Here is a 113,279-nt window from a genome sequence, read left to right as displayed (position 1 = left end):
GGCAAGCACCCGCCGCCAAAGGGGGGCTGTTTCCAATTCCCGGCCCCGGATCAAGCGGGCAATCGTAGTCCGGTAGACAACGGCTATGACCGAGAGGATCACCATGGACAGCGCCGATGCGCCAATCAGGGCAACCTTATGGACGTCCTGCGGAAGTCCGAGGCGTTCCATCAGGAGGCAAAAGGCAAACGCCGTCAGCGAAACAGCCCCGCCCGCCAGCAAGGACCGGTAAAGACCCGAGGCTTCCTCATTCGACAGTTCAACAAGGCGGTGGCTTTCAGCATCCGGGGCGAGAAGATTGAGCCAGATGATCCGAAGGGTCAAAAAGGCGGCAATCATGCCGAGAACAACCATTGCGGTTTCATTCGCGGCTTCAAGACCGGAACCGATGGCAAGATAAACAACCGCGCCGGTTATGAAAAACAACGCAACACCGGCAATCATCAGAAGCGCTCTTAAATAGAGATAGATGATTTTGTCAGACCGCGAATACACATCCTGCTTGTACATATGGGCAAACTGCTTACGGCCCCAGCGGGCGAGCAAGAAGGCCGCAAACAGGCCCAGGGCGACACCGATGGAAACGTCGAAGACAGCCGCAGAAATCCATGCCAATCCCGCCTCTTCGCCTTCGTTTTGAAGGGTTTGGAGCACGGAGTCATGGATGGTCGGAATTTCACTTAGGATCCCTTTTAGGACATCACGGGCTTCGACGGCCTCGTCACCGAAGGAATCGAGCGCTTCGAGAAAACCAGCGCCCTCCTCTGTCCCCTCGTTTGAACTCACTTTGGCGCTATCCGCCGGCGCTGGTGCCGCTTCGCTTTCCGTGGTCTTTCCGGCATCGGATGTGATTGTTGAAACCACACTCGAAATGCCCTGTGCCTGCGCTTCGGATGCGGTGACCGGCAGCGTGATAAAACCCGCTATCACGAGAGAAAAAGCAAAAAAGAACAAAGTCGGCAGAAAGTAACGGACACCTGATCGCTCATCCGTGCATTTAGAAAACTTCATCGGGGCCCCGTCCCTTGCATGGTCAATTTGCCATCTCTAAAGCACGGATTCCCAAGCCTGAAAAGCTATGGGTCCCAATCTCGCTGGTACCAAAACAAAAACCCGGCCAAACGGGCCGGGTTTTGAATCTTTGGGGTCACTGGATATCAGTTGAGAACCGTGTGGCTCCAGTGGGCCATCTTGCGCTTTGCTTCTGCAATCGTCATGCGCTCGAACACGGACATGGCATCGCTGCGCTGCTCCGGTGTAAGGCGGTGCCGCCAGGGACCGATTCCCAGCAGGGCGCCGACCGTGATGGAGGAAAAGCCGGACGCCTTTGCAAGGATGATGAACGGCTCCGGGTCAGGGCGCACCATCCAGTGGCTGACTTCTTCAACACCACACCGCACAAGCCAGGCAAAGGTCGCAACGGCTTCTGCAAACCTGTCTTCGGACGCGAACCTGCGCAATGCGGCCTCGTTGACCATTCCGCGCTTTGCAAGCAGCATGATGCGGCTGCGCGCGGTCTCAAAGTCATAGCGTCCAAGCCAATATTGATTGGACATGCGTTGCGCTGCGATATCGACAGCCTCATCAAGCCGGTTGGCATCCTGCGCGCGGCCCTCGGCATGAAGTTTGCGGCGGACTTCTTCGCTTGCGACGGAGAGGAGGTTTGCGATGTGGCTTTCTGCCAAATCGGCCCGTTCGCTCAAGGTCAATTGCAGCGTTGCATCAGAGGCGGCGTCTGAAATCAATGCCATGACGGACGTGTCGGACAGGCGGGCTCCGTCGTTGCCTGCAACCTTACGCTTTACCTTCAGATCACCCGAGCGGATCAGGATGTCTGTAACCTCCTGTGACAGCACTTCACGTTGCGCGATGGCAAACTGGTGGGCATTTCCGCGCTTTTCAGCGATCTTGATAAGATCCGCATCCCGCAGCACGGTTGAGCGGACAAGGATCGGCTCAGCGACTTCAATATCATCGTCCGCCAGCCGCCGGATGGTCTCTTCCGGACCCCGGCGCAGGCTGGCCATCTGATCGGCCACGTAGCGGCGGACTTCCGTCTCAACCATGTCGACCAGGCGCAGCAGGACTGAATCATAAATGTCCACCTGTTCATCAGAACACCGGTCTGATGTAAGGGCAAACAGAGTAGCCACATGCCGGGCGAGTTCTGCCCTGCGGGCGCTTCCAGCTTCCCCGGTCAGCTCCGAAAAGTTCACCAGTTCTGTTTTCAACGCTTCAGTCATTCTTACGCACCAATTGTTCGTTCATGCCGCTATCCGGCGTTGATACGGAAGATGAAGGGGAGACTTAAAGAAGACAGAAACGCCGATTTCGAGAATATAATTGTCTTTAACTAAAATACGCCGCTAATTTGAATTTCTCCTGACACATACACCATAACCAGCTGTTTTTTCTGAATTTTCAGTTCGATTTTAGCTTCAGGAACGGCCCGTTTGAGCTCCAAAAAAGTTTTGAACCGGTTCAAAAAATGCAGCGTAAGATGCTGTTGCTGCCCATTCCACGGTCTTGCCGGTTAAATTTGTTAACAGCGCTTCCCGCGGCAATTCCTTGTCTAAGCGCGTGAGCTTGTCCGGCGCTTTCCGGCATGCGCGCGCGTCGAAGCCCGCCTGATTGACCAGGCGCCCCCATCCATTGAAGAAACAAAAACCGGTGCCAAATGGCACCGGTTCTTGATCGTTTGGATAAACTTGGGGCGTTTATTCGGCCGCCTGCAAGAAGACCTTGCCGGCCTCATCCCCGTCATTTCCGCCATCGGTGCGCTGATCCAGCTGTTGCAGCAGAACTTCACGCTTGCCGCTGGCCACCTTCATATTGGCTTCCTTCACCGGCCCGAACCCTTTGACAAGTTCGGGGATGCGCGCCAGCTCGACCAAAAGGCCGTATTTGCTTTGCGGCAGGCGCTTTATGATCTCGGCAATATCATTTTCATACTGCGTAATAAGCGCCCGCTCCGCCTTGCGCTCGGCGGTGCGTCCAAACGGGTCATACCATTTGCCGCGGAACGACTTCAGGCCAGCGAGGATCTTGAACGCGGAGAAGATCCACGGACCAAAGGCAATTTTCTGAGGACGTCCGGTTTTTGCATCCACACGCTGCGCCAGGAGTGGCGGCGCAAGGTGGATTTTCAGCTTCCGGGGATTTTCGAACCGCTGTGCGACCTTCTCCTTGAAAGCAGGGTCTGAATACAGCCGCGCAACTTCATACTCGTCCTTGTAGGCCATCACTTTGTAGAGCAGATCGGCCACTGTCCGGGTCAAGCGGTAGGTACCCGGACCATGGACCTCGTCCGCAGCCTTGACCGATGCCACAAGCGACCGGTACCGCTCGGCATAGGCCAGATCCTGATATTTGATCAGCTCTTCGGCATTGAAAGCGATTTTTTCATCCAGCGTGAATTCCGGCGGTTTTTGTGCGCTCGGAAGCGCTCCAAGCAACACCTCCGGCGTTGCCGCGAGTACGCGCCCGGCACGGAAGGCCTTGATGTTGTTTGCAACGGCTGCACCATTGAGCTCCAGCGCCGTTTCGATTGCCTCATCTGAAATCGGCAAAGCACCGCTTTGATAAGCCATACCAACCAGCAACATGTTTGCGTAAATGGCATCACCGAGCAGCTTTTCAGCAATGTCGGCTGCGTCCATGGCAAGGTATGTGCCGGACGCATCCCGAAGCGCGGTGTCCATCCGGCTTTCGTCAAATGACAGCGTCTGTTTCAGGACAAACTCGGCCGTCGGCGCCACTTTTGTGTTGGCAACGCTGACCGTATGCCCCCTGTGAGCCAGGGCCAGCTGATCCGCGTTTGTGGCGACCACCATGTCACTGGCGATCAACAGATCAAGGCTGGCGGCCGGGACGCGGGGACCTTCAATAGCCCGGTCGCTGGCTGCAAATCGCACATGAGAGGTGACAGGTCCGCCTTTCTGGGCAAGACCGGTCATGTCCAGTGTGGAGGCCTGCTTGTTGTCGATATGCGCGGCCATCGCCAGAACGGCACTGATTGTCGTGACGCCCATGCCGCCAATGCCAGCAATCAGCGTGTTGTGCGTGCGTTCCAGGCTTGCGAGCACCGGCTGCGGCAGATTTTCGACCAGCGCATCGATATCGACATCAGCTTTTTTCGGCTTTTTCAGGTCCGCGCCTTCAATTTCGACGAAGGATGGGCAGAAACCCTTGATGCACGAAAAGTCCTTGTTGCAGCTGGACTGGTTGATAACCCGCTTTTCCCCGAACGGTGTTTTCAGCGGCTCAACGGACAGGCAGTTCGATTGCACGGAGCAATCGCCACATCCTTCGCAGACCCGGTCATTGATAAAGAGCCGCTTGTCAGGATCAGGATAAAGACCGCGCTTGCGCCGGCGCCGTTTTTCTGCGGCACATGTCTGGTCGTAGACTATGACGGAAACACCGTTGAACAACTGCAGGTCTTTCTGCACATTCATGAGCTCATCGCGATGATAAACCTTGGCGGTCGGCGCAATTTGCGCCCAGGACCCATATTGGTCCGGGTTTTCCGACACGATTGCAATGCGCTCGACACCTTCGGCCTCAAGCTGCCGGGAAATCTGCGGCACGGACAGCTGGCCGTCATGTTCCTGACCGCCGGTCATCGCAACGGCATCGTTGTAAAGGATCTTGTAGGTGATCGGCACCTTTGAGGCGAGCGCCTGGCGGATGGCCAGAATACCGGAATGGAAGTAGGTTCCATCGCCGACATTTGCGAACACGTGGCTGTCACCGGAGAACGGTTGCTGGCCGACCCACAGCACCCCTTCACCGCCCATCTGGATCTGGCCTTCCGTGCTCCGTCCGGCCATTTCAGTCATGGCGTGACAGCCGATCCCTGGCATGGACCGGGATCCCTCCGGTGTCTTCGTCGATGTGGAGTGCGGGCAACCGGAACAAAAGTAAGGGATCCTGGCAGCACGCTCCGCGTGGCCCTGTGCCCACATGGCCTGTTTTGTCATGCGGGCTGCAACGGCGCGCATTTCCTCGGTTACAGCCTCTCGCGGCAGCCAGTTCATCAGGCCTTCGATGATTTCGGCAACTGAGAGCTCCAGCACGTCAGACAGGAAATGAGACCCATCCGGGCGCTGCTTGCCCCAGATTTCCGGCCGGCTCATGTCGGGCCAGTGATAGGAAATGCTCTTGATCTGCGGCTCCATGAACGCGCGCTTATGCTCAAGAACAAGAAGACGTTCCGCGCCCCGGGCAAAATCGCGAAGCCCCAGGGGCTCCAGAGGCCATGTCATTGCAACCTTGTAGACTGCAAGACCCAGCGCCTTGGCTGTGTCCTCGTCCAGTCCCATCAGATCCAGCGCCTGAAGCAAGTCGCGGTAGGCTTTTCCGGAAGCTACGATACCAAGCTTGACCTGTCCACGTGTTCCAAAAGCAACGCGGTCCAGGCCGTTGGTACGGACATAATTAAGGGCCGCCGGAATCCGCAAATCACGGACAAGACGCTCTGTTTCCAGCCGGTTGCCGAGAAGAAGGTCCCGGTTTTGATGGTAGTCCTTGCGCGGATCCCCTTCCAGCGGCCGGATCAGGCGCAAACGGTCAGGTGAAATGTTGATCGTAGCCGAGGCATCCATCGTATCGGCGACACAGATCAGCGCTGTCCAAAGACTGCTGAACCGGGACATTTCGAGGCCATGGAGGCCAAAATCCAGAACATCCTGAATGTCCGCCGGATTCAGCACGGGAATCTCGTCATGCTCGAAGAAGAATTCGCTCTGGGCCGGAAGAATGGAAGACTTGGCCAGGTGGTCATCGCCAGCAAGCGCGAGCACGCCGCCGTTGCGGTCGGTTCCCGAAGCGTTTGCCTGGCGCAGTGCATCGCCTGCCCGGTCGACACCCGGCGCCTTGCCATACCAGACCCCGAAAACGCCATCATAATCGGTCGCACGGCCAACGCCGCCTTCGCCGCGCAGCTTCTGACTGCCCCACACGGCAGTGGCGCCGAGTTCCTCGTTCACGCCGGGCTTGAAAACCAGATCATACCCTTTGAGGTGGCGGTGCGCGCGCATAAGCTCGGTGTCGTACCCTGCAAGCGGTGAGCCGCGATAGCCGGACACAAAGCCGCCTGTCTTCAGACCCGCTGCGCGGTCAAGCCGGGCACGATCCAAAACAAGGCGGACAAGCGCTTGTATGCCAGTCAGGTAGACCCGCCCCTGTGTCGAGACATATTTGTCATCCAGGGTTACGGTTGGCACATGCACATTCATCCAGCGTCCTCCTTAGCGTCGATTGCGCAGCTGCACTCCCAAGCAGCTTGTCAGAGTAATATCATCCTTTTCTTAGGCAATTTCTGTGCTATCGTCGCCCTCAATCACCTTGGGGCAGCATAATAATTCCTATAAAGACCAATGACCGATAAATATCTTCTCGACCCGTCGGACGTGCGTGTTTTGCGCGTTCTGCAAAGGGACGCCTCCCTTTCGATTGCCGAAGTGGCCAAAGAAGCCGGCATGAGCCAAACGCCGTGCTGGCGGCGGATCAAGCGGCTTAAGGAACAGGGCATCATCCGCCAGATCACTGCAATAATTGACCGGGAATCGGTCGGTCTCGGCTTTGTTGCATACTCCTTTGTCAAACTGGCTGTGCCGAGCCGCGAGAACATGGAGACATTCGACAAGCTCGTGCATCATTGGCCGGAGGTCGTCACGTGTGAACGGATCACCGGTGCGGTCGATTACCTCATCAAGGTCGTGACCGATGATATCAAAACCTACGACAATTTTCTGCGGTTAAAATTGCTGGACAACACCCTTGTCTCCGACGTCCAGTCCCGGATCGTTGTCAATACGGTGAAAGATACCGTGGCGCTGCCGTTGAGGGAAAGCTGAACAAGCCATACTGTTGATGAAAACTGGCCCAATGGGAGCGCGTTTCAGACCGCCCGGCGATTATGCGGCCTGTTTGTCTTCCATGGCCCCATTCAGAAGTTCATCTATGAACAGCGACAGGAGCTGCGGACGGCCAGAAACTCCGGCCTTGCGGTAGATCGCATTACACTGAGCTTTCACCGTTCCTTCCGCCGTTTTGCGGATACTCGCAATCTCCGAGATGGAGAACCCTTTCAGGGCCAGCATGGCAACGTCCGCCTCAGATGGTGTCAGTGCCCAAGCCTCGAAATGCTCTTCCAGCAACGTTATGAAGGCGCCCGAAGCCGCCTTGATCTGCTGTTCAAGGCGCCGCTGCCGGTTTAGGGTCTGGCGCACTTCAAATCCCGACGCAACAAAGCCCAAGACTAGCGCTGTGATCACCATGTATTCCAGAACATCACTTTCCAGAAGACTGTCGGGATCCTCGCCCCAAATGGCACTCACAGCTTCTTCTGTCACAATGAAGAACACGCAGAAGCCAAGCAGACCAAATAGCAGCCAAGGCCGCGCCGACCGCCATGTTATCGAACCGGGCATTATAAAACGCATCCTTTCGGCTTAAAGGAAGCCACTCCAGGCCAATTCGTTGGAGTTCAGAGCAGCTAAATCTATTCAAAGAAATAGCCCGGGAACACATCATCCGGCAACGGAGAAGTGGATCCCCGGCCGGCTGGTCGGGGCAGACCGAGCGGCGGTCCGGCCGGGGACGGGCCAAGTCAGATGTTATTCGTCACTGTCATCGGTATCGTCTTCCAGCTCCATTTCCAGGATCTGGCCGGACGTCGGGTCGATTCCGAATTCCATCGCTTGGCCGTTCAAAGTGACTTCAACTTCCAGTTCGCCCCCTTCGCGCTCGATTTCCTCAACAGTGTAGCCGTGTGCTGTAAGTGCTGCGCGGATTTCCTCATCCGTCGTTCCGACGGTTTCTCCCAAGGACGCGGCAGCCATCGCACCACCTGCAACGGCGATCACGGCGCAAGAGGACAGGATGGAAAGAGCGGAATACTTTTTGGTCTTGAGCATTTTCGGGTCCTATTGTGAATTAATGTCGGGGTCGGCATAGCCACCGGCCTCCCCGATCTGACCCCGGCCCCATGCCGGAACCATTGCTCAAAAGCTTATAAACCCGTCTCTAAACCCTGGTTTAGGACAGTTTTGTCCGTGTTTATGGACGGTGCAGCCAAAATCCCGGTTTCAGGCGCTGAGCGTTCGAGTTCTTTTCAGCTGAAAAACCGGAGAGGAGAAAATGGTGCAAGGTCCGCACTGGAGGGCTTATTGGTAATGAGTTCGGCAAGAAGCTTGCCCGTCACCGGCCCAAGCGTAAAACCATCATGACCGTGGCCGAAATTGAACCACAAGCCACGGGTTTTCTGGGACGCTCCGACAATCGGAAGGGAATCCGGCAGGCAAGGCCTGGATCCCATCCACGGCGCGTCCTGAAGGGCACGCCCCAGCGGGAACAGCTCTTCGGCCTTGCGCTTCACGTGCTTAATAATGGCCGGATTTGCAGGCGCATCCCGGCTGGCGAGTTCCACACCCGTCGTCAACCGGATACCGTTATCCGTCGGCGTCAGCACGAACCCATTGTCGATATCCACCACAGGACGGGACAAGGACGCCCCGGATTTCGGCCGGTAATGCATATGATATCCGCGTTTTGCCGCCAGCGGATAGGTCTCGCCCTGCATCTTCAAAAAGTCCGTGGACCAGGCGCCCAGCGCAACAACCGCATGACGGCCGAACACGCTCGCCCGTTCGCCGGCCACCGCCCAACCGCCACGCTGTTGCTGGACCTTTAGTGCATCCGCCCGGAAATAGGCTCCACCATCTTGGATGAAGCCCCGCCAGAAGGCGTCAACCACCGCTCCGGGATTGGAAACTGAGCGGGTTTCGGGCCAATGGATTGTCGGCAGATCCTTGAGCTTCAAACCCGGCTCAAGAAGGCCCAGATCACCCGGCGACAGCTCGTCATAGGACACTCCATAGATACGGGCATAGTACCGCTCGGCCTCGCTGGCCCGGTAAGAGTTGCCTGACCGGTAAAGATGCAGCCAACCGCCCCGGCGGTAATACCGGTCCGCATTCGTGCTGCTGGCGAGCTCCAGATGCGTTTCAACGGCCAAGGCGCGCAAGGGCGCAACCGCCCTGCAATAAGCTTCGGCCGCAGCACCAGAAGAGGCTCTGAAATACCGCCGCAACCACGGCAAGAGCCCAATCAAGGCCGGAAGAGAATACTGGACCGCGGTCGAGTGCCCCAGCGCCGTCGATAGGAGAGTGCCGAGGCCCGGCGACATCGACGGGGGCACAAAGCCGTTTCTCTGGATGATCCCGGCGTTTCCGAATGAGGCCTCTTCACCGGGATGCTTTCGGTCGATCAAAGCGACATCCAGACCGAAGCGGCGCAGGTAGATCGCGGTAGACACACCGACGATTCCGGCCCCGAGGACCAGGACATCAAATGTCTGAACCGGCTTCGTCTGCTTTTTCATGGCCATCCCGGACTGGCGCGCACCCGCCGGATCCGATAGTTAGGTAAGTGCCTGCCTTCACGTACACTTTCAGGAGATATCTTTAAATGATTCGGATCGCAGGGGCAGGTTTGGCGTTTGTCGGCAGGCACGGAACAGCCGCGCTTGCTGTGAGTATCTTTATCGGAATGGCCCTGCCGGCGTTTTCAGCCCTTCTCCGGCCCTATCTCGGTGTCGCCGTCTTCAGTCTGCTAACGCTGGCTTTCCTGCGGGTCGACCACAATGCGGTCCGGTACCGGCTGAGGCACCCCAGGACACTCGTTCTGGCCCTCTTGTGGATGATGATCGGTGCGCCGCTGCTTCTTGTTCTCCTGGTCCATGGCTTCAATCTGGAAAGGTTCGGACCGGAGCTTGTCCTGGCCCTGTTCATCGCTATTGCCCCACCGCCGGTCATGGCTGCACCGGCCTTTTTGTATCTTCTGGGTCTGGACGGGACTCTCAGCCTGGCCTTGTCGGTCGCAGCACTCATCATCACCCCGCTGACGGCCCCCTTGATTGGTGAGCTGATGCTGGGCGCAGCCCTGCCGCTCAGCGTGGGCAGCCTGGCCATCCAATTGGCAGGCCTGCTGGTCGGGGCTTTTGTCACGGCGCTCGTCTTGCGAAAACTGGCGGGCACCGAACGCCTGTCGCGAAGCGCAAATCACATCAGCGGAATGAATGTGTTGCTGCTGCTGGTGTTTGCCATTGCCGCCATGGATGGTGTCGCAGCCAGTTTTGTCAGCCAGCCCTTGTTCACTTTGGGACTTACCGGCCTGACCTTTCTCCTGGCCCTTGCTCAGATCGGCCTGACCCTTCTGCTGTTCGCCCCGGCCGGACGCGAAGACGCCTATGCGATCGCGCATACATGCGGCACCCGGAACATGGGGTTGATGGTCGCGGCTTTCGGCGGGGCCATTCCAGAGTTCACCTGGCTCTGGTTCGCCGTTGGCCAATTCCCGATTTACATGATGCCTTTGTTCATGAAACCGTTTGTCAGAGTTTTCTGCCGGTTGAACCTGAAATCTGTGACCTTGAACACCTAAGGGCCCGAAACCTGCGCTATTGTCGCTCATCGGTTTGAAAGGGAGGCTCCCATGCGGGTATTTGCGGTTCTGTCGCTTTTTTGTTTCGGACTGTTGGGTCTGGCGGTCCCGGCGTCCGCCGGAGATATGGCCAAGGTGCAGGTTCTGGGTTTTTCCGAGGATGGCCGGTACTTCGCGTTCGAGCAGTACGGTATTCAGGACGGTTCCGGTTTCCCATACTCTGAAATCTTTGTTCTCGACGTTTTCGAAGACAGCTGGGTTCGCCCGTCGCCATTTCGTCAGCGGGACGAAATAGACGACAGCCAGGGATACGATCCCGATGCGCTGCTGCAGGAGACCCGGGCCCAAAACCGGCTGACCGCGCAACAGCTGCTCCAGGACAAGGGTATTGCTGGCAAAGGTGAGACAGTTGGCCATAGTCCCGTGACCGAGTTGTCTGCAGATCCTTACAAGATGACCGTAAATTTGCGCCCGGTCGTCCCACCGATCGATGACCCCATGGACATCGAACTCCAGCAGTTCCCGATGCCTGATGCGACTTGCGCAAGTTACGGTGTGGAGACAGCAGGCTTTCAGTTGAACACGGTCCATGGCGGTGAAGCCCGTGTCCGGCATGCGGACACCCAGCTTCCGAAAAGCCGGGGATGTGCGATTGGCTACAGGATCGAGCGGGTCGTTTCCTATTTCCCGGACGGAAAACCACCCGTCCTTGCCATCCTGGTCCAAGTCCTCAAACACGGTTTTGAGGGACCTGACGGCCGGATATTAGCAATCACCGGACGCTTGTAACCAGCTCAGCCACAGCGTTGCGAAAACGCTGTGGCAGGGACAAAGACGTTGAATGGACCCCTAGCCCATGCTAGCGCCCCGGTGAGACTGTCCACAGCCGCACGCATTTCAAATCGGGAACACCATGTCCAAAGACCTGAAGATCGCACCGTCCATTCTCGCCTCCGACTTTTCAAAACTCGGACAGGAAGTCCGGGATGTTGTCGACGCCGGGGCGGATTGGATTCATCTCGATGTTATGGATGGCCATTTCGTGCCGAACATCACCTTCGGTCCTGATGTGATCGCCAAGCTGCGCCCGCACACCGACAAGGTTTTCGATACGCACCTCATGATCGCGCCATGCGATCCCTATCTGGAAGCCTTCGCCAAGGCCGGATCGGATATCATCACGGTTCACGCAGAAGCCGGGCCGCACCTTGACCGGTCGCTCCAGGCGATCCGGAATCTTGGCAAGAAGGCCGGTGTGTCACTCAACCCCTCAACACCGGAAAGCGTGCTTGAATACGTTCTGGACCGCCTCGATCTTATTCTGGTCATGACGGTCAATCCCGGCTTTGGCGGCCAAAAGTTCATTGATGCGATGGTCGAAAAGACACGGCGCATCAAGCAAATGATTGGTGACCGGCCAATCGACCTGGAGATCGACGGTGGTGTGACGCCCGAAACAGCTCCGCTTGTTGCAAATGCAGGCGCCAACGTGCTGGTGGCCGGATCTGCAGTCTTCAAAGGCGGCAGCGTCGAGAGTTACCGGGGCAATATCGAAGCCATAAGAGCGTCCGTCGGCTCCAACTAAAATTCCGTAACTGTCTTTCCGAACGGCCTCCCCCTCGGCTATGGTCGAACCATCAGACGAGGGGGCTAGTCTTGTCGCATATGAACCGCAGCATTGGCCTGCTCGGCCTGACGTTCGTCGCGATCAGCGGGATTTTAGGGTCTGGTTGGCTGTTTGCGCCCCTCCTGGCCGCTCAAGCGGCTGGTCCCTCCGCCTTGATCGCCTGGGCCATCGGCGGATTTGCCATGCTTTTGCTGGCTGCAACCTTCGCCGAAATCGCGACAATCCTTCCGGTTGCAGGCGGTATCGGACGTGTTCCGCACTTCTCCCACGGCTCTGTGGTCTCCATGACCATGGGCTGGACTGCCTGGGTCGGCTACAACACCACGGCCACCATCGAGGTTGAGGCCGTGCTGCGCTATTCGACAAGTTTGGCGCCGTGGCTTTATGAGAGCGATGGCAATCTGAGCGCTGCCGGGCTTGGCGTTGCCATGTTGCTACTGATTGTTTTCACGATTTTGAATGCATTTGGCGTCCGGTTTTTCGCGCGCATCAACACCGCCCTGACCTGGGTCAAAATCGTGGTTCCCGCACTCCTGGCTGCGGCCATCTTAACGTCGGAATTCCGGTACGCGAATTTTGAGAACTATGGCGGATTTGCGCCGGAGGGCATCAAGGGCATCCTGTCAGCCATCTCAACAGGCGGGGTCATCTTTGCCCTCATTGGTTTCCGCCATGTGATCGATATGGCGGGAGAGGCCAAAAACCCGAAGGTAAATGTGCCGCTGGCACTGATCTTTTCTCTTGTCATCTGCCTTCTGATCTATGGCGGCCTGCAGCTGGCTTTTCTCGGCGCTCTTGATCACAGCCAGTTGCAGAACGGGTGGCCGGCACTGCATTTTACCGGCGAACTTGGGCCGATGGCCGCTTTGGCAACAGCGGTCGGTGCGCTGTGGATCGTCTCGATCCTCGATACAAGCGCCCGGATCTCCTCCTTCGCGTCGGGCCTGGTATCGGTCGGCTCCAATGCGCGGCTTGGGCTCGCCATGGCCCAGAATGGTCTGTTTCCAAAATTCATGGAAACCCTGTCCAAGCGCGGCGTGCCGCTGTTTGCCCTCATGGTCAACTTCGTGGTCTCGGCCTTGTTTTTCGTGGCTTTGCCATTCAAGGAAGTCCTGGCGCTCAACACGTCCTCGATCGTGCTGTCCTTCGTGGTCGGGCCGATTGCGGTGCTCGCGTTCCGCCGATTGCTTCCGGACACGCCAAGAGCTTTTGTCCTGCCCGCAGCTCCCCTCACCGGCTGTCTGGCATTCGTGGTCGCAACGCTCATCATCTACTGGAGCGGATGGAGCACCATGTTGCATCTCGGCATTTGCCTTGGGCTGGGAATCTTGTTGCTTCTTTATAGAGGCATGCGGATCGGCATGGCGCAGCTTGACTGGCGCGAAGCCATATGGCTGGGCCCATATCTCCTGGGCATTATGCTGCTCTCCTATCTCGGCTCGTTCGGCGGCGGCGCCGGTTTCCTGCCAGTCGGCCCCGACATTGCTGTGGTGGGCCTGTTTGCAGCCGCCATATACGCCCTGGCCGCACGGCTCAGCCTGCATCAATCGAAATTCGACCAGTATATGGCTGAAGAAAAAGCCGATGAGATCGAAGAATACGGACCGGACGGAGACGGGCCGGTCGAGCGGATGGGCTCATGAGTTCCGCAGGCGGATCGAAATTGGACCGGCTTGGCGGTTGGGCTGGCGCTGCCCTGCAACATGGTGTATTTTAGGACAGCAATACTGACGTATTTAGTTTAAGGTCCAACACTCCATGCCCGCAGCCACACCCGTTGCCGCAAACACTCAAAAACAGTCTGCTTTGGAAGATCTTCAAGGCCTTTCCTTCGGCGTCTTCACCTGCTCGCTTGGCGTGGTTTTCCTGTCTCAACTCGGATTTTTGACGGGTCAGAGTGCAGGCCTGGCCCTTCTCCTGTCCTACGTTCTGGATATGAATTTTGGCCTGATTTTCTTCCTGGTGAACCTGCCATTTTATTGGTTCACCTATAAAAAGCTTGGCCTTGAATTCACGATCAAATCGGCTCTTTGCGTCACAGCAATGGCGGTCACGGTGGATCTTCTAAGAGACATCATCGTGTTTGAGGCTCTGAATCCGCTCGTCGGGACACTGGCGTTCGGGGCGCTTGCAGGTGTAGGGATTCTGGCCTGCATCCGGCACAAGAGCAGTCTTGGCGGCATGACCGCTCTTGCCCTGACCATTCAGGATGCAACAGGCTTTAAAGCAGGATATGTCCAGCAAATTGCGGACGTCCTGATATTCACCGCCGCCCTGTTTTTGTTTCCGTTTGAAATCGTGCTCTGGTCGATTTTCGGGTCGCTCATCCTGAACTTCTTCATCGCGGTCAATCATCGCCGCGACCGTTATATCGTGCACTGAAGACAGGTTCTGTTCCCTTGATCTGAAATTCGGCTCCTGTGCCGGCATGCTCTGAACTTCAGATTCACAAAGGTGACGATCCGATCCATGTTTCCAGAGTACTGGGTGTTATGTCAGAAGCGACCGAAATTGCTCGACTACTGTAAAATCAATCAGCCTTGGCGACCGATCAGGCCCGGACTATAGCCCGCTGATTTGGTGTCGTTTCCGGAATGGGAATTCGTTCCAAAATTTGCCTCCGTTGTGAAACAAATTTCAGTTCCACCACACTAACTGAGCCTGACCGTTGCCGGCGGTTTTGGAGACGCTGTAGCAAGCTTTTCTTTCAGACCGTTTGGAAACAGTTCCACCTGCTTTGCCTCCATCTCCGCAAGGCTCATCCACCGGGCAACGCATTCTGTCTCATCGTGCTCCAGAAACCGGATCGTGTCTTTGCGATAGAACTTCGGATCGGAAAAATGCGCATGGCAAAGGAACACGATCTCGTGGCCGACATTGCCATGATGGTCGTAGATGTTTTCCAGGACGAAGTGATCTTTGCTCAAGGCGATATGTGCGCCAAGCTCTTCGAGAAATTCCCGTTTCAAGGCATCCCGCCATGGCTCGCCGAATTCGATTGTGCCGCCGAGCGGGCGCACGCCTTTGACACGGCCGAGATCATCCTCGACATCGAAAACCAAAAGTGCATCGTCCTGCCACACGAGAGCAAGGGCCTTCACGGTGATCCAATTTGATGGCCGCCAGATGGTCATTCCCACTCCCAGTGGTTGCTTAAGGTTCCGGAATCTGCCTGTTAAAATTCACATTGTTTGTCTGCTCGCAAGCAAAATCGGCGGCATTTGATTGAAGGCTGCCCGCGCCTCTGCTATCCCGCAGCCAGCTTTTCCCAAATTAAGGACTGATCCAGCGATGATCCCGCGCTATTCCCGCCAAGACATGGTCGATATCTGGTCTCCGGAGTCGAAATTCCGCATCTGGTTCGAGATTGAAGCCCATGCCTGTGATGCTCTGGCCGAGCTCGGCGTCATTCCAAAGGAAGCTGCGAAAACGATCTGGGAAAAAGGCGGGACTGCCACCTTCGACATCGACCGCATCGACGAAATCGAACGGGAAACGAAGCACGACGTCATCGCTTTCCTAACCCACCTTGCGGAGATCGTTGGACCGGATGCCCGGTTTGTCCACCAGGGCATGACCTCGTCGGATGTTCTCGACACCTGCTTCAACATCCAGATCGTCAAGGCAACGGATCTTCTCCTGAAGGACATGGACGATCTCTTGGCGGCCATCAAACGCCGGGCATTTGAACACAAAGACACAGTCACCATCGGCCGCTCCCACGGCATCCATGCCGAGCCCGTCACCTTTGGCCTCAAGATGGCCCAGGCCTACGCCGAATTTGACCGCTGCAAATCCCGCCTTTTGAACGCCCGGGAAGAAATCGCCACCGGTGCCATTTCCGGCGCTGTCGGCACCTTCGCCAATATCGACCCGCGCGTTGAAGAACATGTCGCTAAAGCACTTGGCCTGCAGGCTGAGCCGGTCTCAACGCAAGTCATCCCGCGCGACCGTCACGCGATGTATTTCGCAACTCTTGGCGTCATCGCGTCATCCATCGAGCGTCTTGCGACAGAAATCCGCCACTTGCAGCGCACGGAAGTTCTGGAAGCAGAAGAATTCTTCTCCAAGGGCCAGAAGGGCTCGTCGGCCATGCCGCACAAGCGCAACCCGGTCCTGACCGAAAACCTGACCGGCCTGGCCCGTCTGGTGCGCATGTCTACCGTTCCGGCCATGGAAAACGTGGCTCTGTGGCACGAGCGCGACATCTCGCATTCCTCCGTTGAGCGCATGATCGGCCCGGACACCACCGTGACCCTCGACTTTGCCCTTGCCCGCCTCACCGGCGTCATCGACAAGCTGGTCGTCTATCCGGAGCGCATGATGGGGAACATGGACCGCCTTGGCGGTCTGGTCCATTCCCAGCGGATCCTGCTGGCACTCACCCAGGCAGGCTCTTCCCGTGAAGACGCCTACCGCCTCGTTCAGCGCAACGCCATGAAGGTCTGGGACAGCTATCAGGTGTCCGGCGACGCGAAGGTCGACTTCCTGACCGAATTGCTCAACGACGAAGATGTCCGGAATTACCTTTCGGAAGACCAAATCCGCGACCGCTTCGATCTCGGCTACCACACCAAGAACGTCGACGTGATCTTCCAGCGGGTGTTCGGGGAAAGCTGACCTATTTCCCATCCCTGGGCGCCCCTGTTTCTGCGGGGCCCCTGCATTCTTACAAACTGGATGGTCTCCTTGAGCCTGCAGCTGCAGGGATGGCGACGAGGGCAAAGGCAGCACCCCATGAAAATCGCGGTTGTCTCGGACATTCATGGCAACGTTCTCGCTCTAGAGGCCGTTCTAGCCGACCTGAAATCCGAGGCGCCTGACCTTGTTGTTAATCTGGGGGACTGCGTTTCCGGACCGCTCTGGCCGGAAGATACGGCTGCGATCCTAAGAGATACGGCTTGGCCGACCATACGCGGCAATCATGACCGGATCGTCCTTGAAGACCCGATCGAGAAAATGGGGCCGACGGATGCCTTTGCGGCAGAACGGCTTTCCTCCGAGAGCATCAATTGGCTCAAGACGGCAAAACCAACAATCCGGTTGGACGGCGAGATCTTCCTATGTCATGGCACCCCGGACAATGACGACCGGTATTTGACCGAAAAAGTCGAGGGGCCAAAGGGTCATTTGCCGGACGAAGAGACTTTGCTGGCTGAGCTCAAGGGCGAAAAGTCCCCGATCATTTGTTGCGGGCACACCCACATTCCGCGCGTTATCCGGCTCCAAAAAACCGGTCAAACCCTTCTCAATCCGGGGAGCGTTGGCCTTCCGTCGTATGAGGACGACCATCCGAACAAACACAAGATGGAGGCCGGCAGCCCGCATGCCCGCTATGCTGTCATGACCAAGTCTGAGCGCGGTTGGTCTTTTCAGGAAAAGATCCTTCCCTATGATTGGGATGCGGCCTCAAAGGAAGCTGAAAAAAATGGCAGGCTCGGCTGGGCCCGCGCTCTTAAACATGGATTTTTCGGGCCGTTGTCCTGAAACCACTCACACCTTTACCCAGAGACCAGAATACGCCCCATGAAAATTGCTGACACCGACATTTTGCTGGTTCCAGGTTACGGCCAGACGCTCCCAGGGCACTGGATTTTGCGCTGGGAAAACAAGATGCCGACCGCCCGTATCGTGAGGCAAGCGGAGCTTCACACGCCTTCGAAAAAGGCATGGCTGGAAAAGCTGGTTGAAGATGTGGAAGCGGCCAAACGGCCGGTGGTTCTTGTGGCCCACTCGCTTGGCTGCGTTCTGGTGGCCCATGGAGCCCATGCCCTGAAAGACAAGGTATTGGGTGCCTACCTTGTCGCCCCTTCGGACTGGGACCGCGAAGGGCTTGTGGCAGAATTCGATGGCGGCGACTTCAAGCCGGTGCCACAGGATCCCCTGCCCTTCCGCAGTCATCTCGTGGCGAGCCGCAATGACCCCTATTGTGATTTTGCCCGTGCCGAGGCCTTCGCAAAGGCGTGGGGAGCAACGTTTCAGGATGCCGGCAATGCGGGGCATATCAATCTGGAAAGCGGGCACGGCCTCTGGCCGGAGGGCATGATGTCTTTCGCCGGGTTTATGAAAAAACTCGGCTAGATCAAGCGGCGGTAAATCGCATTCGGTTTACGCCTCAAAACTGATCGATACTTGATGACCGGGCATCCTTGGGTGTTTCCCGCAATTGCCCGATCCTCTCAAGAAGTGCCCACGCCAGGTCTCAAAGGCCCTCGACTTCCCGCAAAGCAGCCCTCGCCGAGTGATCCAGGAAAATCGTGTCGATGCCGTGCGAGATCAGGCGGTATCCCTGGCCGACAGCCTCGCGGACCTTGGCTTCATTGAGGCAGAAAATGCCGGCGATCTTTCCGGCTTCCGTCGCCTTTGCCGCAATGTCAGCGCAGGCTTTCGCGGTTTTCTCACCATTGGGGTCGAGACGGCGGCCATGCGTTAGGGCAAGCGACAAATCACTCGGCCCGACAAACACGCCATCAAGGCTCTCCACCGCCAGGATATCATCCAGTGCATCAATCGCCTCCTGCGTTTCGATCATGGCGAATGCCAGTGTTTGATCGTTGGCGTTTTGAAGATATTGATCGCTGGTCTGGCGGCTGAGCATGGCAGCCCGGAACGGAGACCAGCTGCGCTGGCCGCGCGGGGGATACTTGACCGCATCGGCAAAGGCTTGCGCCTCTTCCTTGGAATTCACCATCGGTGCGATCAAACATTCCGCGCCCATATCAGCCAGCCGCCCCGTCAGGGCGAGATCCCCGACCGGAAGACGGACGATACGGTTGCTCCCGGCCAATGCAATGAGCGCCAGCGCCTCGCAAGCGCTGTTGAAATCATACATTCCGTGTTGCAGATCGAGAGTGACCGCTTCATAGCCGCTTCGCGCGAAGAGTTCGGCAATCATGGGAGCGGGAAGCAGCGACCATCCCGTGATAACAGTTTTTCCGGCCCGCAGCTTGTCCGCGAGAAACGTTGCCTTCGCCATGATCTTCTCCCTTATGCATTTCCAGGCATTTGACCGGCACTCCGGCACAACTACAAGTCCTCAAAACGCAAAAAGCGCCCACCGTTGCCGGCAGGCGCTTTCATTCGGATTGCCGAAGAAGCTTAGCCTTCGTTTTGCAGCTGCGTGACAGCGGTTGCCATCAGTTCGTCCATTGTACGGCGGATCTGATGATCGGACTGCTCAATGCTGTTTGAATCGAAATCGGCGCGGATCTTACGGAACACATCCTCATCGCCCGGCTCTTCAAAGTCCGCACGGACAACTTCCTTGGCATATTCTTCCGCCTTCTCGCCCTCATGGCCGAGGAGACCGGCCGCCCACAGGCCCAGCAGTTTGTTGCGGCGCGCGGTCGCCTTGAACCGCAGCTCCTCGTCATGCGCGAATTTGTTTTCAAATCCCTGCTCGCGCTTGTCGAATGTGCTCATACCTATCGTCTCCTGAACTGCGCTTGTGCACGCCCCCTATATGGGGGTGATTTGGTCTCTTGCATATCCCTCACTGGCGGTTAAATCAACGCAGTTGGTCAAATCCATGCACCAAAAGCAGACCGGGCATGCGGGGCGGCACCAAACATAAGATTGTACTTTTTCCAAGCTTCGGGTAAGTTCCGCGCCGCCGATCGGGGTTGGTGACCTGATCAAGGCTTGCTGGTCGACGGCGAGAAACGTCCCGGAAGCCGATCTTGAAGGTCATGGACCCATGCAGAATTTATCTCAAGACATAGTACGGAACTGCCTATGAACCGCCGCCGGCGCATCTACGAAGGAAAAGGCAAGATCATCTATGAAGGTCCGGAGCCGGGAACCCTGGTTCAGCATTTCAAGGATGACGCCACCGCCTTCAATAACAAGAAACATGAGATTGTTGACGGAAAGGGTGTCCTGAACAACCGCATTTCCGAATACATCTTCAATCATTTGAATGCGATCGGGATCCCGACTCACTTCATCCGGCGCATGAATATGCGCGAGCAGCTGATCCGCGAAGTGGAGATCATTCCGCTCGAGGTTGTCGTGCGCAATGTTGCAGCAGGATCCATTGCCAAGCGGCTCGGCCTCGAAGAAGGCACGCAGCTGCCGCGCTCGATCATCGAATTCTACTACAAGAATGATGAACTAGACGATCCCATGGTGGCCGAAGAGCACATCACTGCCTTTGGCTGGGCAACTCCCCAGGAACTCGACGACATCATGGCACTGGCCATTCGGGTGAATGACTTCTTGTCTGGTCTGTTCCTTGGTGTTGGCATCCGCCTGGTTGATTTCAAGATCGAATGCGGCCGCCTTTTTGAAGGCGATATGATGCGCATCGTCGTCGCTGACGAAATCTCACCGGACAGCTGCCGTCTTTGGGACATCGAGACCAACGACAAGATGGACAAGGACCGCTTCCGCCGCGACATGGGCGGCATGCTTGAAGCCTATCAGGAAGTTGCCCGGCGCCTGGGGATCATCGTGAGCCAGGAACGCCCGGTCGGTTCCGGCCCGACACTGGTACAGTGAGACCTGCAGGACCCGCCCCCGCCGTCTGAAAAAGATTGGCGGGGGTTTTTTATTCACAATTGTTCTGGGCCTTTCAGAACTGGTCTGGCTGGTGTATGGAGCCAGCAAATGGCCCGGTCAGTTGCTACGGAGACTATACAAAATGAAAGCACGTGTGATCGTCACCTTGAAAAACGGTGTGCTCGATCCTCAGGGAAAAGCCATTGAAGGTGCGCTTGGCGGCCTTGGATTCGGCGATGTTGGCTCCGTCCGCCAAGGCAAGGTGTTCGATGTCGAACTAACGGGCTCCGATGAAGCCGCTGCAAAGGCTGAGCTTGAACAGATGTGTGAGAAGCTGCTCGCCAACACCGTCATCGAGAACTACGCAATCGAAATCGCCTGACGCCAAACACAAGCAGGGCCGGGCAGTGAACGACGACACGCGCAAAGCCATAAAGTTCATGGCGCTCAAAGCGGCGGTCTTCATTTTACTGCCAGCCTGTGCGGCTCTGATCGCCGTCCTTGTACTGCTCTAGACCAGCTGAGACATAGTCCATGAAAACCGCTGTCATCGTCTTCCCAGGCTCCAATCGCGACCGCGACATGTTCCACGCTTTGGAACTGATCAGCGGAACACGCCCCGAAAGCGTCTGGCATACCGAAGCGACATTGCCGGATGTTGACCTCGTCGTTGTTCCGGGCGGTTTTTCCTATGGTGACTATCTCCGCTCCGGGGCCATTGCGGCCCGCTCGCCGATCCTGAAAGACCTCGTTGCGAAGGCGAACAGCGGCGTCTCGGTACTGGGTGTCTGCAATGGCTTCCAGATCCTCACCGAGGCCGGTTTGCTGCCGGGTGCATTGATGCGCAATGCCGGCCTGACTTTCGTCTGCCGGGAAGTGATGATGGAGACGGTGAATACCGCAACGCGTTTTTCAAAGAAGTTTGAAAAAGGTCAGGTATGGCGGTGTCCGGTCGCGCATCATGACGGCAATTACTTTGCGGATGCGGAAACACTGAAACAGGTAGAAGACAACGGACAAGTGGTCTTCCGCTATGCCAACGGAACCAATCCGAACGGATCCATCAACGATATTGCCGGGGTCATGAACGCCAAGGGCAATGTACTTGGGATGATGCCGCATCCGGAGAACCTTGTGGAGCCGCTGCATGGCGGGCTCGATGGACGCACACTCTTCGAAAGCGTGCTGGACGCAGCCTGAACCGGCCTTTACGCTGAAGACTGCCGGGCAAACTGGATCCGGCAGTTGTCTCAAGGCGCTTACATTCATGACTGATTTCAAACTCGACCCGGAAACCCGCACCAAACTCAGTAATGAGATCCGGCGCTATCTGGACGAGGAACTTGAAATAGGTATCGGCAACATGGATGCCGACATGCTGATTGAATTCATCAGCGAGCATCTTGGCGCCCATTTTTACAATCTGGGCCTCAAAGATGCGCAGGCGTTGATTGCGCGGCGCGCCGATGACATTGCCGATGAACTCTATGCAATGGAAAAACCGGTCCGCGAGTAGACCGAACGCGCTACATCCTTATCGGGTCATACTCAATTCCAGCGCCGTCACCGGTCGCCCATACCACCTTCCCCGTCCGATCCGGCAGCCCCTTCCGGGAAATCCGGACCTCCATGCCGACCGTGAGGTCGTCAAGTGGGTGTAAACCGAGTCCTTCATCCGTCTCATCGCGAAGACGGACACGAAACCTGCGGCCATCAGCAATCAGCTCCGCGCGCTCACCATTGACCTTCCGCCGCAACGCCCTGCGCCGCTCATTCAGATCATTGGTCATCGACTTCAGAAACTCCTCGACAGCTTCGAAAAGCTCGGACGAAATGTTTCTGACCTCGGAGCTGGCCTCGTTGACTGCGGCTGCTTCCTGCGCCGTTGAGCCTATGGCCTGTGATGCCTGAGTGACATTTTCAAGAACCACATGCGTCCCGTCAGCGGCAATCGAAATACTCTTGGTGATTTCTTCGGTAGCAAGCCTCTGATCTCCAACAGCCTCCGTTATCGAGGTGGCCATTGATTGGACCTTCTCGATGGCGGCAACGATCTTGCGAATGGAAGCCAGCGATTCCTGTGTCAGCGACTGGACGCCGGTAATCTGGTCTTCAATCTCTTCCGTTGCCTTCGACGTCTGCTCGGACAGCGCCTTCACTTCGGACGCAACAACGGCAAAGCCCTTGCCGGCTTCTCCGGCACGCGCCGCCTCGATGGTTGCGTTCAAGGCCAAGAGGTTCGTTTGTGCCGCAATGTCACGGATCATCGACACCACAGCGCCAATCCGCTCGGCTGCCCCGGCAAGCCCTGTCACCTGTTCATCGGTTTCCGTGGCAAGATCAGTGGCTTCGTCGATGATGCCGCCCGTCTTCGTTGACTGATTGACGATTTCACCAATCGAAGCGGTCAACTCCTCGGCAGCAGACGCAACGGTCTGAACACTGCCTGAAGACTGTTCTGTCGCCTGGTTTGCATGCCCCGCACGTTCCGCGGCAAGGGCGGCTATCTCGTCCACATTGGCCGCGCTCTGGAGCATGACGTCAGTTTTTTCCGATACCCGCCGGACAGCATCGCCAATTGCGCCTTGGAAAGTGCCGATCAGTTTATCGACGTGGTTCTGCCGGTCGCGCTCCTTGGCACGGTCAAGTACATCCTTTTCTTCCAATTCCGCCCGTTTTTTCACGCTCTCGCGGAAATACTCCACGGTCAGGGTCATCGCATCGATTTCATCGCGCCCTTTGTTCGGCGGCAGCGCCACATCCACGTCCCCTTGGGCGAGCCGCTGCATGGCATTTGCCAGGCTGTTCAGCCTTTTGGTCATGCCCCTTGATACAAGCAGCCCGGCCAATCCCGCAAGCACAGCAAAGGCGCCCGAGATGAGGAGCAAGCGCCAGCCAAGGTCAGTCAGGGCGGCTTCGACCTCGGCATTTTCCTGCGTCACGACAACTGCATAGGAGCGGCCGAAGAGCGAAAACGGTTTTATGGCCGCCGATACTGCAGTCCCTTCGAAATCCGGCAGTGTGATGAAACCTTGGCCGCCGGAGAAAGCGTTTTTGAGCTCCATCCGGTCAAGGGCGTCACTGTTCAGTTCGCTTGCTTGAGGTGTGCGCGCGCTGTCATTTTGAATGAGCCCATTGGCATTGAGCCAAAACACGTTTCCCGTCTCGCCAAGGCCGGCATACCGCGCCAACCCCTCCGAAAGCTTGGCCGTGGGCATATGAACGGCTAAAACCCCAATTGTCTTGCGTCCAATTGTGACCGGAACCGCCATCATGGAGATTGGCGAACCGCCCGCTGCCGCATAATTTTCAAGGTCCAGCATGTACGTTTCGTCCGGTTGACTTGAAACAGCCATCTCAAATACCTTGGCAATCGGGGTTTCCGGCCAGTCCCCGGAGCGCAAATTGACGGCAAAATCATCAAACTTCTTGACCGAATAGACGATGTTTCCGGCCATATCGATCATCACCAGATCGCCGTAACCGTTTTCGCTCATGATCCTGCGAAGCAACGGATGGTAGGTTTTGTGGGACCGGTCATACGGCTTACGTCCTGCGCGCACCAGTTCATCGCGCTGCCCGGCCGGGTGTTCATTGTTTGTGATGTAGACATCGCGCATGCGCTCTGAGGCTTGTGCACCCGCTTTTTCCCAGCCGCTTTCAAAGTCCGCCAGCGCCGCGCGCACCATTTGCCCCTCGGCGACGGAGACCAGCTGGTTGGATATTGATGTCAATTGGGCAACGAGCGCTTCCTTGTGGCTGACGGACAACGCCGCAAGCCGCTCTGCCGTCTGGGCGCGGACAACCGCACCACCAGAAAGATAACTGGCGAACCCCACAGCGGCAGAGCAGGTGAGCCCGAGACCGACAATGATTATCGGAAGTTTCTTGGCAATCTTCATTGAAAACCCCAGCGGTTGACGCCGTCCCGGTCACACCGGCGGTAATACTGCGCGCTCACAGTTTTTCGACATTCACACCAAAGGTAATGGCACCAATCGGCTCGCCGCTGTCAGGGTCCGTGATCGACAGGCTGACCTGGCTTTGCAAAAGCTGTGTCGAATCGTCTTGTTCCAGTTCACCAATCAGAATAGCCCCGGCGCCCTTGCCGTAGGTATCCTGCCATTTGGCCTCGTCACCCTGCCAATAGTCCGAAGTAACGTCGCTCTGCCCCACATTGAGGCCCTTTGCATCCATGACAAAAATCTCTGTAAAAAGGCCATCGCTGCTGTCTTGAATATCCAACAGGTGCAGCGACAACTCATTGTCGAGGACTTCATCGATCATGGGTTGGTCATTGGAATCGAGTTCCGACCGCCAAGCGGTGTCCAGTGCATCAATCTGCGCCTGATCAAACGCGGCGGTCTCCGTGTTACGGGCCTTTACAGCGGCAACGACGATGTCTGAGCCCGCAATCTCGGCCATCTGACTGTTGGCAAGGGCAGTGAGTTCGGCTTCGAACTCGTTTGCAAAAGCCGGAGAACCGGCAATAAGAAGACCTGCAGCACAGGCTAACGTTCTAAAGTTCATGGTCGCACCTCCAGGCTGATCACACCAAAGGCTGCGGTAAAGGAGTTAAAAATATGCAACTATTAATTGCATCAGTCCTGACAATGTAGGGACTACAGAGGCCAATTTATATTGAGGTGGGCGGATTACACGGCTGTGCTCAAGCGGGCCGCAGTGGTTAGGACGCGGCCCTTGCTCCGCGGGGCGGAACACCGAACCGTTTTGAATAGGCCCGAGAAAACGCCGCCGGACTGGAAAAGCCGCACAGATTGGCAACAGACTTGACCTGCCGTCCGCTTTCCAATTCCTCCCGCGCGATCTCCAGCCGCCAGCTTGCAAGATAGCCCATGGGCGTCACGCCCACCAAATCCTTGAACGTAACCGCAAATTGCGTGCGGGACATGCCGGCGGTCTGAGCCAGTTTCTCCAGGCTCCATGCCTCAGCCGGAGCTTCATGTATCCCAACGAGAGCTTCGGCAATTCTCGGGTGGGCGAGGCCATTCAGCAATCCGGTATTCACTTTTCCCTCTGCCATTGCATGGCGCAAAAGCCGGATAACGACGACCTCGCACAACCGCTGAAAAACGGCCTGACCGCCACATCGGGGCATCACGACTTCCTCGATCAGCGGCGTGACCACCGCTTGCAGATACGGATCGTCGGACAATTCAACAGACAAGCAATCGGGAAGTGCGGAGATCAGTTGTTTGCCCACCCCGGATATGGCGATTCGCGCAGAAACCTTGACACGTTCATCCGGCCGCGGCGCAAGACCGGTGAACGCACGGTCGTCTTCGTTATCCGTCGGGCAAAGGATCAGCCGTTGGGTCTTGGCCGGTGTTTCACAGACCCATAGCAAGGCGGTTTCGCAATCCGGATCCGATAACGCCGATTGGCTGACTTGAACTCTTAAACGGTCGATCAATGAGGACAAGCGGTCGAGTTTGCCATTGAAGGATGTGCGGTAAGGCACCTGCATTTCCGTACCCCGGATCATATTTAATGCACGATATAATTTCAATCGTTCGATACTCTAAGCGCATCGCAACGGAAATGGAAACCCCTTTCCAGTAATCGCCAAGGAAGCAAAATGCTTATCCCACGCCAAAAGGTCCCTGCCCTTCAGGTCGAAACACTGACATCCGGAACGTTTGATCTGGCCGAAGACGGAGCCGGCTTCGCCACCCTGGTTGTTTTCTATCGCGGACTGCACTGCCCGATTTGTGCGACCTATTTGAAGGAACTCGGCCGTCTGACAGCGGATTTTGCCGACAAAGGCGTCAAGACGATTGCCATTTCGTCGGACGACAAGGACCGCACTCAGCAAATGGCTGAAAAGGTCGGCATGGACGATTTGCGTTTCGGCTACGGCCTGCCGCTGAACGTTGCCAAAGCCTGGGGCCTGTTCATCTCCACCAGCCGCGGCACGACATCAATCGGCATCGAAGAACCGGCGCTGTTTTCCGAGCCCGGTGTCTTTCTCGTCAAACCGGACGGCAGTCTTTACTTTGCATCTGTCCAGACAATGCCTTTCGTCCGCCCGCATTTCCAAGAGATGATTGGTGCTTTGGATTTTGTTCAAAAGAACGACTACCCCGCGCGTGGCGAGTACACGGGCGAGGTCTAGGTCACGCGTTCATAGCGTGGCGTTTCCCAGGCAGACCCGGATACGGGTATCCGGGTCTGCTATTTCCGCGAAAACCAAGGCGTGCGGTGCACACACCTGCAGGCTCTGAAACGGTGCCGTGCAAGATATTTATTGCTGGCCCTGCCCGCCCCCTTGTGGAACCTTTGGATCTCTCCCATTTGCGGATAACGATCCTTTGGAACTCCCGAAATGACTTATCTGGAAATTCTGTTTGGCTTGGTGCTGCTGGTCGCCGGCGGCGATCTGCTTGTGCGCGGGTCTGTTGCGCTTGCCAAGCGCTTCGGCTTGTCCGAGCTGCTGATCGGCCTCGTTCTCGTTGGCTTCGGCACCTCAACCCCCGAACTCATGACCAGCATCTTTGCTGCGTCCAACGGCTCTGCGGGTATTGCAGTCGGCAACGTTGTCGGGTCAAACATCGCCAACATCCTGCTCATTCTCGGACTAACGGCGCTTGTCTTCCCGATCCGGGTTGAACCGGCTGCCTTGATGCGTGATGGGCCGGCCAACGGTCTGGCAGTCGTCGCCCTTATCGGCCTTGCGCTTTATGGAACCGTCGGCTTTTCCGCCGGCCTCGCCTTGCTGGCCGCGCTGAGCGCCTACCTGATCCTCACCTACCGGATGGAAAAAGGAACAAACTCGCCGTCCGCCGAACTCCACCAGAGCGAAACGGAGTTGATGCCGCCGATACCGGCAAAGCGCAATTTCGGGCTGGTGACAGACTTCGCGCTGGCCCTTGTGGGCCTTGTCATGATCCTTGCCGGTGCGCATTTCCTGGTGTCCGGTGCTGTCAGCCTGGCTCAGGCCGCAGGCGTCAGCGATGCCGTCATTGGCGTCACGATTGTTGCCGTCGGCACCTCTTTGCCCGAGTTGGTGACCTCGGTGATCGCAGCCCTCAAACGGCAAACAGATATCGCACTTGGAAACATCCTGGGCTCGAACCTCTTCAACATCCTTGGAATTCTCGGTTTGACGGCAGTTGTAACGCCCCTGACCATTCCGCCCGAAATTGTCCGGTTCGACATTTGGGTCTTGCTGGCCGCAACCGCCGGATTGCTGTGGTTTGCCATGAGCGGCTGGCGCATTTCGCGCCGGGAAGGTGCTGTCATGCTGGCAGCCTATGTGGCTTACACAGGCCTCGTCTTGAAGAATGCCCTTGGATGATAGCGGCCATCCGGTTTTCTTTGAGACGCAAGGCTCCCCAAGCGCGAAACAATCTGCTAAAGGGCGGCATCATTGCTTGCCCAATGCCGATTGCGGGCCAACCATAGCGGACAGACATGATCCCGAACGATATCAAGATCACCCCAGAGCTCATCGAATCCCACGGCCTGAAGCCGGACGAATATCAACGCATTCTGGACTTGATCGGCAGGGAGCCGACCTTCACCGAACTCGGCATTTTTTCGGCGATGTGGAATGAGCACTGCTCCTACAAATCCTCCAAGAAGTGGTTGAAGACCCTTCCCACGGAAGGGCCCCGTGTGCTGCAGGGGCCGGGCGAAAACGCAGGTGTTGTGGATATCGGCGACGGCCAGTGTGTTGTCTTCAAAATGGAAAGCCACAATCACCCGTCCTACATCGAGCCGTACCAGGGAGCAGCCACCGGTGTCGGCGGCATTCTTCGCGACGTCTTTACGATGGGGGCCCGTCCGGTCGCCGCCATGAATGCTCTGCGTTTCGGCGAACCCGATCATCCGCGGACCCGGCATCTGGTTTCCGGCGTGGTGTCCGGTGTCGGCGGATACGGCAACTCCTTCGGGGTGCCGACGGTTGGCGGTGAAGTGGAATTTCACGCCCGGTATAATGGCAACTGCCTTGTCAACGCTTTCGCAGCCGGCCTTGCCAAACACGACGGCATCTTCCTGTCCGAGGCCAAGGGCGTTGGTTTGCCGGTCGTTTATCTTGGTGCAAAGACCGGCCGCGACGGCGTTGGCGGCGCAACCATGGCCTCTGCCGAATTCGACGATACGATTGAAGAAAAACGCCCCACCGTTCAGGTGGGTGACCCGTTTACGGAAAAATGCCTTCTGGAAGCCTGCCTTGAACTCATGGAAACGGGCGCTGTCATTGCGATCCAGGACATGGGCGCTGCGGGTCTCACCTGCTCGGCCGTCGAAATGGGCGCCAAGGGCGACCTCGGGATTGAACTGAATCTCGACCAAGTGCCGGTCCGCGAAGACCATATGAGCGCCTACGAGATGATGCTGTCGGAAAGCCAGGAGCGCATGCTCATGGTTCTGGAGCCGGCCAAGGAAGCGCAAGCCGAGGCAATCTTCAAGAAGTGGGGCCTGGACTTTGCGATTGTCGGTGTCACTACAGACACACTCCGGTTTGTGGTCAAACATCAGGGCGACATCGTCGCGGATCTTCCGATCAAGGAGCTCGGCGACGAGGCTCCGGAATATGACCGTCCCTGGATCGAACCGAAAAAACGCCCGGTTCTGGCAGCTGAAGACGTGGCGGAGCCGGAAGACTATGCCGAAGCCTTGAAAAGGCTTGTCGGCAGCGCCAACGGCTCTTCCCGCCGGTGGGTCTATGAACAATATGACACGCTCATTCAGGGCAACTCGGCGGCAACACCCGGCGGAGATGCCGGTGTTATCCGGGTTGAGGGCACCAGGAAGGGCTTGTCTTTTTCCGTCGATGTCACGCCGCGTTACTGCGAGGCGGACGCATTTGAAGGCGGCAAACAGGCGGTCGCTGAAGTCTGGCGCAACCTGACGGCTGTCGGGTCGGAGCCACTGGCTGCAACGGACAACCTGAACTTCGGCAATCCCGAGCGCCCGGAAATCATGGGCCAGTTCGTGCATTGTATCAAAGGCATTGGCGAAGCCTGCCGGGAACTGGACTTCCCGATCGTCTCCGGCAATGTGTCGCTATACAACGAGACCCATGGCGAAGCGATCCTGCCGACCCCCGCGATTGGCGGTGTCGGTCTCCTGCCCGATGTCACGGTGCGGGCGGCCGCCTCCTTTGCCAAGGAAGGCGACGCCATTCTTGTGATCGGCGGACCGGGAACCCACTTGGGCGCGTCACAGTACCTGGCGGACGTTCTCGGCCGCGAGGAAGGCGCACCGCCTCCGGTTGATCTGGCTGCCGAGAAGCGCCGTGGCACAATTGTCCGTCAATTGATCGGCGGCGGACGTGTCACTGCCGTTCACGACATTTCATCGGGCGGGCTCGGTGTTGCCTTGGCAGAGATGGCCATGGCGTCGGGAATTGGCGCGACAGTATCCGTCGATGGTCCCGCACATGCTGCCTTGTTTGGTGAAGACCAAGGGCGTTATGTCGTCACAATAGATCCCGAACGCCTGGATGCGGTTCTGGAAGACGTGATCGATGCGGGCATCGAGGTCCAGCAGATCGGTACGACCGGCGGGACGGAATTGATTGTCGACGGCATTCTCACCATATCCGTTGCAAACTTGAAGAAAGCACACGAAGATTGGTTCCCAAGCTACATGACAACAGCCTGAGTCTATTGCTGTTTGGGAATTGAGGAAGAGGACTGACCCCCATGCCAATGAACGCGAATGAGATCGAGACCTTGATCAAGGAGGCACTGCCCGACGCTCAGGTCGAGATCCGGGATTTGGCCGGGGACGGTGATCACTATGCCGCCAATGTGGTCTCCGAAGCGTTTCGCGGGAAAAGCAGGGTCCAACAGCACCAGATGGTCTACGAGGCGCTCAAGGGCAACATGGGCGGCGAATTGCACGCTTTGGCCCTTCAAACCAAAGCGCCGGATTGAATTTCCGCACCGATGCAGTTTAAAACCTGCATACAGCGCCCATATACGGGATAATACGGATCTAAGACAGCCGGGCGAAACCGGCCGCCACAGCGGCAAAGGATATCACAATGAGCATCCAGGACTGGATCAAGAACGAAGTCGACACCAATGACGTTGTCCTGTTCATGAAGGGCACGCCGAACTTCCCACAATGCGGCTTCTCGGGCCAGGTGATCCAAATTCTCGATTACATTGGCGCTCCGTATAAAGGCATCAATGTCCTTGAAGACGACGAATTGCGTCAGGGCATCAAGGATTTCACGAACTGGCCGACAATCCCGCAGCTTTATGTGAAGGGCGAATTCGTTGGCGGTTGCGACATTATCCGCGAGATGTTCCAGAACCAGGAACTTCAAGGATTGCTGTCCGACAAGGGCGTAGACCTTCAGAAAAGCGCTTAAACCCTGTTAAAAACAACAGGTTCTAACGGGCGGTATGACCGCCCGTTTTTCGTTTTTGCGTCTGTGCATGGCTTATCCAACGTTAACCCGAATCATTTTCGGCAGAATTGTGGCCCGTCTCTCGGCAGGACTCTTCGAATCACCTAACATGAACACAAGGTGAATGCGGATTTCAAATTCGGTACAGGTGCGTTCCGCCATTCTCCGCCCCATGCAGAAGGCCCGATGCGTGTCGGGAGCCAGGACAAGGGACCGGGGACATGAACAAGATTGCAGTCACTTCGCTGACGATAGGCTTACTGGCTTTGACCGGGGGCACTTTCGCGCTGTCCGGAAATACGAACTCCGACAATTCCCTGCGCCGCGTCGACTGTCATGCCATCACAATGTTCACCCCCTCCAAGGCCAAGAGCGCGGAAGAGCTTTGCGAGAATTACGGCGGCGTCGCGGAACGGAATGCCGAGCCAAGCAAGCAAGGCCTGGTGATTTTGGTCCGGAACCAGCGGTATGGCGGCTTTGAAGGAGACGCGCAGTAAGCTCCGATCTGGCGTGATGCGCCGATACCGGCAAAAGGCCCGTTTCAAGCTGAGGGAGACCCGGCACGAACGGCAACCGCGTCCACCAATCCCGTGACATTATGAAGTTCAAGGGCGCCGAGCGGCTTGATGCCTTGGCCGGCCGTGCCCGCAACATCCTTGGTTGCCAGGATGCGGTGCCCGATCACCTTCCCATGATCCCCGAGGCGCGCGGCGATGTTCGCGGCACTGCCGATGACCGTGAAATCGAGACGTTCCCGCGATCCGACGTTGCCATAGGCAACCTCTCCAAAGGCAATACCGATCGCACACTCCAGCCGCCGGTCATCACCATCTGGCGGCGTCTCCAGTGCCTTTACGATGTTCTTGGCGCTTTCCAGGGCCTGCCGGCACGCCTTGGCGTGATCTGAACCCGCCGGGAAAATAGCAAGGACCGCGTCCCCGATGAATTTGAGCACTTCGCCATCATGTGCGTTAACGACATCGGTGGTGGTCTCGAAGAAACGATTGAGTTCGCGCATGTAATCCACCCGCCCGAGCTCCGTCTCAAGACGTGTTGAATGCCTCAGGTCGCAGAACAGGATCGCAGCGTCGATCACATCGCCATCCCCCCGCCGGATCTCACCGCCCAGCACTCTGGCACCAGTTCTTTTGCCCAGATATGTCTCCAGCAGCGACGTCGCGTTGGACGCAAGGGCAAACACCTCGAACAGGCGGCTGATCAGCGCAGAACACTCAAAGACAAGTCCCAGATTGGCGGTTGTAAAGCCTTTCGGGTGATCAGAAGCCAGTGTCATGACGTTGATCCGGCCATCCGAAAACGCCAAGGGCATGGCGACGTAGTCTGTCACACCTGCGGCCCGCAACTCCTCAATCACCGGGAAATTGAACTCCTGCGGGTTCGTGTCCAGCTTCTGGCGAATACCGCCAAGACCATCGGCGACATGGCGCAGGGGACTGTTCTGATACCGGGGGCTCTCGAGCAGGTCATAGGATGGATACCGGCTCTCAACCGTATCGCCATCCCGTGTCCAGACAATGTGCCGGCCCGCAATCATGGGATGAAGGGACCAAATGAGGATCGTCAGACGGCTCACGGCGATGCCATCTTGCACGAGTTTGCGCCCCAAAGCCGACAGAAGGCTTTCCGGTGTTTTTTCGAGCCATGCTTCCCGCAGCAGCCAATCCACCGTTGGCCCGGTAATGTTGCCGGTTTGAATTTCGGGTATCCGGCCGGCCGCTGTTTCGATCCGCGTCACCGCGGCTGGCGCAAAGGCAACATGGCCTTCAACCGCTTGCCCCTCAGGCAAGGCATGAAGGTATGACCATGCGGCTTTGGGAAACGTCTGATCTCCGGCCACAACATCGCTGTAATGCGCCGTGCCCTTGAACGGACAGAACGTCCGGTAGTCAGCCGACGGCACAAGTTTCGCCGTTACATCCTCTAGCGGAAAGTAAACAGCAGGCGGCAGGCGCGTCTCGTGCATGATCCGCGCCTTCGTCGACCGGGCGAGAAGCTGCGCGCCGTGCCAAGCCGTCACCTCGCCCTGCGCTGGCTCTACGAGAATACGGTAGTCGTTGGAGGTTTGCTGGGCACGTATGGTCATTGCAATCGGCTTACCTGCGTAGGATCAAGCGAAGACTACACCGGCACCGCACCGGCAAGCAGCCCGGCAATTTTCACATGGCCGTGACTGCTTATGGGGTTCCCTGGCTGTTTAAGCAGCCTGACAGCCCAGGACACCTTAACCTGTTATCCGGTGATCGCCTTCAGCTCCAGAAAGTCCTCCAGACCGAACTGTCCATATTCCCGTCCATTCCCCGACTGCTTATAGCCGCCAAACGGGACATCCCAGTCAGGGCTCGCACCGTTGATATAAACACTGCCGGCCCTGAGTTTGCGCGACACGCGTTTTGCACGCTCCGGGTCACCGGTTTGAACATACGCAGCAAGCCCATACGGCGTGTCATTTGCAATCGAGATTGCGTCTTCCTCGCTTTCAAACGGGATCATGACCAGCACGGGACCGAAAATTTCGTTTTGCGCAAGCGGCATTTCATTGGTCACATCCGCGAACACAGTCGGCCTGACATAGTAGCCCGTTTCCAGCCCCTCCGGCTTGCCCGGCCCGCCCGCGACCAGCCGGGCCCCGCTTGCAAGACCGCGCTCAATATGGCTTTGGATGGTCTGATACTGCCGGTCGCTGATCACCGGTCCGATATGATCACCGGTCTCCGCCGGGTCGCCGACCTGCGTGTTTCCGGCCGCCTCTCCGGCCAGGGCGGTCACCTTGTCATAGACACTGCGTTCAACCAGAAGCCGTGTTGGGGCATCGCAGGACTGGCCGGAGTTGGAAAAGCAGCTGGAAATGGAGAACTGAACGGCACTTTCTAGATCAGCGTCCGCGAACAGAATGTTTGGCGATTTGCCGCCCAGCTCAAGCGCAACTCTTTTGATGGTCGGCGCGGCGTTTTGGGACACTGAAATGCCAGCGCGCGTGGACCCGGTGAACGAAATCATGTCGATATCTGGATGGGACGAAAGTGCCATACCAACACCGGGGCCATCGCCATTTACCAGGTTGAAGACACCTGCCGGGCAGCCAGCCTCATGCAGGATCTCGGCAAACAGGAGTGCAGACAGCGGTGCAACCTCGCTTGGTTTCAAGATCATGGTGCATCCGGCCGCAAGAGCTGGAGCCACTTTGGCTGCAATCTGATTGATTGGCCAATTCCAGGGCGTGATCAACCCACATACGCCGATCGGTTCGGATCGGAGCAAGCTGCCCCCCCGCGGGCTTTTCCGCTCAAAAGAATGGGACTTCAAGGCCTCAAGCGTTGCCTGCAAATGGCCTGTTGCAGCAGGTGTCTGCTGTTCATTTGCAAATGTCTTCGGAGCCCCCATCTCCAAACGGATCGCCTCATCCATCTCCGGCGCCCGCCGGTCGCAGATAGAGATGATGCGCTCAAGAAGAGTGACGCGCTCCTCAACAGATGTCTCTGAAAACATCTCGAAGGCGGCGCGGGCCGCACTGACGGCCTTATCGACATCTTCTGCGTTCCCGAGCGATATGACAGCAACCGGTTGTTCGGTTGCCGGGTTAATCACTTCAAGATCATTAGGCATCACTGGAGCCACCCAGGCCCCATTGATGTAAAACTGACGTTTGTCGAGCATCGTGTCTTTCCGTCCCCGGTTACCGGCAGGAAGGTCTTTATTTCACAGATCTTGTCATCCGCAGCTACTCGGCGGCAAGGGCCTGACCGCGCTGGGGAACCACCTCATACCCGGTTTCTTCCGGCTCATCGTCATACATTTCTGCAGGAAAACCAGGGGCACGGACATCAAGTCCGGTCAGCACTTCAAGCCGCTTGATAATGTTGGGCGAGAGCTCCCGCGGGCCGAATTGATGGATACCGTCCTCGAAAATCTTCAGAACGAGCGGCGATAACTCAAGCGGAACCTGGTGCGCGTCTGCGATGGACTGGAACAGCCCCACATCCTTGGCAACCAGATCCATGGTGAAGGAAATGTCCCGTGATCCGTTCAAGATCACCTGACTTTCCGTTTCATGGACGAATGAGTTTCCTGAGGAAATCCGAATGGCCTCATAGGCCGTGTTGAGGTCCATGCCTGCTGCCTTGCAGGTCGTCAGAGCTTCGGCAAGGGACACGAGATTGGCTGTTGCAAGATAATTGGTGACCACCTTGAGGATCGATGCCGACCCGATATCCCCGGTATGAAGAACCCGGCGCCCCAGGACCGTTAGAAGCGGCAACACCTTTTCGAAGGTTGCTCGGGTACAGCCTGCAAAAATGGAAATATTGCCCGTCGCCGCCCGGTGGCAGCCGCCCGATACCGGGCACTCGATGGCCTCCCCGCCCTTGCCGATAACCAGCTGGGCAAGCCGCTTGGTTTCCTCGGCATCCGTGGTCGACATTTCCGCCCAGATCCTGCCCGGGCCGATCCCCTCCAGGATTCCATCAGGGCCCTCCACAACGGCCGCACATGCGGCCGGGCTCGGAAGACAGGTAATGATCACGTCGCAGGTTTCGGCAAGCGATCTCGGGGACGCCCCGCGCTTGGCCCCTTTGGCCGCAAAGGCATCGACCAGATCTTCATTGAGATCCAGAACTGTCAATTCATGGCCGTTGCGCAAGACACTTCCAGCAAGTTTGCCGCCAACATTTCCCAGACCGATGAACCCGATATGCATGTGTGCCCCATAAGATGTGCTGTAAGGATGGGGTCAATCGTGCCGGGACCGTAAAAACAAGTGAAACGATTTATTTGTAGCGGATTACATGGATTATTTTATAGATAGACAATGTCGCATTTACCGAACCTCCTGTGGCTGCGGAGCTTTGAAGCCGTCAGCCGCCTTGGCAGTTTTACAGCCGCCGGTGATGAGCTGGGCCTGACCCAAGCTGCCGTCAGCACCCATATCCGCGCGCTTGAAACCCAGCTGGGGCACGAACTTCTTGCCCGGAGTACCCGTAAACTCGATCTGACAGAGAGTGGGCGGGCTTACCTGCCCGCCGTCCGCAAGGCGCTCCAGGAGCTCAACCAGTCAACCCAGGCGCTCTTTGGCAAGCGGCTTAGTGGCAGCGTCACGATCCGCGCGCCCATCTCCTCGGCAGCCATGATCATCGCGCCCGCCTTGCCCGCTTTTCAGGAGGCCAACCCGCACCTCACCGTCAGGCTCTTATCCGCCATCTGGGCAGACACAGCACTTGATACCGACACTCAAATCGAAGTGCGCCTTGGAAATGGGGACTGGCCCGGATGTGTGGCTGAAAGACTGGGAACAAGTCATGCGGTTGCCGTATGCCATCCGGATCTCCTTCCCGAAACACCCTCGGTGGATGACCTCTTGAGCAAGCCGCTCATTCACATTCTCGGGTTTGAGAATCACTGGATGAGGTTCTGCGAAGCGGCCGCGCGCCCCTTGCCCGAAGACGCGCACAAAATCACAGTTGATACCTCCTTGGCCGCGATTGAGTATGCGGCGGCAAAGGGCGGCACCGCTCTCATCCTGGACAAGGTGGCAAACCGGCTTCAGGCAGATAATCGCCTCACCGTGCCAGTGGCTCTCAAAATCCCGATGGATCAAAGCCACTATCTGGTGCGGCGGGACAAGGCCCCTGCCCCGAGCGCAGCCGCCACGCTGACGGAAGCCTGGATACGGCAGCTGTTTGCGGATTAAGGCGGCGGACGTTTTGGGCGCAATCGCCAAGGATGCCCGGCGGGTGGTCTAGATCAGCGGGCGATAAATTGGACCCGACTTACCGCCCAAAGCTGATCGAATATTGAGTGATCGAGCATGGGGCGTTTTGACAAAACGCCTGATGCTCTAATGGGCCTACTCTGCGGCAAACAGCTTTGTACTCATCGCAAGGCTTGCGCCGCACGGCTCCTCAGCCTCTCCGCCGCTGTCTTGGGCAGCGCCGTCTTGCGGGCGCAGGTTAACGAAGTCATAGAGCTGACGGTCCAGCAGGTGGGATGGCCGTGTATGGCCCAGCGCACGGGCCATTACGCCCAACCGGCCCGGCGTTTCCTTCTCCCATGACTGCAGCATGCGCTTGACCTCTTCGCGCTGAAGACCGTCCTGCGAGCCACACAGGTTGCATGGGATAATCGGGAACTCCATGCCGTCGGAAAATTTCTGGATGTCACGCTCTGCGGCATAAGCAAGCGGGCGCAGGACCAGAAGATCGCCTTCATCATTGATAAGCTTTGGTGGCATGGAGGCAAGTCGCCCGCCGTGGAACAGGTTCATGAAGAATGTCTCAAGAATATCGTCCCGGTGATGACCCAGCACAATGGCTTCACAGCCTTGTTCCCGCGCAATGCGGTAGAGGATCCCACGGCGCAGCCGCGAGCATAAGGAGCAATAGGTCCGATGCTCCGGGATCTTGTCAGTCACAATCGAGTAGGTGTCCTCACGCACGATAATGTGCTCAATGCCGTTGTCTTCGAAAAACTTCGGCAGGATCTCCGGTGGAAATCCGGGCTGGGCCTGATCCAGATTGCAGGCAATCAGATCCACGGGCAGCAGCCCGCGCCATTTCAGCTCAATCAAAACCGCCAGAAGCGTGTAGCTGTCTTTTCCGCCGGACAAGCACACCAGCCAATTGGGCCGGTTCGTTTCCGACGCCTCTTCCGGAACCATCCCGAAATCGCCGATGGCTTCACGGGCCTGCCGCAAGAGCCGTTTACGTAGCTTCTTGAATTCAACGCTCGACGGCGCTTGGCGCAAAAGCGCTGGAACGTCGACGTCCGTGCTGTTGGCAATGTCGTTCATGGTCTCAAACTCTGGCCCAGCGTCTGCAAACAAGTGACGGCTGACATACCGGATTGCGGTCCCAAGGCCAAGGACCATTCCTGTATCCGTTACAAAGTTGACATCGATTTTGACTATACGACGCCCCTATTTCCGACGTGGGGTTCTGATCATTAATGGCCGTGCTGGACCAAAGGAGCTTTCATGACATTTTCGATCCTCGAGGCGTTCACAATCGGCAAATCCGAGTGTGGCTACTCCGAAGACCGCCTTGTGCAAACAGCAAACCATTTTGGGGTTTTGGATGGCTCACGCGGACCGGACGGCCTTCCGAAAGAAGTGATCACAAGCATTCTGGACAGTGCGAAAGACCACATCAAAGGCATGAGTGCTGACACGCCACTACCCGAATTGGTCGGAGCCTTGAGTGACATAACAGCGGACCGTAAGGGGGCTGCGGGATTCTCCGACTTCAAACGTTCCGGCGGTTTTGTCTTTTGCCTCTACTCTACCCACTATCGCGAAATCTGGCGTGTCGGCGACTGCAAGTTCAAGAATGAAGGGTTTGAGCCAGCCGCCGCGTTTCAGGCCGAGATAATTTGCGCCGATGCCCGGTCCATGATTCTCAAGGCGAAACTCCTTGCAGGTGCAACAGCTGACAGTTTGATGGCAGATCCCGGCTACTCCCATGTGATCGACGATTTGCTTGTTCATGAAACGGCATTCTTGAATGCTGCCGATCATCCGCTGGGGATTGGGGCGATTACGGGGTCAACTGTTCCGGACGTGTTCGTGAAGCGCTTCCCAGCTCGTCCCGGTTCGCTCATCATCACATCCGACGGATATCCCGACATTTGCGAAGACTTGGGCACGACAGAAGCCAGACTGGAAGAGGTTCTGAAAATGGATCCGCTCTGCATTGACGAGAACCGGCAATGCAAAGGCTTGGCGCCCGGCCTGCTCTCCTTCGACGACCGCAGCTTTATTTCGGCGATGCTGAGCGCCTAAAGAAAAAGCCAGAAGAAAGCCGGTTACCGCGTTGCCGGTCTAAAATCGTTCACATCATCCGATGATGCAGGTCGATCATGATCCACAGGCTGCCGCCAACCATGATGACGATTAATACGGCGGCAAACCCTAGGAAGAACAGGTTCTCAACCGGCGTCGACTTAAGGTTCAGATGCAAAAAGAAAACAAGATGCACGAGGACCTGGAGCACGGCGGCAATACCGATCACCACATAGATTGCAGGGCCTGAAAGCAGCTCCGCCCAGACAAGACCGAAAGGAATGGCGGTCAGCACCAGGGCGAGGGCAAACCCGGTCAGATAGCTCGTAAGGTCGCGTTCGGTCTGTTCGGTCATCTTGCGCTCCTACATTACGCCCGGCAGATAAACGACCGAGAAAATCCCGATCCACACAATGTCGAGGAAGTGCCAAAACAATCCGAGGCGGATCAACCGGGAGCGGACCGGCAGTGTCAGTCCCTTGACCATGACTTGCCCGATCATTACGCAAATGCCGATGGCCCCGAAGGCAACATGCAAGCCATGCGTCCCAACCAGCGCAAAGAACGCGGAGAGAAACCCGCTCACATCCGGCCCGGCGCCTTTTTCGATCATGCCATAGAACTCGACCATCTCCATCGCGAGAAAGCAAACACCGAGAACGAGCGTCAACGCGAGCCACTGGATGACCCTGCCCGCACGGTCCTCGCCCATGGCAAGTGTTGCAAACCCGAAGGTCAGGCTCGAGAGCAACAAGAGCGCGGTCTCACCGGCCACGTGCCCGAGATCAAACAACTCTTTCGATGTCGGGCCATCGGCGAAGTTGCCGGCAAGCACCGCGTAGGTGGCAAACAGGAGCGCAAAAAGCACCGCATCCGTCATGAGATAGATCCAGAAGCCGAACTCGCGGGCTTCCAGGGATTTCTTTTCCTCATGCTCCAAGGCCTCGCGGGCCCCTCCGGCAGGAGTGATCATGGCGCTGCTCATGCTGCACCTCCCGGCATGGGCAAGCCCGACGCCGCACCTTTGGGCACAAACGGCCGCATATCATGCATGTTAGACGGGGTGATCCTGGCAAGACGGGCCCGCTCGATCTTTTCCACTTCGGCCGCTGGCATGACGAAGTCCGTATCATCGTCGCAGGCGCGGATGCCGACACACACAAGGCTGAGAACGAAACACAGTGCCGCGAGCCACCAGATATACCAGACCATCGAGAACCCAAGCACAAAGGCCAGCCCGCCCAGGATCGGACCGAGACCAGTACTTTTCGGCATGACAATGTCTTCATACCGGTCTGGTGGTGTGTAGGCCGTTCCGCGTAGTTTCATCTCGTGGAACGCATCGATGTCCCGAACTTCCGGCAGCACCGCGAAATTGTAGGGCGCTGGCGGCGAAGATGTGGCCCATTCCAGCGTGCGCCCGTTCCAGGGGTCTCCAGTGACATCGGCGGATGACCCCCAGGTCTTAATGGACACATAAAGCTGGATGCCGATGCAGATGATGCCGCACAGAACGCAAACGGCCCCGAGTGCAGCAACGATCAGGAAGGGCTGCCAGCTCGGGTCGGCATAGTGTTCCATGCGCCGGCTCATCCCCATGAAGCCCAGCGCGTAGAGTGGCATGAAGGCCAGGTAAAACCCGACCATCCAAAACCAGAAGGACCGGATGCCCCATTTCGCATCCAGCTTGAATCCGAAAGCCTTGGGGAACCAGTAGTTCAGGCCGGCGAAATAGCCGAACAACGCTCCGGGGATGAGCATGTTGTGGAAGTGCGCCACCAGGAAGGTGGAGTTGTGCATCAGGTAGTCGGCAGGCGGCAGTGCCAGCAGGACACCGGTCACCCCGCCGATGACAAAGGTCACCATGAAACCGATCGTGTAGACCATGGAGGGATGAAACTCGATCCGGCCGCGGTACATGGTGAACAGCCAATCGAAGATCTTCACGCCGGTGGGCACCGCGATGATCATGGTCGCAATCCCGAAGACCGCGTTGACATTGGCGGATGATCCCATCGTGAAGAAGTGGTGCAGCCACACGGTGAAGGACAGGATCGCGATGCAGGCCGTTGCGTAGACCAGCGATTCGTAACCGAACAAGCGCTTGCGCGAGAAGGTCGCCACCACTTCCGAAAAGATCCCAAAGGCGGGAAGAATGAGGATATAGACCTCAGGATGGCCCCAGATCCAAAGCAGATTGGCGAACATCATCATGTTGCCGCCCGCCTCGTTGGTGAAAAAATGGAAGCCGAGAGTTCGGTCGAGCGCAAGCTGCGCCGCAACCACAGTCAGCGCAGGAAAGGCAAAGGCCATCAGGATGGAGATGCACAGCGTTGTCCAGGTGAACATCGGCATGCGCATTAAATGCATCCCGGGGCACCGGTTCTTGACGATGGTCACGATGAAGTTGATACCGGACAAGGTGCTGCCGATGCCGCTCACAAGAAGCGCCCAGATCCAGTAATCAACCCCCACGCCCGGGCTGTATTCCACTCCGGAATACGGCGGATAGCCAGTCCATCCAGCCGTTGAGAATTTACCGACCGCGAGCGATATCAAAACGAGCGCTGCCCCAGCTGCCGTCATCCACAAACTCACGGAGTTGAGGAATGGAAAGGCGACATCGCGGGCGCCGATCTGCTGCGGCACAATGATGTTGATGAGACCGGTGAGAAAAGGCATGGCGACGAAGAAGATCATGATCGTGCCATGGGAGGAAAAGATCTGCTCGAAATGCTCCGGTGGCAAATATCCCTCGTTGTTGAGGGAGATGGCCTGCTGGGCCCGCATCATGAGCGCATCAATGAACCCGCGCACCAGCATCACAAGGGCAAGGACCACATACATGATCCCGATCTTCTTGTGATCGACACTGGTCAGCCAGTCGCGCCACAGCATCTTCCAGGCGCGCAAGTAAGTGATCAGCAAGAACACGGCCAGTCCGCCGCCAACGGTGACGGCGGCCCCGCCCATAGCAACCCATGAGTAGAGCGGGATGGCATCGATGGTCAGACGTCCGAGCATTATGCCCCTCCCCGGCAGATGAGTTCGGCCGCTTCGCTTTCAAGCGGCCCGGTAATCGGCGCGTATTTGCGTAAGAGAAGGTCAAACAGCTCGGGCTCATAGGCCGAATAGTAAGCGACCGGATTGGCGACGCTTTGCTTGCGCAGATCCAGATAGGTTTTCGCATCCAGCGCTGCGGACGCGCCGCCAACTTTCGTCTTCCACACCTCGAAGTCATCTGATGTCATGGCATGGGCCTTAAAATGCTGATCCGGAAACCCGTCCCCCGAAAACATCGTGTTGCGCCCGGCAAACACACCCGGCTCATCGGCAATCAGATTGAGTTCGGTGCGCATGCCCGCCATGGCATAGATCTGGCCGCCAAGTGCCGGAATCATGAACGAGTTCATGACCGTATCAGACGTGATTTCCACGGACAGAGGCCGGTCTTGGGGAAACGCGAGTTCATTGACGCTTGCCGTACCGAGCTCGGGGTAGAGAAACAGCCACTTCCAATCGAGCGCGATGGCCTGAACTTTGAAAGCAGTCTCGTCGGAGGCCAATGACTTATAGGGATCCAGCTTGTGGGTCGAGGTCCAGACCAGCGTCCCAAGGACGACGATGATTGCCGCAGGCACAAGCCAGACAACCGTTTCGATTTTCCACGATCCGCCCCAATCCGGATCGTAGGCGGAAGTATCCTGGCCGCTGCGGTAGCGAAAGGCGAAGAATAACGTGAGGACGATGGCCGGAATGGCCACAATCATCATCAACCAGAATGCTGTCAGAAGAAGATCAAGCTGCGCCTGACCAACCGGCCCCTTAGGAAAAAGGATGGGCGCTTCGGACATGCTGCAGCCCTGGAGAAGCATGACAGCAATTACGGCGGCAAAGGCCTTGACGGCCTGACCAGCAAGCCGCAGGCCGTGCATCGGATGTGTCTCGATCATCGCTTTCCCTTCATCACGGACTACGGGAAATGGCGGCGCCGTCTACAAAACATCCATCCGCGCCTGCATCACCAGACCGGGCGGGATTAATCTTCAATTGATTCCAAAGCCCCACCCCGGTCGGCGAAACCATAGCTTTACGATGGGGCACTTGAAAAGGGTTCGCTGCCGGAAAAGTGTGTCTTGCGGATTTGAAACACCCGACCCGACCGCGATCTGAGGGGTAACAGACATAAAAAAGGGGCTGCCGGAGCAGCCCCTTGAAGTCGCATCTGTATTCGGCGCTAGGCTTAGCGCGAATAGAACTCAACCACCAGGTTCGGTTCCATCTGTACCGGGTAAGGTACATCGGAGAAAGCCGGAACGCGGGCGTAGGTTGCAGTCATTTTTGCGTGGTCGGCGTCGACGTAATCCGGAACATCACGCTCTGCGGACTGGACAGCTTCCAGAACCAGTGCGAGCTGTTTGGACTTTTCGCGAACTTCAATCACGTCGCCTGGACGCAGCTGGTAGCTCGGGATGTTGACGCGCTTGCCGTTCACTTTCACGTGGCCGTGGTTGATGAACTGGCGTGCAGCGAACACAGTCGGCACGAATTTCGCGCGGTAGACAACCGCATCGAGACGGCGCTCAAGCAAACCGATCAGGTTTTCAGAAGTATCGCCTTTCAGGCGGGAAGCTTCTGCATAGACCTTGCGGAACTGCTTTTCGGAGATGTTACCGTAGTAACCTTTCAGCTTCTGCTTGGCGCGGAGCTGAACACCGAAGTCGGACAGCTTGCCTTTACGGCGCTGACCATGTTGACCTGGGCCGTATTCACGCTTGTTGGCCGGGCTCTTCGGACGACCCCAGATGTTTTCGCCCATCCGGCGGTCGATTTTGTACTTAACGCTATGGCGCTTTGACATCGCGGTTTCCTTAAGTTTTCGCGTTGTTATTCGAGCAAGGAAACGCGCCCTCCTTTATCGTCACAATCTGTTTGACCACATTGATCGGATCGACAGGGACCCAGCTAGACGGCGCCGGCTGGATGCCCACGGGTGCGTAGATCCGGCAGGCAAGCCCGCCAGATCGCGCGGAGATACCGGTATGTGTCCCGATTGTCAATGCCAAGCCGCTTCGGCGGGTCCTGTTCAGCCCTGTATGCGATGGGTATCCGGCCCTGGGAAAAGACAGTGTCTGCCCGCATCAGTGCCCGGCCGCTAACGTTCCGTAAGCGGAATGCAGAAACTAATGTATACATTTAGAAAATTTTAATTGCAATTTTTCACAATGCTGGCTCTCGCAAGCATATCGAATAGTATCATTGTCAATTTTCAGATTGATGCCGCCTCTGCCATGCCAATTCGGGTAGGCGATAACGACCATAGGATCGCACATGTCGTCCGATTGCAGTCTTGGCTTGAAAGCCACCGACGCGCCGCCAAAACTTCTGTGGCGATCTCCTGAGCGCATTTTGAAAGTGCTGGACTACGCAATCCAGCCAATCGCCGATATCGGGACGGGCGTGGTTTATGGTTATGAGGCACAGGTCCGCAATTGCGGGCTGGCCGGTGCCAACACACCAGAGGCACTTATTGACCACGCCCATGACCATGGTTTCCTGGCGCAATTGGAAACAGAGCTTCTACGCAAGGCACTGGGACGATTTTCGAGCTTCCGGACCGCCCAGGGTACAAAACTGTTCTTCAAGCTCGACGGACGCGATCTTGGAACCGAAAACGATCCGCGTATGCATCTGGGCACAATGCTGCCGGACTTCGGGCTTGAAAAGAGCCAGGTCTGCCTGGAGTTTTCAGAGCGTCACCAGCAGACCTTCACCGACGTGGCCCACCATGCCATCAACGATCTCAGACAGATGGGATTCATGGTTGCGCTGGATGACTTTGGCCGGGGGTCCTCCGAGCTCCGCTTGCTGCACGACATGTCGCCGGACTACGTGAAAATCGACCGCTTCTTTCTGAACGGCATTGACTGTGATCCAAGGCGGAAACTGTTTGTCACAACGGTTGCGAATCTTGCCCATGTTCTTGGTGCGAGAGTGATTGCTGAAGGGGTAGAGACCGAGCGGGAATTCAAAGCCTGCCGCGAGGCTGGGTGCGACCTGGTTCAAGGGTATTATGTTGCCAAACCGTTTGAGGAAAAACGCTCGGCCAAACTTTTTTATGATCACATCAGAGCGCCGGGCATAGGCGGGGCTGCCCGGCGGGAAAAGGACCGGATCCGCGGAGAACTTCTGGATCTTCCAACAATCCAGTACGACGCCTCGATGATCAACTTGCTGGATCTGTTCGTCCAGAACCAGGATGCCAGCCTGATCCCCGTCCTGGATGCCAATCGTGAACCCCGGGGTCTGATCCATGAACGCGACTTGAAAGCGTACCTTTATGCCGGAGGGCCTGACGACGAGGATGCCAAGGCGGCGCTCGATTTTCCATTAAGGTCTTTTGTCCGCGCCTGCCCGGTCGCCGATATCGACAGCAATGCGGACATGTTGCTCGTCACGTTCGCGTCCTCGATCAACTCTGACGGAATCATTCTGACGGAAAACTTCCGCTATGCCGGGTTTCTGTCCGCAACGTCCTTGTTAAAGATCATTCATGAAAAACGGCTTCAGGAAGCCCAGGACCAGAACCCGCTGACCGGTTTACCGGGAAATGGTGCGGTCAGCCGCTTCATCACCGATTCAGCCGGCAAGGCCGCGCAAGAGCGTCATCTTTGCTATTTCGATTTCGACAATTTCAAACCGTTCAATGACACCTACGGGTACAGACAGGGCGACCGAGCGATCATTTTGTTCAGCGAGCTACTGCAACGGCACATCTCCGGCAGCGGGACATTCCACGGACATATCGGCGGTGATGATTTCTTCGCCGGTTTCATAAACATGGACCAGACCGATATTGCCGCCCGGCTGCTGGCATTGCAGCGCGCTTTCCGGCTGGATGTGGAAAGCTTCTATGAGGCCGAACATCGCAGCCGTGGATATATCGAAGCACAAGATAGATTTGGAACCCTGCGCAAGTTCCCGATGCTGCAGTGCTCCATGTCGATCGTGACTGTTCCACGTGGCGTCAGCGTCAACCCGGACCGGCTGAACGATGAGATTATCGCGATGAAACGGGCAGCCAAATCCTCAGATGACGGGCTCGTGGTCACAACGCTGGAGCATCTCCCGGTCTGATTGACGCGGTCTGCGTTCAATCAAACCGCAAAAAATTGCTCCAACACTCCTTAGTCAAGCAAACTGGGACGGACAATCGTTAGCGGGCGGACAATCGTTAGCGCACGGATAAGCTCAGCCCGAAACCGGCCAGAAGACGCTGTAAAGAAGCACTGTCCGGATTTGATGTGAATATCGCCCGGTCCGCTTGCCCTGACAAGGTATCTGCCATGTCCGGCTCCAGGACCCGCACCAGCTGGCGTGCGATAGCCTCTGCCGGATCAAGCCAGTCGACCGGCCAAGGCGCAATTTTCCGGAACCGGTTCGCAAGGAACGGATAATGGGTGCAGGCCAGCACAATGATATCCGTCCGCCTGCCATCCCGCTCCAAAAAGCAATCGCGGATCTCGCCCGCTAGCGCCTCGTCGCGGACATCTTCTCCCCGCAGATACTGCTCAGCAAGTTCCGCCAGCTTCTCAGACCCAACAAGCCGGACATGGCATTGGGCGGCAAAGCTCTCGATCAACGACCGTGTATAGGCACGCCGGACGGTGCCGGGCGTAGCCAGAACAGAGATCAGACCGGATGCCGTGCGCTCTGCCGCAGGCTTGATAGCAGGAACGGTACCGACAAAGGGAACCTGCGGGTGGGCTTTCCTGAGGATCTCCCCGGCCAGCGTGAATGCTGTGTTGCAGGCGATGACAACCGCCTTCGGATCGTGGTCCGCAATCAGGGTCTGAAAAAGCTGCACTAGCCTTTCCAGCAACTTGGATTCCGGCCATCGGCCAATTGGAAAGGCAGCGTCATCCGCCACATAAAGCAACCGCTCATACGGAAGCAGGTAGCGGGCCTCACGAAGCACCGTGAGACCGCCGAGACCCGAATCATAAAAGAGTACCGGCCTGCCGTCGTTCACGGTTACGCCCTCAAGTCTCTGTTTCGTCGCTGTCGCGGCTTTTCCGCGGGCGCGTTTCCCGCCGCTCCAGCGCCGCGATCACACCCCGCAATGTACGGACTTCCTGCTGGCTGAGTTCCGCTTTCTGGAAGATGTTGCGTAAGTTCCGCACCATATGCGGCCGACGCTCCGGAGGGCGGAAGAAACTCACGTCGTCGAGGGACCTTTCCAGATGTTCAAACATCCGCAAAATGTCGTCCTTGGACGCTGGCGGGTGTTCTTCCTCCGACAATAGAAACGGCAATTCGCCCCGGCTGGCCGTATTGCGCCACTCATACGCACAGACAAGGACGGCCTGAGCGATGTTCAATGACGCAAAATCCGGATCAACCGGCAGCGTGACAATTTCGTCGGCCAGCGCGACTTCCTCGTTGTTCAGCCCCCAGCGCTCACGGCCAAACAGGTAACCGACCCCATGCTGGCGTTCCCCGAGTTCCACTGCCTTGATCGCTGCCTCGTCCGGGCCGCGCACAGGTTTGGGAACCTCGCGGGAGCGGGCCGTCGTCGCGTAAACAAAATTGAGATCGGCAATCGCCGCCTCAGTGGTCTCAAAGACCTGAACCCTGTCGATCACATGGTCCGCCCGGCTGGCTGCGGCGCGCGCCTTTTCACTTGGCCAGCCATCCCGCGGATTGACGATCCTGAGATCGACCAGGCCAAAATTCGCCATGGCCCGCGCTGCAGTGCCGATGTTTTCGCCAAGCTGCGGTTCGCACAAGATGACCGCGGGAGGCCTTGCGGTAATTGCCCGGGCCTCTTCTCTGATTTTCGCATTTTTACTCATGATGCGGCATTTAGCCGTTTCTGGACGAAAATTAAAGCGCAACCGGGTGCATTTTACCGGCGAAAGGCCTGCCGAGCGATCTGCAGAATGGCTCTGGTCTTCCTGCCGGCTCGAGACTCCTTTGGTGAAACGAACCAGATCGGCGCCTCAGGGCCGTGAAGTGATCCGGGAAGAACCTCCACGAGGGAGCCCGCCTCCAGTTCCTCCCTGACGGCCATCCGGGACTTCACAGCCAGGCCCAACCCTTCAACGGCCCCTACCGTCAGCATGTCCGAGTTGGAAACCGCCAGGCTCCGGGCCACCGATACATTCCTCTTGCGCCCCTTGGCATCATTGACCGGAAACTGCGTCTGCCAGGGCAGGCAAACCCAGGGAGAATCCTGCAAATCGTCAACCGTTTCCGGCACACCGACTACATCCAAAAGACGGGGAGAAGCGCAAATGATGCGGTGATTGTCGCAAAGTTTTTGAGCGACAAGCGCGCTGTCGGCCAGTTGGCCTACACGAATGGCGCAGTCCTGCGCCTCCTCCACAAGGGGTACGAAGCGGTCGACCGCCAGAAACTCAATCGACAAGTCCGGATGCTCGGTGCGGAACGGCCCAAGCACAGGCAGAAGGAAGCGCGACAAGATCCAGGGCGACAAGGTCATCCGTAAATGCCCGCGCAGCTTGGCGGAACCGCTCCCCACCTCCAGCTCCGCCTGCTGAAGCTCATCGAGAATTACATCAACGCGCTCCAGAAACATCTGTCCTTCGTCTGTCAGTTTGAACGTGCGGCTATTGCGATGAAACAGTGTGACATTCAGGACCCCTTCGAGTTTTGTGACCCTATGGCTCGCGGTCGCCGAAGAGATGCCGAGCTGCCGCGCGGCTGCGGTGATCCCGGCGCATTTCGCCGCCGCAACGAAGGTCTGAAGGTCTGCGATGCTGTACATTCGAATTTTTCTAATGCTGAATTTGGAAATGAACCAGTTCAGTTAAAAATATAAAACAATTAAATCCTCCTCATCAATCTACAGGAGGAAACAATGAAAACCCTGCTCGCCGTTGCCGGCCTTGCTCTGGCTCTTGCCCAGCCCGCTGCCGCCGAAGGTCTTGAGACCTATCTGACATTCGACAAGTCCACCCCGCCCGGCAACTTGGCGATCGGGCCGGACGGCCGGATGTTCATGTCGGTCCACGAGTTTTACGGTCCAGAACTGCGTGTGGTCGAAGTGTTTGACGATGGCACGACAAAGCCCTACCCGACCGAAGACTGGGCCCGCGCTCCGCGCGAGGATGGCGATGGCTTGAACGGTGTCCTGGGTCTGCGCGCTGATCGCGACGGCATCTTGTGGATGCTCGATGGGCAGGGCCCGAACCAAACCGGCCGCATCGTTGCGTGGAACACACGCACGGAACAGTTGGACCGGATCTATTACATTGGGGCACCGGCGGCCCGGCCAACCTCGTTCCTGAATGATCTGGCGGTCGACCGCGAACATGGCGCGGTCTACATTTCCGACACCGGAGACGGGGAGAATTCGGCACTCATCGTCGTGGACCTGGAAACCGGCCGGGCGCGCCGGGTGCTCGAAGGTTCGGAATTCACCATTCCTGAGGACACCCCTATGGTGATCGATGGCCGCGAGATCCTGCTTGGCGGCAATCCGGCCAAGATCGGCGTCAACCCGATCACGATTGATCCCACAAACACCTGGGTCTACTTCGCGCCCATGACCGCAGCGTCGATGTACAGGGTGCGGACAAAGGATCTCCTGAATGAGGCACTGTCGGACGATGAGCTTGTGCAACGGGTGGAACGCTACGGCGACAAGCCAATCTCGGACGGTTCGACAGTCGACACCGCCGGGAATGTCTACATCACGGCCATGACCGACAACGCAATTGGCGTGACCAAGGCGGACGGCTCTTATGAGGTCCTGTTTCAGTCAGACGATGGCCTACCATGGCCTGACGGGTTTGCAATCGGCGCGGACGGCTACGTTTATGCGACCATCAATGAGCTGCACAGATCCCCGGTTCTGAACGGCGGCGAAGACGCATCACTCGGCACCTACAAGATCGTTCGTTTCCCCGCTTTGGATGAGGCGGTCAGCGGCCGGTGAGGCGCGCGGCTCCTTGGGCGCGGTGTCACAAAAGCGCGCGAACTCCAATAACTACACCATGCGCATCAGTAAGGACGGTGCGCATGGTGCCCCCACATTTGATTGGCGCCAAGCATCTGGGCCGATCAAAGATCCTGCGCCCCTGGCCAATGCTGTTCTGATCTTAAGGCATCCGAACGTAAGGAAGCTTTCGCCTTACCCGAGAAGATTTACAGAAAACCTCCAGCGAACTTCATCTTCATGTCCACTGAAGAACTCAAACGGTTTTATTAGATCGTGTAAACTCTATCTTATGCTTCATGGCCAAGACTGCCGTTCCAGTTACATAGCAACACTGCCAGGGTTTCATGTTCCGTTCGCAAGTCCTTCTTGCTCTTATTGGCGCCATTGCATTTGCTTGTCTGCCCGGACCGGCGGCGGCGCAGGACTGCCCGCGCGACGGCACACTGATCGCGGGCGCGGGGGACTACCGCCCATACAATATCGTCGAGGGCAACCAGGTCTCCGGGATGGACTTTGACGTCATTGAAACCATCCTGGACAAGATGGGATGTGGGCTGATCAAGGTTCCCCTTCCCTGGACCCGTCACTTGAATGCCATGCGGCTTGGCACGGTTGATATTGCCACACCGGTGACCAAAACGCCTGAACGCGAGACCTTCGCGCATTTTTCATCGCCCTATATCCAGGCAGACGAGATCCTGTTTGTGCGCGCAGAAAATCTGGAGAAGTATGAAAACCTTTCGGACTTCTTCTTGAGAGACAAGAGGCTTGGCGTCGTCCGCGACTATGCTTATGGCGGTTCGTTTCCGGAGATGGCTAACGCTTATCCGCACCTGATTGAACAAACCGACAGCTTGGAACTTAACTTGAAACAACTCGAACTCGGGCGAGTGGACGCAATTCTGGGCGAAACCTACGTGGTCACGTCGGTCATCAAGCAGCTGGGCCTGTCGAACGTGATCAAGCCGACCGAAATAGTGGTCGCCTCGGAGCCCAACTACATCATGTTCAGCAAAGAAAGCATCCCGGCGGAGTTTGTGGACGCCTTCTCCAAGGAACTCCGCGCCATGCAGGAGAACGGCGAGTTTGAACGCATCACCGCTCCTTACAAAGCAGCCGACAGCCCGGTTTGAACTCACGGCCTTGCACCTGCCGGCTAGTTGTCGCGGATATAGCTGACAGCGGAACACCTGGAGCAATTCCCGCTCGGATAAATCGTGTCAGCTCTTTCTATGTGGGAGAAATTGCTCTTGATGTGGGAAGATTAGGGCATGTTTTGCCTGCCGGATTGCGTGCATAACGATCTAATCAGACCGGAGATGCCTCGGAAGCGCTGTCGTAACGTGGAGCTTTGATGCAGACAAACCAGGACACGAATGCAGTTATCGAAATACGGAGCTCACCGGGCAAGCTCAGCTTCTACCTTCTGCTTGTGGCCCTGTGTGTCGGGGCAGGACTCTACGTAATTGCCATCGCACTTGATGAAACAGCAGAAGACCGCGCCTTCGGTCTTGGACTAGGCCTGTTGTGCCTTGGGTTCGCGGGCGTTGCTGCGATTTCAATTGCGCGCCGGTTGATCCAGAAAGATCAAGTGCTGGTGACCCTTGGCCCTGACGGTCTTCATGACACCCGCGTGAGTGAGCGCCCGATCCCCTGGAGCGGTGTGGAAGCCACCAGCACCTGGAGCAGCCGGGGCAATGCCTTCATCATTGTCAAGGTCGCACCAGAGGTTGAAGCAAGCATAGGCCTGAGCACGATCAGCCGATGGACACGCATCCCCAACAAGGTGCTTGGCGCTGATGGACTATGCATCAACCCATTGGGTCTCGACGTGTCATTCAAGGACTTTCGCAGTTTGATCGACGCCTATGCGGACGCCCATTCGCATCGTCACTAAAGCCATTGCCAAAGAGCGGCGCGCTGACGCCGCTCACGGACGCTGAATACCATGGTCAGGCAATCACCCAATTGCCTTTTTCAGCCCCTTTGCTAGAACTCATGCCGCATCCAGCACCTTCGTCCTTTTGAGGGCTGGTAATTGATTGCGTACAATTGTATACGCTTTCCGAATTTTCGAACGGGGCTATCTCTGCGCCCTGCCCGCACCTGCTAGACCATGAGGAAATGGGAGCACCATGGCCGATATCATCTACACTAAGGTCGACGAAGCGCCGGAACTGGCGAGCGCCTCTTTTCTGCCGATCATCCGCTCCTTTACCAAGGCGGCGGGCCTGACCGTCGGCACCAAGGACATCTCCCTGGCGGGCCGGATTTTGGCAACGTTTCCGGATTTCCTGACCGAAGACCAGAAACAGTCGGATGACCTCGCTCTGCTCGGTGAGATGGTCAAACAGCCGGATGCCAATGTCATCAAGCTGCCGAACATTTCCGCCTCGCAGCCGCAGCTGAATGCCGCCATCAAGGAGCTGCAGGCCCAGGGTTATAAGCTTCCCGATTACCCGTCTGATCCGGCAACTGATGCGGAAAAAGACATCAAGGCCCGCTACGACGCCATCAAGGGATCTGCCGTGAACCCGGTGCTGCGCGAGGGCAACTCCGACCGCCGCGCGCCCAAGGCCGTCAAGGAATACGCCAAGAAGAACCCGCACCGGATGGGAGCCTGGGCCTCCACGTCCAAGACCCACGTTGCCACCATGGGCGAGAACGACTTCCGGTCCAACGAGAAGTCCGTCACCGTTTCCGCCGCGCAAGCGGGCACCGCGAAAATCGTGTTTGTGGCCAAAGACGGGTCAGAAACCGTTCTGAAAGCCGACTGGCCGCTGGAAGACGGCGATGTCATCGACGGCACCTACATGAGCATCAAGGCCTTGTCCGCGTTTCTGGAAAAGGAAATCCAGGACGCCAAGGATCAGGGCATCCTGTTCTCGCTGCACATGAAGGCAACCATGATGAAGGTCTCCGACCCGATCATCTTTGGTGTCTGCGTGAAGGCATTCCTGAAGGACGTTTTCGAAAAGCATGCGGCAACGCTCAAAGAGCTCGGTGTCAACCCGGATCTCGGTATTGGCGACCTCGAAGCCAAGGTGTCCACGCTGCCCGCAGACACGGCCGCTGAAATCCAGGCTGACATCAAGGCCGCCCTCGACAACGGCCCGGCGATGTACATGGTGAACTCCGACAAGGGCATCACCAACCTGCACGTTTCCTCCGACGTCATCATCGATGCCTCCATGCCGGCTCTCATCCGTGCAGGCGGCAAGGGCTGGGGTCCGGACGGCAACGAAGGCGACGCGAAATGTGTCATCCCGGACAGTTCTTATGCGGGCGTCTACTCCGCCGTCATCGATTTCTGTAAGGAAAACGGCGCGCTTGATCCGGCCAAGATGGGCACAGTTCCGAATGTCGGCCTGATGGCCCAGAAGGCCGAGGAATACGGCTCGCACCCGCAAACCTTCAAGGCACCAAGTGACGGCACCATCAAGGTCGTCAGCGCTTCTGGCGAAACCCTCATCGAGCACGGCGTTGAAGGTGGTGACATCTGGCGCGCCTGCCGGACCAAAGACGCGCCGATCCGCGACTGGGTGAAGCTCGGCGTCAACCGCATGCGCCTGTCCGGCATGCCGGGTGTGTTCTGGCTGAACTCCGAGCGCGCCCACGATGCGGAGCTGATCAAGAAGGTGGAAGCCTATCTGCCGGATCATGACACGTCCGGTCTGGATTACCGCATCCTGGCCCCGACCGAGGCTGCAAAATACTCCACTGAGCGCATTGCCCGCGGTGAAGACACAATCTCCATCACCGGCAACGTGTTGCGCGACTACCTGACCGATCTTTATCCGATCCTGGAAGTCGGCACGTCCGCAAAGATGCTGTCCATCGTTCCGCTCATGAATGGTGGCGGCCTGTTTGAGACAGGGGCTGGCGGGTCTGCGCCGAAACACGTGCAGCAGCTGCAGGAAGAAAACTACCTGCGCTGGGATTCCCTTGGTGAATTCTGTGCGCTGGGCGCGTCTCTGGAGCATCTGGCCCAGGTAAAGGACAACGCCAAGGCGTCCGTTCTGGCCGAAGCTCTCGACCAGGCGATTGAAGGATTGCTCGACAACGACAAGTCCCCGGCCCGCAAGGTCGGCGGTCTCGACAACCGCGGCAGCCATTTCTACATCGCGCTCTACTGGGCCAAGGGACTGGCAGCACAGGACCAGGACGCAGACCTGAAAGCCCATTTCACCCCGATCGCAGAGGCTCTGTCTGCCAACGAAGACAAGATCGTCGGCGAACTCAACGGCGTTCAGGGCGCAGCTGCCGACACCGGCGGCTACTACCACGCCCCGCAAGCCAAGGTCGACACGGTCATGCGCCCAAGCGCAACCCTGAACGGCATCATCGGCTGACACCTGGGCTAGAATGCAAGAACGACAAAGGGCGACCGGTTGGTCGCCCTTTTTATGGTGCGAATAAATGGGACTCGCTGGATCTTGCAGTGCAGCCAAAGCATCTATACGCAACGATCCTCGGCACTCCGGACAAGCCAATCACGAAACGCTCGCATCGCCGGGCTTTCCCTTCGTGATTTCAGCCATGTAATCCAATAACTGCCAAGTTTGATCGTTTGCGGGAACGGCTGGACAATCCGCGTGCTTTCCAGCTCACGGCTAAACAAGTCCAAAGGCACCAGGGCCGCACCCACACCTAGGGCAGCGGCCTCGACAAGACTATTGGAACTGTCAAATACATGGCCTGTTACCCTGGGTGCCGGACATCCGGCAGCCTGAAACCAAGCGTTCCACTCATAACGCCGATAGGACCGTAGCAATGGCACTCGACCCAGATCTTCCGGCCTTCCTAGTTTTCCCGACAGCTTCTGAGAGCAAATTGGAGCAAATTTCGGCGTCAAGACCGGCTCAGCCGCAGCGCCGTGCCAAGAACCATCCCCGAAACGGATATAGCTATCAAGCCCGTCTCCCAGAAAGTCCGCCCGGTTATTGTTTGTTTTCAGCCGGATATCAATCGTTGGGAACTGAGATCGGAACATTTCCAGCCGTGGCAATAGCCAACCGACTGCAAAACTACTCACAACTCCCACCGTGAGTACTTCCCGGTAGTTGCCCTCTTGGAATTCAGAAAGCACGGCACTCATCCGGCGGAATGCATCGGTGAGAACAGGCAACAGCCGGTCACCTTCATCGGTCAGCGCCACGCCGCGCGGCATCCGCTTGAACAACCTTACACCAATTAGGTCTTCCAATGCCTTGATGTGGTGGCTGACGGCTGTTTGTGAAATGTGCAGTTCCAGTCCCGCTCGGGTGAAACTGTTGAGCCGGGCAGATGCCTCAAAGGCACGCAGCGCATTCAAAGGAAGTTGAGACAGATCCATGGCAACCCTTTAGCCCAAGTTTTTCTCATGGGTCATACAAGATATCAGCATTTGTCTAATAGATAGAGGAAGATCATATCTGCTTTGCGCGCAACACAGGGCCCGAATGGCCGACGGCCCCGCATCTGTCCCAACCAACTTTTCGGAGAATACCTTGACCCCAACAAACATCTCCACGACACTTGGCGCGCTGGCTGTCTTTGCCACAGCATTTTTTGCCCCGGCTACGCTGCTGGCCAAGCCTGCAAAGGCCATCGACCAAGCAGCACTTGAAAACAAACTCATAGCTTTGGAAAAACGGGAGAACGCGAAAATCGGTGTTGCTTTGCTGGATGCGGAAACCGGACACCGGTTTTCATATCGCGGTTCGGATCGCTTCGCATTGAACAGCACGTTCAAGGCCTTTGCCTGCAGTGCGTTACTGGCGCGCTCCGAGACAGGTCAGATCCTAATGGAGGATACCCGGTCCATCCGTGAGCAGGATCTTGTTCCGTGGTCCCCGGTCACGGAAAATCGAACAGGTACGGATAGCATCACGCTTTTCGAGGCTTGCGAAGCGACCATGGTTTACAGCGACAACACCGCCGCCAACGTTGTTCTGGATGCGCTGGGAGGGCCAGCAGCCCTGACAGCCTTCATGAGATCGGCCGGTGACACCGAAACGCGCCTGGACCGCATAGAGCCTGAGATGAATGTGGTTCCGGACGGAAGCTTGCAGGATACGACAACCCCGGAGGCAGCCGCTGCCAGTCTCCAGACCTTCGTAATGGGGGACGTCCTAAATGCTAAGTCAAAAGCCCAGCTTGTTGAGTGGCTGACAGCCAACACCACGGCAAAAAACATGCTTCGGAAGCATTTGCCGGCCGGCTGGTCTATCGGCGACAGGTCTGGCGCGTCACGGGACCGGAAACGATCGGTCATTGCTGTCATTTATCCACCAAACCGGCTGCCATTGTTTGCAGCGGTCTATCTGCAGCTCCAGCAGCCCGCAAAAATTTCAAAACGTGATGCGATTATTGCGGAGTTTGCCGAGACCCTGTTTGACAGTCTAGAGAACGCAAACAAGTGAAGACGGGCGGCGCAAGCCGCCCTCCTCCTCTTTGAGGTGTAGATGAAATCCAGAATGTCCTCATTGACTTCAACAGTCTGTCGCTGAGCCAGACCATGGCCGCCATCTGAGTTCACTTTCAGCGTAACGTTGGGCACTATTGAAGCCACCGGCTCGCCGGAAGCCCTTCGTTGACATCTGAACCTTCCCGCTTGAAACCAGAAAAAAGGCACTGCCAAAACCCAAGTAAACTTGGATCGATTGGACGCAACGCAACGCCAAGCTGATGCATTTTTCTACGCGGCAGACCAAGTTCAATCGATGTATCACCTGGGTTTCCGCGGAGGCGGAGAATGCGGCGGACCAGTCCTAACCGGCTGGGAACATCTTTCTGCATATTGCAGTAAAGTCGGTCACCCCGACCGCTTTTACCCCGCTAAAGTGAATAATAGCCGCCAACGTTCGATTGGGAGCGCCTTTGTCCGCCTCCCGCCCTCTTCTCAATTCTCAAGACTTGACCGTTCACATGACACCGACCATCAAAGCCATTCTGTTCGACAAGGACGGCACGTTGCTCGATTTTGACGCGACCTGGTCTCGGCCACAGGAGCGGGCGGCGGATTATGCCGCCAATGGCGATCCTGATCTTGGCATTCGCCTCTTGAAAACAGGCGGGATGGACCCGCAAACGCGAAAGACAGCGGCGGGTAGTCTGTTTGCCGCCGGAAATGCTGAGGAAATTGCCCGGGCTTTCATTGATGCCGGCGCCCCCAAGGACCTTGCCAGCCTAACAGCAAAGCTCGACGCCGTTTTCGCGGACGGCATGAAAACCGCAGTTGTTCTTCCTGGTTTGACAGAGGCAGTAGCGCGGCTTGATGAAGCGGGCTTTCACCTCGGCGTTGCCAGCAGCGACAGCGAAGGCTCGATCCGGCTGTTCTTGGGCCATGCCGGGCTGGACCGTCACATGCAGTTTGTCGCCGGGTATGACAGCGGCTACGGGCCCAAGCCGGAACCTGGAATGGTCCATGCGTTCGCGGATGCCCTGCGGCTGCCCGTGTCGTCAATCGCCATGGTCGGCGACAACACCCACGATTTGGAAATGGCGCGCGCGGCCGGTGCCGGTCTTGCTGCCGGTATTTTGTCCGGAACAGGCACCCGCGCGGATCTTGAACCGCTCGCGGACGTCATTCTGGACAGCGTTGCCGACCTGCCGGACTATCTGTCAACCAACAAAATCTGACCCAGTTGCGTCAAGCTTCGCCTACATTCCCATCAATGCGGTCAAGCGAGTGCAGCCACGCGAGCACCTTGCCTGCCCGTTCGGCCGGATCGATCTCATGCCTTGAAAGAAGAACGTAGCTGCTGCCATCAGGCGTAAAGCCAGCCGGGGCGGCAAGCAAACCCGACGCAATATCGTCCTGCACGTGCCGCCTCGGCGCGATCGCGACCCCAAGCCCCGCGATTGCCCCCTGCAAACTGAAATAGAAGTGTTCGAACATCTGCCCGGACGTTTCACCTGGCGCCACCCCATTGCAGTTTTCCCACTCCGCCCAAGCCTCCGGCCGCGTTCGGGTGTGCAACCGCGGCGCATCGGCCTTGGGCATGCCGTTTTCGAAATAGCGCGGCGCCAAATCCGTCCGGCACACCGGCCCGGTCTCTTCGTTAAACAGCGGCACCTGGTAAAAATCGTCCGGAATGCTGAAGTCGTTCCGCCGGATCGCCAGGTCGATACCGCCACCAAGGCTTACCGGCCCGCCACCTGCAACCAGGTTCAATTCGATCTCCGGATGCCTTTCCTGAAAGCCGGGCAGCCTTGGTATCAACCACCGCATCAGCAACGTTGGCTCACATGACAGTGTAACCGGTGTGTCCTCAGACCGCGCCTTGATGCGGGAGATTGCCAGCTCGATCCGGTCCAGCCCTTCAGCAACGGCGAGCGCCAGCTCCCGCCCGCTTTCTGTTAGAAAAACACGCCGGTTCCGGCGTTCAAACAGGTTCGTTCCTAGATCTTCCTCAAGCAGGCGCACCGCCCGGCTGATCGCACCATGGGTAAGATTCAGCTGTTTTGCAGCGTCTGTGAAACTTTCGCGCTCTGCAGCAGCACGAAAACAATTGAGGGAGGGCAGTGAAGTGACAGGTTGGCGCATATGTGAATAAAAATCACAGTTTTGGATAGAAGTCATAGTTCTTCGGATCACGCTTGAGCATTTAGACAGATGCAAGTCCAACTATCCGGAGCAAACAGATGACCGAGTGGCTTGCCGTATTCACAATCACGATTTTTGCAGTCCTGAGCCCGGGGCCCGACTTTGCCATGGTCTCCCGCAATGCGCTGATCGTCAGCCGGCGCGCTGGTGTGGTGACAGCGCTTGGCATTGCCGCAGGCGTCTTGATCCATGTGGGCTACACACTGCTTGGTGTCGGCATCCTGATTGAGAAGTCCCCGGTGCTGTTCAGCGTTTTGAAAACAATCGGGGCTGCCTATCTCGTTTATCTCGGTGCAACCATGCTCCTGTCACGGAAGATGACCGCCAAAACCAATGAGGCTGCAAAGGCGATTGGCTCGTTGGCCGCGTTGCGCACCGGCTTCCTGACCAATGTGCTCAATCCCAAGACAACCATCTTCATTGTCAGCCTGTTTCTACAGGTGGTTTCCCCGAGCACGCCGCTTGTGATGCAGCTGGCCTACGGCGTTTTCATTTCCGCCGCCCATGCAGTTTGGTTCGCACTGGTCGCGGTTTTCTTTTCAAGCCCCAAGATCCAGGAACGGCTCTATGCAATGAAACACTGGATCGACCGCGCTTTCGGAGCCACGCTGATCGGCTTCGGCATCTCGCTGGCCGCCGCCAACGTGGCAAGGTAGGATAGCTGTTTCGAAGCGAACAACGAGATCCTTGTCAAACCTGCAGACGGTTGGGATGCGCGGTAGAGGCTGTTTTTAAACGCCGCATCTTGCAATTCACGTTCAGAATTGTATACAAGCGCACACAAAGTTATTGCGATACAAGTCGCACCGGATGTTTTCTGGCGCACGAAGACCCTTAACCTGCGAGGCTGACAGTTCCATGGCAAAGATCAAAGTCGACAATCCGGTCGTTGAGCTCGATGGCGATGAGATGACCCGCATCATCTGGCAATTCATCAAGGACAAGCTGATCCATCCTTATCTGGACATCGACCTGGACTACTACGATCTTTCGATTCAGAAACGGGACGAGACCGACGACCAGATCACCGTGGATGCGGCCAACGCGATCAAGAAACATGGTGTCGGCATAAAGTGCGCAACGATCACGCCGGACGAAGGCCGTGTGGAAGAATTCGGCCTTAAGCGCATGTACAGATCCCCCAATGGAACAATCAGGAACATTCTTGGCGGCGTCATCTTCCGTGAGCCCATCATCATGCAGAATGTTCCGCGCCTTGTGCCGGGCTGGACACAGCCCATCATCGTGGGACGGCATGCATTTGGTGATCAATACAAAGCCACCGATTTCAGATTTCCCGGCAAGGGCAAGCTGACGATCACCTTTACCGGCGACGACGGACAGGTAATTGAACACGAGGTTTATGATGCGCCGTCGGCGGGCGTTGCCATGGCGATGTACAATCTCGATGATTCCATCCGCGACTTCGCCAGAGCGTCCATGAACTATGCTCTGCAACGGCGCGTACCTTGCTATCTCTCCACCAAGAACACCATTTTGAAAGCCTATGACGGACGCTTTAAGGACCTTTTCCAGGAGACTTACGAAGCCGAATTCAAGGACAAGTTCGCTGATGCCGGGATCTGGTACGAGCACCGCCTAATTGACGACATGGTCGCAAGCGCTCTGAAGTGGTCCGGCGGCTATGTCTGGGCCTGCAAGAACTACGATGGCGATGTGCAATCAGACACGGTGGCCCAGGGCTTTGGCTCGCTCGGTCTGATGACCTCTGTCCTGATGACGCCCGACGGCAAGACCGTGGAGGCAGAAGCGGCGCACGGCACGGTCACCCGGCATTTCCGGCAGCATGAAAAAGGCGAGAGCACCTCGACCAACTCCATCGCCTCGATCTTTGCCTGGACCCGCGGCCTTGCGCACCGGGCAAAACTCGACGGCAACGACAAGCTGGCCCGTTTTTCCAAAACCTTGGAAAATGTCTGCATTTCAACGGTTGAAAGCGGCTATATGACGAAGGATCTTGCCTTGCTCGTCGGGCCAGACCAAGGCTGGCTGACAACAACCGGTTTCCTCGACAAGATCGATGAGAACTTGCAAAAGGCGATGGCGGACCTGTAAGGCTGGCCGCCACAAGGTATCAGGGGGCGGAGGCTAACCAGGTTGGCCCCGCCCGTTTCCAGCGAACGGATCAGGCTCATGCTTGAACTTTATGGGGCAAGCTACTCGGTCTTTGTCCGTGCAGTCCGGATAGCTCTCGAAGAAAAGGGCACCCCATACACATTGGTACCGGTAGACGTCTTTGGCACCGAAGGCCTACCACCGGGGTATCTGGACCTTCAACCCTTCGGCAAAATTCCAGCATTGGTCCATGACGGTTTCACACTTTACGAAACCGCGGCAATCTTGAGCTACATTGACGAGACCTTCGACGGACGGAGCTTGCATCCGAATGGGCTACGCGAACGCGCGCGAATGGTTCAAATCCTATCAATTCTGCAAAACGCCGCCTACTCGACACTTGTGTGGGACATCTATGTGGAAAGAATAGCCAAGCCAAGAGAGGGTGAAATACCGGACGAGGTGAAAATCGCATCCGGCCTCGGTCCGGCCCGAACAGTCTGCAACGCACTGGAAGCGATAACGGACTCTGATGGCCCATTCATTTTGGGCGACCAAATAACACAGGCAGACTGCCTTGCCGCACCGATATTCTCGCTTTTTGCCGAAACCGAAGAAAGCAAGCCAGTCCTCGCTCAAACGCCACGACTATCGTACTGGCTAAACCACATTCTGAGACACCCAAGTGTTCTTGCAACGAACGTCACACCTTCCGGCTAGCGCTCGGGTCAAAAAGTTCCGGCTGCGTTTCAACGTCCTCTGCTGACGCGTAGACACCAGCCTGTTCCAGTTCTTCTTCTGCCAGCTCCCCCAGGATTCGCTTGCCGGCTTTCACCCGCTCCCGGGCTTCCTCCATGATCTTGGTCGCAAGGGTGGCATCACGGTCCATGAGATTTTGGAGCGCATCCGCTTCAAGTACCAGGAGCTGGCAATCGCGGTAGGCAATCACGGAGGCAGACCGACGAGTTTGGTTGATCAAGGCCAACTCTCCGAAGAAGCTGCCCTCGCCCAAATAGATCGAGTCACGCGCAAGCTTTATCTCCACCTCGCCATCCGCGATGAAATACATCCGGTCGGCGACATCACCCTCCTGGGCAATCGTCCCGCCTTTGCGGATGCTCTGTGCCTGCAACAGCTTGGCAACCTCCGCAATTTCAGCCGCTTTCAGGTCTTCGAACAATGGCACTCTGGCAACCATCGACCAGGTGACCACGAAATCGCGGCTGTGGATCTCCCGTGCGAAGGCAGATGCAATGATGCCGACCGGCAAGGCAATCAGGCCGTACCCCATCAACATCACCACGGCTCCAACCATCTTGCCCAGATTGCTTATGGGAACGACATCTCCATAGCCGACCGTCGTCACCGTGGTGATCGCCCAGTAAACCCCATGCAGGATGCTTTTGAATTTTTCCGGCTGGTCATCATGCTCGATGACATACATCAGCGTGGCTGCCATCAAGATCACGCCGAAAATGATCATGCTGGATCCGAGAAGGGCCCGCCGCTCTGCCGCAACAGCAGAAATGAGAGACCTCAGCGCCGGGGAATACCGCGCGAGCTTCAGGAACCGCAATAGGCGCAGGATCACGACCATGGTGACGGCCTGGGTCGGCAAGATCAGCACCAGGACAAGCGGCAGGGCCCCGATCAGGTCGACAATCGCGTCCGGATGGAGCGCATAACGCAGCCGGGCCCCCACGGGGCCATACCGGCGCATTGGCGGATGAAGGTCCGCCACATACAGCCTGAGCACATATTCCACCAGAAAGATCAGGCCGGATCCCAGCTGCAAGAACTTCAGATGCGGGCCGAATGTGTCCCGGACCTCGGGCACTGTTTCAAGCACCGCGAACGCGACATTGGCAATGATCAGGAAAATCAGGAATTGCCGGAGTGAACGCGCTGCCAGCCGACGCTTTCCGGTGTCTTCCAGCACTTCAAAGAGTGCCCGCTTGAATTCGTGGCTCTGCAAAGGGTGTCCAGTGCGGCAAGACTCGTACCTAAAAAGAAATAGCTGAACTCGCAGCGAACGTAAAATAGCCGCGCCCAGTGCAGGCCCTCACAGGCACCGCCCCCGCCCGTGATGCGCTGTGAGCGCATTGTGATTGGGCTAAATTGCCGCAGATCCTAAGTGATTAAGGGAGGGAGCCTTTTAAAGGAGCAGACAATGACATTCGAAACAAACCATGTGCGCGGCGCCGAAAACTCGCCGCACAACGCTGTCTTGAAAATGCTGATCGCTTCCGTGTTCCTGGCGGTGAATGCCCTGATCCTGGTGGCGTATCTGCACTAAACATCAGGTCTGCGGCCCCATGAATAAGGCGCGCCGATTAAGCGCGCCTTTTCATTTGACCATTGAGCGAAGGTCCAAGACCGAAAGGTCAAATCCCTTTCAAATGTGCTTCGATCGCAGCAATGGCCTCATCTGCCTTGGCTCCGTCCGGTCCGCCCGCCTGAGCCATATCCGGACGGCCGCCGCCACCACGGCCACCCAGAGTTTCAGACCCGATCTTCACAAGATCGACAGCACTTACGCTCTCAGTCAGATCCTTGGTAACCGCTGTCACGATGGCAGCTTTTCCTTCTTCGGCGACATTGATCAGCACCACCACGCCGGAGCCGAGCTGGGTTTTGGCCTCATCGGCCATGCCCTTCAGGTCTTTCGGGTTGATGCCTTCAACCGTGCGCGCCATCAGCTTGAATTTGCCAGCGTCCCGGATCGGCGTTCCGGCGTCGCCGCCGCCGCCCATGGCCAGCTTCTTCTTCGCTTCGGCAAGCTCCTTTTCAAGCCGGCGCCGGTCCTCGACAAGTTGGGCAACGCGGTCCGGCACATCCTCGGCACCGGTTTTCAAAAGAGCCGCCATCTGGCGCATGCGCTTGTCTTGCGCATCCAGATAGTTGCGAGCTTCCGCGCCCGTCAGAGCTTCCAAACGCCGGACACCGGACGCAACAGCCCCTTCGGAGACGAGTGTCACTAGCCCAATGTCGCCTGTGCGTTTGACATGGGTTCCGCCGCAAAGCTCCAGCGAATACGGCTTGCCAGTCTTGTCGCCGTGGAGCGCGGTCCCCATGGACACAACACGCACTTCGTCGCCGTATTTTTCGCCAAACAACGCCATCGCGCCTGCTTCAATAGCATCGTCCACGGCCATCAAGCGGGTGTCGACCGGCGCGTTTTGAAGCACGATTTCATTGGCGAACGCCTCAACGGTCGCCAGTTCGTCATCGCTCATCGGTTTAGGATGCGAGAAGTCGAAACGCAAACGGTCCGGCGAAACGAGAGACCCCTTTTGAGCCACATGTGTGCCAAGTACCTCACGAAGGGCTTCATGGACCAAATGGGTCGCCGAATGGTTGGCGCGAACCGAGCTACGGCGCTTGTGGTCCACCTTCAGTTCCAGAGCTGTACCGGGCGCCAACTCGCCTTCTTCAACCCTCACGGCATGAACAAACAGGCCATCGGCTTTCTTCTGCGTGTTTGTGACCGCCACTTGCACACCCGGCGCGGTCATCTGGCCGGTATCGCCTACCTGACCACCGCTTTCGCCGTAAAAAGGTGTCTGATTAAGCACAACAAAGCCGCTTTGCCCCGTTTTCAGCGTGCCAACTTCCTGGTCAGCGTCGGCCAAGGCCACAACGATGCCCTCGGCGATTTCGGTCTCATAGCCGAGGAAGTCGGTCGCTCCGTGCTTTTCTTTTAACGAGAACCAGACAGCTTCTGTGGCCGCTCCGCCGGAGCCGGACCAGGCGGCGCGGGCTTCGGCCTTCTGCCGCTCCATCGCCGCGCCGAAGCCGTCCGTATCAACGGAAATGTCCCGCGCGCGCAGGGCATCCTGGGTGAGGTCCAGCGGGAAGCCGTAAGTGTCATATAATTTGAACGCGGTTTCGCCGTCGAGCTGGCCACCAGGGGCCAAATTCGTCGTTGCATCGTCAAGCAGTCCCAGACCGCGTTCCAGTGTTTTGCGGAAGCGTTTTTCTTCCAGGAGCAAGGTCTCGGTAATGAGATCCTTCGCCCGGATGAGTTCCGGATAGGCTTGCCCCATTTCCCGCACAAGCGCCGGAACAAGCTTGTGCATCAACGGGTCGCGTGCCCCCAAGAGATGGGCATGACGCATGCCGCGACGCATGATCCGGCGCAGGACATAGCCGCGCCCCTCATTCGACGGCAAAACCCCATCGGCGATCAGGAAGCTGGTCGAGCGCAAATGGTCCGCAATGACGCGGTGGCTCGACAGAGCCGCACCAGTCGCCTCAACGCTGGTTTCATGCTCGGACGCCGCGATCAGGGCACGGAAAAGATCAATGTCGTAGTTGTTGTGCACGCCCTGCAGGATCGTTGCCAGACGCTCGATCCCCATGCCGGTATCAATGGATGGCCGCGGCAGGTCTTCGCGTTTTTCCGGCGTCTGCTCATATTGCATGAAGACGAGATTCCAAATCTCGATGAACCGGTCGCCATCTTCTTCGGCGGACCCGGGAGGGCCGCCCCAGATCTGGTCGCCGTGGTCGTAGAAGATCTCGGAGCACGGGCCACAAGGTCCGGTATCGCCCATGGTCCAAAAGTTATCGGAGGTGGGTATGCGGATGATCTTGTCGTCGCTGAGGCCTGCAATTTTTTTCCAGTAGCCGGCAGCCTCTTCATCTTCCGAGAACACCGTCACCAGAAGCCGGTCTTTCGGCAGACCATAGTCCTTTGTAATCAGGTTCCAGGCCAGCTCGATTGCCCGGTCCTTGAAGTAATCGCCAAAGGAAAAATTCCCCAGCATCTCGAAAAAGGTGTGGTGACGCGCGGTGTAACCGACATTGTCGAGGTCATTGTGCTTTCCGCCAGCGCGAACGACTTTCTGCGTCGTAACCGCCCGTGAATAGTCCCGCGTCTCCAGGCCCGTGAATACGTTCTTGAACTGGTTCATCCCAGCATTGGCAAACATCAAGGTCGGGTCGTTGCGCGGAACAAGCGGGCCGGAATCGACTACCTCGTGATCGTTTTTCTTGAAATAGTCCAAAAAGGTAGAGCGGATATCATTTACGCCGGTCATTCGGATCTCGCATCACGCCAAGATCAGCGGGCGTTAAATCGGTCCCGATTTAGCACCCAACGCTGATCGATCATTAATCGGTCGAACATCATAGGCGCTTCGCAAAAAACACAAACCGCCCGATGCTCCAGCCCGCGTCCGGGCCTGTTAAACACTTCCGCTGCGGCACACCCCAATTCTCAGGCCCCGCGCCGGAACAGCCTTTTAACTTTCGGCTCTGACACTGTCCAGCGCTCGCCGCTATCCGGCCGGAAAAGTCTGCATTTGCAGCCTCGGATAGGCCTCAAACGAGCAAACCCCTCAAGGTCTGATCGATCTTGAGGGGTTCAAAAAGTCTTATGAACAATGTGAGCAAACCTTGAAAGGCCTACTCCGCATCATCTTCCGCGCCACCTTCTGGGTCGATAATGGCCTCGGCGATCAGACCGGCGTTCTGGCGGATTGCAAGCTCGATCTCCTCGGCGATTTCAGAATTCTCACGCAGGAACTGCTTGGCGTTCTCACGTCCTTGGCCAAGACGCTGGCTGTTGTAAGAGAACCAGGCCCCTGACTTCTCAACAATGCCGCCCTTCACGCCAAGATCAATGAGTTCCCCCATCTTGGAGACGCCTTCACCGTAGATGATGTCAAATTCAACCTGGCGGAACGGAGGCGCAAGCTTGTTCTTGACCACCTTCACCCGGGTCTGGTTCCCGACCACCTCGTCCTTGTCCTTGATCGCACCGATCCGGCGGATATCCAGCCGGACGGAGGCATAGAATTTCAAGGCATTGCCGCCGGTTGTCGTTTCCGGCGATCCAAACATGACACCGATCTTCATCCGGATCTGGTTGATGAAGATGACCATGCAGTTCGATTTGGAAATCGAGGCGGTCAGCTTCCGCAGAGCCTGGCTCATCAAACGGGCCTGCATGCCCGGAAGGCTGTCGCCCATCTCGCCTTCGAGCTCGGCCTTTGGCGTCAGGGCGGCGACCGAATCGATCACGAGAACATCAATCGCTCCGGAACGGACGAGAGTGTCCGCGATCTCAAGCGCCTGCTCCCCGGCATCCGGCTGCGAAATCAGCAAGTTGTCGATATCTACGCCAAGCTTCCGGGCATAAAGCGGATCAAGCGCATGTTCGGCATCGACAAATGCGCAGATCCCGCTGTGCTTTTGGGCTTCCGCAACGGTGTGCAGGGCGAGTGTTGTCTTACCGGACGATTCCGGACCGTAAATCTCAACGATCCGGCCTTTGGGCAACCCGCCGATCCCAAGAGCGATATCGAGACCCAGAGATCCTGTTGATACGGATTGAACTTCAACGGCCTGGCCCTGGCCCATCCGCATGATGGATCCCTTGCCGAAGGCCCGTTCGATTTGGCTGAGCGCCGCATCAAGCGCTTTAGTCTTATCCATCTGGCTGCTTTCTACGAGACGAAGTGTACTTTGTGACATGGCTCACGCTCCTTATTCCACGATGGACCCGCCGTTTCAATCGACGCTTTTGTACACATTTTGTTCTCATTTGGCAAGCTGGCAAAACCGGTTGGTATTTAATGCGAAATGATCTTTTGTTTCCAGTATGTTCTCGTCTCGCATGCCTAGAGGTTACGCAGCGTTATTTTCCCATCCAGATCCCGGTCCGAAGCGGAAGGCAAGAATCACCGGCGCGCTCGGTCCCGTGTTGCTGCCGCCTGGAAGATCTGGTAGCCCCGCGTCTTTCGACCTGAAGGCCGTCTGCGCAATAAGGCCGCCGGTCAGGTTTCACATAAGGACAAACTACCGTGTCTCAGCCTGTGCCCGTTTATTGCTTCGGCGCGATCCATTTCGATACTCTGGCTCATGCGTGTGTCCCCATTCAGCGCGAAACCTCAACGCCAGCGCGTTTGATGTCCAAGCCCGGCGGCGTTGCAACCAATATCGCACGATCCCTCACCCGGCTTGATGTGCCCGCTATTTTGTGTGGTGCGCTTGGCGATGACCCAGCCGGGACCGGGCTTCTCAACACCCTCACGGCCGAAGGCATCTCAGTGACCGGCATCCGCCGGAACGGCTTTCCCACCGGGCAATATCTTGCGTTTCACGATCCTGATGGCTCACTGGCCGCTGCCTGCGTGGATGACCGGGTGCTGGGCGAGGCTCCAGCGGATATTTTCGACCGATTCTTGCAAGACGCGCTTCCGGCAGCTGATGAAAATGCCATCTGGTTTGTCGACACCAATCTGCCCGAACAGGTTCTCCTTGCGATCTGCCGGCAGCTTGAAGGCCGGAAAATAATGGCCAATGCGGTCTCGGATGCAAAAGCAACCCGGTTACAACACGTTCTGCCCAGCTTGTCGTTGCTGACGCTGAACCGGAGCGAGGCAATCGCGCTCACAGGGCTGGCAGCCGACACACATTCTCGTCAGCTGATGGAGCGCCTTCTGGCCGCAGGGGCAGCCCGCGTTGCGATGACCTGCGGCCAAGACGGTCTTTACACCGCGCAGGATGGAAACGTTCTACATCACCCTGCCCTGCCGGCAGAAGTGGTGGACGTGACGGGTGCAGGCGATGCCCTTACCGCAGGAATTCTGGCCGGTTTGGCCCATGGACATGAGTTTTCCGATGCCGTGTCCTTTGGCCTGAAGGCTGCACAAATCACACTTAGCACCGAAGGCGCGCTCTCCGAGAAGCTGTCTTGGGCCGCCTTGCAGACAAATTGACCATGCGGTCAAATCTCACACTTGGCCCTTTGAGCCGCGAGGTCTATAAGGCGCCGAATTCCGGTCCTGCCAGCACATGACAACAAGAGGTTTCCAGCCGTGACACACATGATCCCATCGACATTGAAGAACCTGATCGTCTACGGCCCGGAAGTTCAGTCCGCACTCGACGCAGGTCAGCCGGTTGTCGCGCTGGAATCAACGATCATCACTCATGGAATGCCGTTCCCTAAAAATGTCGAGACCGCCCGGCAGGTTGAAGCGGACATTCGTGCCGAGGGCGCCATTCCGGCGACAATCGCGCTCATGGACGGGAAAATCATGGTCGGTCTTTCCGATACCGATCTTGACCGGCTCGCCCGGGCTGAAGATGTCATGAAGTGCTCGCGCGCCGATTTGACCTTTGCCTTGGCAACAGGGCGCTATGGAGCGACGACGGTTGCCGCCACGATGATGGCAGCGCACGTAGCCGGCATCAAGGTTTTCGCAACTGGCGGCATCGGCGGCGTGCACAAGGGCGCCGAGGACACCTTCGATGTTTCTGCGGATCTTGATGAACTCGGACGCACACCGGTTTGCGTCGTGTCCGCGGGCGCCAAAGCTCTTCTGGACATTCCGAAAACTCTTGAAGTCCTGGAGACCAAGGGTGTCCCCGTCATCGCGTACGGAACCGAGGAACTGCCGGCATTCTGGTCGCGGGAAAGCGGTCTGAAGGCCCCCTACACGCTCCACTCCGCGCAGGAAATCGGCGATGTTTTGAAGATGCGGCGGAATTTTGCCGATCATGGCGGCGTTCTGGTAACCAATCCGGTTCCTGCGGCCGACGAAATTCCGCAAGCCGAAATGGCCGGACACATCGCCAGGGCGATCACCATGGCCAATGAGAACAACGTGACCGGAAAAGACGTCACGCCCTTCGTCCTGGGGGCCATCTTGGATCTGACCGGCGGCCGCAGCCTCGACACAAACATCGCGCTTGTGCGCAACAATGCCCGGCTGGCCGCGAAAATCGCCGCCGAGCTTGTCTGACAGAGCAACTACGAAGCGGCCGGTGTTCCTCCGGCCTCTTCCCGTTTTTCAAGTGCCGACACAAACTTGTCGATGTCCTTGAAATGAACGTCCTGCTGCGGGAACGGGATCTCGATACCCGCCTTGCCGAGTTCGTTGTAGATTGTGAAATAGAGATCCGACTGCGTTGTCAGGATGTTGTTGACGTCTTTCAGATAGCACCGCAGCTCGAAGTTAAGCGAGCTTTCCCCAAGGCCCACAAACAGCACGAATGGATGCGGATACCGCGCGATCGTATAGTGCGCGCGCGCCGCGTTCATCAAGATCGCTTTAACCGCCTCAAGATCGCTCCCGTAAGCCACTCTGACCGGCAGAACCAGCCTGCCCGTCTTGTTGCTTAAGGTCATGTTCCGGACAGTTCCTGCGATCAGATCGGAGTTGGGAATGATCACGTCGTGACGGTCAAACGTTTCAATGCGTGTGGACCGCACCGAGATCTTCCGGACATAGCCGGTTTGTCCCGACACCTCGATCCAATCTCCCTCCTTGATCGGACGCTCCACCAGAAGAATGATCCCTGAGACGAAATTCGACACAATTGTCTGGAGACCGAAGCCGATGCCGACGGACAGCGCACCGGCCACGACCGCAAGACTGGACAAGTTGAGACCGGCAGTCGACACAGCGATCAGGACAGCAAGGGTCAGTCCGACATATCCCGTTCCGGTGACAATCGCGGTCTGGGCGCCGATATCCATACGCGTTTGCGGCAGTACGGAGGTGCGCAACAGGTTCTTCAGCCATCTGGTGACGAACAATCCGACCCCAAACACAACCAGCAGCACCAGGATGGAGTCCAGCGACAAGCGGATATCGCCAAGCTGGATGCCTGCCAGAAGCAGTCTCCAGGCGTCCATAACGTCCGTCGCGCGCGCGCCCCATGTCAGCGCGATCAAGGGCGCGAATGTTACAACGAGCGCAAAGATCAACCCGAGTGAGACCAGGATCGGTACGGGTTCCGTTTCATCTCTCTTGGTTGCGGTGCGCACCACAGCAAGCGCCAGATGATAGAGCATAAACCCGAAGCCGAGCTGGGCAATGGTCATGATCATCGGGATCACCGCCACCCGCGCCATCAAGACATATCCGGCCAGGGTCACGGTGAATGCAAGAACCGCTGACGCCTTCATCAAAAGGGACATGAAGAAAAGAAAGCCGGAATCCCGGGGATTAACCGAGGCTTCTTCAGCCTCCGGGTCCTCGTCATCCTCCACTTCAAGAGGCAGGGCGGGTTCCGGGTCACGGTGCCGGTCGTGTGACCGCAACACGCCCGCAAGCAGCCACAGAAACAGTGATGCAGCCGTGATCACAGGCAACGAGATCAGCGAAAGAGCGGCTTGGCCGAACGCATCATCCATCTGGAGCGATTCCAGCGTGATCTCGAACATCATGAAAATGCCAAGCCCTAGGCAAAGCCAGAGCCCGCGCTTGGCATATTTTTCATCGAGGTCCAGAAGACGCCAGCGCGTTTGTTCGGGCGCAAACAAGGTATGGCCGAGCCACATGGCCGTTACAATCGCGAGCGCGGAGGCTGGCGTTGCAATCAGCGCGGTGCGCGCCGCATTCGGTTGAATATCGAGGATCCAGATAACTGACAGCATCGCCGTCAATCCGATGGCAGGCAGAACAAGATAGCTCAGGTTATACAGAACGGCCGTTAGTATAACCGGGAACCCGCGTTCCTGACGGAGGCTAAGCTTGAGAAGATAGCGATGGATCGGAAACCTGAGCCAAAATATGAAAGCAAGGCCGAAGACGAAAAGCCCGATTGACAGAGGAACAGTTTGCCCGAGGGATTTGGAAACGCTGGGCCGGGCCAGCTGGCTCTCCACATCCCGTACCAGCCGCCGGTGAAACTGCTGAATCTGCGACAGCCCCTCAACCCAGGTGGATGGAAAGACCGGTGAGGGATACCGCTCCAGCATCTGGTCAAATCCTCTTGACCTGATCTGCCGGTCCACCTCGTGAATCAAAGCAGCGGCGCGGAACTGGATTTCCCTAGCGCGAACAACCGGCGCATTGGCATCGGCCACGGCATTGACGAGCTCGACCCGGCGGGCAGCGACATCATCGGCCTCCTTTTGGCCATCTTGAGGGACCGGCCCAAGTGCATTGAGCTGAGCCTGGAGAGCATCGGCTTTAACACTTCCGCGATTAACGACAGCTGCGTTCTGATCCCGGACATCGACCAGCTGTCCGCGCAGCAGTTCCAGCGTCCGCACGGAGACGATACCCTGTTCAAGGGCATTGGTTGCCCGGGTAAAAAGGTCCTCTGCCGGGGCTGGCAGTAAAAGCGCATCAGACTGTTCCCCAGGCGCTTCTTGTGCAAAGGCTGGCAACGCCACCAGCAGCGCCGCTGCCATCAGGAACAAGATCGAAATTAGATGCTGGAGTGATCTCATTGATCAAACTGCCTTATTGAACCTTTTGGTGCCCCGCCCACACTGACCGTCTTTTCGAGGCAGTCAATAGGCTGGCCCTCATATGCGGCTTCAATGCCTTAGCTATAAAAGACGTTTGCAGGACGGGCTGGTGTCAACTTGTCCCGGCGCAACAAACCTGTCGCATTCACCGCTTATTGATCGTTGTAACGTTAGGTGAAACATGTGCTTCTGCGACGGTGAAACGGGCACCAAGCCGTTGACATAGCAGCGTAAGCCTGACCTAACATGGGCAAGAATGACATTAACGGGACGGCAGGTCAGAGAACAAGCACACCGTCCGGCATGGAGGCACATAATGACAGATGCGGCAACACCCGAAAATGCGCAGTCCTCTGGAATGCAGGCAGGCGGCTTCAGCCCATTGCAATACCTAGACCGTGCCCTGACCACGTTGCGCGACATCGGCATTGCTCCGGAAACTGAAACCGACGCTCCGATCAATGCCCTTCTGGAACAAATTGCGGATCTGTCGCCCGATAAGGTGCTCATCATCACCCGCACGCTCGGCCAAGCCTCCAATTTCAATGAGGTGGTGCGCACACAAGTCCAGCAAATGGACATCGGTGAGCGCTACGAGGACATCACCAAATCGTTCGACAGCATCCGGGACGATGCAAAAACACTCGTGGACCAGCTTGCAGACGGCAAAATCTCGTTCACAGAAAACCTGTCCAACAAGTGGCGTGACATGCGGCGCGGCACGATTTCTGACCGCTTCAAGGATATCCGCGACACTTACAAGGACGTCGCCCGGGCAACCAAGGACCAGATCGAGCGGGAACAGACCATCCTTGAAGCTTACCGCGACTTCCGCGGTGCTCTGAAACAGGCGGAAGTGACGGCTCTTGAGATCCTGAATATTGCGACCGGCAAGCTCGACACGACAAAGGCAGCGCTGGAAACCGCTTCAAACGAAGTTGAAGGATACTCCGGCGACGATCCTGCTCAAAAGGCGCGGTTGGAGCTCGCCCGCGATGAACGCATGCGCGAAATGCAGGACGAAGAGAAGCGATACCAGATCGCAAAGGATCTCTCGGACAACCTGACCATCGGCTACAACACGTCCGAAGTCATCATGGCGCGGTTGATCCAGACCACCAATGCCAAGGAACGGGTTTATGCCCAGTCCGTGAGCTTCTTCTCGACCAACGAGTCGGTGTTGACTGCGCTCAACGCGTCTTTCACCGGCCTTCAGGGTCTTCATGAATCGACTGAAACGCTCAATGCCATGAAAGACGGCATCAATAAGAGCCTGGAGACCCTGGCAGAAATCGGCGACGCGGTCCAAACGGAAGCGCTGAAAGCCGGATATGGCCCGACGGTTGCAGCAGCCTCGGTCAAGAAGCTTGTGGACTCGGTCGTCAACTTCCAGACAAATTCCATAGAGATCATCTCTGAAATGCGCGACATGTCGACGAAAAACTCGGAAGAAATCCGGACGGCGGTCGAAGATGGAAAACGCCGCCTGGCGAAACTGGCTGCCCAAGGCAAGGGTTTGTAAGCGGTTCACACTGAATAGCGGCCGGATTTCCGGCCGCCATTTAAACTATTAAAGTAAGGCTCGATGGCGAAATCCTCAGACGCACCGCTGGACGATTTGATGATGGCGATGGATGTGGTGGACACGCTCCGCCACGAAGAAGGTCAGATTGCCAAGGAGCTCAAGTCGGACGAGCGCGATGCGGCCATGATCGACCGCTTGCGCCAAGTCTATGCCGCACAGGGAATTGATGTCCCTGATCACATCCTGAAAGCTGGTGTGGAAGATCTGAAGCGCGACAGGTTCGTTTACCAGCCGCCAGCGGCCGGAATGCAGCGCACATTTGCTCTGATCTACATTTCCCGCGCGGTCTGGTCGAAATGGATTGCCGGGGCCGCTGCGGTTCTGATTGTTTGCGTTGCCGCCTGGTATTTCCTTGTCGCGCTCCCGCAACAGCAAAGCGAAGCGGAGTTGATTGCCAGACTGGAAGCCCTGCCCGCCACTTACTCCGAACTTGTCGGACGGGTTGATGGGCTGACCGATGACGCCGACCTACTATCCGAGGCGAACCGGCTGCAGGCCAGCGGAACGACCGCCCTTGAGGATGGCAATCAAACCGCCGCTTTCAAAGCGGAAGCTGACCTTAGAGCCCTCGCGGCGAAGCTGGCCGAGGTTTTTGAAGTGCAGATTGTGTCACGCGAAGGCGTCCCCACCGGCGTCACCCGCCTGCCGGATGCCAACCGCAACGCCGAAAACCTTTACATCATCGTGGAAGCTGTCGCGCCTGATGGAACCGTTCTTGAACAGGACATCCGCTCCGAGGAAACCGGCCAGGTCGAAACCGTGAGCATATGGGGACAGCGTGTCTCAGAGACCATCTTCAATGCTGTAAGACGTGACAAGATGGAAGACGGGATCGTCCAGAAGGGCGTTTTGGGGGAGAAAAACAGCGGCTCGCTCGATGTGAAATGGCGGAGTGGTGTTCAAGATGGCGCGGTGACGAGATGGTAGCCCGGGTATGCAACCATAATTCACGGGAGGTTTCTGCATGCTGACAGGCCGCCAAACCCTTGGAACGATTGAGCAATCTCTGGCTGATCTTCGCCGTGAAGAAGCCGAGTTGAGCAAGCGGATTGAACGCGCGACCCGGGGTTTAACGGATTTGCAGGAGCGTCAGAGCGAGGCCTACCGGGACCTTGCGCGCTTCAGGTTGGACACAGATGCAGCCGGAAACCTGAACACGCGGCTGGACAGCGCCGCGCGCGAAGCCAGGCGCCTGCTGGACAAGCGGAGTGCCGACTACAAGGTTCTGACCGACCAGCTCCGCCAGAATGAAACCGAACGCAGCCAACTGACCAGCAAGCGGCAAGAGTTGGACACAGCCCGCAACGATGCTGAAAGTCAGATGGATGACTTGATGTCAGCCGTAGATGACAGGCTCGAGAAGGATGCTGAGTTCGTCGCCCAGCGCGAAGCAACCGAACGCGCGGTAAACATGGCGGAGGCAGCAGCCAACAAAGCGGCAACCGCCGAAAAGGACAAGTTCGAAAAAAGCCGGGCCTATGACGCTGATCCGCTGTTCGTTTATCTCTGGCAGAGGCATTACGGCACACCTGACTATAACCATCGCGGCCTGATCCGGTCCCTGGACCGCTGGGTCGCGGGCCTGATCCGTTTCGAAGGCGCCAGGGCAAACTACGCCATGCTGACCGGCATACCGGACCGCATGGCAAGGCATGCCCAGCGCTGTGCCGAAATAGCCAGTCAGGAACAGGAAAAGCTTGCCGTTCTAAGCCGGAATGCAATGACCGATGCCGCCGGCAGCGATCTTGTCGGGACTATTGAAACACTGACAAGCGATGTGGAAGACATCGACACTCAATTGGAGAAGCTCGACCGGCAGATCGAGACCCTTTCTTCAGCACTGAGTGAATATGCCAGTGGCGAAGACGCGGATTTTGAAAAAGCGGAACAGCATCTTGCGGTTTCCCTGCAGGCAGACGAGCTCACCGAGCTCTGGCGTGAGGCGATGGACACCCCTTCCCCGGACGATGAAAAAATCGTGCAGAGGATCGAGGACCTGAAGGAGCGGATCGAACAAGTCACGCAAGACGTGCGTCAGGACCGCGAACTCCAGCGCGATATCACGCGGCGCCGGTCTGAACTAGCCGATGTGGTAAAACGTTTCCGGGCGAAGAATTACGGCAGTTGGGAGTCGACCTTTTCGGACGACAAGCTCACAACGGTCTTGCTCGGGGAACTGGTTAAAGGCGCAATTACCGGAGCCGACTATTGGGCTCGGGCCGAACGCGCCCATAAGAGAAGACGGCCGCGCGGCAGAAACGTCGCCTTCCCGCAAGGGGTCGGTCTTCCCGGATCCATGGGCGGGTTCGGCGGCGGCGGTGGCGATTTTGGCGGCGGCGGCCGTAAAGGCGGTTTCGGAGGCGGTGGCTTTAAGACCGGCGGTGGCTTCGGAGGCGGCGGCTTCAAGACCGGAGATACGTTCTAGCAATGGCAGCAAGATCGGCATCCCGACCGGAAACTGACCGGCCCATCATGTCAGCAGCCCGGCCCACCGGTGTTGCATCTGTTAGCCGCCTGGCTTAAGGGAACCGCTTTCGGCAGGATCAAGAGGAACCAGGACTGAAAATGCGTATGATTGTTCTAGCCAGCTTGGCACTTGTTTTGGCCGCTTGTCAGTCCAGCGGACCCCGCCAATCGTCGCTTGCCCCGCAGCCGCAGCTAACGGTTCCACAAGGGGCTCAGAGCATTCGCATCGCCGCAGATCCAATGACCGTACGCAGCGCCCTTGTTGCCAGTGCAACGGAACGCGGGACAGTCGTTATTCAGGAAGAACCGAACATGGTCGTGATGGAACGGCAATTGTCCGGTGAAAACCCGGCGCTGGACCAGCAGTTCGGGCCGTCCGACAATGGTATACGGGTGATCCGTATCCGCGTCAGATTTACCGGAAGCGCATGCCAAACGTTGGCGGTGCAAGACCTAGCGGTGATCAACAACGCTCGAACCGCGCTGGAGCAAAGTTACGTTCTCCCAGGAAATCCGAATACCCTGCAAAGCCTGCAGGGTCTGAAATCGCGCGCCGAACAAAACAGCTCTTGTCCGCCGGTTGCCGCCTGATCAACGGCATCTTTAGATGCAAATCGCATTTAACCGGCGTCGTCTTTCACTTTCTAAAATCAATGATTTCAACGCAAAAGACGACACGTGATGAATTCGAATTAATGCGGCATACGCCAGGTTAAAAACAAAGTGTGACCGCAAACGGTCACACTCCGCCCGGCAGGGAACAGCACGCGCCCTTGTCACAGCTTGGGAGAATTTCCCTCCTGGCAACGCGCTGGCCCCGCACAGCTGAGTAAATCTTAAGCAGGCACAGCTTCTGGGGCGAACTGCGCCAAAAATTCGGGGCTCGGCGGGATCGGCTTGATAACGTCGATAAGAACCCCGTTCGGATCTTTTGTGATGAAGTGACGCTGGCCAAAAGGTTCGTCCTTCAGCGCTAGCAAAACCGGCAGTCCTTTTTTCTGGGCGTCCGCGTACACCGCATCCACGTCCTCGACTTCAAAATTCAAGAGAAGCCCTGCCGACGTCCGCCCGCGCCCCTCCTCGGGAATGGTCTCGTGGGATCTGTCCAAAACAGCCAGATTCACACTCTTGTCCTCTGCGGATTGAAGGTGCACGTACCAGTCGGCTTCAAACACAGCCTTGAACTTGAAGTTCTCCCGGTAGAAACCGGCGGTTTCGGCGACATTGTCAGTCATGAGGACCGGGTAGTACTGCGTGCATTTCATATCGTGGCTCCTTCTTCGGCACTCGTACACGTCTCAAATTCACGAATCTCTTGGGTTTTCACTCGCGCTTAAAAGACATACAGTATGTATGTAATTCCCAATTAACATACAGGCTGCATGTATGCAAGAAGCAAAATCACGTCGCTCTCAAGCCGAGCGCCGGGCAGAAACCCGAAAGGCGCTGCTGGAAGCGGCGCGATCCTTGATCGTTGAGAAGGGCTATGCGGAAACCGCAACTCCGGAGATCGTAAAGAAAGCCGATGTGACCCGCGGCGCCCTTTATCATCACTTCTCTGACAAGGCCGATCTCATGCGGGCACTGGTGCGCGACGAAGCCTTGGCAATCGCTGAAACAATCAATCAGGAAACAGATGAAAGCCAGACGCCGCTCGATGCGTTCATGAACGGAGCAAAAGCTTACTTCTCCGCAATGGCAGCCCCGGGCCGCGCAAAGATCCTGCTCCTGGAAGGGCCAGCAGTCCTTGGACTGATGGAAATGGCAGAGATTGACCGGGAAACCGGTGGGGCAACACTTTTACAAGGCCTGAAACATAGCGCTGCCCACGGCTACCTTGCCGATATCCCGCTGGAACCTTTAGCGGATCTTTTGTCGGCCACATTCGACCGGGCCGCGCTGGCCATTTCCAACGGCGAGGACAGGCACGCATATGAGACGGCAACCCGGATGCTGCTGAAAGGCATTTTGAAGGATGCTTAGCGGTGCCGCCAAATTGCCGCAGTGCTGCCAGTAATCCTCTCACGGCTCCGGTCCGTAGACTTGAGTACGTTGAGAACGGAGATGACCCCTATGAGGAAAGCATTGTTGCTCGGCTTTTTCGCGTCTGCACTGACCCTTTCCGGTGCCGCTTTAGCCAATGAGAACCACAGCCCGTCTGCACATGATTTTTCCTTCGAAATGGCCGACGGCTCAAAACTTGACCTAGGCGACTATGCCGGTCAAACGGTTCTGGTGGTCAACACTGCTTCGCAATGCAGCTTCACGCGGCAGTACGGACCGCTCCAGGCGCTCTATGAGAAATACCAGGATCGCGGCTTCACGGTCGTGGCCGTGCCTTCAAATGACTTCGGCGGACAAGAGCCGGGCACAAATTCACAAATCGTCGACTACGCGCAAAGCAAATTCAGCGTTGGTTTTCCGATTACATCCAAAGTGAAGATCAAGGGTGACGGCGGCGACCCATTCTATCAGTGGGCTCAAAGCGAGGCTGGAATGATGGGTAAAGTCCGCTGGAACTTTCATAAGTACCTAATCGGGCCGGATGGTCAGATGGCTGGCTGGTTTTCCACCTTCACAGAACCTGATTCAATCTCCCTCGCCCGGGCCATCGAAAAAACGTTACCGCCACAAATGACAACGATTGGCAGTGGATCTTAGTTATGCACGGTGCGAATGTCCCGATCTCCCCTTCAGCCGGTACGAGCGGCTCTCGTCAGTTGACAGTATTCTTTGACGGAGGCTGCCCGGTCTGCGTGATGGAGGTCGCCTATTACCGCCGCATCGACAAAGCCGGGACTGTCACCTGGGTCGATATCGGCTCGCTGTCTGACGCTGAACTGCCAAACGGCAAGAGCCGGGAAGATCTTCTGGGGATCTTCCATGTTCTGACAGAGGACGGCACCTGGGTTATCGGGGTTGATGCCTTCGCTGCAATCTGGCGGAACCTTCCAGGGTTCCGGCACTTCGCATGGTTGTTCAAGACCCCTGTCATCCGGCAGGCAGCAGGCGTCTTTTATAAGGGGTTTCTCATGTGGCAGAAACGGCACCGCGCCAAGCGTGAGAAAAACTGTAAAAGCGTGCCCGCCGAATAAAACGTAGTGTAATTTTGGCGCAGGCCCCCATTCCATTTTGGCCAGCCCTCACCGGCCCGCATCATGCGGACGCTTTAAGCGTCTCTTCCGAACTTGATGCCCCTTGCGCAGAACGGCCAAATCGAAGCTCCGCTGCAAGCAGATTTCCGATGACCAGGATAACCACACCTATAAAGATCCCCGCCAATCGATCCAGAACAGGTTCAACGGTTGTCGGCGGGCCGCTGCCCGTTACCATCGTCATCAGGTATGCCAAAACAGCCTGGGTTCCGACATAAGCGTTGCTTTGGCCGGAAAAATGGGTGCGCGAAAATACAAAAATCCCAACGATTAGGAACAACGACCAAACCAAGAGGTTGGGCGGCAGGAAGACAACGATCACGAGCCCAGTCGAACCTCCGATGAGGCAACCGGACAAGCGGTCAAAAGCTTTCTTCGGCCCATATCCGATCTGAAGCGGGATCATCACCGTGGCGGTTACAGCGATTTGAATTGGGGACGGCAGGTCGAAATACCGATCCAGCAAAAGGATCGTCACCATGATAATGCCGGCAAAGACTGCAGCCTCCATGGCATGGCGGCGCGTCTCGGCATCTGCTGGTATTGTATCTTGCTCCCCCGAAATCGGTCTTGGGTTTAGCAGCAATTCGACCAGCATGGCTGCCAGAACACCGACGGAGATTTCCAGACACCGGTCAATAGCAAAGGCCCGCGTTTCGCCCGGGTTTTGAAGAGATATAAACAACACCAGCGTACCGGTCACGCAAGCCAAGGTCCACGCATAAGAATACGGGCTCGTATAGCGTTTGTAGATCCCGAATACGATTGAGCCGATAATAAGAACCGATAGGGTCAGATATTGTCCGGTGAAAAACGTAGCCGCATAGAACGCAGCAGCGCATCCAATGACGGTGCCGATAACCCGAAGGGCACCTTTGGAAACAACTGTTTTTCGATCAGCCCCGGAAACGATGAACGCACTGATCGCCGCCCACCACGGATTGTCCAAGTTGAGAAACAACGCCAGAAGAACAGCGCACCAACAGGCCAGCGCGGTGCGGAGCCTGAGGAGTTCATTCGCGGTCATCGCCCGCTTTCGTCCGGTGATCCGGTTGGCCGCGGCCGGTCCGTATTCAAAATCAGAACCCTTGCATCCGCGCCCATGAACGCCTGTCTATCATCCGGATGGACGGACAAGTTGATTTCTACCGGAAAGCGTTGAGACAAGCGGATCCAATCGGTTTCTGGATCCACATAAGGCAGCGCCTGGGTTTCCAGCGTTGAGCGCGCGATTCCCTTTGAAATGCCGCGCACGGAGCCCTTGAAAAACACCCATGGCGCCGTAGAGACCATGTAATAGACAGGTTGACCGGGCTTTATGAACTGAACATGCTGCTCGTGCACGTTGGCAACGATCCGGTACCCTGTCCGAGACACCAAAATCAGGACGACATCTCCGGCATCCAAGTATTGTCCAGTTTTTGTGTTGAAGGGGACAACCTGCCCGTCGAAGGGGGCCCTGACGACCGTTTGGTCCAGATTGTAGTCTGCTACAGCCTTCTCAGCCTTCGCCTGGCGCAGCTCAGCCGCTTTTTGCTTCAACTGGTCCTGAGCCCCGGTCCGCGCGGCAAGAGCGCGTTCATAATTTGCCTGCGCCTCCGCCAAATCCCGGGTCGCATCATCAAGCCGCTGCTCGGTCACGACACCGCTCTCCTGCAAGGTTGAGAGCCGGCGTTGAGTGGCCTCCGCATCATCCAAGATGGCTTTTGTGGCAGTTACATTTGTCTTGGCTTCTTCGACGCCATCCTTGGCCACCTGCAGCGCTTGTTCGGAAACGGCGACATTGGCCGCAGCCGATTCTGCTGCCAGTCTGTAAGGAGTTTGATCCAACGTAAAAAGCGGATCGCCTTTACGAACTTCGGTATCGTTCGTGACATGCAGTTCGGCAAGCGTTCCAGCGACGGACGGAGACATACTGGCGTAATCCGACGTGATGTAAGCATCGGACGTATAGGCAAAAAAATGGCGACTGATTTCGTTACCGATGAAGATCAGCAACAGGATCGCAACGAAAACCACCAGGAACTTTTTTTCAAACATGCATCCTCAAAAGGCAGGCGCTGTGTCGCTATATTATGCAGCTTTGGCCGAGGTGCGACAACCAGCGCACCCCATTCCAAAGGCTTTAGCAAACACACTTGCGGAGGATCTTTGTCGGTATTGAACTGAGTGAGGCCGTGCCATTACCTCTGCCAAGGTTATAGTCGCCCCGCATTGTTTCTATTTCCGGATAATCATGCCCACCATTTATCAGCTCAAGTCCCGATTTCAGGATCTCCTGCGTCCAATCTGTAAAAATCTTGCCTCGGCTGGTGTGACGGCAAACCAGGTAACGCTGGTGGCCCTCGCGTTGTCCGTTGCAGGAGGTTTGGCACTCTGGGTGTTTCCGGGCGCCTTTTGGCCGCTCGTCCTGTTGCCCGTAATCCTGTTAATACGGATGGGGCTGAATGCCATAGACGGCATGCTCGCCCGCGAACACGACCAGAAATCGGATCTCGGCGCCATCCTGAATGAACTCGGCGATGTCCTTTCCGATGCTGCGCTTTATCTGCCCTTTGCCGTCGTGCCATTTATCGCCGGTGAACTGATCGTGGGTGTTGTCGTTCTGGCCATCATCGGAGAAATGACCGGCGTCATCAGCGTCCAGATCGGCGCCAGCCGCCGTTACGACGGGCCTTTCGGGAAGAGTGACCGGGCTGTGCTGTTCGGCCTCTGTGGTCTGTTGATCGCAGCTGGTGTCAGCACTGCGGTTCTTTTCACTGTCATCTTTTCGATCGCCCTGCTCTTAGCCGCCGTGACGATCTTGAACCGGGCGCGCGGTGCCTTGAAGGAGATCGAACGGACATGACCATGACCACGTTTCACTGGACCATAGCCGGCATTTGGGGGGTGTTGGCCGTTGCCAGCGCGATTGTGTACTGGATCTCCAGGCGGTCTGACAAGGACATGAGCGAGCTGGTTCAGCGCACACAAAGCTGGTGGGTGATGGTAGCGATCTTCACCGCCGCGTTTCTGGTCTCAAACACAATTTCGATCATCGTTTTCGCCATCATCAGCTTCCTGGCGCTCAAAGAATACTTCTCCATGATCCCGACCCGCAGGACAGACCGGCGGGTGCTCTTCTGGGCGTATCTTGCAATCCCGGTGCAATATTTCTGGGTCTATGACAGCTACTACGGGATGTTCGCCGTGTTCATCCCGGTCTACATGTTCTTGTTTCTGCCCTTCGCAAGCCTGTTGTCCCAGCAGACAGACGGTTTTTTGAGAGCTGTCGGAACCCTGAATTGGGGGCTCATGCTCTGCGTGTTTTCCATAAGCCACGCCGCATTCCTGCTGATCCTTCCCGCAACATCCGGCAATGCATCCGGCGGCGCCGGGCTCTTGCTGTTTCTGATTTTCCTGACCCAATTCAATGACGTGGCGCAATACACCTGGGGCAAGCTCTTCGGAAAACGGAAGATCATTCCAGGTGTCAGTCCGAACAAGACCTGGGAAGGGTTTCTTGGCGGGGTTGTCACCACATTCATCCTCGCACTCATCACAGCACCGCTGGTAACGCCCTTCGGCCTGGTTCACGCAGCCGCAGCCGGGGTGCTCATTCCGGTCGCTGGCTTTATAGGTGATGTCACGGTCTCAGCGCTTAAACGCGATCTTGGTGTCAAGGACACCGGCAGCCTGATCCCGGGCCATGGCGGCATTCTCGACCGGATTGACAGCCTCACCTTCACCGCGCCGCTGTTTTTCCATTTCACCCGGTATTTTTATTACTGAGCCAGGTGCCTCATGCTCCAAAAGGTCTTTTATGTCTTTGTGAAAACCGGCGTGCTGTTCCTGCTTGGACTGAACGTGCGACGCAAGGAATTGCTGCCAGCTAAAGGTCCGGCCATTATCGTTGCCAACCACAACAGTCATCTCGACACAATGGTTTTGATGGCTTTGATGCCCCTTTCAAAACTGAAGGACATCAAACCGGTGGCCGCGGCCGACTATTTCTTTTCATCGCCTTTGAAAGCCTGGATATCGGAACATGTGCTGGGCATTATTCCAGTTGAACGCCAGCGCAAGGACAAAACAGCGGACCCGCTGGAAGGGTGCTACGATGCTCTTGGCGAGGGCAAGGTTCTGATCCTGTTTCCGGAAGGATCGCGCGGCCAGCCCGAAGAAATGACCGACCTCAAAAAAGGCGTCTCTTTCCTTGCCGAACGCTTTCCTGAGGCACCTGTTGTTCCGGTCTTCACTCACGGGCTTGGCAAAGCGCTTCCGAAAGGCTCTTTCCTTCTGGTTCCCTTTTTCTGCGATATTTTCGTCGGGGAACCAGTGACTTGGGAGGGGGACCGGACTCAGTTCATGAGCCGCTTGAAAGACAGCTTCAACACGCTTTCAACGGAAAAGATTTTTGCGCCTTGGGAGTAGATTTGCATGCCTGGTATGGGGGTTTGCAGAAGCCACAGTGTTCTTCATTGTCCCGGACGTGCTGCTCTCCTGCCTGGCGCTAAAGTCATGGAGACGCGCACTCGGGGGATGCCTTGCCGCTGCCATCGGCGCAGTGTGCGGCGGCGCACTCATATGGCTGTGGATGTCCGCTTCCTCCGAAATGGCGTATGCAGTGCTTCTGGAAGTTCCAGGGATTTCCGCAGCAACAGTTCAACGGGTTCAGGAGTTGCTGGAGACCGGGGTTTTCCCAGGCATGCTTGCAGGTGCGTTTTCCGGCGTTCCCTATAAGATCTTCGCAGCAGAAACTGCTCTGCAATCGGTTCCCCTTTGGCAACTGCTGGTGCTCACCCCATTTGGGCGGCTGCCCCGTTTCCTGGCGATCACCGTTCTTGCCGGGGCCATCTCACGGCTAATTGGCGCCAGGCTCAGCTTGCGGTCGAAGCTCTTGATCACGCTGATGCTGTGGACGCTCTTCTACTGCGGCTATTTCTGGCTTGTCGGCTGGTGATACGGACAAGCTAACCCTTTAACGGATAGCGGTAAGGCTCTTCGAAGACGTCAATCACTTTGGTTCCAGCCTTGATGACGGCGCCATGTTCGACATGTGCCGGGATATTGTAGATGGCGCCGGAAGTCAGGGTCTTGGTTTCACCACCAATGGTGAACTCGATTTCGCCGGACAACACGGTTCCCCATTGCGCCAGATGGGAATGCGGCGGCAGGACCATATCCTGTACAAAATCAAAAAACACAACGAGCCCGGCGTCCGATTGAACAGCGTAGGACTTCACTACGTCTTCAGGAAAGGGCACATCAAGCGCCGGAAATTTCCGGATGAATTCTGGCAGTTCCATAAAGCCTCCGTTGAATAGGGTCGACGCCCAAAGGTGAATCATTAGCTGGAATTGGAGCTTCTTTCCGAAAAAACACCAGGTTCCGAGTGATCCTCTGCTGCTTACGTTTATCAAAATAAGTCATCTTCCAAACCTGATGAGCTCAGAGTAATTGAGCCCAGTAATCGGCAAATTTGACGAATCCGGCAATAAATTTGCAGCCCGACCATCGTTTGCATCATATGTTTGCTCCAAAACACCCAGCCGGTCCAGATAATCCGGTACATGCCCGGACAGGATTACTCGCCAATCAAGAGGCATTTCTGGCCACAAACTGTTAGCCAGATTGAACACGACAGTGGTGCAGTTCGCGGTCAAGGTGTTGTAGAATGAAGGAGCATCAGACAGGTCTTGTGCGAGCCGGACATAGGACAAAAACAAGTCCTTCATCTGAGCGTGTGACAGCGCCACCGGATCCATGCGAACACGTTCCTGCCGTATGTCGGTTCGGAGCTTCAAGATATCGCGCTCCGTAGCGGCAATAAGGACCAGTTCAAACTGCCTAAAAAATCCGCCTACCGTATTGAAAGCCTCATGGGCTTCTCTGCGCGTTTCAACTGAAAACACGACATTTTCACCGTCGTAGAAACCGAAACTGACCATCAGATGGGCGATGTCTGGATTGTCCCAAACCGAAGTGATCACATCTACACTTTTCAAGCGTGTCAGATCATAGGTTCCGCTGAACCATCTGTGCGTCGCAGTGTTTGAAGTTTGCCATTCGAAGTCGCGAATGTTTCTCAAACGGACCGTATTTGCTTTTACGATCGCCGTTACGCCCCTTGAAACATCAACAGCCCAAGCCTTGTTCTGTTCCGGGGTGATGGTTTGATACCAAGCGAAAACTCCAGTAGCGCAGAGCGCTATGCCCAGCAAGGACGGTGCGCGCGCGCGGAGCCGCAACCAAGTCAGGCCACCTGACGCCACTAAAATCACTGTGACCGCAAAATACCAAGCAGTGTCTGAAAGGTGAAATCGCGTCGCGGTGATGCTCCAAAGAGCGCCCAAAATGACCACGGCTGCAAATGCTATATGCTTGAAATTGTTTGTAAGTTGAAACACGGTCTGGTCCTCGAAAAGTGTGCCGGAAATTGGCAGCGCCGAAACGCTGCCAATTTGCTAATGAGTGCCTGTTTTGGGCACTTGCGTCGGGACGGCGGTCGAAAATACAGCGCGCCTAGGCGGGATCCTAGGCCGATACTTCAGCCAGCAACCGTTCGGTCTTTGCATCCTCGATTTTATTGTAAATACGGTTGTTTTCTTCCTGGTCGCGCACCGCTTTGGTGATCGAAGCCGTAGAATAGACCAGCATCAGGGCTGCCATTGCATAGTAGCCTTTTGCCGAAAAGCTGGCCTCAAGCGACCAGATACCACCTGCCATCATCAACGCAGCGACAGCAAAATTGAAGTATGTGAAAAGGTTCCAAGCGTTGGAGGGTTTTGATGTGAAGTTTGACATTTGAAATTCCCCTTGTGAGATATGTCCCAATTTTCGTGTAGATTGATAGTATAAAAAATAAGAATTGGGACTCTGATGAGTTTAGGAGGATTGCTCTTCTGCTCTTGCTTGCAGTCTCCGCAAGACACGTGAAGCATTTGTGGTCACAGACCTTCCGCACCCTGCCCCTGCAAGCTTTTCGACAACATGTGTTGCGGAAGCAGTCGCGTTCAGATCAACCATCGCGATCTCAACCTGTTCGGCATGAGACTGGCGCTCCTGCAGTCTTTCCAGCGTTTCTTCCGCATCTCTCAAACTTGCGAGGACACCGTTTGGAACCGAGCCCCGAAGTTTTTGCGTTTGCTGAGCGGCATCGGCAATCTGTTTTCCACGCTGGAGTGTGCGTAGCCGCTGCTCAGACAACGCGACTTGGTCGCGCAGTTTTGCGGCTTGTGCTTGGTAGTGCCCTAGCGCCTTTTTTGTCGCCGCGTGTTCTTTTTCAAGATCCGCAATCACGGCCGCCGCTTCCGAGGCAAGATCTTCACGGCCTAGCCGGATGGCCTCCATTGCGCGTGCCTCCAGATCCGCCAATTGTTCGGCCTGCTCTTCTTCTCGTTTTTTTTCACGTGCGGCATAAGCCATAACGATTGCGACCGACTTTTTTGCCGAGGTCAGACCGTCAGCTGCATCCCGCAATTGCTGGCGCAGAATGGAAATTGTGTTGGTATCTACAAACGCCTCTGCGGCATCATATGTCCGCCCCCGAAGGAGCGTCGTAATCAACTTGAACATTAGGCCCTCCATTGATATGAACAATGTTCACAAGATGGTTCTAGCAACACAATGAACAATGTTCAAGTTTTTTTTGAACGCCGTTCATGATTATGGTTAATGAAATGTTAAGACGAGAAACGAAGCGTGCAGAACTGCGGGAACGGATCATCACCGCAGCTGAGGCGGAACTAATCGAAAAAGGGCTTTCCGGCCTAAAGGCGCGAGACATCACGTCGCGCGCTGGCTGTGCTCTGGGGGCTCTTTACAATGTATTTGATGATCTTGACATGTTAGTGCTAGAGCTGAATTCCCGCACATTGGCGGACTTAGGAACCACCCTTTCGTCGTCCGCACCAGTCGGATCATCTTCTGGCAGGCAGGTGCTGCAAGCACTAGCTGCCGCTTACACCGACTTCGCCAGAGACCATCAGCATCGTTGGATGGCCCTGTTCGAACACCGGCTCCCTGAAGGGAAATACAAGCCAGAAGAATATCGTATGGAACAAATAATCCTGATAGACGCAATCGTTCCGTCTCTACAGGAGCTGTGGCCGGAAATCTCAAAAGAGACGCTGGCTATGCGTGCACGCACGACATTTGCCGCCGTGCATGGTGTCGTGTTGCTGTCGCTCCAGCAACAATTTGTTGGCATTCCTTTGAAGGACCTAAAGTCAGAGGTCGGGGCCTTGGTAGAGCTGCTGTCCCGGCAGTGACTTTCCAATCTCACCCGTTAAGCACATCCTTTACGGTCGTTGCCAGCTGCTTCAGCGTAAACGGTTTTGGCAGGAAGAAGAACTTCTCGTTTTCCGGAAGGTTCTCTTCAAAGGCATCTTCAGCATAGCCCGATACAAAGATGATTTTCAGGTCAGGACGTGTTTTGCGCAGTTCGACCAGCAAGGATGGACCATCCATTTCCGGCATCACCACGTCGGAAACCACAAGGTCGACCTCGCCATCGGCTTCTTCCATAACCTCCAGCGCTTCCGTCCCGCTTCCGGCCTCGTAAACGGTGTAGCCACGCGAGGCGAGCGCCCGGGCGGCAAAGGCCCGCACAGCCTCTTCATCCTCGACGAGAAGGATCGAGGCTGATCCAGTGAGATCCGCAACCTTTTCCGGCTCGGCTTCCTTGACTTCTTTCTTCGGCTCTTCGCTCACCACCGGAATATGGCGCGGCAGGAAGAGCCGGAAGGTTGTGCCAACATCCACTTCAGACGTGCAGAAGACGAAGCCCCCGGTCTGTTTCACGATGCCGTAAACAGTCGACAATCCAAGACCTGTTCCCTTGCCGACTTCCTTGGTGGAGAAGAACGGGTCGAAGATCTTTTCCATAACATCGGGCGGAATGCCATGGCCGGTATCCGTCACCTCCACAAGCGTATATTCGCCCGGCGGCATACCGCGGGTGTTGTCGAACTGCGTTGACTCCGCCTCGGTCACATTCCGGGTCCGGATGGTCAACCGGCCTCCGACGGTCATAGCGTCACCGGCATTCACCGCGAGATTGACAATGACCTGCTCCAACTGGTTGAGGTCGGCCATCACAGGCCACAAATCCCGCCCGTGAATAACCTTGAGCTCAACCTTTTCGCCAAGCAGGCGGTCGAGCAGGATCGACAGGTCGGCCAGGACATCGTTCAGTTCGAGTTGCTGCGGACGCAATGTCTGGCGGCGTGAGAAGGCCAGCAGCTGGCGCACAAGACCAGCGGCCCGGTTGGCGTTCTGCTTGATGTTCATGATGTCCTGGAAGGACGGATCCGTCGGGCGGTGACTTGCAAGCAGAAGATCGGAAAACCCGATAATCGCGGTCAGAACGTTATTGAAATCGTGCGCGACACCGCCAGCCAGCTGGCCTATCGCCTGCATCTTCTGGCTCTGGGCAAACTGCGCTTCGAGGGCACGCTGCTGGGTGGTTTCAAGCGCATAGACAATCGCGGTTTCACCATCCCCTTCTCCCTCCTGAACTGCGGAGACGTAGAAAGTCGCGGATCGCGGATCACTGCCCTCCACCAAGGGAACATCGATGGGTGCAATTTCGCTGATGCCATTTGAAGCGGCAGTCAAAGCCTTTTGCAGGTTTTCGCGGCCGCTATCGGTCACGTAAGCCTCCAGCTTCGGCGATTCATCATCCGTATCGATGGCGCCAAACAACCTCAGGAAGGGCGCATTGGTGCGGATTACGCGGCCATCCTTGTCGAGCGACGCAATCGCGATTGGCGTGTTGTTGAAGAACCGCGCGAACCGGACCTCAGCCGCCCGAAGCGCCTCAGAGACTTCCTCGCCGCGGGACCTGTTCAAAACGAGGGTCCGGCTGTCGCCTTGCATTCCATTTTCGCCAAACGGCACGCGGTGGAGCAATCGGACCGGCAGTCCGAGGCCGTTTCTGGTGACGAAATCGAGATCGAACGTCTCGCTCTTGACCTCACCGGCATGTCCCTTAACCGACCGGATCAGCTCGGTTCCGTCGCCGCGCACAATGTCAGTCAGGTCAAGATCACCGGCATCGAACTGGGCAAGGTCATAGCCGAGCCAGTCGGCCAGTGTGGCATTCAGATAAACGATACGGCCGGTTGAATCGCAGGAAAAGAAACCGGCTGGCGCATGATCCAGGAAGTTGATGACGCGCTGCAGTTCCTGGAACGAATTCTCTTGTTCGGCGCGATCCCGTGTGATGTCCGACAGTTGCCAGACAGCCATGGCCCGTCCGCCGCGCTCTTTGGTGGCGGGAAGCGGCCTGACAGACACACGGTACCAGCGGGCGGTGCCTTCGGACCTGCCGAGCGGGCAAGGCATCCGGATTTCTTCCTGTGCCCGGCGTCCGTCTCGCATGGCCTGCGACAAGCGGAAGATGGCATCTGCCGCGTCCGGGTCGGACGAAAACACGCGCTCAACCACCCGGATGTCTGCGGGGCTCTCCGCTGCCGTTAAATCCGCATAGGCCCGGTTGGCATATACTAGGCGGCCATCCAGATCCGTGATCAAGGCGCCGTCTTCCAGAGTGTCCACGAAGGCGGACGCAAGCGGGTTGGCTTCACCGGGGCGGACCGACAGCCGCAGAAAACCGATTGCTCCGGCAAAAAGGCAGAAGACCCCAACCACGGCGAGGATACCGAGAAGCGCCAGGATGAAAGGTTGCGCGACGGCGCGGTCCATCAATGCAAACGCGGCCGCCGCCCCGATCAACAGCAGCGCCAAGCCGATCAACAGCCCGATGTTTCCGGATCGCTCGGGCCGACTGATCATCGGCCCTGTGGGCGTTCCGTCCATGTCATTCATCCATTCGGTCTCCTCGGCCCGATTCGGTTTCAACCGGGCCGCTGCATAAGCATTCTGCGCTCTGCCGGGAAATTCAACCAAGCATTCCTAGTTTGCACGCCAACTTGCACGCTTGCGCATGCGGAAGACGAAGCCGATCACCTCTGCCACCGCCTTGAAGTGCTCTTCAGGAACTTCCTGATCAATTTCAATCGATGCATAGAGTGCACGCGCGAGCGGTGGGTTTTCAACCACCGGCACCTCGTTATCCTTAGCTATTTCGCGGATCTTGAGGGCAATTGCGTCAATCCCCTTGGCAAGGCAAACCGGCGCCCCCATGCCCTCTTCATATTTCAGTGCAACGGCATAGTGGGTCGGGTTCGTGACGACGACGGTGGCTGACGGTACTGCGGACATCATCCGTTTTCTTGACCGCTCCATCCGCAATTGCCGGATCTTGCCCTTGACCTGCGGATCACCTTCCGTCTGCTTGAACTCTTCCTTGACCTCCCGCAGCGACATCTTCTGCTTATTGAACCACTTGTTCTTCTGATAAACGAAGTCGGCTGCGGCGACGACGGTCATAAATGCAAGGATCCCGGCCAGCAACTGCAGGATAAGGATACGGGACTCTTCTAAAATGATGACGATATCCGCGAAGATCATGATGTCGGCTTCGTCGCGATGCGGCCACAAGATGGCAACCATCAACGCGCCGACCACGGCGATCTTGACCAGGCCCTTCGTGAAGTTCACCAGACTGTCGGCGGAAAAGAGGCGTTTGAAACCAGATAACGGCGACACTTTCGAAAGCTTGGGCTTGATCGTTTCAGCCGTCAGCAGAGGCTGGTGCTGAACGAGATTTCCGGCGACCGCCAACACCACCAGGGCCAGCAGAGGCAACCCCACGATCAGGGCCACGGATTGGCCGGTATCGCGCCAAAGCGCCTTCAAGGCGTATCCGTCGACCGGGATCTGATGCGCGTGCTCGATATACCCTTTCATCAAGTCGCTGAGCGAAGCTGCAGCCCCAGGTGCCAGCAGGGCAATCATCAATGTCGCCCCTACTAGGGTAAACCAGGTGCTCACCTCCTGAGATTTCGGAACGTCCCCCTTGTCATGCGCCTCTTTGAGGCGTTTCTGCGTGGGGTCCTCTGTCTTTTCTGAGTCGTCGGTATCGTCAGCCATAACGCACCGTTACCCCATTATGAACTTGCCGAGCGACTGCTGCACATGATCCAGGTAGAAGGTCATCAGCGTCGACATCAGCACCATGAGAAGGAAGAACCCGATCCCAATGGTCACGGGCATGGCGATAAAGAAGATCTGCATTTGCGGCATGAGCTTGTTGAGAAGGCCGAGGCCAAAATAAAAGACCAGACCAACAACAAGGAAGGGCGCGCTCATGCGCACCGCGACGGAGAAAACATGGGCGACCGTCTCGGTCACGTTCTGTGCAAGATCGCCCGCCGGCGGTGGCATGCCGGGCGGGAAAATCATGAAACTGTCGTGCAGCGCAGCGATGATCAGATAATGCGTGTCGGTCACGAACACGAGCGTGATGCCGACAATCGACAGGAAGTTTCCAAAGAGCGCCCCTTGCTGCCCCTCGTTTGACAGATCTGTGCCAAGCGCAAAGGCGAGGCCGGACTGGTTCGCCATGATCACGCCTGCGATCTGAAGCGCCGAGGTGATCAACTTGGCGCACAACCCGATCGCCAGACCGATCACTATCTCCGAAATCAGCAAGACGACGAGCTGAAAAGGGTTGCCAATCAAATTTCCCGGATAATAGGTGATTGCCACCGGATAGAGAACGAAGGTCAGCGCAAGTGCGATCGTGAGCCGGAAGCGGGTCGGAATGCTGCTTTCACCCAGCGCAGGGAGCACCATGATCATCGTGCCAAGCCGTGCGAACATAAGCATGAACGCTGCGGCGACCTCGGGCAGAAAATCAAGCTGGATGGTCATGGGCCGGGTTCAGTTCAGCTGGTGGACAGGATCATTTCGGTCACCCGCCCCATAAAGGCCTCAAGCAGCTGGCTCATGAAGGGCAGCGTCAGCAGGATTGTCACAAAGATCGCGAGGATCTTTGGCACGAACACCAGTGTCATCTCCTGAATTTGCGTCAGTGCCTGAAACAAGGCGATGACGACACCAACCAGAAGACCTATAATCATGACCGGGGCGGAGACATAAATCATCACCCAGACGGCCTCGCGGGCGATATCGAGAACTTCACCGCCGGTCATGGCAGCCTCCAAATGTGTTGGACCGATCTAACGTCAGATCGGCATCCGCATGATTTCCTCATAGGCGGAGATGACCCGGTCCCGGACCGCCACCATTGTTTCAAGGGCAACTTCCGTTTCGGCCACGGCCGTCACCACATCGACAACATCGGTCTTGCCGTTGATCATCCCGATGGCCTTGTCATCGGTTTGCCGGCCCTGCTCCACCACTGTCTCGACAGCGCTTTGAACCATTTGTCCAAAATCAACCTGCTCGCGAGCCGGCGCAACATCTTCGATCTGCCGGGCCTGCTGCTGAAGGCGCGCCGCCATCTGATAAGCATTTTTGGCAATTGCTGAAGTCGACATGGTGTTAGCCCTTCCCCACTAGCTAAATTGGCCCTCAGGCCCGCAGGATATCGATGGTCCGCTGCAGCATCTTGCGGGTGGTTTCAATGACGTTCAGATTTGCCTCGTAGGAGCGCTGCGCTTCCCGCATATCTGTCGTTTCAAGGAGCGTATTGACGTTTGGCTGCAGCACGTAGCCATTCTCGTCCGCTGCCGGATGGCCCGGCATATGCGTCGACTTGAAATCGCTGTCGTCCTCGGCAATCCGGCCAATCTCGACCTTTGCCGCGCCAATTTCCCGGTCAAACTCCGCCTTGAAGGTTGGGATCTTGCGCCGGTATGGCTCTTCATCCGGCGTGCGGCCCGTCGAATTCGCGTTGGCGATATTTTCGGCAATGACCCGCATGCGCCCATTTTGGGCTTTCAAACCGGAAGCCGATATGAAGAGCGACTTGATCATGTCCATGGATCTTCTCCTTTATCCTTCCGGGCAAACGTCATGCGGTTTTCGACAAGGCGGTTCTGATGAACCCGAGACCCTTGGTGTAAAGTGTTGTCGCAGCCTGGTAGTTCATCTGGTTCTCAGTGATTTTCATCATCTGCTCTTCCAGCGTGACACTGTTCCCATCTGGCGTAATTTCAAATGTGTCCCGTTCCGAGGTCCTGACACCGCCAGCTCCCGACATAGAAACAGCTATGTGCCCGGCTCTGGTTGTGGCGGTCGACAGATCGCCGCTCTGACGGGCGAGGTGATCTTCAAACGAGTATTCTATGACATCCCGCGCCTCGTAGCCCGGCGTATCGGCATGGGCGATGTTCTCAGCAAGAACGCCTTGCCGTGTCTGATGCCACTGCATTTTGGATTTAATCGCCTGGAACAGCGGTAGATCCGTAAAGGCCATTTGATTCACCGTTTGTTAACCACCAGGCAATCTTTGCCGTCTGAATGGTTAATGAAAAGTTAACACACCAACCGCGCCATACATCAGAACAGGCAAAAACCGGTGGAAGAGGCTGCGTTTCTTTTGCGATTTGCAATTTCAAGCACCGGCCTGACAGGCAAATCCTGCCTACTTCTGTTAACTAGAAGGGGTAGAGAGATTCGACGGTAAGCAACAAGGCCCACGCTCGGGATACAGGAGTAGTCAGGCCAGACCGGATCACCTGGAACACCCGGGGATCATAGAGTTTTAAGGCATTCATGCAGGCCGCTGCGACAATGGGCAATTACTGGGGATAAGCGCAAGAGATCCCAATTGGAGCAAAAACACTGTGTACCCGGCGGCGAGCGGAAATCGTCCGGGGCACAGCGAGAGGATAAGATGTACGACTGGATTGAATCGACCTTCAATGTGAGTGGCAGCATTGCTCAGGGCCTTGCATTGATCATTTCCCTGGCCGTGGTTCTGGCTCTTTTCGGCTTGTTCATTTTCATCATCAAAAGGCTCATGGGCGCGAGTTCACCGCAAGGAAGAAGCCGCCAGCCCCGGATTGGCGTCATGGATACGGCCACCGTGGATACGCGCCGGAGATTGATCCTGGTGCGGCGGGACAATGTGGAACACCTCATATTGATCGGCGGCCCGAGCGATGTGGTGGTGGAGCAGAATATCATCCGGCACGCTCCTCTGCCGTCTGCACAAGGGCGCCAGAACTCTGGTTATCCGGTGCAACAGACCGGGGCGGCAGCACCGCTAAAAGCCCCCCTCGCCCCCGGACCGGACATTCCCGTCACGCCCGATGGGTCTCATCCGTCTCATCCCCAAACGGCACCAACCACGGCACCTTCGTCGGCTTCTGTGGCGCCAGTGGCGCCCGAACCACCTGCTCAGCCGCCACGCACTGACACCAATGGCTCGGCGGCTCCAACGCGCCTACCGCCAGCAGAAACCTCGACCAAACCAGCCCCGCAGGCAGCCTGGCCGAAAACGGCGCCCTTAACCGCAGGGGCCAGCCCGTCCGCAAAGGCATTCGAGCCGCCACGCTCTCCGTCCATTCCGCCGGCACCGCCTACATACAAAAAGCCGGAGCCTCCGAAGGTTGAAACCAAGTCACCTCCGGTCAAGGCGCCGGGCTTTGACCAAACACCGCCAGTCGCGGCCCCTCCCAAAGAAAAAGCGGCCGACAAACCTGCAGCGCAAATGGGTCAGGCTGCCGTAAAGGCTGAAACAGAGCCCTCCGCAAAGCCAGCCAAGTCTCCTTTGGTCCAGCCGGTGGCAGCCGCGGCACAAACAGCTGCCCGCGCAGGGTCCGCACTCAGTTCACTTGCACGCCCCTTCTCGCCGAAAGACCGTCCTTCCTACGGAACACACAGCATCAGCCCGCCTGCGTCCGGTCCTGCGGCCAGGGCTAAGACAGCCCGATTGAAACCGGTAGAGCAAGCGGCTCCGGCCGACCGGATTGAGCCAGCCCTATCCACTCCGGCGCCAACTCCCGCCGTCGATACAAGACAAAGCAATGATGCGGAAGGCCAGAAATCCGGCACACCAGACACGACGCCGGAAGCCGTTGACGCCGCTGCAACCCCGCCCGCAGCACCCGTTGGCGGGACACCTGAAGGATCTCAAGACAGCAAGGCGTCCGAGCCGGCAAAGTCGGCAGAACCAGTAGATGACAGCCAAGGGCCAGCATCAATAGACCCGTCAGCGAAAACCGGAGAAGTGTCGGGAGAGACGTCCGAAGCCGACACCGCCCTGGAAGACCTCCTATCGGAAAGCCTTGAGGAACAGCTATCGGCCGATCAGCCCAGCGAAGCGTCTGGACCCGCGAACAGGACAGCCGGTGAAAGAAAGCCTTCTGAGGATAAAGCGTCCGATGAGATTGCAGCACCGGTGGACATGGGGGAGGAATCAGAGGTCAGCGGAAGCAAATCTGAAGCAGCGCAATCCGCCGGCACACAGGGACAGGCGGAAAAAGACAGCGCCGTAAAGCAGAACGCCCAAGGCCTGGGCGACCGCAATCCCATTGAAGAAGAGATGGCCAAAATTCTTGACGAGTTGGGTGGACAACCAAAGCAATGATGTCGTGTGGTAGACGCCTTGCCAAACACCGTTGGTGGCTCGCGGGAATGGCTGCCTTGGCCGTTTCGCTGTTTGCCGGCCCGGCACTTGCGCAAGAGATCACGATTGGATTGGGCGACGATGCCAGTTTGACGGAACGGGCCGTTCAGCTCGTTGTTCTGCTGACGGTTCTCTCCCTGGCGCCGTCGATCCTGATCATGGTGACGAGTTTCACCCGGATTGTCGTCGTGCTGTCGCTTCTGCGCTCCGCGATCGGTCTGCAAACCGCCCCGCCGAACATGGTCATGGTCAGCCTTGCACTGTTCCTGTCGGCCTTCATCATGATGCCGACGCTGCAACAGGCCTATGATGAAGGTGTCCAGCCTCTGGTCAATGGCGACATCGAGTTCGAGCAAGCCTACGAGCGTGCGTCTGATCCGTTCCGCCAATTCATGCTGTCGCAAGTGCGCGAGAAGGACCTCGCCCTTTTCCAGGAGCTTTCCGGCCGGGACGCGCCGGAAACGCCTGAAGACCTGGAGATGGCGGTTCTTATTCCTGCGTTCATGATTTCAGAGCTCAGGCGTGCGTTTGAAATCGGCTTTTTGCTCTACCTGCCGTTCTTGATCATCGACCTCGTCATCGCATCGGTACTGATGTCGATGGGTATGATGATGCTGCCACCGGTGGTGATTTCTCTGCCGTTCAAGCTGATTTTCTTTGTGCTCGTGGATGGCTGGAACCTTGTGGCCGGCTCACTGGTAAAGAGTTTCGGCGGCGGATGACGACGCACGGCATTTTGTTAAAAGTAGAGAAAAATTAAGACAATATCCGGAAGAATGCCACCACAGTGACGTAGGCGCATGCCTGAGTTTTAATAGTGGTATTTCAGTGCTTAGAGAACAACTTGAACAACTGGCGAAGCTCAAGGAGCCCGAAGCCCGCTCCAAACTCATTCGAACGCTGGTTGGGGAATATGCACGGTCCGAGGAATACGAACCAACCGAGATAGAGCGCGAGCTGTTTTCAAAGATTGTGCTCTCGGTTTTCGATCAGCTTGACCGGGCCGCCCGCTATGAGCTTGTCGTTAGGCTTGCCAAAACCAGCCGCATCAGTTCCGAGCTTGCCGACCGGCTCGCTCAGGAAGACTATGCGCTCTCCGAACCGGTCATCGAGTGTTCGCCCGTTATCAGTCAAAAAGCGCTGGCCCGCCTGGCCAGACTCGGCAGCAACGACAAACGCTTGTCCATGGCGCGCCGTGCCGACCTCACGGAAGAGATGATCGACACGATGATTGCCCGCAGCAGCCGCAATGTGGTCTACGCGCTGCTGGATAATCTTGATGCCCCGTTTTCCGTCCGGGCCACACTTGCCCTTTTGATATTTGCAAACACGGAAGCCCAGGTACTGGCCGGAATTGCAAAGCGTGCGATTAACGACGAAGAGTTCCTGGAAACCCAGATGTACATACAGGAGACCAACTGCCCGCTGGTTCCCCTTCCGCTCAAGAAAGCGCTCGAAAACGGCACGCTCGAGGTGTTGGCGGCCACTCTGGAATGTCTTGACCGGACCGAAGACGTCGAAATTGACGGCGTGATCTATTCCCGTCACGAGGCAAGCATTCAGATCGCCAACGGCGAACTTTCTTTCGACGCCATATTGCGCACGCTTTTCGAACAAGAGCGTCTGGACGCCGCAATTTGGCTGATCAGCCGGAAAATCAACCTGGCCGACGATGTTGTGTCTGACACACTTAAATCAGATGCTGATGGCGCCATCATGCGGTTGATGCTGCAAACAGGTATTCATGAAAAGACCTATCGGGATTTTCTGAAAGCACGCAGCGTCTGGCTGGACCGAAGCACCCGCAGCATCCCGGATCTGGTCATGCGGTACAAGGCGGAACTCAAAAAGCCGCGCCGTGCAGCGGCAGCCGCGCCCCATTAAGCATCCGCTACTGTCGGAACGATCAGCCAGCCGCGTCCGCTGCGGCAGGTGCCGCTGCGCGGTTGCCGCTTGGATCCGGTGACATGTATTGACGCCGGTACTCTTCAAGGAATGTCTCAAGCGAGTCGATATCCGCCAAGGCATTGGCAACCTCGAGAAACTCGACACCCTGCGCCTCTACCGGACGGGTAACGACTTCAAAGGCGAGCGCCTCCGAGCTTTCAGCCATTTTTTCCGTATACTTGTTGCGCAACCGGTCCAGGCTCAGCTGATCCCCTGCCAGCGAGTAGGCAATTCCCGCCCGCAATATGTCCCGGCGCTCCAGATCATCGAGCGGAATATTGTCCGACCAACGTGACCCGTGCATGGCTTCCAGCTGTTCGCCTGCATCCCGCCAGCTTTCCGCAGCCCAGAAGGTGTCGGCACGGAGCCGGTCGACATCGGTACCGCGCATGTTCCGAACCAATTCCAGCGCTAGATCCGGCCGCCCGCTTTCCGTCAGTGCCCGTGCTTCAACAATATTGCGTTGCCGCTCCAAGGTGGAAGGCAAACTCGCCTGCCGGGTCCGGTTCAGGACCCTGAGAGCTTCTTCAGGTTTGCGGTCCATCAAGTAAATTGCGGCAAGATCAGCCGCGATCTGCGCTCTGGCAGCACCCTTGAGACGATTATCAACCTGGTGCCGCAAAAGCTCAGTTGCCTGATCCAGAAGATCGACTTCAACCAGCTTTTTCGCAAGCAGGCGGACCATCTCGTCGCCTTGCCGGCCAATCGGCGTCATCTCGCGAAAATCGTAGTAAAGAGCAAGCGCTTTGACCGGCGGCATTTCGTCAGCTTTCCCATCCAGGAAAAGCGCGTTGAAAAGTCCGTTCATTTCTTCTTGCAGCAAACGGGTCGTATCGGAATCCGGATCAGCCTGGACCGCCGACTTCATGGCCTCGAAAGCCTCCCGGAACTGGCCTTGTTCCGCATAGAGCTGCGCGAGGAACCGCAGGGTTCTAAGTTCAATTTCATCTCCCCGCCAGGACGTGGCAAGCCCGGCCAGACTGTCGATGGTCTCATTGACCGTCAGCTCGCCATCACGGTAGCGGATCCGCAGGGCCCGGTATTCGGCCTCTGCCGCTCGTGGGCGGTCATCCGAGCGGGTCACAAGATCGAAAGCGGTCAATGCTTCATTGGACCGGCCTGAAGCATCGGCGACCCGGCCGCGCAGAATATCGTAACGGGCTGCCTGTGTCTTGGTGACCTCACTTGGCTCGATTTCCGCCAAAATGCCGTTCGCGATGCCAAAGTCATTCGCTTCCACCATCGCCTGGGCCGCAGCCAGCTTGAATTCGGTCTGAATGGCCGTTGGATAATTGCCTACGACCGCACGCCCGCGCGGCATGGCAATCCGGGCAGATGTCCAGTTGCCGAGTTTCACATCCACAAGGGTCTGCCACACGGCGGCGTCCGGGCTGTTCTTTAGGTCCGGCCGATTGAGATGCTGATAGGCCTCGTCTGGCCGGTCGGCCATGGTCAAGGCCGCCCCCATCATAAGGTTGAAGGCGCTGTCTTCGGCAAGAGCCGGCTCTTCTTCCAGCGCCAACTTCATGAGACCCATGGCCTCCTGCGCGAACTGGTGAGCGAGGTAAAAGCGCGCCAAGGCCATAAGCGGCTTCTGCCGTTTACCCTCGGGGGCTTGCGCAAGCCGGTCTTCCAACTCAATCAGGCGGGACCGGTAAGCGCCGGGTCCTTCGGTACTGAGCGACACGAATTCAACGTAGCTGCCTTCGTCGGTGCCAGCGAGCGAACTGAAAGCGCCCGTACCGGCGCGCAAATTCTGATTGGAAAGGGCAAGGCCGCCGCTCTTTTCGATCATGACATCATCGCCAAGGATCTTCATGCGCACGCCATCCGCTTTTGGCACAATCGCGATCCCTTGAGCGGAGCTGAGCGCATTCAAATCCACAAACTGCTGCGGCTTCAGCAAGCCGCGCGGCGGTCCGAACCCGGTCACCAGCGAGATCGTGTCACCGACAAACGGGTCGGTTATCTCCCGGATATGCTGGGGATCCTGATACAGCACGCGCAGGACAGACCCGCCATCCCCCCGGACGGTTCTCTCCAGTTTCAACGGGATCGACGGCTCCAGGATCATGTCGCCAATCACCAGCGACCACGCGTTGCCGTCAGCGCCGACAGTCGCCAGAACTGGGTCATTCATGTCCAGCCGGAGGATTTGGTAATCATCGAGCTGCTGGACGTCGATCGTTTCTGCCGTTTCCGCAAGCGCTGCCACCATTCCCCGGGTGTCAATGGTCGCATCGGTATCGAAAACGAGCCAGATACTGTCATTCCGGCGGAACACGGCGCTTGAGACCGGCTCGGAAAACGGAAAAACAACACGAACGGTATTGCCGATGCGGCGCGCTTCCGCGGACACAAAATTCCGGACTTCCGCCGCAAAGTTCGCCGGCGGAGTCTCAGGCGTGACCGCGGGCTGGTTAACGTCCCGGCCACCCTGGGCCCGCCAGACTTCCGGTTCGCTCGGCGTTTGAGACGGCAGCGCTATGCCGGCCGGAACACCACTCCCTCCAAGGGTATCGGTTTGCTGAACCTGAACCGGTTCGGCCTGAAACGGTGCATTGGGCTGCGTTCCCCGATTGACCTGATCGACCGGTTGAAGCGTTGGAATACCATTGCCTTGCGAGGGCGGAGGCGCAGTGTCATCTGAAATCGGCTGCTGCGAAAGATCCAGCGTCGGGGCCTGGCGCTGGATCTCCTCGTTGGCCGGTGGCAAATCGGTCAAGGGCAATGCAGGCTGGTTCGCCTGAGCAACCACGATTGTTCCAGCCGCTTCCAACGGATTAGGGCGGCTCTCTCCATCCGGCTGAGGGATTGCCGCCGTGATTTCCATTCCGTCGGCAGTCGCCGCCGCGTTCGGGCCAGCTGGCTCGGGAAGTGACCCAACGAGCTCTGGTGCGGGAAGCGTTTCGACCGCCGCGGTGGTCTCAACAACAGTCTGGCTGGTTTCTGGCAGGCTTTCCGGCATCAGGTCCGGCGGCGCCTCGGGAGGAGTTGATCCGGCGGATGCTATCGCTTGGGGCTGCGGCTTGGACCTTGGCACGGAGGCCAGCGCAGCAACACCGCTTTCTGGCCGTTCAATGGCCGGGGGCACCAACTCCGCATTCTGATCCGGGGCCTGTTCTTCCGGCGGTGTTGGCTCACCGTCCGGGCCGGACGGCCGGTCCGCTGACGGATCAAGCGGCAGGATGGTATAGGCAGCCGATTCATCCGCCCTGGATTCCTTCAAGGTTCCACCGCTCGCAGCCACGCCTGCGGTTGCTGGCGGCAAGCCCCTGGGATTGCTGACTTCCCTCGTGTCCCGCAGGCCGGGTGCTGTGACCATGTTCTCGCGGTTCTGATTGTCCTCGACAGACAGTTCCCGGTTGATCAGCGCGTTGGCCGGATCGTTCGGAACCATTGTTTCCGGCGTGACGTCTATGACGTAAGTCTGCTCTTCGCGGAATGCGCGAATATCAACCGACGGTTCCACCCGCATCAGGAATTTGAGCTTGCCCTGATCCAGGAACGACGTCGCATCAACAACGCCTTGCGGGAGGTGCGCGCGCAAATGGGAGATATCAAGCTGCGCCGGGTGGTTGAAGGTGACCCGGATGATGTCGTTCTCGCGCACAAAGGCTGTATCGAACTTGATCGACCAATCGAACACCAGGCGGGTAAAGGTCGGGTGTTCCCCGACATGCAGGGTCACTTCCGGGCCTTCCTGCGTTTTCAGCCGTGCCTGCTCCAAAGCGCGAACCTTGCGCATGGCTGCCTCGGCGCGCTTGGCAAGGTCGCGGACCACGTCATCCGGCAAGGCAGGCGGCAAACCCTGCCAGCTCATGGGAAGGATATCGACAAAGAGCTTTTCGCCAGCCTCCAGCGTGTTGATCTGGAAACGGTCCTTGAGAGCAAAACGGATTGCACTCCCGTCCGGATCACGGCGGGCGATGGTCACGTAATCGCTCAGGTCCAAGGGAATGTCATCGACATTGATGTCAATCGGCTCTTCGAAGGCGATCCGGAGCACGCTGCCGGTAATCACAGCATCGTAAATCGGAAGCAGCGTCCGGTCTTTGAATGTGAGGACGATCCGGCCGAACCCTTCTTCGAGCCGGGCTTCCACCTCGACCGGTTCCGGTGCTTGCGCATATGACGAACCACCCAGCTGCAAAAGCAAACCGGCCACAAGACACAGCGCGGCACAGACCCGGGCCAACACAGCACCGGTTCCGGCCACCTGTGCCGGAAGGTGTCGCAATGATCTCGATCCGATAAGCCCTGACAACTTGTTCTGTCCCTGGTGACGCCAACGCGACAGTTTTAGTTAAGTGTCCTTAACGTGCCCTTACGCCGCCCGCTAAAACTCGCCTGTTTCGTTCAATTCGACGGTATTTTCGGCAGCTCATCCGTCGCGGGGGCCTGGGCTTGTGTCGGCTGCGGAGGTGCAACGGGAACCGAGGCATTATTTGCAATTGCAACGGTGAGCCGCTCGGCGGCGTCCGGCGACATATCCGCCAGGATGTCCGCCATTTTACGCGGTTTCATCTGACGCACGACCTTGAGGAGGATGGGCAGGCTGAGGCGGTCGAAAATCCGCGCCGCGTCTTTCGGTTTCATGTTTTCATACATGGTTACCAAACCGGCGAGTTCGTTTTCCTCTTGCTGCTTCTTTTCGTTAACGGCAGCCTCGATGCGCTCTTCAATTTCCTTGAGTTCATTGACGCGCTTCTTGATCCGCTCTTCAGTCGCCTGAAGCAGCTTCTCGCGAAGGTCCAGCTGCCCTTCCTGCTGCTGAAGATCCTCGCGGCGTTTGCTCAAACTCTCCAGGACAGCACGTTCGGCAGCGGATCCGCCAATTTCCAGGCTATCCGGCAGCACGGGTTGATCCGGCAAATCGCCCGGCGGCGTTGGAGGCGCCATCCCATCCGGCATGGGTGCTGATGCCTCAGCGCCGTCTGTCGCTTCCTGTGCGACTGCGCCATTGATCGGAAGGCCGCTGCTGTCAAATCCCAACGAAAAGCCAAGCAGCTTCAGGACCAGCAATGCGCTGGCCGACACTCCCAACAATGGCAGCAATCTTAATGTCATGCAGCTGCACCCTTACGTTTGCGAAACTGTTCTAGCCGTGCCGTGGCTTCAGCCGCCGCACTGCGGATATCCGAGGCCCGTGTAGTGCGTTTGCGCTCAGGCTCGACCGGCGGCGCCGCGTTGACTTGGGCCGCAACTGGCGCCTGCTGGTAATGCCCTTGCTGCGGCGCATGGTTCATGACCGGCGGCGGCGTGTGATACGCATGTTGCTGCGGCACAGGCTCCCGGTATGGTTCCGCCGAACGCGCTGCCTCGGCAATCTGGGATATCCTAGTAAACACTCTATCACCTTCACCGATTTGTTCAGCCAAGGTGCTGGACATGGTTTCCGCTTCCTTAAGACGGTTGCCGAGTGTCTTGTTGGCATCGGCGGCGGTTGTCTTAAGTCCAAGGATGGCCCGCTCTGCAATTTCGGTCGCGGTCATCAATTCGGAGATCGTCGCCCGCAGAACCTGTTCATCGGCCCGCAAGCGCTGCAAGCGGCGGTTCAGCATCCAGCAGTACCCGATGGTGATCAGCAACAGAACCGCAACCAATCCCTCAATCATCATCCCGAGTGGTAAAGTGGTCATTGTGAATCCATCTCGCTTTGCATGGCCCGCTCGAATGCAGCCAATGTCATTTTTGGTTTACGCAAGTTCTTGGCGACCCGAATGGCAATCGAATCCTCGATCTTGCCAATTGTCCCCTCGGTGAGCGGGACATTTCCGCACTTGATGGTAACGGGATCATTCGGCTCGACATCAAACACCAGGGTCTGCCCAACATCGAGGCTCAAGACCCGGCTCAACGGCAGGTAGGTTTCATGGAGGACCGCATCGACTTCGATTTCAGCAGCATGGATCTCCGTGGCCAGGTGCCCTTCCCAAATCGGATCCCGGCCAAATTTCTCGCCCATGAACATCTGCAACAGCAGATCCCTGATCGGCTCCAGGGTGGCGTAGGGCATCATGATCTCGACAGACCCGCCCCGGTCTTCCATGTCGATCCGAAGTTCGACAAGGATTGCCGCGTTCGCAGGACGGGAGATCGCCGCAAAGCGTGGGTTCGTCTCCAGACGTTCCAGGTTGAAATGGACGGGAGATAGCGGCGCGAAAGCCTGTTCGGCATCCTGCAGAATGAGGGCCACCATCTGCTGCACTAGGCCGGTTTCAATCGTCGTATAGGGCCGCCCCTCGACCCGCACTGCCGACGTGCCACGCCCGCCGCCCAGCAAAACGTCGATAATCGAGTAGATCAGGCTGGACTCGACGGTGATCAGGCCAAAGCCATCCCATTCCTCGGCTTTGAAGACGCCGAGAATGGCAGGCAGCGGGATGGAGTTCAGGTAGTCCCCAAACCGGACCGAACTGATGGAATCGAGCGAGACTTCAACGTTATCCGACGTGAAGTTGCGCAAGGACGTGGTTGTCAGGCGGACGAGCCGGTCGAAGACGATCTCCAGCATCGGCAGACGTTCGTAAGACACCATCGCCGAGTTGATGAGCGCCCGGATCCCGCTTTGGTCACCGGCTATCGTGTCCTCAATATTGAAGCCCAGAAGGTTGTCGATTTCCTCCTGGTTCAGGACACGGTCGGCACCACGCGTCGCATTGTCGAGATCCGGCTCGCTGTCGTCGATCATAGCCGCCCATTGGGCAGCCATATCATCAGAACTCCCGGCGCCCTGCTCCTCAAGAGCAGCGCCCCAGGCGGCCGCTAGATCTTCGTCATCGTCAGACCCAGCGCCCTGCTCAGCCAGAGCCGCGCCCCAGGCGTCTGCCATATCCTCTTCGGACAGGTCGTCATCGTCGTCGACGTCAGCCATTCAATCCATCACTGAACAAGGATTTCCTTGAACAGGACCCCTTCCACTTTTGCCGGATAGACCGACAGGTTGATCCGCCTGAGCAATTCTTCCTTCAGACGGAACAAACCGGCAGACCCTTCTAGGTCCGCGGGGCGCAGTTCGCGCAGATAGATCTGAAACGCATCCAGAATACGCGGCAGATACGGCTGTATCTGATCGATCATGGCACGGCTCTCGACCTCCAGCGCAATCCTGACTTTCAGGTAGGTCGTGCGGCCGTCCGATGCCAAATTCACTGTCATTTCCGGCAGGTCATAAAAAACCACCGGTTTCTGAACTTCCTGGGGCACACCTTCCGGGCCGGGCTGCGGCGCGGGCGCACTATCGCCCATCAAGAAGAAATAAGCGCCGCCGCCGGCCGCCAGCAAAACCACCAGTCCGATGGCGCCGAACAGGATGAGCTTCTTCTTGCCGCCCTTGGCGGCACCTTCAGCCCCTTCTTCGCCGTCTTCATCGGCTGCTGCGTTTTCGTCGGCCATCTCAGCACTCCGCTCAAGCCAGCGCGCACGCGCGTTACTTATTACTAAAGAGTTAATGGTTAACGATTGGTTACCGCTTCCCACCGCGAGTCACCGGGCAAAAATTGCCAAGCGGTTAATTTCTGCCGGAATCTCTTTCCGCTTTCACCCTCCCTCATCGACTTTTGCCAAGATATCCCAAGGATTTAAAAACTGGCACGGCTTGTGCATTAACCTTAACGAGCCCGCTGGTCTGGGGAGGCCAAACGGCTTATCGGGGAGCAAAAGGAACCGTTCATTATGGAGAACGCGCAGTTAATTGGCCTGTCACGCCAGACCGCTTTGCGGAACCAGCTGACTGTTGTCGCCAACAACATGGCGAACATCAACACGACCGGCTTCAAATCACAGAATTTGCTGTTTGAGGAATATCTGATGCCGATCGCGGAAGCGACGGAGTTTCAGACCCCGGACGAAACGCTGTCTTATGTACTGGACTACAAAACCCATACGGATTTCCAAAACGGCAGCTTCAAGTACTCGGGAAACGATCTTGATCTTGCCCTGGAAGGCCAAGGGTTTTTTGTCGTTCAGCTTGAAGACGGGACCGAAGCCTACACCCGCAACGGGGCGTTTCACCTGGACAGCACAGGCACTCTCGTAACATCCGAGGGCCGGCCTGTTCTTACCTCTGCCGGACCGATGACCTTCACCAATGAAGACGGAGACATCGAGATCGCCGAAGACGGAACCATCTCGACCGAGCTTGGCGTTCGCGGTCAGATCCGCACCGCATCGTTTGAAGATCCGCAGGAGCTCGAGAAGCTCGGTGATACGATGTACCTGGGCGAAGAACCGCAGCTGGCCGCCGGTATACGTGTGGTGCAAGGCGCCCTCGAACAATCAAATGTCGAGGGAATTTTCGAAGTGACGCAGCTGATCGAGATTCAGCGCGCCTACGAGTCCGTTACCAAAATGCTGAAAGACGTGAATGACCTGCGCCAGCAGGCCATTGGCACGCTCGGCAAACTTGAAGCTTAAGCGTCTTAGGAAGAACACCGATGAAAGCACTCCACATCGCGGCTACCGGCATGAAGGCGCAAGAGCGGAACGTCGAGGTTATCTCGAACAACGTTGCCAACATGCGAACCACCGGCTTCAAAAAGCAGCGCGCCGATTTTCAGGATCTGCTGTACCAAAACCTCCGGCGCATGGGCACGGAAACATCGGATGCGGGAACGATTGTTCCAACGGGCATCCAGATTGGTTCCGGCGTTAAGCTGGCCTCAACGGCACGTATCATGAGCCAGGGTTCGCTGGAGCAGACCGGCAAGGAACTGGACGTCGCCATTCGCGGTGAAGGGTTCTTCCAGATCGATCTTCCGGATGGGACCACGGCCTATACACGTGACGGCTCTTTCGAGCGCGATGCCACCGGCCAGCTTGTCACGATCGACGGCTACACGGTCAATCCGGGCATCACCATTCCGGAAGACAACACGGACGTCACAATTGCGAATGACGGCACCATTCAAGCCGTCGACACGGCCGGCAACACTGTTCAGCTGGGCCAGCTTCAATTGGCACGGTTCGTCAACAAGTCCGGCCTCGAAGCAATCGGCGACAACCTGTTCCTGGAAACGGACGCAAGCGGCGCGGCCCAGACCGGAAATCCTTATGCAGACGGGTTTGGCAGTGTGCAGCAGTATTTTCTGGAAATGGCCAATGTGGACGCGGTGACGGAAATCGCCGACCTGATCTCGGCCCAGCGGGCTTACGAGATGAATTCCAAGGTCATTCAGGCCGCTGACGACATGTACTCCACAACCACCAACCTCCGCTAACGGGCGAGGCATGAACCAATGACCCATATCAGAAGCGCGGCTGCCGCCTTTTTCGGAGTACTGCTTTGCTGCCTGCCGGTTGTGGCGGAGGACGCAAAACCGGTCCTGCGCTCGCAAGTCGTAACCTTGTCCGACGTTGTGACCATTGGAGATTTTTACTCCAATGCAGGCGCCCTTGCGGCCAAACCATTGTTCCGGTCGCCAGACATGGGGACATCTGGGGACGTTGCAGCAACACTGGTTGCCGAGCGGGCCCGATCAGCCGGACTGAAAGCCGCGGGAACCGATGGGCTCCGGCAGGTTTCGGTCCACCGGGGCGCAGCGACTTTCGACCGCGGGCAATTGGCTCAGCTGATCCGGAAGGCGTTGGCCGAACGCAACGCCTCTGTCGATATCTCGATGGTCGACGTCCGGTTCTTTCAAGCACCAGACAAGGTGCTTGCAGACCCGAAGGTCGCAGAGCCCTTGCGGATTGAGCGGATCGACTGGTCGCCGACAACAGGCCATTTCACCACGGTTGGCATGGTTGCCACTGAAAACGGCTACCAGCCTCTCACAATGACTGGCCTTGCCGTTGAGATGGTGGACATCCTGGCCTTGGCGCAGCCGCTTCGGCGCGGTGACATCCTCAAAGAAGGCGACCTGAGCACGATCCGGATGCCCCGGACCAAAGTCACAACCGGCGCTGTCGTTGATGCTGACGAAATCATCGGCAAGGAAGCCCGATCAAACATCCGTGCCAATTCGCCGCTCGCCCGGAAGGATTTTCAAAGACCTGTCCTGGTCAAGCGCGGTGACAAGGTCACCGTGACCTACCTGATGACAGGCATGAAACTGACCTCACGCGCTCAAGCCATGGATGACGGCGCAAAAGGTGATGTCATTGATGTCATGAACCTGACATCCCGCCGGATCGTTCCGGCAATCATAAGCTCCCGCGGCCAAGTACGCGTTCATGCCGCCAATCCAGTTATTGCAAGCTTGAACAGCGAGACCGACTAATGTTGATCCCATCCTCGAAAAACCTGCTGGCAAGCATTGCGCTTGCAGCCCTGGCCGCGGGCTGCGGCACAGCGGACAAACTGGCCAATGTTGGACAGCAGCCAGCCCTCAACGCCATCCAGGATCCAACGACAACGCCGGGCTATCGCCCCGTGCAAATGCCGATGCCGGACCCGGTGCAGGCGCATTACAATCCAAACTCACTTTGGCAATCGGGCAGCCGCGCCTTCTTCAAGGACCAGCGTGCCAGCCAGGTCGGCGATATCCTGACCGTAGTTGTCACGATCAACGACCAGGCGGAGATTGAAAACAGCACGGATCGCAGCCGCACGGAATCCAACGGAAGCGGCGTTGGAGGAGCACTTGGCACGGCAATTGATACGGTCTTCATGCCTGCAGGGGCCGCTGCCAGCAATATTGGCAGCGTAGACAGCAACTCCAGCTTTGCCGGTGAAGGCAATGTCGAACGGGAAGAAACCCTACAGACAACCATCGCGGCTGTCGTGACTCAAGTGTTGCCAAACGGCAATCTGGTGATCGAAGGCAGGCAAGAGGTTCGAGTGAACTTCGAGGTGCGGGAATTGATTGTGGCCGGCATTGTAAGACCTGAGGACATTACGGCTAACAACCGGATCGCGAGTGAACAGATCGCCGAAGCCCGGATCGGATACGGCGGCCGAGGTCAGATCACTGATGTCCAGCAACCCCGTGTTGGCAACCAGGTTCTCGACATCATCCTGCCATTCTAGATCAGCGGACGGTAAATCAGGATTGATTGTGCGGTGACCAAGCATCGGACGTTTCAAACAAGACGGCTGATGCTCTAGATACCGCAGCAAGCTCCCCCCGGCCGCAGCGGCCTGATGTTCCGGACATCAATCCCTGCGGCTGACAACGGGCACGGTGTCTCGCTCCCCGAGCTCCGTGCCCGTTATCCTTTCCAACTCGCACTTTGCAGAGGTGCTTTCAAAGACGCAGCAGGCCCGCGCACATAAAAAAACCTTCCCCGATTGGGGAAGGTGGAATTAACTAGTTTACCCGCCGCTCAGGCAGCAGGATTGCCGTTACTGGAAATCAATCATCGCGATACACTTTTTCCCGGCGCTCATGAGCTTCCTGAGCTTCGATCGAAAGTGTTGCAATCGGACGCGCCTCCAACCGTCTCAGAGCAATTGGCTCTCCGGTCTCCTCGCAATATCCGTAGCTCCCGTCCGCAATGCGCTCCAGCGCAGCGTCGATCTTTGAAATCAACTTGCGCTGGCGGTCACGAGCGCGCAACTCAATGGAACGATCTGTTTCAGAAGAGGCGCGATCTGCGAAGTCGGGGTGATTTTGACTTTCCTCCTGAAGATTGGCGAGCGTCTCTTTGCTCTCCTTCAGGATGTCGTCTTTCCAATTCAGCAGCTTGTTGCGAAAATATTCGCGCTGCCTGTCATTCATGAACGGCTCGTCGTCCGAGGGTCGATAGTCAGCCTCAATTTCTACCGTCATCAATAACTCCGGATTACCGTTATGACGGCGGCAATATATAGCCGCTTGCCCCAAGGAACAACGATTGTTTTGGTAAAAAAGTTGTCATTGAATATACTTATTTCTCAATATGTTGAGTAGATTTTTAGCCATCTGCCGCCACAGCGGCGGCGGCCGGCCAACTCAACCTTCGGGGAATCGGCCAAGTTTTGCCAGCTCCACCTTCACCCTCAATTCGATCTCATCAAGGACGGCTTCCACGCGGTCATCTCCGCTCGGCTGACGCATGCTTACCCGGGAGGCCAGAGCCTCCAGACGATCCTCCGAAACGACACCGGCTAGAAGATCCGTTCGCACCGCTTCAAGCTGATCCAGCATCGTATGCCCGAACCTGGCAGCTTTGCGACGCCGCTCAGCGCGCTCATCCACTTCCTGAAGAGCGAGGAGCGCATCCATTCCCTGAATACCAAGCCCACCTGCTGTCTCAGAAGAAGCGGACACATCGCCGCCCAGGTCCGGCGTGAACGTTTCTGCGCCAGAGGGTGCATTTTTCTTTGCCCCGCGCCCCTGAACATTGCCGACAGGTTTGTTCCCTGTAATACGCATGATCGTCTTCCAGTTACCTGTGCGCATTCAACTGCTGAGTGAACAGCATGCAGACAGAATTTTCCACCCAAGGGTAAATGAGTCCCGCCCTATGAGGCAATATTTGCCGGTTAAAACAAGAGATCATTAACCAGGCGCTTCATTTACGCGTGGATAGGCTCGCCAAGAAGGCAGCTTTTCCCGCAGAATCCCATCACTTTTGTCGGGACGGCCTGCCATGAGGCAGAAGTGGCATGACTCTCGCATAGACAGTGCGAGCAGAAGCATCCCGGCACAAGTTGCTGATACGTGGAAATGGGCAAGTCACTGTAATGCGAAACGGTAAGTCCGAAATTTTAAATTATGGAAGGCGCCTGGCGGGCGCATTCCTTGTTGTCATTGCAGCAACGGTCTGGACGATTGCCACAGCACAAGCCTCATCCCGGATCAAGGATATCGCGGATTTTGAAGGGATCCGTGAGAACCAGCTGATCGGATACGGCCTGGTTGTCGGCCTGAACGGAACGGGCGACTCGCTCAACAACTCCCCCTTTACCCAGCAGAGCCTGCAAGCGATGCTGGAGCGCCTTGGGGTCAACACGCGGAACGTGGATTTGAACACCAACACCGTTGCAGCCGTGATGGTGACCGCCAACCTGCCTCCCTTTTCAACCCAAGGCACACGGATTGATGTCAGTGTCAGCGCGCTTGGCGACGCGGGGTCTCTACAAGGCGGCACATTGCTGGTGACGCCGCTTGTTGGCGCGGACGGCGAAGTCTACGCCATTGCCCAGGGCTCTGTCGCGATTGGCGGCTTTTCGGCTCAAGGTGAAGCGGCTTCGATTGTCCGGGGCGTTCCAACGGCAGGACGGATTGCAAATGGCGGTCTCGTCGAGCGGGAACTCGACTTCAAACTCGCGTCCCTGACCACTCTCCGGCTGGCATTGCGCAATCCGGATCTGACCACAGCCCGGCGGGTTGCCCTTTCCATTAATGAGTTGATCGGCATGCCGACGGCAGAGCCGCTTGACCCGGCGACTGTCCGTCTCGATCTGCCGCAACAATATGACGGCAACATCGTCGACCTTCTGACCGACATCGAACAGCTGATCGTGGAGCCGGACCTGCCCGCTCGTGTCGTGATTGATGAAAACTCCGGCATCATCGTGATGGGCCAGGATGTCAAGGTTTCCATGGTAGCGGTCGCACAAGGAAATCTGACTGTGACGATTGCTGAAACGCCGGAAGTCGTTCAGCCTCTGCCATTTGCAAATGGACAGACGGCCGTCGTCCCGCGCACGGATCTGGCGATCAACGATGACCCGGATGCCAAACTGGCAATCGTTCCGGAAACCGTCACGCTGAAACAACTCGTTGACGGGCTTAACGCTCTTGGGATCGGTCCGCGTGACATGATCTCCATCTTGCAGGCCATCAAGGCGTCAGGGGCCTTGCAGGCAGAAATCGAGGTGCTGTGATGTTGCTTCAACCCATGACGTCGGCTCCGAACCAATCCAACCCGCTGTCGGCCGTCCAGAATGTCGACCGCACCAGCAAGGAAGCGGTCAAGGTAGCCTCCAAAGAATTCGAAGCAGTGTTTCTCAACAACATGCTTCAGAACATGTTCACCGGCCTTCAGGAAGGCGGAACATGGGGAAATGGGCATGGCTCTGACGCCTGGCAGAGCTTGCTTATTGATGAATACGCCCGGTCAATCTCCGACGCCGGCGGCATCGGACTGGCCGAGAGCGTTGAACGTGAATTACTCGCCTTGCAGGAGGGGCGTCCATGACCGCACAGCCAAATTCCGACGCGTTTCCGTTTTCTCTCGAGCGCCCGGCAAGCAAACAGGACGCAGAGAGCTTCTGTTCTGCCTTGTCAGGAACCATGGAAGCGCTGCTATCTGTCATTGAGATGGAGACCGATATGGTGCGTGCCGGGAAACTGAAAGAGGCCGGTGAGCTTCAGGCAGATAAAGCCCGCCTCATTCATGAATACACACGCGGCATGCTGACAGCAAAAGAACATGCGGTGGCACTCGGCAATCTTGCCCCCTCCGCGACGCAGTCGCTACGGCGTCAGCATGGAGAGTTTCAACCGGTGCTCAGAATAAACCTGGCCGTTCTAGCAACAGCAAGGGATGTTGCGAACAACATCGTCTCGACAGTTGCCAAGGCGGTTGGAGCGCAGAAGCCCTCCGCGCCGACAACATATGGCCGCAACGGAACTTCGGCATCCGGCCCGCAATCCGCACAAGGGATCGCGGTGAACCAGTCGCTTTAGGCAAAAACCGTTCTTTAGAACCAATAGATACCAAGCCGGGTTTGTCGCAAACCCGGCTTTTTTGCGGTCTGCTTTGAAGAATATTCTCAAGGGTCGGTGTGCGTGCCACCAACGCATACCTCACAGAAACTGCGAATCAAAAACACTTACAACGGCCTCTCCGGCGATCCTTAAAATTCTAACTATCCCGTTAACAGAGGATTCATTCCCTTGCGTTATATCTGCGACTATTCGGGAGTATTGTAGCTTCCCCGGAGGATGAGATGGTTGATACGGTATTGGCCCGGCCGCCATCGCCGACGTATACGGCGATAACGCCGGTTACGCGGGCTCCGGAACAGAATGAGCCTGCAACAAATACAGATCTGCCGGTGCAAAACACCGTGCGGCCAGCTGTTGATGCGCAAGAGCTTCAGCAAGAGGAAGAGCGCGCCCGCGAGCGGGAGCGGGAATCCCAGACGCTTCTCGAGTTGGTCGCGCCGCCATTAGACCGCAGCAACAATTTCGACCCGGAAACGGAAAGCTTCATTTATGTGGCCACTGATCCGGACAGTGGTGAAGTTGTGCGTCAGATCCCGAGCGAGACCCTTCGCCGGTTGCGTGCCTATGCGGAAACGATCGCAGCACAACAAGGCCCTGCCCAGCCGCAGAATTTCCAGACGACAGTCTGACCTCCAAGGCCCTCTTTTTACACTTCAGGCCTTAGTGTTGCTTGAACCGGAGCTTGACCGATCCGGTATGCTTGGGCGCACCTAAAGCTGGCGCCTTCGCAATCGGGCCCTTCCCCTCCCCAGATACAACTCAAAGCGCAGTCAGAACGACAAGGTTCAACCTGTTTCCAGACGCCTTTCAGACTGTTGGGTTACGGGTGATTAACCTTAACACGCGCTAACCATATCTCTTTAGATTTCATTACGAATTTCAGCCGTTAAGTGCTCGTCGGATCCAGGAAGGACCCGAGTAACTTGTATTCCTAGAAAGGAAAAAAAATGAGCGACATTACGCTTTCAGCTGGCGTTCGCCAGAACCTTAACACTCTCCAGCAAACCGCTTCATTTATGTCCGATGTCCAAAACAAATTGGCGACGGGCAAAAAAGTAAACTCTGCGCTGGACAATCCGAACAGCTTCTTCACTGCTTCTGGTTTGAACTCCCGTGCCAACGACTTGAGCAGCCTGCTTGACGATATGGGCCAGTCAGTCCAGACTATCAAAGCTGCTGACCAGGGTATCAGCTCAATCACCAACCTGGTTGAGTCTGCAAAAGCGAAAGCCAATCAGGCTTTGCAATCCCAGAGCCAATATGAGCGGAAAGAGTTCGCAACTCAATATAACGAGCTATTGAACCAAATTGAAGATTTGGCGAAAGATGCGGGTTATAAGGGCAAAAACCTTCTCGCTGGCGATGGCAACGATCTTCGGACAATCTTCAACGAAGATGCAACTTCCCGTTTGGATATCGAAGCTGTCGATTACACTGACACCAGTCTTTCGACTGGTCTTAACCTGTCTGACTTGGCAGAAGGCCAGGGC

General features: G+C 57.0%; 110 protein-coding genes (1 of these 110 running past the window's edge). 59 read left to right on the top strand and 51 right to left on the bottom strand.

Annotated elements, in window-relative coordinates; genetic code table 11:
* From E1180_RS11005 to E1180_RS10995, 3 genes are all read right to left on the bottom strand, one after another.
* Positions 1–1,011: the 5' end (the start) of a mechanosensitive ion channel family protein gene (locus tag E1180_RS11005; protein WP_155191227.1), read on the bottom strand. Its footprint begins 1,377 nt before the window's first position; 1,011 of the gene's 2,388 nt are visible here — the first part of the coding sequence; the start codon lies at positions 1,009–1,011; its stop codon lies beyond the left edge, outside the window.
* Positions 1,012–1,157: 146 nt separating this feature from the next.
* The gene (locus E1180_RS11000) at positions 1,158–2,243 is read right to left on the bottom strand and encodes a DUF2336 domain-containing protein (protein WP_155191226.1); all 1,086 of its coding nucleotides are present in this window, start codon (positions 2,241–2,243) and stop codon (positions 1,158–1,160) included.
* 474 nt (positions 2,244–2,717) lie between these two features.
* The gene (locus E1180_RS10995) at positions 2,718–6,239 is read right to left on the bottom strand and encodes an indolepyruvate ferredoxin oxidoreductase family protein (protein WP_155191225.1); all 3,522 of its coding nucleotides are present in this window, start codon (positions 6,237–6,239) and stop codon (positions 2,718–2,720) included.
* A gap of 141 nt (positions 6,240–6,380) precedes the next feature.
* Between E1180_RS10995 and E1180_RS10990 the strand changes: the two genes are divergently transcribed.
* Positions 6,381–6,860 (top strand): Lrp/AsnC family transcriptional regulator, encoded by a 480-nt coding sequence (locus tag E1180_RS10990; RefSeq protein ID WP_155191224.1) that lies wholly within the window; start codon positions 6,381–6,383, stop codon positions 6,858–6,860.
* 60 nt (positions 6,861–6,920) lie between these two features.
* Here the strand turns inward: E1180_RS10990 and E1180_RS10985 are convergent, their stop codons facing one another.
* From E1180_RS10985 to E1180_RS10975, 3 genes are all read right to left on the bottom strand, one after another.
* Positions 6,921–7,436 (bottom strand): helix-turn-helix transcriptional regulator, encoded by a 516-nt coding sequence (locus E1180_RS10985; RefSeq protein WP_208997076.1) that lies wholly within the window; start codon positions 7,434–7,436, stop codon positions 6,921–6,923.
* Between the two features lie 186 nt (positions 7,437–7,622).
* Positions 7,623–7,922, bottom strand: coding sequence for a PepSY domain-containing protein (locus E1180_RS10980; protein ID WP_155191223.1), 300 nt, complete (start codon positions 7,920–7,922; stop codon positions 7,623–7,625).
* 197 nt (positions 7,923–8,119) lie between these two features.
* The gene (locus E1180_RS10975; protein ID WP_155191222.1) at positions 8,120–9,388 is read right to left on the bottom strand and encodes an NAD(P)/FAD-dependent oxidoreductase; all 1,269 of its coding nucleotides are present in this window, start codon (positions 9,386–9,388) and stop codon (positions 8,120–8,122) included.
* A gap of 86 nt (positions 9,389–9,474) precedes the next feature.
* Between E1180_RS10975 and E1180_RS10970 the strand changes: the two genes are divergently transcribed.
* The 5 genes from E1180_RS10970 (at position 9,475) to E1180_RS10950 (ending at position 14,458) form a co-directional block, all read left to right on the top strand.
* The gene (locus E1180_RS10970; protein WP_196220579.1) at positions 9,475–10,449 is read left to right on the top strand and encodes a sodium:proton symporter; all 975 of its coding nucleotides are present in this window, start codon (positions 9,475–9,477) and stop codon (positions 10,447–10,449) included.
* A 51-nt stretch (positions 10,450–10,500) separates the two neighbouring features.
* On the top strand, positions 10,501–11,238 hold the full coding sequence (locus E1180_RS10965; protein ID WP_155191221.1) for a DUF2259 domain-containing protein: 738 nt from the start codon (positions 10,501–10,503) through the stop codon (positions 11,236–11,238).
* 124 nt (positions 11,239–11,362) lie between these two features.
* Positions 11,363–12,034, top strand: a complete 672-nt coding sequence (gene rpe, locus E1180_RS10960) for a ribulose-phosphate 3-epimerase (protein WP_155191220.1) — start codon at positions 11,363–11,365, stop codon at positions 12,032–12,034.
* Between the two features lie 80 nt (positions 12,035–12,114).
* Complete coding sequence (locus tag E1180_RS10955) at positions 12,115–13,719, top strand: APC family permease (protein ID WP_155191304.1); 1,605 nt, start codon at positions 12,115–12,117, stop codon at positions 13,717–13,719.
* A 115-nt stretch (positions 13,720–13,834) separates the two neighbouring features.
* Complete coding sequence (locus E1180_RS10950; RefSeq protein ID WP_155191219.1) at positions 13,835–14,458, top strand: YitT family protein; 624 nt, start codon at positions 13,835–13,837, stop codon at positions 14,456–14,458.
* A 269-nt stretch (positions 14,459–14,727) separates the two neighbouring features.
* On the opposite strand, the gene E1180_RS10945 is transcribed toward E1180_RS10950, so the two are convergent.
* Entirely contained in the window at positions 14,728–15,210 is a 483-nt protein-coding gene (locus E1180_RS10945; RefSeq protein ID WP_155191218.1) for an NUDIX hydrolase, read from the bottom strand.
* A gap of 157 nt (positions 15,211–15,367) precedes the next feature.
* Between E1180_RS10945 and purB the strand changes: the two genes are divergently transcribed.
* The 3 genes from purB (at position 15,368) to E1180_RS10930 (ending at position 18,157) form a co-directional block, all read left to right on the top strand.
* Positions 15,368–16,696, top strand: a complete 1,329-nt coding sequence (gene purB, locus E1180_RS10940) for an adenylosuccinate lyase (RefSeq protein WP_155191217.1) — start codon at positions 15,368–15,370, stop codon at positions 16,694–16,696.
* Positions 16,697–16,813: 117 nt separating this feature from the next.
* Positions 16,814–17,563, top strand: a complete 750-nt coding sequence (locus tag E1180_RS10935) for a metallophosphoesterase family protein (protein WP_155191216.1) — start codon at positions 16,814–16,816, stop codon at positions 17,561–17,563.
* 39 nt (positions 17,564–17,602) lie between these two features.
* A complete protein-coding gene (locus tag E1180_RS10930) occupies positions 17,603–18,157 on the top strand; it encodes an RBBP9/YdeN family alpha/beta hydrolase (RefSeq protein ID WP_155191215.1) in 555 nt (184 codons plus the stop codon).
* Positions 18,158–18,278: 121 nt separating this feature from the next.
* Here E1180_RS10930 and E1180_RS10925 read toward each other — a convergent pair whose 3' ends face one another.
* Complete coding sequence (locus tag E1180_RS10925; RefSeq protein ID WP_155191214.1) at positions 18,279–19,052, bottom strand: HpcH/HpaI aldolase family protein; 774 nt, start codon at positions 19,050–19,052, stop codon at positions 18,279–18,281.
* A 122-nt stretch (positions 19,053–19,174) separates the two neighbouring features.
* A complete protein-coding gene (locus E1180_RS10920; RefSeq protein ID WP_155191213.1) occupies positions 19,175–19,498 on the bottom strand; it encodes a DUF1476 domain-containing protein in 324 nt (107 codons plus the stop codon).
* A 312-nt stretch (positions 19,499–19,810) separates the two neighbouring features.
* Between E1180_RS10920 and purC the strand changes: the two genes are divergently transcribed.
* From purC to E1180_RS10900, 5 genes are all read left to right on the top strand, one after another.
* Positions 19,811–20,575, top strand: coding sequence for a phosphoribosylaminoimidazolesuccinocarboxamide synthase (gene purC / locus E1180_RS10915; RefSeq protein ID WP_155191212.1), 765 nt, complete (start codon positions 19,811–19,813; stop codon positions 20,573–20,575).
* Positions 20,576–20,717: 142 nt separating this feature from the next.
* Positions 20,718–20,957, top strand: coding sequence for a phosphoribosylformylglycinamidine synthase subunit PurS (purS, locus tag E1180_RS10910; RefSeq protein WP_094071342.1), 240 nt, complete (start codon positions 20,718–20,720; stop codon positions 20,955–20,957).
* Positions 20,866–21,090: a phosphoribosylformylglycinamidine synthase-associated small membrane protein gene (locus E1180_RS22625; protein ID WP_280115240.1), complete on the top strand. Its 225-nt coding sequence runs from the start codon at positions 20,866–20,868 to the stop codon at positions 21,088–21,090. The genes purS and E1180_RS22625 overlap by 92 nt, the downstream gene beginning before the upstream one ends.
* 19 nt (positions 21,091–21,109) lie before the next feature.
* On the top strand, positions 21,110–21,775 hold the full coding sequence (gene purQ / locus E1180_RS10905; RefSeq protein WP_155191211.1) for a phosphoribosylformylglycinamidine synthase subunit PurQ: 666 nt from the start codon (positions 21,110–21,112) through the stop codon (positions 21,773–21,775).
* Between the two features lie 67 nt (positions 21,776–21,842).
* A complete protein-coding gene (locus tag E1180_RS10900) occupies positions 21,843–22,091 on the top strand; it encodes a DUF2164 domain-containing protein (RefSeq protein WP_155191210.1) in 249 nt (82 codons plus the stop codon).
* Positions 22,092–22,101: 10 nt separating this feature from the next.
* On the opposite strand, the gene E1180_RS10895 is transcribed toward E1180_RS10900, so the two are convergent.
* The 3 genes from E1180_RS10895 to E1180_RS10885 form a co-directional block, all read right to left on the bottom strand.
* A complete protein-coding gene (locus E1180_RS10895) occupies positions 22,102–24,477 on the bottom strand; it encodes a methyl-accepting chemotaxis protein (protein ID WP_155191209.1) in 2,376 nt (791 codons plus the stop codon).
* 55 nt (positions 24,478–24,532) lie between these two features.
* Positions 24,533–25,105, bottom strand: a complete 573-nt coding sequence (locus E1180_RS10890) for a hypothetical protein (protein WP_155191208.1) — start codon at positions 25,103–25,105, stop codon at positions 24,533–24,535.
* A 157-nt stretch (positions 25,106–25,262) separates the two neighbouring features.
* A complete protein-coding gene (locus tag E1180_RS10885) occupies positions 25,263–26,081 on the bottom strand; it encodes a helix-turn-helix domain-containing protein (protein WP_208997075.1) in 819 nt (272 codons plus the stop codon).
* A gap of 93 nt (positions 26,082–26,174) precedes the next feature.
* Here E1180_RS10885 and E1180_RS10880 point away from each other — a divergent pair, with 93 nt between their 5' ends.
* The 6 genes from E1180_RS10880 (at position 26,175) to E1180_RS10855 (ending at position 31,462) form a co-directional block, all read left to right on the top strand.
* Positions 26,175–26,711 carry a peroxiredoxin-like family protein gene (locus tag E1180_RS10880; protein ID WP_155191207.1) on the top strand — a complete coding sequence of 179 codons (537 nt, stop codon included), beginning with the start codon at positions 26,175–26,177 and terminating at the stop codon, positions 26,709–26,711.
* A gap of 210 nt (positions 26,712–26,921) precedes the next feature.
* Positions 26,922–27,893, top strand: coding sequence for a calcium/sodium antiporter (locus E1180_RS10875; protein ID WP_155191206.1), 972 nt, complete (start codon positions 26,922–26,924; stop codon positions 27,891–27,893).
* A 116-nt stretch (positions 27,894–28,009) separates the two neighbouring features.
* Complete coding sequence (gene purL / locus E1180_RS10870; RefSeq protein ID WP_155191205.1) at positions 28,010–30,208, top strand: phosphoribosylformylglycinamidine synthase subunit PurL; 2,199 nt, start codon at positions 28,010–28,012, stop codon at positions 30,206–30,208.
* Positions 30,209–30,249: 41 nt separating this feature from the next.
* Entirely contained in the window at positions 30,250–30,483 is a 234-nt protein-coding gene (locus E1180_RS10865; RefSeq protein WP_155191204.1) for a BolA family protein, read from the top strand.
* A 110-nt stretch (positions 30,484–30,593) separates the two neighbouring features.
* Complete coding sequence (gene grxD / locus E1180_RS10860; RefSeq protein ID WP_155191203.1) at positions 30,594–30,926, top strand: Grx4 family monothiol glutaredoxin; 333 nt, start codon at positions 30,594–30,596, stop codon at positions 30,924–30,926.
* Between the two features lie 260 nt (positions 30,927–31,186).
* Complete coding sequence (locus E1180_RS10855) at positions 31,187–31,462, top strand: antitermination protein (protein WP_155191202.1); 276 nt, start codon at positions 31,187–31,189, stop codon at positions 31,460–31,462.
* A gap of 44 nt (positions 31,463–31,506) precedes the next feature.
* On the opposite strand, the gene E1180_RS10850 is transcribed toward E1180_RS10855, so the two are convergent.
* The 3 genes from E1180_RS10850 to E1180_RS10840 form a co-directional block, all read right to left on the bottom strand.
* The gene (locus tag E1180_RS10850; protein WP_155191201.1) at positions 31,507–33,069 is read right to left on the bottom strand and encodes a DUF427 domain-containing protein; all 1,563 of its coding nucleotides are present in this window, start codon (positions 33,067–33,069) and stop codon (positions 31,507–31,509) included.
* 146 nt (positions 33,070–33,215) lie between these two features.
* On the bottom strand, positions 33,216–34,640 hold the full coding sequence (locus E1180_RS10845) for an aldehyde dehydrogenase family protein (protein ID WP_155191200.1): 1,425 nt from the start codon (positions 34,638–34,640) through the stop codon (positions 33,216–33,218).
* A 64-nt stretch (positions 34,641–34,704) separates the two neighbouring features.
* Positions 34,705–35,679: an NAD(P)-dependent oxidoreductase gene (locus E1180_RS10840; RefSeq protein ID WP_155191199.1), complete on the bottom strand. Its 975-nt coding sequence runs from the start codon at positions 35,677–35,679 to the stop codon at positions 34,705–34,707.
* A gap of 111 nt (positions 35,680–35,790) precedes the next feature.
* On the opposite strand from E1180_RS10840, the gene E1180_RS10835 reads away from it, so the two are divergent.
* On the top strand, positions 35,791–36,669 hold the full coding sequence (locus tag E1180_RS10835) for a LysR substrate-binding domain-containing protein (protein ID WP_155191198.1): 879 nt from the start codon (positions 35,791–35,793) through the stop codon (positions 36,667–36,669).
* Positions 36,670–36,825: 156 nt separating this feature from the next.
* On the opposite strand, the gene ttcA is transcribed toward E1180_RS10835, so the two are convergent.
* Positions 36,826–37,767, bottom strand: a complete 942-nt coding sequence (gene ttcA / locus E1180_RS10830) for a tRNA 2-thiocytidine(32) synthetase TtcA (protein ID WP_155191302.1) — start codon at positions 37,765–37,767, stop codon at positions 36,826–36,828.
* Positions 37,768–37,950: 183 nt separating this feature from the next.
* Between ttcA and E1180_RS10825 the strand changes: the two genes are divergently transcribed.
* On the top strand, positions 37,951–38,754 hold the full coding sequence (locus E1180_RS10825; protein ID WP_155191197.1) for a hypothetical protein: 804 nt from the start codon (positions 37,951–37,953) through the stop codon (positions 38,752–38,754).
* Between the two features lie 49 nt (positions 38,755–38,803).
* Here E1180_RS10825 and cyoD read toward each other — a convergent pair whose 3' ends face one another.
* The 5 genes from cyoD to rpsD form a co-directional block, all read right to left on the bottom strand.
* Positions 38,804–39,109 carry a cytochrome o ubiquinol oxidase subunit IV gene (gene cyoD, locus E1180_RS10820; RefSeq protein WP_155191196.1) on the bottom strand — a complete coding sequence of 102 codons (306 nt, stop codon included), beginning with the start codon at positions 39,107–39,109 and terminating at the stop codon, positions 38,804–38,806.
* Positions 39,110–39,118: 9 nt separating this feature from the next.
* Positions 39,119–39,739 (bottom strand): cytochrome o ubiquinol oxidase subunit III, encoded by a 621-nt coding sequence (cyoC, locus tag E1180_RS10815; protein WP_155191195.1) that lies wholly within the window; start codon positions 39,737–39,739, stop codon positions 39,119–39,121.
* Positions 39,736–41,778, bottom strand: a complete 2,043-nt coding sequence (cyoB, locus tag E1180_RS10810; RefSeq protein ID WP_155191194.1) for a cytochrome o ubiquinol oxidase subunit I — start codon at positions 41,776–41,778, stop codon at positions 39,736–39,738. The genes cyoC and cyoB overlap by 4 nt, the downstream gene beginning before the upstream one ends.
* Complete coding sequence (cyoA, locus tag E1180_RS10805; protein ID WP_155191193.1) at positions 41,778–42,707, bottom strand: ubiquinol oxidase subunit II; 930 nt, start codon at positions 42,705–42,707, stop codon at positions 41,778–41,780. Before cyoA ends, cyoB begins: the two co-directional genes overlap by 1 nt.
* Positions 42,708–42,997: 290 nt before the next feature.
* Positions 42,998–43,615: a 30S ribosomal protein S4 gene (rpsD, locus tag E1180_RS10800; RefSeq protein WP_155191192.1), complete on the bottom strand. Its 618-nt coding sequence runs from the start codon at positions 43,613–43,615 to the stop codon at positions 42,998–43,000.
* Between the two features lie 470 nt (positions 43,616–44,085).
* Here rpsD and E1180_RS10795 point away from each other — a divergent pair, with 470 nt between their 5' ends.
* Positions 44,086–45,891: an EAL domain-containing protein gene (locus tag E1180_RS10795; protein ID WP_155191191.1), complete on the top strand. Its 1,806-nt coding sequence runs from the start codon at positions 44,086–44,088 to the stop codon at positions 45,889–45,891.
* A 97-nt stretch (positions 45,892–45,988) separates the two neighbouring features.
* On the opposite strand, the gene murI is transcribed toward E1180_RS10795, so the two are convergent.
* Genes murI through E1180_RS10780 form a run of 3 tightly spaced genes read right to left on the bottom strand, consistent with a single transcriptional unit; the run spans position 45,989 to position 48,544 of the window.
* Entirely contained in the window at positions 45,989–46,786 is a 798-nt protein-coding gene (gene murI, locus E1180_RS10790; protein WP_283404358.1) for a glutamate racemase, read from the bottom strand.
* A gap of 10 nt (positions 46,787–46,796) precedes the next feature.
* Positions 46,797–47,609 (bottom strand): RNA methyltransferase, encoded by an 813-nt coding sequence (locus E1180_RS10785; RefSeq protein WP_155191190.1) that lies wholly within the window; start codon positions 47,607–47,609, stop codon positions 46,797–46,799.
* 53 nt (positions 47,610–47,662) lie between these two features.
* Positions 47,663–48,544, bottom strand: a complete 882-nt coding sequence (locus tag E1180_RS10780; RefSeq protein WP_155191189.1) for a LysR family transcriptional regulator — start codon at positions 48,542–48,544, stop codon at positions 47,663–47,665.
* Between the two features lie 93 nt (positions 48,545–48,637).
* On the opposite strand from E1180_RS10780, the gene E1180_RS10775 reads away from it, so the two are divergent.
* From E1180_RS10775 to E1180_RS10760, 4 genes are all read left to right on the top strand, one after another.
* The gene (locus tag E1180_RS10775) at positions 48,638–49,717 is read left to right on the top strand and encodes an L-dopachrome tautomerase-related protein (RefSeq protein ID WP_155191188.1); all 1,080 of its coding nucleotides are present in this window, start codon (positions 48,638–48,640) and stop codon (positions 49,715–49,717) included.
* Positions 49,718–50,064: 347 nt separating this feature from the next.
* Positions 50,065–50,853, top strand: coding sequence for a substrate-binding periplasmic protein (locus tag E1180_RS10770; protein ID WP_155191187.1), 789 nt, complete (start codon positions 50,065–50,067; stop codon positions 50,851–50,853).
* Between the two features lie 221 nt (positions 50,854–51,074).
* The gene (locus E1180_RS10765) at positions 51,075–51,617 is read left to right on the top strand and encodes an STM3941 family protein (RefSeq protein ID WP_155191186.1); all 543 of its coding nucleotides are present in this window, start codon (positions 51,075–51,077) and stop codon (positions 51,615–51,617) included.
* 238 nt (positions 51,618–51,855) lie between these two features.
* Complete coding sequence (locus E1180_RS10760) at positions 51,856–54,072, top strand: NADP-dependent isocitrate dehydrogenase (protein WP_155191185.1); 2,217 nt, start codon at positions 51,856–51,858, stop codon at positions 54,070–54,072.
* Positions 54,073–54,176: 104 nt separating this feature from the next.
* On the opposite strand, the gene E1180_RS10755 is transcribed toward E1180_RS10760, so the two are convergent.
* The gene (locus E1180_RS10755) at positions 54,177–55,055 is read right to left on the bottom strand and encodes a LysR family transcriptional regulator (protein WP_155191184.1); all 879 of its coding nucleotides are present in this window, start codon (positions 55,053–55,055) and stop codon (positions 54,177–54,179) included.
* A gap of 154 nt (positions 55,056–55,209) precedes the next feature.
* Here E1180_RS10755 and bla point away from each other — a divergent pair, with 154 nt between their 5' ends.
* Together bla and E1180_RS10745 are read left to right on the top strand one after the other, a co-directional pair.
* Entirely contained in the window at positions 55,210–56,124 is a 915-nt protein-coding gene (bla, locus tag E1180_RS10750) for a class A beta-lactamase (RefSeq protein ID WP_196220578.1), read from the top strand.
* Positions 56,125–56,629: 505 nt separating this feature from the next.
* Entirely contained in the window at positions 56,630–57,343 is a 714-nt protein-coding gene (locus E1180_RS10745) for an HAD family hydrolase (protein WP_155191182.1), read from the top strand.
* A gap of 10 nt (positions 57,344–57,353) precedes the next feature.
* Here E1180_RS10745 and E1180_RS10740 read toward each other — a convergent pair whose 3' ends face one another.
* On the bottom strand, positions 57,354–58,250 hold the full coding sequence (locus E1180_RS10740; protein WP_155191181.1) for a LysR family transcriptional regulator: 897 nt from the start codon (positions 58,248–58,250) through the stop codon (positions 57,354–57,356).
* Between the two features lie 98 nt (positions 58,251–58,348).
* On the opposite strand from E1180_RS10740, the gene E1180_RS10735 reads away from it, so the two are divergent.
* The 3 genes from E1180_RS10735 (at position 58,349) to E1180_RS10725 (ending at position 61,106) form a co-directional block, all read left to right on the top strand.
* Positions 58,349–58,966, top strand: coding sequence for a LysE family translocator (locus tag E1180_RS10735; RefSeq protein WP_155191180.1), 618 nt, complete (start codon positions 58,349–58,351; stop codon positions 58,964–58,966).
* A gap of 202 nt (positions 58,967–59,168) precedes the next feature.
* Entirely contained in the window at positions 59,169–60,386 is a 1,218-nt protein-coding gene (locus tag E1180_RS10730; protein ID WP_155191179.1) for an NADP-dependent isocitrate dehydrogenase, read from the top strand.
* 78 nt (positions 60,387–60,464) lie between these two features.
* Positions 60,465–61,106: a glutathione S-transferase family protein gene (locus E1180_RS10725; protein ID WP_155191178.1), complete on the top strand. Its 642-nt coding sequence runs from the start codon at positions 60,465–60,467 to the stop codon at positions 61,104–61,106.
* Here E1180_RS10725 and E1180_RS10720 read toward each other — a convergent pair.
* Positions 61,090–62,361, bottom strand: coding sequence for a cyclic nucleotide-gated ion channel (locus tag E1180_RS10720; protein ID WP_155191177.1), 1,272 nt, complete (start codon positions 62,359–62,361; stop codon positions 61,090–61,092). The genes E1180_RS10725 and E1180_RS10720 overlap by 17 nt on opposite strands.
* Positions 62,362–62,556: 195 nt before the next feature.
* Between E1180_RS10720 and E1180_RS22620 the strand changes: the two genes are divergently transcribed.
* Entirely contained in the window at positions 62,557–62,682 is a 126-nt protein-coding gene (locus tag E1180_RS22620; RefSeq protein WP_280115239.1) for a hypothetical protein, read from the top strand.
* Between the two features lie 88 nt (positions 62,683–62,770).
* Here the strand turns inward: E1180_RS22620 and alaS are convergent, their stop codons facing one another.
* Together alaS and recA are read right to left on the bottom strand one after the other, a co-directional pair.
* Entirely contained in the window at positions 62,771–65,428 is a 2,658-nt protein-coding gene (alaS, locus tag E1180_RS10715) for an alanine--tRNA ligase (RefSeq protein WP_155191176.1), read from the bottom strand.
* Positions 65,429–65,795: 367 nt separating this feature from the next.
* On the bottom strand, positions 65,796–66,866 hold the full coding sequence (gene recA, locus E1180_RS10710; protein ID WP_155191175.1) for a recombinase RecA: 1,071 nt from the start codon (positions 66,864–66,866) through the stop codon (positions 65,796–65,798).
* A gap of 329 nt (positions 66,867–67,195) precedes the next feature.
* Between recA and E1180_RS10705 the strand changes: the two genes are divergently transcribed.
* Entirely contained in the window at positions 67,196–68,113 is a 918-nt protein-coding gene (locus tag E1180_RS10705) for a carbohydrate kinase family protein (protein ID WP_208997074.1), read from the top strand.
* Between the two features lie 108 nt (positions 68,114–68,221).
* Complete coding sequence (locus tag E1180_RS10700; protein WP_155191300.1) at positions 68,222–69,142, top strand: pseudouridine-5'-phosphate glycosidase; 921 nt, start codon at positions 68,222–68,224, stop codon at positions 69,140–69,142.
* An 8-nt stretch (positions 69,143–69,150) separates the two neighbouring features.
* Here the strand turns inward: E1180_RS10700 and E1180_RS10695 are convergent, their stop codons facing one another.
* Positions 69,151–71,583 carry a DUF3772 domain-containing protein gene (locus tag E1180_RS10695; RefSeq protein WP_155191174.1) on the bottom strand — a complete coding sequence of 811 codons (2,433 nt, stop codon included), beginning with the start codon at positions 71,581–71,583 and terminating at the stop codon, positions 69,151–69,153.
* 337 nt (positions 71,584–71,920) lie between these two features.
* Here E1180_RS10695 and E1180_RS10690 point away from each other — a divergent pair, with 337 nt between their 5' ends.
* The 4 genes from E1180_RS10690 (at position 71,921) to E1180_RS10675 (ending at position 76,246) form a co-directional block, all read left to right on the top strand.
* The gene (locus E1180_RS10690) at positions 71,921–73,126 is read left to right on the top strand and encodes a cell surface protein (RefSeq protein WP_155191173.1); all 1,206 of its coding nucleotides are present in this window, start codon (positions 71,921–71,923) and stop codon (positions 73,124–73,126) included.
* Positions 73,127–73,189: 63 nt separating this feature from the next.
* On the top strand, positions 73,190–74,116 hold the full coding sequence (locus E1180_RS10685) for a DUF6384 family protein (protein WP_155191172.1): 927 nt from the start codon (positions 73,190–73,192) through the stop codon (positions 74,114–74,116).
* A gap of 37 nt (positions 74,117–74,153) precedes the next feature.
* On the top strand, positions 74,154–75,614 hold the full coding sequence (locus E1180_RS10680; RefSeq protein WP_155191171.1) for a hypothetical protein: 1,461 nt from the start codon (positions 74,154–74,156) through the stop codon (positions 75,612–75,614).
* Between the two features lie 281 nt (positions 75,615–75,895).
* Positions 75,896–76,246 carry a hypothetical protein gene (locus E1180_RS10675; protein WP_208997073.1) on the top strand — a complete coding sequence of 117 codons (351 nt, stop codon included), beginning with the start codon at positions 75,896–75,898 and terminating at the stop codon, positions 76,244–76,246.
* 245 nt (positions 76,247–76,491) lie between these two features.
* Here the strand turns inward: E1180_RS10675 and E1180_RS10670 are convergent, their stop codons facing one another.
* Positions 76,492–76,920: a VOC family protein gene (locus E1180_RS10670; protein WP_155191169.1), complete on the bottom strand. Its 429-nt coding sequence runs from the start codon at positions 76,918–76,920 to the stop codon at positions 76,492–76,494.
* A 121-nt stretch (positions 76,921–77,041) separates the two neighbouring features.
* Between E1180_RS10670 and E1180_RS10665 the strand changes: the two genes are divergently transcribed.
* The 3 genes from E1180_RS10665 (at position 77,042) to E1180_RS10655 (ending at position 78,750) form a co-directional block, all read left to right on the top strand.
* Positions 77,042–77,638 (top strand): TetR/AcrR family transcriptional regulator, encoded by a 597-nt coding sequence (locus E1180_RS10665; protein WP_155191168.1) that lies wholly within the window; start codon positions 77,042–77,044, stop codon positions 77,636–77,638.
* 90 nt (positions 77,639–77,728) lie between these two features.
* Positions 77,729–78,316, top strand: coding sequence for a glutathione peroxidase (locus E1180_RS10660; protein ID WP_155191167.1), 588 nt, complete (start codon positions 77,729–77,731; stop codon positions 78,314–78,316).
* A 2-nt stretch (positions 78,317–78,318) separates the two neighbouring features.
* A complete protein-coding gene (locus E1180_RS10655; RefSeq protein WP_155191166.1) occupies positions 78,319–78,750 on the top strand; it encodes a thiol-disulfide oxidoreductase DCC family protein in 432 nt (143 codons plus the stop codon).
* 61 nt (positions 78,751–78,811) lie between these two features.
* Here E1180_RS10655 and E1180_RS10650 read toward each other — a convergent pair whose 3' ends face one another.
* The gene (locus tag E1180_RS10650; RefSeq protein ID WP_155191165.1) at positions 78,812–79,837 is read right to left on the bottom strand and encodes an FUSC family protein; all 1,026 of its coding nucleotides are present in this window, start codon (positions 79,835–79,837) and stop codon (positions 78,812–78,814) included.
* Positions 79,834–80,850, bottom strand: coding sequence for an HlyD family secretion protein (locus E1180_RS10645; protein ID WP_155191164.1), 1,017 nt, complete (start codon positions 80,848–80,850; stop codon positions 79,834–79,836). The genes E1180_RS10650 and E1180_RS10645 overlap by 4 nt, the downstream gene beginning before the upstream one ends.
* A gap of 196 nt (positions 80,851–81,046) precedes the next feature.
* Between E1180_RS10645 and E1180_RS10640 the strand changes: the two genes are divergently transcribed.
* The 4 genes from E1180_RS10640 to E1180_RS10625 are packed head-to-tail and all read left to right on the top strand — an operon-like array spanning position 81,047 to position 83,752.
* Positions 81,047–81,658 (top strand): CDP-alcohol phosphatidyltransferase family protein, encoded by a 612-nt coding sequence (locus tag E1180_RS10640; RefSeq protein ID WP_155191163.1) that lies wholly within the window; start codon positions 81,047–81,049, stop codon positions 81,656–81,658.
* Positions 81,655–82,581, top strand: coding sequence for a phosphatidate cytidylyltransferase (locus E1180_RS10635; protein ID WP_155191162.1), 927 nt, complete (start codon positions 81,655–81,657; stop codon positions 82,579–82,581). Before E1180_RS10640 ends, E1180_RS10635 begins: the two co-directional genes overlap by 4 nt.
* A 12-nt stretch (positions 82,582–82,593) precedes the next feature.
* Positions 82,594–83,223: a lysophospholipid acyltransferase family protein gene (locus E1180_RS10630; RefSeq protein ID WP_155191161.1), complete on the top strand. Its 630-nt coding sequence runs from the start codon at positions 82,594–82,596 to the stop codon at positions 83,221–83,223.
* Positions 83,224–83,260: 37 nt separating this feature from the next.
* Positions 83,261–83,752: a hypothetical protein gene (locus E1180_RS10625; RefSeq protein ID WP_155191160.1), complete on the top strand. Its 492-nt coding sequence runs from the start codon at positions 83,261–83,263 to the stop codon at positions 83,750–83,752.
* A 10-nt stretch (positions 83,753–83,762) separates the two neighbouring features.
* On the opposite strand, the gene E1180_RS10620 is transcribed toward E1180_RS10625, so the two are convergent.
* The 4 genes from E1180_RS10620 to E1180_RS10605 all read right to left on the bottom strand — a co-directional run bounded on the left by E1180_RS10620 (position 83,763) and on the right by E1180_RS10605 (position 86,367).
* Complete coding sequence (locus E1180_RS10620) at positions 83,763–84,098, bottom strand: cupin domain-containing protein (protein WP_155191159.1); 336 nt, start codon at positions 84,096–84,098, stop codon at positions 83,763–83,765.
* A 120-nt stretch (positions 84,099–84,218) separates the two neighbouring features.
* The gene (locus E1180_RS10615) at positions 84,219–85,154 is read right to left on the bottom strand and encodes an Lnb N-terminal periplasmic domain-containing protein (RefSeq protein WP_196220577.1); all 936 of its coding nucleotides are present in this window, start codon (positions 85,152–85,154) and stop codon (positions 84,219–84,221) included.
* Between the two features lie 172 nt (positions 85,155–85,326).
* Positions 85,327–85,596: a YiaA/YiaB family inner membrane protein gene (locus E1180_RS10610; protein WP_155191157.1), complete on the bottom strand. Its 270-nt coding sequence runs from the start codon at positions 85,594–85,596 to the stop codon at positions 85,327–85,329.
* Between the two features lie 81 nt (positions 85,597–85,677).
* The gene (locus E1180_RS10605; RefSeq protein WP_196220576.1) at positions 85,678–86,367 is read right to left on the bottom strand and encodes a PspA/IM30 family protein; all 690 of its coding nucleotides are present in this window, start codon (positions 86,365–86,367) and stop codon (positions 85,678–85,680) included.
* Between the two features lie 86 nt (positions 86,368–86,453).
* On the opposite strand from E1180_RS10605, the gene E1180_RS10600 reads away from it, so the two are divergent.
* Entirely contained in the window at positions 86,454–87,062 is a 609-nt protein-coding gene (locus E1180_RS10600; protein WP_208997072.1) for a TetR/AcrR family transcriptional regulator, read from the top strand.
* Positions 87,063–87,072: 10 nt separating this feature from the next.
* On the opposite strand, the gene cckA is transcribed toward E1180_RS10600, so the two are convergent.
* From cckA to flgB, 7 genes are all read right to left on the bottom strand, one after another.
* Positions 87,073–89,613, bottom strand: coding sequence for a cell cycle histidine kinase CckA (gene cckA, locus E1180_RS10595; RefSeq protein ID WP_425280911.1), 2,541 nt, complete (start codon positions 89,611–89,613; stop codon positions 87,073–87,075).
* Positions 89,614–89,709: 96 nt separating this feature from the next.
* Positions 89,710–90,789, bottom strand: coding sequence for a flagellar biosynthesis protein FlhB (gene flhB, locus E1180_RS10590; protein WP_155191154.1), 1,080 nt, complete (start codon positions 90,787–90,789; stop codon positions 89,710–89,712).
* Between the two features lie 9 nt (positions 90,790–90,798).
* Positions 90,799–91,572, bottom strand: a complete 774-nt coding sequence (gene fliR, locus E1180_RS10585) for a flagellar biosynthetic protein FliR (protein WP_155191153.1) — start codon at positions 91,570–91,572, stop codon at positions 90,799–90,801.
* A 14-nt stretch (positions 91,573–91,586) separates the two neighbouring features.
* On the bottom strand, positions 91,587–91,853 hold the full coding sequence (gene fliQ, locus E1180_RS10580) for a flagellar biosynthesis protein FliQ (protein WP_155191152.1): 267 nt from the start codon (positions 91,851–91,853) through the stop codon (positions 91,587–91,589).
* A gap of 33 nt (positions 91,854–91,886) precedes the next feature.
* Complete coding sequence (gene fliE / locus E1180_RS10575) at positions 91,887–92,201, bottom strand: flagellar hook-basal body complex protein FliE (protein ID WP_155191151.1); 315 nt, start codon at positions 92,199–92,201, stop codon at positions 91,887–91,889.
* A gap of 34 nt (positions 92,202–92,235) precedes the next feature.
* On the bottom strand, positions 92,236–92,646 hold the full coding sequence (gene flgC, locus E1180_RS10570; RefSeq protein ID WP_155191150.1) for a flagellar basal body rod protein FlgC: 411 nt from the start codon (positions 92,644–92,646) through the stop codon (positions 92,236–92,238).
* Between the two features lie 31 nt (positions 92,647–92,677).
* On the bottom strand, positions 92,678–93,082 hold the full coding sequence (flgB, locus tag E1180_RS10565) for a flagellar basal body rod protein FlgB (protein ID WP_155191149.1): 405 nt from the start codon (positions 93,080–93,082) through the stop codon (positions 92,678–92,680).
* 420 nt (positions 93,083–93,502) lie between these two features.
* On the opposite strand from flgB, the gene E1180_RS10560 reads away from it, so the two are divergent.
* From E1180_RS10560 to E1180_RS10550, 3 genes are all read left to right on the top strand, one after another.
* Positions 93,503–95,200, top strand: coding sequence for a flagellar biosynthetic protein FliO (locus E1180_RS10560; RefSeq protein WP_155191148.1), 1,698 nt, complete (start codon positions 93,503–93,505; stop codon positions 95,198–95,200).
* 47 nt (positions 95,201–95,247) lie between these two features.
* A complete protein-coding gene (gene fliP, locus E1180_RS10555) occupies positions 95,248–95,961 on the top strand; it encodes a flagellar type III secretion system pore protein FliP (protein WP_155191147.1) in 714 nt (237 codons plus the stop codon).
* Between the two features lie 106 nt (positions 95,962–96,067).
* Positions 96,068–97,123: a DUF2336 domain-containing protein gene (locus tag E1180_RS10550; protein WP_208997071.1), complete on the top strand. Its 1,056-nt coding sequence runs from the start codon at positions 96,068–96,070 to the stop codon at positions 97,121–97,123.
* A 22-nt stretch (positions 97,124–97,145) separates the two neighbouring features.
* Here E1180_RS10550 and E1180_RS10545 read toward each other — a convergent pair whose 3' ends face one another.
* From E1180_RS10545 to E1180_RS10525, 5 genes are all read right to left on the bottom strand, one after another.
* Positions 97,146–101,426 carry a hypothetical protein gene (locus tag E1180_RS10545; protein WP_155191145.1) on the bottom strand — a complete coding sequence of 1,427 codons (4,281 nt, stop codon included), beginning with the start codon at positions 101,424–101,426 and terminating at the stop codon, positions 97,146–97,148.
* Between the two features lie 119 nt (positions 101,427–101,545).
* Entirely contained in the window at positions 101,546–102,256 is a 711-nt protein-coding gene (locus E1180_RS10540; RefSeq protein ID WP_155191144.1) for a MotE family protein, read from the bottom strand.
* A complete protein-coding gene (locus E1180_RS10535) occupies positions 102,253–102,828 on the bottom strand; it encodes a DUF6468 domain-containing protein (protein ID WP_155191143.1) in 576 nt (191 codons plus the stop codon). Before E1180_RS10535 ends, E1180_RS10540 begins: the two co-directional genes overlap by 4 nt.
* Positions 102,825–104,021: a flagellar motor switch protein FliM gene (gene fliM / locus E1180_RS10530; RefSeq protein ID WP_208997082.1), complete on the bottom strand. Its 1,197-nt coding sequence runs from the start codon at positions 104,019–104,021 to the stop codon at positions 102,825–102,827. Before fliM ends, E1180_RS10535 begins: the two co-directional genes overlap by 4 nt.
* Positions 104,022–104,071: 50 nt before the next feature.
* Positions 104,072–104,584 (bottom strand): flagellar basal body-associated FliL family protein, encoded by a 513-nt coding sequence (locus tag E1180_RS10525; RefSeq protein ID WP_155191141.1) that lies wholly within the window; start codon positions 104,582–104,584, stop codon positions 104,072–104,074.
* Between the two features lie 279 nt (positions 104,585–104,863).
* On the opposite strand from E1180_RS10525, the gene flgF reads away from it, so the two are divergent.
* Genes flgF through flgH form a run of 4 tightly spaced genes read left to right on the top strand, consistent with a single transcriptional unit; the run spans position 104,864 to position 108,158 of the window.
* Positions 104,864–105,604, top strand: a complete 741-nt coding sequence (flgF, locus tag E1180_RS10520; RefSeq protein WP_155191140.1) for a flagellar basal-body rod protein FlgF — start codon at positions 104,864–104,866, stop codon at positions 105,602–105,604.
* A 20-nt stretch (positions 105,605–105,624) separates the two neighbouring features.
* Complete coding sequence (flgG, locus tag E1180_RS10515) at positions 105,625–106,407, top strand: flagellar basal-body rod protein FlgG (protein WP_155191139.1); 783 nt, start codon at positions 105,625–105,627, stop codon at positions 106,405–106,407.
* Between the two features lie 18 nt (positions 106,408–106,425).
* Positions 106,426–107,409: a flagellar basal body P-ring formation chaperone FlgA gene (gene flgA, locus E1180_RS10510; protein WP_155191138.1), complete on the top strand. Its 984-nt coding sequence runs from the start codon at positions 106,426–106,428 to the stop codon at positions 107,407–107,409.
* On the top strand, positions 107,409–108,158 hold the full coding sequence (flgH, locus tag E1180_RS10505) for a flagellar basal body L-ring protein FlgH (protein WP_155191137.1): 750 nt from the start codon (positions 107,409–107,411) through the stop codon (positions 108,156–108,158). Before flgA ends, flgH begins: the two co-directional genes overlap by 1 nt.
* Positions 108,159–108,483: 325 nt before the next feature.
* On the opposite strand, the gene dksA is transcribed toward flgH, so the two are convergent.
* Entirely contained in the window at positions 108,484–108,900 is a 417-nt protein-coding gene (gene dksA / locus E1180_RS10500) for an RNA polymerase-binding protein DksA (protein WP_155191136.1), read from the bottom strand.
* Positions 108,901–109,062: 162 nt separating this feature from the next.
* A complete protein-coding gene (locus E1180_RS10495; RefSeq protein ID WP_155191135.1) occupies positions 109,063–109,485 on the bottom strand; it encodes a flagellar assembly protein FliX in 423 nt (140 codons plus the stop codon).
* Positions 109,486–109,796: 311 nt separating this feature from the next.
* Here E1180_RS10495 and E1180_RS10490 point away from each other — a divergent pair, with 311 nt between their 5' ends.
* The 5 genes from E1180_RS10490 to E1180_RS10470 all read left to right on the top strand — a co-directional run.
* Complete coding sequence (locus E1180_RS10490; RefSeq protein WP_208997070.1) at positions 109,797–110,942, top strand: flagellar basal body P-ring protein FlgI; 1,146 nt, start codon at positions 109,797–109,799, stop codon at positions 110,940–110,942.
* Positions 110,942–111,256 carry a rod-binding protein gene (locus tag E1180_RS10485; protein WP_155191134.1) on the top strand — a complete coding sequence of 105 codons (315 nt, stop codon included), beginning with the start codon at positions 110,942–110,944 and terminating at the stop codon, positions 111,254–111,256. The genes E1180_RS10490 and E1180_RS10485 overlap by 1 nt, the downstream gene beginning before the upstream one ends.
* Positions 111,253–111,747 (top strand): hypothetical protein, encoded by a 495-nt coding sequence (locus E1180_RS10480; RefSeq protein WP_208997069.1) that lies wholly within the window; start codon positions 111,253–111,255, stop codon positions 111,745–111,747. The genes E1180_RS10485 and E1180_RS10480 overlap by 4 nt, the downstream gene beginning before the upstream one ends.
* 263 nt (positions 111,748–112,010) lie before the next feature.
* Complete coding sequence (locus E1180_RS10475) at positions 112,011–112,418, top strand: FlaG family protein (protein ID WP_155191133.1); 408 nt, start codon at positions 112,011–112,013, stop codon at positions 112,416–112,418.
* Positions 112,419–112,736: 318 nt separating this feature from the next.
* A partial coding sequence (locus E1180_RS10470; RefSeq protein WP_482822447.1) for a flagellin N-terminal helical domain-containing protein occupies positions 112,737–113,279 on the top strand: 543 nt, incomplete at its 3' end.

Source organism: Roseibium denhamense, assembly GCF_009711415.1.
GTDB classification, from domain to species: domain Bacteria; phylum Pseudomonadota; class Alphaproteobacteria; order Rhizobiales; family Stappiaceae; genus Roseibium; species Roseibium denhamense.
This window is presented reverse-complemented; position numbering and strand designations above follow the sequence as displayed.

Excerpts from the sequence above, each read along its gene's own strand:
- E1180_RS11000 (WP_155191226.1), bottom strand. The coding sequence starts at position 2,243 with ATGACTGAAGCGTTGAAAACAGAACTGGTGAACTTTTCGGAGCTGACC.
- E1180_RS10995 (WP_155191225.1), bottom strand. The coding sequence starts at position 6,239 with ATGAATGTGCATGTGCCAACCGTAACCCTGGATGACAAATATGTCTCG.
- E1180_RS10990 (WP_155191224.1), top strand. The coding sequence starts at position 6,381 with ATGACCGATAAATATCTTCTCGACCCGTCGGACGTGCGTGTTTTGCGC.
- E1180_RS10985 (WP_208997076.1), bottom strand. The coding sequence starts at position 7,436 with ATGCCCGGTTCGATAACATGGCGGTCGGCGCGGCCTTGGCTGCTATTT.
- E1180_RS10980 (WP_155191223.1), bottom strand. The coding sequence starts at position 7,922 with ATGCTCAAGACCAAAAAGTATTCCGCTCTTTCCATCCTGTCCTCTTGC.
- E1180_RS10975 (WP_155191222.1), bottom strand. The coding sequence starts at position 9,388 with ATGAAAAAGCAGACGAAGCCGGTTCAGACATTTGATGTCCTGGTCCTC.
- E1180_RS10970 (WP_196220579.1), top strand. The coding sequence starts at position 9,475 with ATGATTCGGATCGCAGGGGCAGGTTTGGCGTTTGTCGGCAGGCACGGA.
- E1180_RS10965 (WP_155191221.1), top strand. The coding sequence starts at position 10,501 with ATGCGGGTATTTGCGGTTCTGTCGCTTTTTTGTTTCGGACTGTTGGGT.
- rpe (WP_155191220.1), top strand. The coding sequence starts at position 11,363 with ATGTCCAAAGACCTGAAGATCGCACCGTCCATTCTCGCCTCCGACTTT.
- E1180_RS10955 (WP_155191304.1), top strand. The coding sequence starts at position 12,115 with ATGAACCGCAGCATTGGCCTGCTCGGCCTGACGTTCGTCGCGATCAGC.
- E1180_RS10950 (WP_155191219.1), top strand. The coding sequence starts at position 13,835 with ATGCCCGCAGCCACACCCGTTGCCGCAAACACTCAAAAACAGTCTGCT.
- E1180_RS10945 (WP_155191218.1), bottom strand. The coding sequence starts at position 15,210 with ATGACCATCTGGCGGCCATCAAATTGGATCACCGTGAAGGCCCTTGCT.
- purB (WP_155191217.1), top strand. The coding sequence starts at position 15,368 with ATGATCCCGCGCTATTCCCGCCAAGACATGGTCGATATCTGGTCTCCG.
- E1180_RS10935 (WP_155191216.1), top strand. The coding sequence starts at position 16,814 with ATGAAAATCGCGGTTGTCTCGGACATTCATGGCAACGTTCTCGCTCTA.
- E1180_RS10930 (WP_155191215.1), top strand. The coding sequence starts at position 17,603 with ATGAAAATTGCTGACACCGACATTTTGCTGGTTCCAGGTTACGGCCAG.
- E1180_RS10925 (WP_155191214.1), bottom strand. The coding sequence starts at position 19,052 with ATGGCGAAGGCAACGTTTCTCGCGGACAAGCTGCGGGCCGGAAAAACT.
- E1180_RS10920 (WP_155191213.1), bottom strand. The coding sequence starts at position 19,498 with ATGAGCACATTCGACAAGCGCGAGCAGGGATTTGAAAACAAATTCGCG.
- purC (WP_155191212.1), top strand. The coding sequence starts at position 19,811 with ATGAACCGCCGCCGGCGCATCTACGAAGGAAAAGGCAAGATCATCTAT.
- purS (WP_094071342.1), top strand. The coding sequence starts at position 20,718 with ATGAAAGCACGTGTGATCGTCACCTTGAAAAACGGTGTGCTCGATCCT.
- E1180_RS22625 (WP_280115240.1), top strand. The coding sequence starts at position 20,866 with ATGAAGCCGCTGCAAAGGCTGAGCTTGAACAGATGTGTGAGAAGCTGC.
- purQ (WP_155191211.1), top strand. The coding sequence starts at position 21,110 with ATGAAAACCGCTGTCATCGTCTTCCCAGGCTCCAATCGCGACCGCGAC.
- E1180_RS10900 (WP_155191210.1), top strand. The coding sequence starts at position 21,843 with ATGACTGATTTCAAACTCGACCCGGAAACCCGCACCAAACTCAGTAAT.
- E1180_RS10895 (WP_155191209.1), bottom strand. The coding sequence starts at position 24,477 with ATGAAGATTGCCAAGAAACTTCCGATAATCATTGTCGGTCTCGGGCTC.
- E1180_RS10890 (WP_155191208.1), bottom strand. The coding sequence starts at position 25,105 with ATGAACTTTAGAACGTTAGCCTGTGCTGCAGGTCTTCTTATTGCCGGT.
- E1180_RS10885 (WP_208997075.1), bottom strand. The coding sequence starts at position 26,081 with ATGATCCGGGGTACGGAAATGCAGGTGCCTTACCGCACATCCTTCAAT.
- E1180_RS10880 (WP_155191207.1), top strand. The coding sequence starts at position 26,175 with ATGCTTATCCCACGCCAAAAGGTCCCTGCCCTTCAGGTCGAAACACTG.
- E1180_RS10875 (WP_155191206.1), top strand. The coding sequence starts at position 26,922 with ATGACTTATCTGGAAATTCTGTTTGGCTTGGTGCTGCTGGTCGCCGGC.
- purL (WP_155191205.1), top strand. The coding sequence starts at position 28,010 with ATGATCCCGAACGATATCAAGATCACCCCAGAGCTCATCGAATCCCAC.
- E1180_RS10865 (WP_155191204.1), top strand. The coding sequence starts at position 30,250 with ATGCCAATGAACGCGAATGAGATCGAGACCTTGATCAAGGAGGCACTG.
- grxD (WP_155191203.1), top strand. The coding sequence starts at position 30,594 with ATGAGCATCCAGGACTGGATCAAGAACGAAGTCGACACCAATGACGTT.
- E1180_RS10855 (WP_155191202.1), top strand. The coding sequence starts at position 31,187 with ATGAACAAGATTGCAGTCACTTCGCTGACGATAGGCTTACTGGCTTTG.
- E1180_RS10850 (WP_155191201.1), bottom strand. The coding sequence starts at position 33,069 with ATGACCATACGTGCCCAGCAAACCTCCAACGACTACCGTATTCTCGTA.
- E1180_RS10845 (WP_155191200.1), bottom strand. The coding sequence starts at position 34,640 with ATGCTCGACAAACGTCAGTTTTACATCAATGGGGCCTGGGTGGCTCCA.
- E1180_RS10840 (WP_155191199.1), bottom strand. The coding sequence starts at position 35,679 with ATGCATATCGGGTTCATCGGTCTGGGAAATGTTGGCGGCAAACTTGCT.
- E1180_RS10835 (WP_155191198.1), top strand. The coding sequence starts at position 35,791 with ATGTCGCATTTACCGAACCTCCTGTGGCTGCGGAGCTTTGAAGCCGTC.
- ttcA (WP_155191302.1), bottom strand. The coding sequence starts at position 37,767 with ATGAACGACATTGCCAACAGCACGGACGTCGACGTTCCAGCGCTTTTG.
- E1180_RS10825 (WP_155191197.1), top strand. The coding sequence starts at position 37,951 with ATGACATTTTCGATCCTCGAGGCGTTCACAATCGGCAAATCCGAGTGT.
- cyoD (WP_155191196.1), bottom strand. The coding sequence starts at position 39,109 with ATGACCGAACAGACCGAACGCGACCTTACGAGCTATCTGACCGGGTTT.
- cyoC (WP_155191195.1), bottom strand. The coding sequence starts at position 39,739 with ATGAGCAGCGCCATGATCACTCCTGCCGGAGGGGCCCGCGAGGCCTTG.
- cyoB (WP_155191194.1), bottom strand. The coding sequence starts at position 41,778 with ATGCTCGGACGTCTGACCATCGATGCCATCCCGCTCTACTCATGGGTT.
- cyoA (WP_155191193.1), bottom strand. The coding sequence starts at position 42,707 with ATGATCGAGACACATCCGATGCACGGCCTGCGGCTTGCTGGTCAGGCC.
- rpsD (WP_155191192.1), bottom strand. The coding sequence starts at position 43,615 with ATGTCAAAGCGCCATAGCGTTAAGTACAAAATCGACCGCCGGATGGGC.
- E1180_RS10795 (WP_155191191.1), top strand. The coding sequence starts at position 44,086 with ATGTCGTCCGATTGCAGTCTTGGCTTGAAAGCCACCGACGCGCCGCCA.
- E1180_RS10785 (WP_155191190.1), bottom strand. The coding sequence starts at position 47,609 with ATGAGTAAAAATGCGAAAATCAGAGAAGAGGCCCGGGCAATTACCGCA.
- E1180_RS10780 (WP_155191189.1), bottom strand. The coding sequence starts at position 48,544 with ATGTACAGCATCGCAGACCTTCAGACCTTCGTTGCGGCGGCGAAATGC.
- E1180_RS10775 (WP_155191188.1), top strand. The coding sequence starts at position 48,638 with ATGAAAACCCTGCTCGCCGTTGCCGGCCTTGCTCTGGCTCTTGCCCAG.
- E1180_RS10770 (WP_155191187.1), top strand. The coding sequence starts at position 50,065 with ATGTTCCGTTCGCAAGTCCTTCTTGCTCTTATTGGCGCCATTGCATTT.
- E1180_RS10765 (WP_155191186.1), top strand. The coding sequence starts at position 51,075 with ATGCAGACAAACCAGGACACGAATGCAGTTATCGAAATACGGAGCTCA.
- E1180_RS10760 (WP_155191185.1), top strand. The coding sequence starts at position 51,856 with ATGGCCGATATCATCTACACTAAGGTCGACGAAGCGCCGGAACTGGCG.
- E1180_RS10755 (WP_155191184.1), bottom strand. The coding sequence starts at position 55,055 with ATGGATCTGTCTCAACTTCCTTTGAATGCGCTGCGTGCCTTTGAGGCA.
- E1180_RS10745 (WP_155191182.1), top strand. The coding sequence starts at position 56,630 with ATGACACCGACCATCAAAGCCATTCTGTTCGACAAGGACGGCACGTTG.
- E1180_RS10740 (WP_155191181.1), bottom strand. The coding sequence starts at position 58,250 with ATGCGCCAACCTGTCACTTCACTGCCCTCCCTCAATTGTTTTCGTGCT.
- E1180_RS10735 (WP_155191180.1), top strand. The coding sequence starts at position 58,349 with ATGACCGAGTGGCTTGCCGTATTCACAATCACGATTTTTGCAGTCCTG.
- E1180_RS10730 (WP_155191179.1), top strand. The coding sequence starts at position 59,169 with ATGGCAAAGATCAAAGTCGACAATCCGGTCGTTGAGCTCGATGGCGAT.
- E1180_RS10725 (WP_155191178.1), top strand. The coding sequence starts at position 60,465 with ATGCTTGAACTTTATGGGGCAAGCTACTCGGTCTTTGTCCGTGCAGTC.
- E1180_RS22620 (WP_280115239.1), top strand. The coding sequence starts at position 62,557 with ATGACATTCGAAACAAACCATGTGCGCGGCGCCGAAAACTCGCCGCAC.
- alaS (WP_155191176.1), bottom strand. The coding sequence starts at position 65,428 with ATGACCGGCGTAAATGATATCCGCTCTACCTTTTTGGACTATTTCAAG.
- recA (WP_155191175.1), bottom strand. The coding sequence starts at position 66,866 with ATGTCACAAAGTACACTTCGTCTCGTAGAAAGCAGCCAGATGGATAAG.
- E1180_RS10700 (WP_155191300.1), top strand. The coding sequence starts at position 68,222 with ATGATCCCATCGACATTGAAGAACCTGATCGTCTACGGCCCGGAAGTT.
- E1180_RS10695 (WP_155191174.1), bottom strand. The coding sequence starts at position 71,583 with ATGAGATCACTCCAGCATCTAATTTCGATCTTGTTCCTGATGGCAGCG.
- E1180_RS10690 (WP_155191173.1), top strand. The coding sequence starts at position 71,921 with ATGACAGATGCGGCAACACCCGAAAATGCGCAGTCCTCTGGAATGCAG.
- E1180_RS10685 (WP_155191172.1), top strand. The coding sequence starts at position 73,190 with ATGGCGAAATCCTCAGACGCACCGCTGGACGATTTGATGATGGCGATG.
- E1180_RS10680 (WP_155191171.1), top strand. The coding sequence starts at position 74,154 with ATGCTGACAGGCCGCCAAACCCTTGGAACGATTGAGCAATCTCTGGCT.
- E1180_RS10675 (WP_208997073.1), top strand. The coding sequence starts at position 75,896 with ATGACCGTACGCAGCGCCCTTGTTGCCAGTGCAACGGAACGCGGGACA.
- E1180_RS10670 (WP_155191169.1), bottom strand. The coding sequence starts at position 76,920 with ATGAAATGCACGCAGTACTACCCGGTCCTCATGACTGACAATGTCGCC.
- E1180_RS10665 (WP_155191168.1), top strand. The coding sequence starts at position 77,042 with ATGCAAGAAGCAAAATCACGTCGCTCTCAAGCCGAGCGCCGGGCAGAA.
- E1180_RS10660 (WP_155191167.1), top strand. The coding sequence starts at position 77,729 with ATGAGGAAAGCATTGTTGCTCGGCTTTTTCGCGTCTGCACTGACCCTT.
- E1180_RS10655 (WP_155191166.1), top strand. The coding sequence starts at position 78,319 with ATGCACGGTGCGAATGTCCCGATCTCCCCTTCAGCCGGTACGAGCGGC.
- E1180_RS10650 (WP_155191165.1), bottom strand. The coding sequence starts at position 79,837 with ATGACCGCGAATGAACTCCTCAGGCTCCGCACCGCGCTGGCCTGTTGG.
- E1180_RS10645 (WP_155191164.1), bottom strand. The coding sequence starts at position 80,850 with ATGTTTGAAAAAAAGTTCCTGGTGGTTTTCGTTGCGATCCTGTTGCTG.
- E1180_RS10640 (WP_155191163.1), top strand. The coding sequence starts at position 81,047 with ATGCCCACCATTTATCAGCTCAAGTCCCGATTTCAGGATCTCCTGCGT.
- E1180_RS10635 (WP_155191162.1), top strand. The coding sequence starts at position 81,655 with ATGACCATGACCACGTTTCACTGGACCATAGCCGGCATTTGGGGGGTG.
- E1180_RS10630 (WP_155191161.1), top strand. The coding sequence starts at position 82,594 with ATGCTCCAAAAGGTCTTTTATGTCTTTGTGAAAACCGGCGTGCTGTTC.
- E1180_RS10620 (WP_155191159.1), bottom strand. The coding sequence starts at position 84,098 with ATGGAACTGCCAGAATTCATCCGGAAATTTCCGGCGCTTGATGTGCCC.
- E1180_RS10610 (WP_155191157.1), bottom strand. The coding sequence starts at position 85,596 with ATGTCAAACTTCACATCAAAACCCTCCAACGCTTGGAACCTTTTCACA.
- E1180_RS10605 (WP_196220576.1), bottom strand. The coding sequence starts at position 86,367 with ATGTTCAAGTTGATTACGACGCTCCTTCGGGGGCGGACATATGATGCC.
- E1180_RS10600 (WP_208997072.1), top strand. The coding sequence starts at position 86,454 with ATGATTATGGTTAATGAAATGTTAAGACGAGAAACGAAGCGTGCAGAA.
- cckA (WP_425280911.1), bottom strand. The coding sequence starts at position 89,613 with ATGGACGGAACGCCCACAGGGCCGATGATCAGTCGGCCCGAGCGATCC.
- flhB (WP_155191154.1), bottom strand. The coding sequence starts at position 90,789 with ATGGCTGACGATACCGACGACTCAGAAAAGACAGAGGACCCCACGCAG.
- fliR (WP_155191153.1), bottom strand. The coding sequence starts at position 91,572 with ATGACCATCCAGCTTGATTTTCTGCCCGAGGTCGCCGCAGCGTTCATG.
- fliQ (WP_155191152.1), bottom strand. The coding sequence starts at position 91,853 with ATGACCGGCGGTGAAGTTCTCGATATCGCCCGCGAGGCCGTCTGGGTG.
- fliE (WP_155191151.1), bottom strand. The coding sequence starts at position 92,201 with ATGTCGACTTCAGCAATTGCCAAAAATGCTTATCAGATGGCGGCGCGC.
- flgC (WP_155191150.1), bottom strand. The coding sequence starts at position 92,646 with ATGGACATGATCAAGTCGCTCTTCATATCGGCTTCCGGTTTGAAAGCC.
- flgB (WP_155191149.1), bottom strand. The coding sequence starts at position 93,082 with ATGGCCTTTACGGATCTACCGCTGTTCCAGGCGATTAAATCCAAAATG.
- E1180_RS10560 (WP_155191148.1), top strand. The coding sequence starts at position 93,503 with ATGTACGACTGGATTGAATCGACCTTCAATGTGAGTGGCAGCATTGCT.
- fliP (WP_155191147.1), top strand. The coding sequence starts at position 95,248 with ATGGCTGCCTTGGCCGTTTCGCTGTTTGCCGGCCCGGCACTTGCGCAA.
- E1180_RS10540 (WP_155191144.1), bottom strand. The coding sequence starts at position 102,256 with ATGACATTAAGATTGCTGCCATTGTTGGGAGTGTCGGCCAGCGCATTG.
- E1180_RS10535 (WP_155191143.1), bottom strand. The coding sequence starts at position 102,828 with ATGACCACTTTACCACTCGGGATGATGATTGAGGGATTGGTTGCGGTT.
- fliM (WP_208997082.1), bottom strand. The coding sequence starts at position 104,021 with ATGGCAGACGCCTGGGGCGCGGCTCTGGCTGAGCAGGGCGCTGGGTCT.
- E1180_RS10525 (WP_155191141.1), bottom strand. The coding sequence starts at position 104,584 with ATGGCCGACGAAAACGCAGCAGCCGATGAAGACGGCGAAGAAGGGGCT.
- flgF (WP_155191140.1), top strand. The coding sequence starts at position 104,864 with ATGGAGAACGCGCAGTTAATTGGCCTGTCACGCCAGACCGCTTTGCGG.
- flgG (WP_155191139.1), top strand. The coding sequence starts at position 105,625 with ATGAAAGCACTCCACATCGCGGCTACCGGCATGAAGGCGCAAGAGCGG.
- flgA (WP_155191138.1), top strand. The coding sequence starts at position 106,426 with ATGACCCATATCAGAAGCGCGGCTGCCGCCTTTTTCGGAGTACTGCTT.
- flgH (WP_155191137.1), top strand. The coding sequence starts at position 107,409 with ATGTTGATCCCATCCTCGAAAAACCTGCTGGCAAGCATTGCGCTTGCA.
- dksA (WP_155191136.1), bottom strand. The coding sequence starts at position 108,900 with ATGACGGTAGAAATTGAGGCTGACTATCGACCCTCGGACGACGAGCCG.
- E1180_RS10495 (WP_155191135.1), bottom strand. The coding sequence starts at position 109,485 with ATGCGTATTACAGGGAACAAACCTGTCGGCAATGTTCAGGGGCGCGGG.
- E1180_RS10490 (WP_208997070.1), top strand. The coding sequence starts at position 109,797 with ATGCGAAACGGTAAGTCCGAAATTTTAAATTATGGAAGGCGCCTGGCG.
- E1180_RS10485 (WP_155191134.1), top strand. The coding sequence starts at position 110,942 with ATGTTGCTTCAACCCATGACGTCGGCTCCGAACCAATCCAACCCGCTG.
- E1180_RS10480 (WP_208997069.1), top strand. The coding sequence starts at position 111,253 with ATGACCGCACAGCCAAATTCCGACGCGTTTCCGTTTTCTCTCGAGCGC.
- E1180_RS10475 (WP_155191133.1), top strand. The coding sequence starts at position 112,011 with ATGGTTGATACGGTATTGGCCCGGCCGCCATCGCCGACGTATACGGCG.